This is a genomic window from Boseongicola aestuarii (genome assembly GCF_900184815.1).
In the GTDB taxonomy this organism is placed as follows: Bacteria; Pseudomonadota; Alphaproteobacteria; order Rhodobacterales; family Rhodobacteraceae; genus Boseongicola; species Boseongicola aestuarii.
This window is the reverse complement of record NZ_FXXQ01000003.1, coordinates 228,634-309,790: the sequence shown is the minus strand read 5'-3', so window position 1 is coordinate 309,790 and position 81,157 is coordinate 228,634. Positions and strand designations below refer to the sequence as shown.

Here is an 81,157-nt window from a genome sequence, read left to right as displayed (position 1 = left end):
ATGGTCGCGTCTATCGGGTGAACGTCACATCAGACGGCTTTGAGATGGACGGCCAGACGTTCTCATCTCTCAGTGCGGTCGCCAAACGGATCACAGGGGCCGAGTGGAGCGGCCCCCGCTTCTTTGGTTTGAAGAAGCGCGCCGCATGAAACGCATCCGTTGCGCCATTTACACCCGCAAGAGTTCCGAGGATGGCTTGGAACAGGACTTCAACTCGCTCGATGCGCAGCGTGAGGCTTGTGAAGCTTATGTCGCCAGTCAGCGCCACGAAGGGTGGGAGTTGTTACCCAATCATTACGACGATGGAGGTATATCCGGCGGGCATCTCGAACGCCCTGCCCTGCAACGATTGATGGAAGCCGTGGATGCAAAGCAAGTTGATCAGATCGTTGTCTACAAGATCGACCGGCTGACACGATCCCTGTCTGACTTCGCAAAGCTGGTTGATCGGTTGGATCAGGCAGAGGCCTCCTTTGTCTCGGTCACCCAGTCATTCAACACCGCAACCAGCATGGGGCGCCTGACACTCAATGTATTGCTCTCCTTTGCCCAGTTCGAACGCGAAGTGACGGCAGAGCGCATCCGGGACAAGATCGCGGCCTCTAAACGCAAAGGTCTCTGGATGGGTGGCAATGTGCCTCTTGGGTACGAACCCGATGGCCGCACGTTGAGTATCAACCACGCCGAGGCCGAGACAATCCTTACGCTCTATGGGCTCTATGAAGAGTGGGGCGCAATGCGTCTTGTTCAGGAAGCCGCAGGTCGACTACAGCTTCGGTCAAAGCAGAGGCGTGCGCCAGATGGGGGCCTCCGTGGCGGTAAGATCATGTCGCGGGGCCAGCTGCATCATATCCTGACCAATCCTATCTATGCAGGTCGCATTCGACACAAGGGCCAGGTCTTTGAGGGGCAGCACTCCGCCATCATTGATCCTGAACGATGGGATGCCCTGCAGGACCAACTAAGTGGCAAGGCTGCGAAGCCTCGTCTCTCCAAGCAGCACCGTGATCCCTCACTGCTGGCAGGCAAGATCATTGACGAAGCTGGCGAGCGGCTAACTCCCAGCCATGCGCAAAAGGGCAAGACGCGGTATCGCTACTACATCTCCCAAAAGCTGGTGACCGGCGTGACACAGGCAGACGAGAAGCAACGGACCTGGCGCATCCCGGCGCTTGTTTTGGAGGGTGCTATTGCCAACGCAGTTCAAAAACGGATTGGACAGCTATCCGCGGCGGCCAACATCCAAAAATTCCCGGGGACCGAAACACAAATACCTGATGCGCGAGAAGCCCTCGAAGTCGTGGAGCGAGTTCGGATCGCTCCAGGAAAACTGACGATCAATCTAAATGCCAAACGCGCGCAAAAGCCTGTAGGCGCTGAGCTGGAGTGTGACCCAGATGACCTCACGCTTGAGCTGCCGTTCACTGAACGTCGAAGAGGCGTAGAGATGAAGATCATTGTTGGCGAAGGGCCGGCGAATGTTGATCAGGTGCTCGTCGAGAATGTTGCGCTCGCCAATCAATGGTACCGGCAGTTGAAAGACGGCTTGAGCTACGAGGCTATCGCTTTGGAAGCTGGCACTTCGAAAAGACGAGTTCAGCAACTCGTCGATCTGGCATTCCTGGCACCTGACATTGTTCGTGAAATTGTGAATGGCACGCAGCCTCTGGGACTGACGTCCGACTGGTGCCTGCGCCATGAGCTTCCGGCCGAGTGGAAAGCGCAACGCCAGCGCATCACAACCCTCTGAACACACCGCTTCGCGTATCGCGGAAATCGCCAGTCCAGACACTTGGTGGATTACGCGCCAAATTTGTCCTGAGCCGGAGTCTGGCGCAGCTCACCCACTCCACAACCCACGGAAACTTGGGCACTATCTGACGCAGCGTACTGTATCGGCGGTTTTGTGGAACTGCCTGGCTGTGCACACAGTCCCGAGCGAACCAGTCTGCGGCTAAAATTCCCTGTTAAACAGGGAAAGAACAGGGAAAATTGACGTTTTTGGGCGTAATTGACCTCACTCAGCTCTATTAGCGCATATAAATCAGATGTTTACGCGCGAATTCCCTACTCAAATTAACAGGGAATTAAATTCCGGTATCAGGGAAAGAAATTCCAAAATCAGGGAAAGAAATTACAGCCAACAGGGAAGCCGTGCTGGTTTTGAACTGGCAATTCTTTCATCAACATGAATTTCGCCGGCCCATCAGTTGCAGTTGATCAGCGCGAAAATTGGCATATCGAATTCCCGAAAGTCGGCTTTATCCAAATGCGCTTTCGGGAAGATCACGCCAACAGCTTGTCGTCCGAATGCTGGCCTGATCCTAACAGCTCGACGTTTCTTTTATTTGCAAGTTCAAGAATATTGGTCGTCAGCCGCCAATAGAAGGCCAAGACACAATAGCCGTTTTGGCATATGCCAGTTTTCATCCAACGACAGGACACAATCCGTCGCCATGTCTGGTGAACAAATTCACGGAACATATCCAGAAAAATCTGTGCGAAATAATCAAACCGCTTTGGGAAGCGCGAATTACAGCCGCTCCGGTCTGCCAATCATAACATGGCCCGGCACTGGCACCAGTCAGTACGATGCGCTAATCCGAAGATCCGATTGTTGATTTGAACCTGTCTCGTGCCCTTTCGACGTGTCGAAAGAATGCAGCCTGCGCCCGGTCACGATTCCCGGTTGCGACCGCATCGACCATTTCCCGATGCTCGTGGTTCGATACCGACAATCCACCTGCATTTACCAGACTGCGCGTGCGGCAAAGATGCAGTTTGTTCGCCAGAGTCTTGTAGACTTCGATCAATGTATTGTTGCCCGTTCCTGCCAGAAGGAAGTCGTGGAACTCAAGGTTCTGACGGTAGTACTCGTCGAAATCCCTTTTTTCAGCAGCGGTGTCCATTTGATCCAGGTAGCCGCGCATCGCCGCCAGCATCGCATCGTCCACGCGGTCTGCAAGCAGCCAACCGGCAAGCCCAAACACGCCGGCACGCACATCATAAATTTCCAAAGCTTCCTCGGGCGAAACAGAGCGGACAAATACGCCCCGCTTTGGGATAACCTGAACAAGCCCACGAGACTGCAGGCTGCGGGTAGCTTCACGCAGGGGACCGCGAGAGATGCCGAAACGTTTGGACAACTGAGACTATCTCGACGAAAGTGCAGGCCAGTGGCCGAACACCGCCAAGACAAATGGCCGAGGATGATGTCCTTTCCACCGACGTAACACCATGTCGGCTTTCTATCCACCAGCAGTCGTTGACGCACCTCATGTAACCTGTAGCGTCTGACTACGACGCGGCGAACGTTCGCTTTCCAATTTGATCAGTTCCCGTGCCCAGTGGTGGCTTGTTCCACAGGCCTCAATACCGACCAGACACGGCTCAAGACGTTCAAAGAATGCCAGCAGCTGGGGTCCTAATCGATGGTCAATTCAAGATCTCCATTGGCCGAGGGCCTCAAGACGATGGGCGACCGCAGTCAGTAATCACCAGATAGATCCTCTCGCCAACCGATCCGCACTCCGGGCGGCACAAGGACAGCATCCGCCCAGTATCTCGTAGACGAACTCCGCAGCGGCCAGGGGTTGATCCTCTCCCACTGAGTTGGTCCGCCCCTATAGTTAGGAATCGGAGGATCGAAGATGGGAATCCAACGACACAAGCCGGAAGAGATTGTCACGAAGTTGCGGCAGGTTCGCGGCGGACCGGAAGGAGCTTGACGGATGTGCGCAAAAAAATGTGCCTGAAGCTGTCGTCAACGCCCTATTCTCCGTATGGGACCCAAATGTTTTTGACTTGGCTTGCGTGGCGCAGGAATTCTCTGCCTTCGCTCTGGGCTTCATCGAACCAGTTTCTGGCCTTGCCGCCCGCAACCCAAGTTTGCTTCAGGTTTATGATGGATGCCAGCTCCACGGCCTCAGCGCTGTTTGCGCTGCCAAAATGCCACAGCGCATCAACGCCAGCATGTTCAGAAAGCGTTTTGGTTAGCAAGTCCTGGTCGCCGGTGACGATATTCAGAACACCGCCGGGGAGATCGGATGTTTCCAACACCTGATAAAAGTCGGTCGCGGCCAGAGGGTGATCTTGCGAAGGCAGAGCCACGACCCGATTGCCAAGCGCAATGGCTGGCGCCACTAGCGAGATGAACGACAAGAGCGGGGCTTCATTCGGGCAGGCAATGCCAATCACGCCAATTGGTTCATTCATCGCCAGCGCGACACCCCGAATGGGCACCTGATGCACAGCACCATCAAATTTATCAGCCCATGCACCATAACAGAAGAGCCGGTCGATGCTTGTGTCCACTTCTTTTGTATGGCTATCGCCGGTCATGGATTTTAGCGTCGCAGCAAATTCAGAAGCGCGGGCTGACAGGTTTTCGGCAATGTAATAGAGGATCTGTGCCCGAGCATGTCCGGTCGTGGTTGCCCAGCTTTTTGCATTTGAAGCAGCCTCAACGGCGTTTCTGATATCTTTTCGGTTGCCTTCGCCAACCTGTCCGACAGTCTTACCAGAAGGATCAAGCACGGCACGGTCATAGCCGCCATCGGGGCGCGCCTGTTTGCCGCCGACATAAAGCTTTCTGGTCCGGTCCACGGAGTTTGGCGCAGACACCTTTGTGAAAGCACTAGTCTTTGAGGGCTTTGCCGCAGTAAGAGTCTTCAGAAAGCTCGGTTTCAGGTATTCAAACATCCCTTCGCGGCCGCCCTCGCGGCCATAACCACTTTCGCGATAGCCGCCAAAGCCTGCCGCTGCATCAAATAGGTTGGTTGAATTTATCCAGACAATCCCGGCTTTCACCTGGGGCGCTATATCCAGCGACAAATTGATGTTTTCGGTCCAGACACTGGCGGCCAGCCCATAGCGAGTGTTGTTGGCCAGCTCGACCGCTTCAGCTGGTGTGCGGAACGTCATGGCAACCAGAACTGGGCCAAAGATTTCTTCTTGTGCGACGCGCATTGCTGGTTCAACTGACGAAAGCAATGTGGGCGGATAATAACACCCATCTGTTGGCAATGATGCGGCACATTGATAAATTTCAGCACCTTCTTTGACACCCACATCAACAAGTTCTGCGATTCGTTGCTTTTGAACGGGATCGACGATTGCGCCCATATCGATGGATTTATCCATCGGGTTGCCGACGCGCAGTTTGTCCATCCGCACCTTGATTTTTTGGAGCATCTGCTCAGCAATACTTTCCTGCATCAAAAGCCGCGACCCGGCACAGCAGACCTGACCCTGGTTAAACCAGATCGCATCCACCAGGCCCTCGACAGCGCCGTCGATATCGGCGTCTTCAAATACGATAAAAGGCGATTTGCCCCCAAGTTCGAGAGTCAGCTTCTTGCCTTTCCCGGCTGTTTGCTGGCGTATGATCCGGCCCACGGTGGAGGAGCCAGTGAAGGCTACCTTGTCAATCTTCTTGTGGCCCGCAACCAGTGCGCCGGTATCACCAGCCCCAGTTACGATATTGACCACACCCTTTGGCAGGCCAGCTTGTTGACAAATCTCTGCAAAGCAAAGCGAGGTCAGCGGTGTGTATTCAGCAGGCTTCAGCACGACAGTATTGCCTGCGGCCAGCGCAGGCGCCACTTTCCATGCAAGCATTAGCAGCGGAAAATTCCATGGGATGATCTGTCCCGCAACGCCAGCAGCCTCGTATCCGGGAAATTCAGATTTCAACAGTCGTGCCCAGCCTGCGTGATAGTAGAAATGCCGCGCTACCAGGGGGATGTCGATGTCGCGCGTTTCCCGGATTGATTTCCCGTTGTCGAGCGTTTCCAGAACCGATAACAGCCGACTATTTTTCTGCACAAGCCGCGCCAAGGCGTAAAGATACCGTGATCGTGCCGAACCGCCCATGGCTTCCCAACTAGGCTGGGCAGCATTTGCTGCCTCGACGGCAGCATCGACGTCTTTCTTTGCCCCGGCAGAAACCTGTGCCAACACCTTCGCAGTGGCCGGATTACATGTCTGGAATAGCTTTCTGGGCTCGGTAAACTCGCCATTTATGAAATGACCGAATTTGGCATTACGCCCGGCAATCCACGCAAGTGCCTCAGCGTCACTTTCTGGTGCAAGCCCATAATCCATCGATTTGAATGCTTCCAAGACTGTCATTTGTTTCTCCGGTCACGCAAGCGCATGGCGATTTCCGGACGAGTACGACCCGGTCAGGTGATGTTCGAGCTGCCGTTCGATGTCGCCAAGCAACGACGACGCGCCAAAACGGAACAGATCTGGACACAGCCATGAATTGCCCAGCTCTTCCTTGACGAGCGACAGGTAAGCGACGCTGTCCTTAGCTTTGGAAATCCCGCCTGCGGGTTTGTATCCGATCTTTATTCCGGTCTGGTCGTAGTAATCTCTGATCGCTCGCAACATAACCAGCGTAACGGGAAGCGTGGCGTTCACACTTTCTTTGCCGGTTGATGTCTTAATAAAATCTGCGCCCGCCATCATGCACACCCAAGAAGCGCGCGCGACATTGCTCAGCGTTCCAAGTTCCCCGGTTGCCAAGATCGCTTTGACATGGGCGTCACCGCAAGCTTTACGGAAATCCTGCATTTCCTTGTAAAGCGCGCCCCAGTCGGCGCTCAGCACATGCCTGCGTGAAATTACGATGTCGATCTCCTCTGCCCCTGCAGCGACAGAATCCTCGATCTCCATCACTTTTAGGCGGTGCGGCGTCAGGCCGGCAGGAAATCCGGTCGAAACTGCTGCAACCGGGATGCCAGTATCTTTCAGCGCTAAGACCGCAGTTTCAACCATTTCATGAAAAACGCAGACAGCGCCAGTCTGCAGGTTCAGACTTTTGACGCCGAGGCGATCCACCATATCCGACGAAATCGGCTGGCGGGCTTTGGCGCAGAGCCGGCGCACGCGCGCGGCGGTGTCGTCACCCGACAGGGTAGTCAGATCAATGCAGGAAATTGATTTTAACAGCCATGCGGCCTGATGGGTTTTTTTAACCGTCCTGCGCCCACCATGCGTCACACACCGGCGCTCAACAGCACTTCGGTTCACGCGCAAATTGCGAATAAATTCTATGTCGAGCGGCATACCGTTGTTGCGCGGGGCCAATTCGTTTGGCACTTCGTTAATGTTCGTGATTCCAATACTCATGCCGTTACCGACTGTTTTGCACCAAGCCTGTTGAGGATGGATTCAGCAATAGTTTCTGGGATAAGGCCCATTTCGGCATAAACTTGGGGGCCCGGTCCGGACATGCCGAAGCTGGGCACGCCAAATACGTTTTCTTCAGAGCCAACATAGCGTCCCCATCCCATAGGCAGCGCCGCCTCGATGGCGTATCTTGGCCCAGTTCCCAGAACAGCATCGCGATACGACTGATCCTGCACATCGAATGTTTCCCAGCAGGGCAGTGAAACGATTGCGGCGTTTATATTGCTTTTTTCCAGCAGGGCCGCAGTGCGGATTGCAAGATCAACTTCGGAACCAGTTGCGATCAGTGTCAGATCACGTTTTTCTCTAGCCTCTTGCAAGACATAGCCGCCTCGCCGCGATGGCATATCGGGCCTCTCGACCCGTCGCACAGGCTCTACGGCCTGGCGGGCCACAACCATAGCGCTCGGACCCGAGTGCAACGCGGCATCCAGCCAGCATTCTAACGCCTCAACGCCGTCAGCTGGGCGGTAGACACGCAAATTTGGAATGGCTCGTAGGGATGCGAGTTGTTCGATAGGCTGGTGCGTCGGCCCGTCTTCGCCAACTCCGATTGAATCGTGACTGAACAAGAAAACCACGCGGATATTCATGATCGCGGCCATCCGGATTGACGGGCGGCAATAGTCGCTGAAGGTCAAGTAAGTGCCACCATAGGGAAAAAATCCACCATGGAGCGCTAGCCCGTTCATTGTAGCAGCCATCACATGTTCGCGAATGCCATAGCCTACGTGTCTTCCGGCGTATTCACCTGGCACGACAAGCTGCATATTATCCGGTTTGGTTAGGACACTGCCGGTAAGATCAGCAGAGCCGCCAACTAGCTCGGGCATAGAGTTTTGCAGAACCGCTGTTGCTGCAAGGCTGCCCTTACGTATGGGCGCGGCTGTAGGCGTTGCCACGGCCGATTTGATCGCGGCCTTAACTTCTGCTTCCAGAGTCGGCGGGAACTTACCGGATATGCGTCGTTCAAATTTTTCGCGTGTTGCTGGGCTGATGCCTTTCAACCGATCTTGCCATGCAAGCCGCTCTGTTGCCCCGGCAACACCAGCGGAGCGCCATTTGTTCTTGATGGGTTCCGGAATAACAAACGGCTCATGGGGCCAGTTCAGGTTCTTACGTAGCCCTGCCAGTTCATCGGGACCAAGTGGAGAGCCATGGACGATCGACTTACCCTCCTTGGTCGGTGCGCCGAATCCGATCCGGGTGCGGGCAATGATCACCGTTGGTTGGTCCGATGTCTTTGCCTCGGTCATGGCTTCATTGATGTCATCGTGGTCATGGCCATCCGCATGGAGAACCCGCCAATTCGCCGCTGCAAATCTTGCGGCGTGGTTTTCTGAGGTGGCAACACTGGTTGCGCCGTCAATTGTGGTTCTGTTGTCATCAAATACGAGCGTGAGTTTTGATAGTTTCAAGTGGCCCGCAAGACTGATTGCCTCTTGTCCGACACCTTCCATCAGGCAGCCATCACCACAGAATACCCAGGTGCGATGGTCAACCAGATCATCGCCAAAATCCGCGTTCATCATGCGTTCGCCAAGTGCAAAGCCAACCGAATTCCCTAAACCTTGCCCGAGAGGGCCAGTGGTCGTTTCAATTCCTGGCAAGTAACCCAGTTCTGGATGACCAGCAGTACGTGCGTGAAGCTGACGGAACCTTTGAAGCTCTTTGATTGTTGCGCCTTCGTAACCAAGGAGGTGCAGCAAGGAATATTGCAGCATAGACCCATGACCATTCGACAGGATAAACCGATCACGATCCGGCCATTCAGGGTTCTTTACATCGAATTTCAGATGCTTGGTGAACAGGACGGTCGCGAGGTCAGCCATGCCCAATGGCATGCCAGGATGGCCGGACTTTGCCTTCTCTACGGAATCAGCTGCGAGAAAACGCAAAGCATTCGCCAACTCGCTGGCATCGGTTTGATGTACCTCTTGATGGCGTGTCACTGGTCTTATCCTGTTTGCTAGAGCGGCACCGAAACGGCGATCCTCATCTATAAAAACATTATACTATGTGTGATTTTTTTTGCAATAATAATGTTTTTTTGCAATTATTTGCATTATTAGAAGTATAAGTAGGCGCGTCAGCTCACCCCCACTACGGTACAGCGGTGACTAATATCATGGTCTGCTGGGCGTTTTTTGCTTTAGTCACTGCGTCTGCAAAATCTGGCATCAGGACAGAAAGTTGGTCACAGAAGAGTTTGCTAAGTAGCTTAACATTTATGGGGGAGCGTTAGAAATCGGCCAAGTGATGTCGATTCGCGGCCAGCATGTCGAAGCTAGTCAGCCAAAAGCGCTTCGGCCGTGTCGGTGTCAGTCCCTAACACATTTATGAGCCCGCCCCTTATGGCCGCTTTGATGGCCTGCGCCTTTTCTTCGCCGATGGCGACGCCGAATTTTACGGGAACCGTGGAAAGTTTCTCAAGAGATACCGAAATTGTCCGAGCATCAATGTCAGTCGGAATAACTCTACCGTCTTTGTCAAAAAAACGCGCGCAGATTGTTCCTACCGCCTTGTTTTCTATGACTTCACTCAGCAGTTCCCGCGAAAAGTGCCCGTGGGTAAGGGTCGAGGAATCTTTTGTCATCGCACCAATTCCAATCAGCGCCACACTCATTTTGTCAACTTGCGAAAAGACCTCGGCATAAGCTTGGGTGTTTCGGAACGCCGAAGCGATTTCACCGGATTCAACGACTGCTGGCAGGGGAAGAATCCATGCTTTTCCGCCAATTCGCGACGCCAGCGTCCGGCAAATTTGGCCTGTCTGGCTTGGTTCTTCGGCCATACCAACCCCGCCAATCAAAGTCAGCACGTTCAGCTCCGATGCGCGCAGCCTGCGCATGTTCTCCGCAACGGCAGCCACCGTCAGCCCGTTGGAAACGCCGATAATAGCGCCGGTAGTCAAGTATTCCGACAAGGCCACATTGGACGCCTTGCCAAGCACCCGAAGCGTACTGGCGGGAGTCTTTTGGCTAGCCACAACGATTGCGGATTCCAATTTGAACATTCTCACAAGCTTGCGCTCAAGATCAAAATTGCGAAAGGCTCGCGCCGAAACTCGAATCTCAACAATACCCAGGTCCATGGCCTGTTTCAGATGTCGGCTAACCGTCGCAACTGAAACACCTACTTCCTCGGCGATTTCGCTTTGTGTAAGACCATCTTCATAGCGCATCCGCGCGATATTCAGAATCATTTGCTCGCCGCGATGAGGTCTGGACATGATGGCTTTCGTTGAATCAGAAATACGCTTGCGTAATATTAGTGAAATTTATTACGTTACGCGATGATTTTGATAATTTTTTGCACTAATTATTCAGCTGCTTCAACGCTCGGTACAATGATCGAAACTCAGAAACTCGGGATGCATATGCAAGATGCAATTCCGTGTCGGGCTCGAAGATTTCTTCAACGGGTAGCGGTGCTGAATCCGCGTCAAGCATTTCACCTGTCGCCAGACGCGCAAGATGCGCCGCACCCAAAGCTGGCGCCATTTCGGCGCCAGAATACTTTATCAGGGGAATATTGATTATTGACGCGATCAGTCGAGCGACAAAAGGTGACTTTGCACCACCGCCGACCAAGGCCATGTGTTCAGGCGACGTGTCATCCCCGAACGCCGCCAGCCCGTCCGCCAGCGAAAACGCAAGGCTCTCAACGAAGGCGAGTGTGATGTCAGCCGCGGTACTGGAATGCCCAAGACCGATGATTGCACCGCGGATTTGGCTGTCGTTGTGTGGTGTACGCTCACCAGAAAGATAGGGCAGGGCAAGTAGTCGCCCGGGGCCGTCAAATTTCATTTCAGCGGCGGTGAGCATCTTTCCGATATCGCTCTGATTTGTCCATCGCGACACCGCGTCCAGCACACTTGTCCCATTTAGCAATGCCGCCATATGAAACCATGTGCCAGGCAGCGCATGGCAGAACGTATGAACGGCGTTGTCCGTTTTTGGTTTGTATTCGGGTGTTGCCAGAACCACCTGGGCCGACGTGCCCAAAGATATAAGGCCGGATTGCGAATCTACCGCGTCAACGCCAAGGCAGGCACTGGCTACATCACCGGCGCCTGCAGCAACTATCACATCTTTCGGCAGACCCCAGCGCTTCGTCCAATCGGTCAGAATTATTCCTGTAGATTTGGAGGACTCATAGGCCAAGGGGAGATCTAGACCCTCCGCTCCGCATGCACTGATAGCGGTTCGTGACCAATTTCGTGATTTCTGATCCAGAAGCCATGAGCCGGCAGCATCGGAGACATCAGTTGCCCTCTTTCCGGTCAATTTCAGGCGGACATAATCCTTGGGAAAAAGAAGATATTTGGCTTCACGCATCGTTCGCGGTTCGTGCCGGCACAGCCACAAAAGCTTGGGTCCGGTAAACCCTGGCATTGCTTGGACACCAGCACTTTCGATAAGTTCAGGGTGCGCACGGTTTAAGTCGTCGGCCTCTTGGCGCGCGCGACTGTCATTCCACAGGATCGCAGGGCGGACGGACGCTTCATTTTCATCCAGCAAAACCACGCCATGCATCTGTCCAGAGAGGCCGACACCCTTGACAGCGGCCATCCGGTCGCCCGATTTTGCAGCCAGTTCATCAAGGCTCTCGACGACGCCGTTAATCCACATATTGGGATCTTGTTCGGACCATCCAGGGTTTGGCCGTGAGATTAAAAAGGATCGTTCGGCAGCAGCGATGACTTTCTGATCGCTGTCCACAAGTACGATTTTGACCGCAGACGTTCCAAGATCGATGCCGATGTACATTTTTCCCTCAGACTTCTGGGGCACGTCATTTAACAGCTTGTTGCTCAGGAGTTTGAGCTAGGCCAATTGTTTCAAAACCCCTACCACCATTTCCGGCGTGACAGACATGGGTTCATTGTGAATAATGTCGCCCTTCTTACATGCTCGGGTAGCAACTTTTTCTAGAAATTCCTTCTTTGCGTCCAAAATCCCGATATGGCTGAGCCGGGTGGGTAGACCCAATTTTCCCATGAATTCCTCGTATCTTTGGAACTGCTGATCGCTTGCATTTTGCAGCTTCAACTCCGCCAAGATACCGATCGCAACTTTTTCACCATGAAGACTACTATGAGTTTCATATAACTCGCAAAGGCCATCTTGGATGCCGTGTGCTGCTGCGACTCCGCAAGATTCAAATCCAAGTCCGCTGAGCAATATATTTGCCTCAGTCACGCGCTCAATCGCAATCCCTGGAAGGGATTCTTCGCATTCAGCAATCGCCTGTTCACCAAATTCAAATAAGACCTTCTCGCAAAGGTCCGCAATTTCATATGCAAGTGAGATACCCAGAACACCAAAGGTATTATCGGCTCCAGACGTTCGGCAGGCGTTTGCTTCAATACTGGTTGCTAACCCGTCAGCAATTCCGGCTGCAAGAAAGCGCGCCGGTGCAGCTGCAATAAGGGTGGTGTCTGCGATCACAACATCGGGGTTTCGAGCGAGATGATGGGCCCGATCAAGCGATCCGTCTTCATTATAAATGATTGCTAGCGCACTGCAGGGTGCGTCTGATGCTGCGATTGTTGGAACAACTACGCAAGGAGAGACTAGCTGGTCCGCAACTGCCTTAGCCGCGTCCAATGCCTTCCCGCCACCCAATCCGACGATACAGTCACACCGAAACTCTTTTGCCTGATGTGCAAGATTGCCTATTTCGGCCCAAGTGCAATCGCCATTATGGCTCACAAGAGAAAATTCGCAGTGACCATCAAATGCTGAATAGATTATGGGGCGCAGCATATCTGCAATACCATGATCCAACACGCAAAAAGCCCGGGCCCCAAATTCTTTGCACACACAGCCCAATTGATTTATCGCATCAGGACCTTGAAGGTATTTTCCTGGAAACCTTATGCCGCGCATCCGTTGATGTTGGTCTGCCTGGGCGCTACCAGCAGACATATCCACCATCCACATTGACGATAGAACCTGTCATCAAACTCGCTGCATCACTTGCAAGAAATGCTACGACCGATGCGACTTCATCCGGGTTTCCCATTCTATTCATGGGGGTACCGTCAAGCCAAGCGCCGTACATTTCGGCGTCGTCCTTGACCAGTGAATTCAACTCCGTGTCGATGTATGTCGGCGCGACCGCATTCACCCTAACGCCACGCGGCGCCCATTCAGCAGCTAGCGAACGAGTCAAATGATGCACCGCGGCCTTCGATGCGTTATAATGCGCTTGGCCCTGCGGTTTGTTGACAATGAAGCCAGACATCGAGCCAATATTAACGATGGAACCGCTACCTGCTTTGAGCATCGAATTGCCAAAGGCGCGGCAAAACCAAAACGTGCCGTTGAGGTTCACGTCAAGAACCTTGAGCCAGCGATCATCGGCCATGTCCTCGGCACCAACATTGCTTAGTGCGATGCCAGCACAATTTATCAGAATTTCGATTGGTCCAAATTCTGCAATCGCGTCGTCATGGACTTTTTGAACGGCGTTTGAGTCTGTAATGTCCAGTGCGACACCGCTGGCTGCATGACCTTTGTCGACCATGCTCTGCACGAGAGCATTGATTTGAACTTCATCAAGATCCGACACAATGACGCGCGCGCCAAATTGGCAAAGGGCCTCCACGATTGATGCGCCAATTCCTCCGGCCGCACCAGTCACAAAGGCTGTCTTGCCTGCAAGGCTCAGTTTATCCGAATAGTTCATAGTCCATTTTCACATTTTCCGCGGCAAGGAGAAAAGAAGGAGGCGGAGCGGGAGTAACCCCGCCTCCTGGAAATCAACCTAGAATACAGATTCTGGGTCGTAGTACTCATCAATATTGTCACTGCTGATCACAGCAGGTTCAGTCACATAATGCTTGGGGAAGTCGGCGGGCAGTTCCCCGCGCGAATGCTCCAGACCAAATCTGACCGCCAAACGAGCAAGCACATCCGGGTCATTCAGACCTGTTGCGCCATACTCACCTTCAAGGATCAATTCATAGGCTTCGCGCTGACCGTCAGCTGCCGCGAGCAACAGAATGTCGTCACGACCAGCGGCCTTGGCTGCGATGTGAGCACCCAGCACCATGCTGTCATTCTCACCGTAAACAACGTTGATTTCAGGGTGTGCTGTCAGCAGGTCTTCCATTGCTGTAAGACCGCCTTCCTGCGACCAGCCACCCCAGCCTTGAGCCACAATATTCACAGTCGCGTTGCCGTAGTTTACAAGTTGACCTTCGACCAAACCCCAGATGACACCCATGCGACGATCTTCGCCGCCAGTGTTACCTTTGTTACCTGACAGGATAGCAATGTTCGCTGGTTCACCGCCAAGCTCTTTTGCCAGCCAATGGCCAACAAGCTTGCCGTTGCCAACATTTGGCGAGTTAATCAGTGTGACATAGTTGGCGTCCATGCTCAGGCTGGTGTCCAGCGCGATAACAGAAACACCGGCTGCAACTGCATTGTTTACTGCCGGAACGATGCCCTCAACATCGGTTGCGTTCACAATCAGAACATCAACGCCCTGCGCAACATAGTCTTCGATATCAGAAATCTGCTTCAGCATATCGCGCTGCGAGTCAGATGTGATAACCTCGCAACCCAGTTTGGTTGCCTCGTCGATGACCGCTGCGTCCATCGCAGCAAAGTATGGCGCATTCAGCGTCGGCATGGTTAGCGCGATGGTGCAATCGGCAGCGCTTGCGCTGGTTGCAAAGGCGACGCTGCAGGACAGTACGGCAACCGTTGTATTTAGATATTTCATCTCATTTCCTCTCCAAGATGTGTGACAATTCTTGCCGGTGCGTTTCCAAAAGATGTAGAGCTCTGGAAAAGTCACTTGTCTGAAATCCATCAAACAAGATTGATAAACTCGCCGGCTAATCGTTGTCAGCCTCCCCGTGTTTCGGCTCACCATCTCGAATCAGATGGCCAGTTTAAGTGTCTTTTTAGTACCTTATTTGATCTAAATTTGCAAATAGTTATTATAAATGCAAATATTTGCATAACATAAAGAATGAGGGCCTTAACGCCAAACGGCCGACATTTGCCGGCCGTTCATACCTGATACGTGCTTATTGGGATCTAATTCTTGATCTTAGTTACACTAAAGTGGAGTAGCATGGCCACTGCGATGATAACACCCATCCAGACCTGCTGATGGTAACCCGGTACACCCGCGAGGTTCATCAGATTTGTCATAACGCCCAAAATAAGCGCACCAATCAACGTGTTGATAACGCCGCCACGACCGCCCATCAGACTTGCACCGCCAATCACCACCGCCGCAATTACATTCAATTCAGCACCAACCCCAACTTGGGACGACCCGATCCCGGTTCTGCTTGCCGCGATGATCCCGGCAGTGGCCGCCAGGACGCCAGAAATTACATACACGGACGCGACATAGCGCGGGACGTTGATGCCTGACAGACGAACGGCCTCTTCGTTGGAGCCGATGGCCTTAATGATGCGGCCATATTTAGTGAAATTCAACGTTATGCCCGCTACGATAAAGATGAATGCCATCAACCAGACCGGCATCGGAACATTCAGAAATCGTCCGGACCCAAACTCGGTAATAGCCGCGCCCGCCTTGCCTAGGACAATGGGCTGCCCTTGCGAATAGACCAGTGAAAGGCCGCGCGCCATCGCCATCATCGCGAGGGACATCACGAACGAGGGCAAGGATAGATAGGCAACAAAAAGCCCGGTTATCGCACCGCAGGCGGCGCCCGAGAGCAAAACAAGCGGGATGCCAAACCAAATGCTGATATCAAGCTGTACGATATAGTAACCGCACAAAACGCTTCCAAGCGCCTGGATTGATCCCACCGACAGATCGATACCGCGCGTCAGGATAACGAATAACATGCCAACCGCCATGATGCCGGTCCCGGCGGCCACCTGACGCAACACGTTCAGCATGTTTCGTTCAGTTAGGAATGTGTCGGTCCAGAGGGTCGCGACAACGACAAGGATCAGGAAGATCCCAAAAGTACTATATTTCTCGATAAATTCAGCCTTATCAAAGGGCCGCTTTTCAATCACTTCAGATGTACCGCCTGTCGCTTTGCTAGACATCGTTTGCTCCGTTTTGCTCTGCTACACCCGAGGCCATCGCCAAATGTAGCAGGTTTTCATCTGAAAAGTCCGGCGGCAGCAGCTCGCCCTGTAATGCACCATTGCCCATCACAAGGATCCGGTCGCAGATCCCGAACAATTCTTGATGTTCAGACGAAATAACCAAAACCGCCTTACCGTCGGCCGCCATCTGATTGATCAGCCCGTAAATCTCGGATTTGGCGCCAACATCCACACCCCGTGTTGGTTCATCAAAAATGATCAGCTCGCCACCAGCAAACATCCATTTTGCCAACACGACCTTTTGCTGGTTACCGCCAGAAAGTGTGCTGACCGGATCGCCAATGTGGCCGCATTTGAGAGTCAGTTGGTCTGTTAGCTCCGTAATGTCACGGCTTTCCGTGCTGTGCCTGATAAACCCAAACTTGTTCGTAATTTTACCCATCATCGCCATGGTGGAATTCACTTTGATAGGGAAATCGATGACAACGCCTTCGCCTTTTCGATCCTCGGGCAAAAGGTTGATGCCAGCGCGTACCGCATCATGCGGGGATTTCAGGCGCAATTCTTCACCATTAAGGTATACCTTGCCCGTTTCGATTGGATCAGCGCCAAAAATCATCTTGGCAACTTCTGTCCGTCCGGAACCTACCAGACCACCAAGGCCCACGATCTCACCCGCACGTACCGAAAAGTTCACGCCCAAGACCTTCCTGCCACGTCCAAGGTTTTCAACGCGTAGAACCTCATGGCCGATTTCGGTTTCGGGTTTTTCGGGAAACATCGCGCTCATACGGCGGCCAACCATCATGCTGATAATTTGCGCAACATCTGTATCCTTGGCGTCAATAGTTCCGACAGTCTCCCCATCTTTCAGTACAGTCATGCGGTCGGCAACTTCAAACACCTCATCCAACCGATGCGAAATATAGACGACCCCCACACCCTGGGCACGCAGCTGCAACATAATTTCATGCAGTCGTTCGGCATCTTTCCCTGACAAAACCGCAGTGGGCTCGTCAAAGACAATAATCCTAGCCTTTTTTGAGAGGGCCTTAGCAATTTCGACAATTTGCTGAAGCGCGATGGGCAACTTTCCGACAATTTCACGCGGCCCGATATCGAAACCAAAACGATCCAGAACCTCACCGGCTGCACGATTTAGGTCGCGCCACTTTATAACAGTGGGCAAAGCGCCGAGGTATATATTTTCAGCAACGGACAAATCGGGCGCCAACGCAAGTTCCTGATGGATCATCTGAATACCACTGGCCTTTGCATCGGCAGGCCCGCGATAATTAGCCGTCTTACCGTCGACTATAATGGTTCCTTCGTTGGCACTAATATCCCCGCCAAGCACCTTCATCAGTGTCGATTTTCCGGCACCGTTCTCTCCCAACAATGCGTGGATTTCACCCGGGCGGATGTCAAAATCCACTCCGCGAAGCGCCTTTACGCCACCGTAGGACTTCTTGATCCCACGCAACTGAACCAACGCATCCATCTCGAATCCTCAAATATCCTTCCAAAACTCTATTGATAACTTCAAAACAATCAAGCAAAATATTGCAATAATTATCATAAATGCAATTAATTGCAAATAATTTAGCGTTGTCTGAACCCAAGAGCCGGCAGACAATGCCAACACCGAAGCCCCCAATAGCCATTTGTGCAAGAGTGTCTGACTAGTTCCTGTGGTACTGTCAGACGGATTCGAACCAGTCTCAGTTTACCTCCAAATGTCGGCACTTATGCCGAACAAAGCTGGCGCCACTCGGACAGAGCAGCGGTTCGGTTGAGCTTGAAATTTGATCGAGTGTAGAGATGTCTTTCCTGGTTGAAGTGATTGTGCACTGAAGAATGAACGACAGCGAATTTCTGCAAACACAGCATGCTGCGGAATCGTTGCATGGCGCGTTCTCGTCGTCGAAATGGCAGGTGCGAATTCTCGGCCCGATTGTTCAACCAACGGCCGGTTTCCTGCTTGTCGGCGTTGCCGATATCTTTCATCGCAGCACCATATGAACGCAACTTATCCGTCACAATCACTTGCGGTTGCCCGTATCGCTTCATTGTTTTTCTGAGGAATTTCAATGCTGCTTTGCGATCCCGGCGCCTTGTCACATAGCTTTCCAGCACTTCTCCTTCGTGATCCACGGCCCGCCAAAGGTAATGCGTCTGGCCGTTAATCTTTACAAAGACCTCATCCAAATGCCATTGCCAGTTCGAATAGGCGCGTATCCTGCTTGTCCGCTTTCTGCGGATCTCCGCGGCGAACATCGGGCCAAATCTATTCCACCAATATCGAACCGTTTCGTGGCTGATGTCGATTCCGCGCTCGTGCAGAAGATCTTCTACATTCCGCAGCGACAGGGGAAATCTCACGTAGAGCATAACCGCCAGGCGAATGACTTCGGGACTGCTGTGAAAGTACTTGAATGGGTCGCTTTTTGTCATGAGTGAAGGCTATGGAACCGCCCTGCCCGCCTCAATGCCAATTCTTCTGACAAGACCGAGCAAAGTCAGCGCTGTGGTTGGAACTGATATCGATGCAGCCGATCCCGAACTTCTAAGCATCCGGGCACCGTTCCGTCAGCGCCGACGCGGCGTGGAACTGAAGCTGATCGTCGACAATCTCTCCGCGCGCCGCGACGAGACGCTCATCCGGAACGTCACACTGGCCCACGCCTGGTTTGGAGAACTCCGCACCGGCTCCAGCTACGCAGACATCGCAGCGCGCGCAGGAACCTCAAAGCGCCGCATCATGCAGGTGGTCGACCTGGCCTTCCTGGCCCCTGACCTCACCGCAGAAATCCTCGATGGCGCCCAGCCTGCGTCCCTCACCTCAGACCTTCTGATCAAGCGGGGCGTGCCGTCCGACTGGAACGAGCAGCGGCGGCTCTTCGACTCGCTGCGCTGAACTCCAACCATCCCCAAAATACAAACCTGCTACCGGAACAAAGCGGAACAGAGACAGACCCAACTTCCGGGCTAAAAACCGCGTCCCGGAGACGCCTTAAGCAAAACGTCATCGGCCTAAACGCCCGGAATGTCGGGGCAATTGCCGCAGGCTCTCGAAATGGTCGAAAAGGATGGACTGCCTGGCTGGGGTGGTAGGATTCGAACCTACGATACACAGTACCAAAAACTGCTGCCTTACCACTTGGCTACACCCCAACAGGCTGGCGTTACTTACTCAGAGACCTTGTCCGGTGCAAGACCCGGATATCGAAAAACCTCAAGCAATCAAAAGCAGCGTCAGTTCGACACCTGTTCGCGCAATACGGCCGCCGTAAGTGAGACCAACAGATACACTGCCGACAAGATCAACAAAGTGATCAAGGTGTTCTCGAACACCTTGGGATAGGTCGGCTCGTCCGGCGGGATCGGGGCCACACCAATCGACAGGAAACGCACCTGACGCATCGCCTCGATGCGCGCGGCCTCCATGGATTGTAGGGACTCCTGCATCATCATGGTACGTGTCTCAAGATCGACCTCGGCCATACGCAGTCGCGCTGAAATCGACGCCAGAGACCCTTGGGAACCGACCTGCGTCGTCATCTGCAGACGTAATTCGGAAATCAGGTCCTCAAGACGCCGGATATCCCCCTCGACACCGGCCACACGGGCCGCGTTTGGCTCGGTGTTGTCGAGAAGTTGCTGTAGCTGCAGCCGCTTTTCAGCGACCTGTATCTCGAAATTGCTGATCTGGCCCATCAAAGCAGATGTTTCCGACGCGGGATCCATGACTCCCAATTGCTCTTGCAGGGTCAATACCCGCTCCTGAGCTTCCACCATCTTGGCTTCGGCTGTCTCGAAACTCTCGCTTGAACCTCGCATCTGATCGCGCCGCTTGCGCTCGGTCACGCTGTCGACGCGCGCCTCGGCGTAGCCAATAAGCGCCTCGGAAAAGACCCGGCTCATTTCGGGGCTAAGCGCGGAAACCTCCATCCGCAAGACGCCCTCGGTCGGATCATAGCCGATCGTCACATTGTTTCGGTAATGCGCATAGACGTCCTCGTTCGATGCATCAGCAGGAAGGCGCTGGATCACATCAATGCTCTCGTCACTGAAGTGGCTACGATAATCATGATCTGCATTCAGCTTGGCCAAAGCCTCGCGCGAGGTCAGGAAGTCCTGAACCATGATCGAGTCCTGGCTGGTCGCCATCGAGGTACCGCCCAGAAGTCCCCCCGAACCACCCCCAGCCGATTCGGCTTGCTGCACGATGAATTCGGATTTGGTCGCATAACTCGGGGTTGCAACATAGGCGAAATAAAGCCCCGCCAGAAACGTTGGCAAGAACACGAAAAACGTCAATCGCGTGGCAAGGAAGAGCAAAGCGCGCCGGCGGCGGCGCACAATATCACGCTGAATGCGCTCAAGCTCGTGAGTCTGAAAACCCGCGCTTGGGTCATGCCGGCCCGGAAGGCGGGCATCTTCGTCTACAGTCTGCGGCAGGTTCTTCACAGCCGCGCCCGACTTGGAATGTGGCGCGCTCTCGGGCCTGCTGGTCGGTGCGGACTTTGGACGCGGCGCTTCTCCTTTGGATGCAACCGGGCTTGCGGCGCTTGGAGTTGCCTTCGAATTCGGCCGAGCGGTAACCAATTCCAGCATATTCGCGCGATCAAACGGATCAATGCCGCGGGCGCGCAACAGACGCACCGCGTCAAAATCCGATTTGGGTGACAAACCGTTCTTTTGTGCCAGGCGCCGTGCCATCCGAAGCTGGCGCCCCGTCAGACCTTCGCGACGGATTTCCGCGATATTCTCTTCGCTGGCGACACTCTCGGCAGCCGCTTTGGCCGAGCCGGGAAAGGGCTCGTCGCCGAACCCGTCGTTGCCACTTGCAAAAGGCATGTCATCCGCGTCTTGGCGCGTTGTCGAATTGGCATCCCGGCGGATGCGAAACTTAGGCGCTTTGGGCTTCATAATCATAGAGCTCTCTCGCCTCTTCCAGCGTCTCAAACATGTGAAGCGTCCCATTCCGCAGAACAGCCGCCGACTTGCAGAATTTTTCCAGCGTTTCCGCCTGATGCGACACGATCACGACCGTCGCCGTCTTCAACCGATCGCGCAGGATCATACCGGCCTTACGATTGAATTCGATATCCGTCGTGCCGGGCATGCCTTCGTCGATCAGATAAATGTCGAAATCGAGCGCCAATAGCAGCGCGAAACTGAATCGGCTGCGCATACCAGCACTATAAGTGCCGACGGGCATGTCGAAGTACTCTTCCAGACCGCAAACCCAGCGGCAAAACGCTTCGAGGTAGTCCGGGTCCTTGCCGTAGAGGCGTGCGATGTAACGCGCGTTTTCCTTTGCGGAAAGCCTGCCAACGACACCGCCCATGAAACCAAGCGGGAATGAAATGCGCGACTGGCGGATGATCTCGCCTTCGTCGGGCTTTTCCAACCCGCACATCATGTTGATCAGAGTGGTCTTGCCCGTGCCGTTCGGAGCAAGGATCCCAAGCGATGTTCCAAGTTCCACGCGAAAGTTCGCCCGATCGAGAATGACCTTGCGTCTTTCGCCTGTCCAAAAGGACTTGCTGACGTTCCTGAACTCGATCATCCGAAGATCCGTCCATGCCTCAATTTACCAACAGTTAACTCTGTTGTCCTGTCAGACCTTTCATGGCCCTTGGGCAACATTGTGGCAGAGGTTTCACGCAAAGGGAATCACCCTTTCGCGAATTGGACGATTGCGGAACGTTTGTGGGCGGAATGACGCGATCGCTTCTGTTTTGTCCAATGACGGGAATGACGCGATTTTGGCGCCTGCTACGTCGCGCGGCGCATTGCAAGACTGCTCGAGCCAGGAGTGAAACAGCCCGAGCAGCGATCACATGGCAACGACATTCCAAGCCAGTCCGGCGAAGACCGCGCCAACAAGAGCAATTGCCAGATAGGCAAAGAACACACGTGGCTTGACCAGCGCCCAGACCGCAACCGCTGCCGGGATGCAACTCACACCACCCGCAACCACAAACGACATCGCCGCCCCCTGCGCCATCCCTTGCGCCAACAAGGCGTCAACCAGAGGCACCGCTGCATAGCCGTTCAGGTAGGCAGGCGCGCCAACCAGCGCCCCCATGACGACCGGCCACACGCCCTCGCCTCCAAGGAAGCCCCCGATCCACTCGGATGGCAAATACCGCAGCATCAAGGCTTCAAGCATATAGGCCAAAAGCAGCCATTTCCCGAGGAAAAGCGCGTTTTCCAGAACGGTTTCGCCGAAAATCGAGCGTCGTTCGGGCTCATTCCAAAAACGCCAGTTCACCTGACCGCTGAAGGGCGACGGACCGCAACCGCAACACCCGGTTTGTTTCTTCGGACGAAGCGGGTCGGCGAAAACGGGTGATTTGGCAAACAGGTAGACCGTCACTCCCCCCAGCAGTCCAAGCGACACCGCCGCGACCGTTTTGGCCACCGCAAACGACGTGCCCAGCGTCCCCGCCGTGATGAAGAACATCGCGGGGTCCATCAGAGGGGAGGCCAACCAGAAAGCCATCACAGCCGACAAAGGCGCGCCGACCGCAAGAAGGGCGGCAATGAAGGGAATGACCTCGCAAGAGCAAAACGGCGAAAGGCCGCCAAGCAAAGCCGCCATGACGATCATCCGGCCTTCGCGCCCCTCGAAAGCCTTTGCAAGCAGGGCCTCCGCACCGCTTGCTTTCAAGTAACCAATCGCCAGAACCGCAAAGCCAATAAAGATTCCCGTCTGCCCCATCGCCTCCAGCGCGAACCGGACGGTCTCAATTCCTTGAGCAAAATCAAAAGCCGCGATGACAATCGGCAAGGCCAAAACAAGCAACCAGACGCGGTCGACCTTAAAGCGCGGCGCAACGGGTTGGGTGGTCTCAGCCATGGGACGCCTCGTGTTTGTCGTGTGGTACTGCACTATCAGCGCAACATTCCTTCATCAGAAATGTCGCGATATCTTCAATGCGGGCGTAATCGATGCCAACGCAGATGATCTTTCGTCCCTGCCGCTTCTGATCGACCAATCCCGCGGCGGCGAGAATTTTCATGTGATGCGTCAAAGTAGAGCCAGTCACACCGGACCGCATCCCAAGCTCACCGATCGTCAAACCTTCTGGGCCCGCCCGCACCAACACACGCAAGACATGGAGACGCTGCTCGGAACCCAGCGCCGCGAAGGTCGATGCCGCACGCGTGATTTCGAGTGCGAAGGGGGAATCATGTTTCATATTTCGATACTTCTAGAAATAACGAATTGAAGTCAACCCAAGATGGACCTCACAGTGTCGGGGCGCTAGATCATTCGTCATGAGCGAAACACTGAATGCCCTGAAGCGTGATCTGACAGCCTGCACCATCTGCACCGACAGATTCGCGGCATCCGCTACCGGGCATTCTCCCAGGCCTGTTGTCTGGTTCGAGAAAACCGCACGTGTCCTTATAGCCGGGCAGGCCCCCGGTGCCCGCGTTCACGAGGCCGGGATACCCTTTCATGATCGTTCGGGCGACAGGCTGCGCGACTGGCTCGGTATCGGCAGCGAGACATTTTATGACACGTCTCAGGTCGCGATTGTGCCAATGGCCTTTTGTTTTCCGGGCTACTCCAGGAGTGGGGCCGACTTGCCACCACCTCCGATCTGCGCTCGGACATGGCGTGTTACGATCATGCGGCACTTGCCGGATGTCCGCCTGACCCTGGTCATCGGCGGATACGCTCAAAGGTGGCACCTTGGTAAAGCGCATGCGCCAAACGTCACAACCACCGTTCGGAACTGGCAAAGCGCGACACCCGGTGTCATACCGCTTCCGCATCCAAGCTGGCGAAACACAGGCTGGCTCAAGGCGAACCCCTGGTTTGAAACCGATCTGCTTCCCGTTCTGCGCTCTCGCGTCCAAAAGGCACTACAATGACCGACACCCCCCTCGACACCGCTCATATCGCCATGGACACGCATCCGGATGACGACTCCGTACGACTGCAGTTTTACGAACGCCTTGCAGATAGCGAATTGTTCCTGCTGCTGGAAAAGGAGGCAAAGGGCGATCAAATTGAACCGCGCCTGTTCGACACCGAGGACATGCGCCTTGTGCTGGTCTTTGACCGCGAGCATCGACTGACCGCTTTCGCCGATGGCCCTGCGCCCTATGCAGCACTGTCCGGGCGCAGTCTGGTGGATATGCTGGACGGACAGGACATCGGGCTTGGCGTCAATCTCGGCCCCGCGCCTTCCTCTACCGTCATTCCCCCACAGGCGATTTCATGGCTTCGCCAGACCCTTGAAGGCAGACCCGAGGAGGTTGCCGACACCCCGGAAGTCGTCGGCCCGCCTATCGGCTTGCCCGAAAGGCTCATTACCGGCCTCGACACCAAATTGGCACAGGCGGCAGGTCTGGCTCGATTGGCTTACCTCACGATGGTCACCTACAAAGGCGGACGCCGCAGTCACATGCTTGCCTTCATAAACGCCATTCCCGGAAGCGAGCCTGCACTGGCAAGCGCGACCCGCGAAGCGTTGGTCTTTTCGGGTTTGGATGCCGGCGAGCTTGACGTCGCTTTTTTCAGGGCGAGCGACCCGATGGCTGCGAAGCTTGCCAAAACCGGCCTGAGGTTTGATCTGCCCGACGCCGCAGAGCTCCATACGCCAAGTCCGCCGGGCATGGACCCAGACCGCCCTCCACGATTGAAGTAGGGCCGACTAGTAACCGGCGCTGCGATCAACGGTGTGAAGCATCGGCTTACCTGCCTCAGCGCGACGAAAGTTGTCCGCGACCAGCTTTGCAGCACTTGAAGGGCGCGTGTCAGACGCAATGTGCGGAGTGACGGTGACTGATGGGTGCGCCCAGTAGGGATGATCGGCGGGCAAAGGCTCGACCCGGAAAACATCCAGCGTTGCATGTGCAATATGGCCGCTGTCCAACGCGGCCAGCAGGGCGTCATCGTCAATCAAAGGCCCGCGTCCCGGATTGAGGATACACGCACCCGATGGAAGTTTCGCAAGGCTCTCGGCGTTCAGGATATTGTTCGTCTCGGGTGTCTGGGGCAGCAACAGAACGACGATTTCGCCAGCTTCCAAGGCGCTGTCCAACCCTTCGTCGCCAGCCAGACACTGCACGCCAACGATGTCCTTTTGACGCCGGCTCCACCCGGTCACCTGAAAGTTCAGCGCTTTCAGTGCCTCCGCAACCGCGGCCCCCAAGGCGCCCAAGCCAAGGATCGTGACCGACCTGTCACGCGCAAGCGGTGGAATGTGGATGTCCCAATGCGCGTCCTTTCGCAGAACATCCCGGTCCATCCCGAGGTGATACCGCAGCACATACCCGACGCAGTATTCGATCATGCCCTCGCGCAGGCCATAGTCCACCATGCGCGCCAGCGGCACTTGCAGCGTCTCGTTACCGACGATCTTTTCCACGCCCGCCCAAAGGCTGTGAACACCCTTCAACCGCGTGAAAGGCGAGAAATCCTTCAGCCACCCGGTCGGCGCATAGACGATATAATCGACAAGGGCCGGGTCTGCATCGCGGGTCAGATTGGCTTCCAGCCCGGCAGCAGCAAACTCGTTTTGCAAGTCTTCGGCGAATTCATCCCAGTCATGATTGGTTGCAGCAAAATAGACAGTGATCATCTGCTTCTGGGCCTGTGAATATGCGCAGATTGGACAAGTCCGAACGCGCCCATCAAGACCAGCATCGCCGATCCCCCGAAACTGACCAATGGCAGCGGCACACCAACGACCGGCGCAAGACCCATAACCATCGACATATTGACCGAGAAAAACAGAAACAGGGTTGCGGCCACCCCAAGCGTCAGAAGTGCTCCGAACCGGTCAGCGTTCTGAATGGCCGAGGCAACACAGAACAGGATGATCAATCCGTAAAGGATCAGCAGCGAGAACCCACCGACAAACCCAAACTCTTCCGCCAGTGTCGTGAAGATGAAATCCGTGTGCTTTTCGGGGAGGAAATTCAGTCGCGACTGCGTTCCCTGCATGAAGCCCTTGCCAGTCCATCCCCCTGAGCCAAGAGCAATCTTGGATTGTGTGATGTGATACCCAGCGCCCAGCGGGTCGGTCGACGGATCAAGGAACGTATCGATCCGGCGGAACTGATAGTCCTTCAGGAGTTGCCAGTCCGTCCCACGCGACGAGAAAACCATGGCAACTAACCCAACGCCCGCCGCAACCACCGCGATGAAATACCACCACGACACACCGGCGCAAAACATGACTATGCCGCCTCCCGCGACCAACAGGATGGCTGTTCCAAGATCAGGCTGTTTCAAAACAAGCGCAGTCGGCAGCAGGATCAATCCGACCGGCAAGAGAACCCAGAACGGGCGCGACACTTTCGAAATCGGCAGCCAGTCGTAATAAGCGGAAAGGATCATTACCAAAGAGATCTTCATGACTTCAGACGGTTGAAGCCGCATGAAACCAAGGTCGATCCAGCGCTGCGCGCCCATCCCGACAGTCCCGAAGAACTCCACCAGAATGAGCAAGCCCAGCGCTCCCAGATAGGCCAGACCCGCCATGTTGCGCCAAAACCAGATTGGCACCATGCCGACAGCAAGCATCACCAGGAAGCCCAGCGCAAAACGCTTCATCTGAGGTTCGGCCCAACGATCGAAATCGCCGCCGGCAACCGATGTCAGCATCAGAAACCCGACACAGGCCACAGCGGTGAGCAGAAGAGCAATAGCCCAGTTGGCATAAAGTATCTTGCGCGCGCCTGACGGGATCGTCTGGACCTTGTACTCAAGATAGCTCATGCGCGGCTCGGGGTTTTCGACGGTTCCTGACGCGGCCGTATCGGTAATTCCGACAGCATCGTCTTGATCCGCTCGCGTTGATCGTCAGGATAGGCATCAAGCGGAGGCACACCACCGTAAAGGGCATAAAGCAGGATGTCTCGCGCCGGAGGTGCTGCAGCACTTGACCCGCCTCCGCCGTGTTCCACGATCATCGAAATGGCATATTTCGGTTTGTCGAACGGAGCATAAGCGACGAACAATCCGTGATCGCGCCGCTCCCATGGCAACTGCTCGTTGCTCACGACACCGCGCGCGCGCTCGGCGGCAGTGATATTGCGCACCTGGCTCGTCCCGGTCTTGCCAGCCATTTCCATACCCTCGGTCACGATACGAGACCGCCGAGCGGTTCCCCGGCGCCCGTTCGAGACATTGTACATGGCCTGCTGGACCAATCGAAGGTGAGAAGCGCTGATGTTCAAGGGTGCGGCTTCTTCAATCGGGGACTCGATGCCGTTCACCGACTTGATCAACCGCGGCGAAATTGCTTTCCCGCTTGCGATCCGCGCCGTCATCACGGCCAACTGCAGTGGCGATGTCAGAACGTCTCCTTGACCGATTGCTGTGTTCAGGGTTTCGCCTGGAAACCACTGTTCGCCTCGCGCCTGGGCCTTCCATTTGGTGGATGGCACAATGCCTTCCCGAATGGCCGAGACAGGCAGATCAAAGCGTTCACCCAGACCAAACTCGTGGCAAAGTGTGGCCAGCCGATCAATTCCCGTGCGATTGGCCGCTTCGTAGAAATAGACGTCACAGGACTCGGTGATCGCGGTATTAAGATCGACCCATCCATGTCCGCCACGCTTCCAGCAATGGAAGCGGCGACCGCCAAAATTCATGTGCCCCGGGCACCATACCGTTTCGCCCGGCCCAATCACGTTGTGGCGGAGTGCCGCCAGCCCGGTCATCATCTTGAATGTTGACCCCGGAGGATAGAGTCCCTGCACGGCCTTGTTGAACAGTGGACGATACTTGTTTTCCGTCAGCAGGCGATAATTCGTCGTCGAAATGCCCCGCACAAAAAGGTCCGGATCGAACGACGGGGAAGATGCCATCGCCACCAGATCGCCCGTTTCGATATCCATGACGACCGCACCGGCGCTTTCCTCGGCGAGTCGCGCCTGTGCGAAGTTCTGAAGTCCATGGTCAATTGTAAGCTGTAGGTCCGTGCCCGGAGTATACTCTTCGCGGCCAAGCTCCCGCATGACCCGGCCCGCGGCGTTCACCTCGATACGTTTGGTGCCTGCCTGACCGCGCAACTGCGCTTCCAGTTTCGTCTCGACGCCGATTTTCCCGATCTGGAATTTCGGAATCTGAAGGAGTGGATCGGGGTTTTGAAGCTTGGAAAGATCATAATCACTGACCGGGCCGACATATCCGACGATATGGGCGAAATCCGCGCCAAGCGGGTATTCACGAGACAGCCCGACATCAGGGGTCACGCCCGGCAATGCCGGCGCATTTACCGCGACTTCGGCCACATCTTCCCAAGACAAACGATCCGCCAGTGTCACCGGAACAAACGGACTGCGCCGGTACATCTCGCGTAGTGATTTCTCCAGCTCGTCCTCATCCAGAGGCACAAGTCGGCGCAACTTTGCGATTGTTTCATCCACATCCGGCACGTCTTCTCGCACGATGACGATCCGATAATTCTGGGTGTTTGTCGCGATCGGCACGCCGGTTCGGTCGTAAATGATGCCGCGCGACGGGGGAATGAGCCGCATGTTGATGCGGTTTTCCTCAGCCAGAAGGCGATAGTTCTCGGCCTCTTCGACCTGCATCTGGCGCATTCGCAACCCCAGAACGGTCATGAACCCAAGCTGAAGTCCGGCCAAAACGAGACCGCGGCGGGTCACAAGACCTGCGCTTTCCTCTGTCTCTTTAGATGACTTCTTCATTGCCTGTGCCCCAAACGGTCAACCTCGCCCGGTGCAATCTTTCTAATCCCTACAGCGCGCGCTGCAAGAACGACCACGATCGGGTAAACAAGAAGTGTCGTGATGAGACGTATCAGCGTCAGACCGAGACCGGGTTGATCCACCACAAACACCATAAGAACCATGGCGTTGGCCAGAACCATACTCGTTATCACAACGGACACCGTGAGCCATTCGGTCAAGAACCCGCTGTCGCGCAAAACGACAGACCTGCGCCTGAGCGCTTCCAGTCCGATGACTGTCAACGCAGTCCAAAGGCCCGGTGGCCGCATGAACAGCAAATCTGCCATCAGAAAGACGAACACCACCAAAACGACCGGCAAATAGTTCGGGCGGCGAACAACCCATGCACACGCCATTAGGACGAGCAGGTCAGGCCCGGGAAACTTTCCGGGTCCGGGGTGCAGCGGCAATAGCTTCGCGAAGATGACGAGGGCCGACAGTGCCAGAAAGACGCCACGATAGGTCCAACGCCCGGCATGTGTCGGCTCAGCCATCATTTTGCACCTCATTTGAGGGCAATATCGACACCGATTCCGGTAACAGCGGGCCAATGAGAGCCGCATCGCCAGCGATCGGCTCTGCCGCCTGGCTTCTCAAGACGCGCAGGAATTCCAAGCGTTCGTAATCCGCCGAAAGACGCAAGCGAAGGCGGCCGTCACGCGCCAGAACAATACTTCCGACCAATAGACCAGCAGGGAAGACGCCTCCGTCGCCGGATGAGACGACACGGTCTCCTGGACGCACTTCTTCCGGCTCTTCGATGAAATCCAGCACGGGCAAGGCCGAATTATCCCCCGAAAGCATTGCCTGTTGTCCGGAAGGCTGGATCGTCACGGGCACGCGACTTGCGCTATCGGTCAAAAGCAGAACGCGGCTGGACCGCTGCCCCACTCCTGATATCCGACCCACAAGGCCAAGCCCGTCGGTGACTGCCCAACCGTCCTTGATGCCATCGCGCCCTGCGCCCACGTTCAAGAGCACCGATTGGCGGAACGGTGATCCGCTATCGGCAAGGACCTGCCCCGTCACGACGGTCAATGCGGGATCAAGTCGGACCTTGTTCAGATCAAGTAACTTGGCGTTTTCCTGTTCAAGCTGGAGCGCCGCTTCTTTCCATGCTTTCATCTGCTGCAATTCGCGTCGCAGATCCTGGTTTTGCTGCTGAAGCCGCGCATAAGATTGAATGCCGCCAACCAGTTCGACCGTTTTTGTTACCGGGACGAAAGCCCAGTCCATTTGCGGAACGATTGCATCGACCAAAGCTGCGCGAAAACGTTCGGCGCGTGGGCTGTCGATACGCCAAAGCACAAAGATAGCGAACAGAAGCAGGACGATCCCACCAACGAAAAAGCGTCGGAGGGGGCGTGCAAAATCTTCAGATGAAGCGTTTTGGCGTGCCACGTCGTTTCCTGGTTCGTCCCCCGGGGCGCGAGACTAACACGATCTGTGGAAAACTCGGAACCCCGAGTGTGTTAACTGTCGTAATCAATCACGTGCCGCAGTTGCTTTTCGTATTCAAGCGCCTTGCCCGTGCCCAATGCGACGCAAGTCAGGGCTTCGTCAGCAACGCTGACTGCAAGTCCCGTTTGCTCGCGAAGCGCCAGATCGAGCTCGCCCAAAAGCGCACCACCTCCGGTCAGCATGACACCGCGGTCGACGATATCCGCTGCGAGATCCGGCGGGGTCGCTTCCAGCGCCGTCATCACCGCTTCGCAAATCTGCTGCACGGGTTCGGCAAGGGCCTCAGCCACCTGAGCCTGATTGATCTCGGTTTCTTTCGGGACGCCGTTCAACAGATCGCGCCCGCGGATTTGCATGGATTGTCCGCGACCGTCGTCCGGCATACGCGCTGTTCCGATGGATGTCTTGATGCGTTCCGCAGTCTGCTCACCGATCAGTAGGTTATGCTGACGGCGCAGATAGCTGATGATGGCTTCGTCCATACGGTCGCCACCGACGCGAACTGATCGCGCATAGACAATGTCGCCAAGCGAAAGCACGGCGACCTCGGTTGTGCCGCCGCCGATGTCGACCACCATGTTCCCGGTCGGATCGGTGATCGGCATGCCGGCACCAATCGCCGCAGCAATGGGCTCGGCGATCAGACCCGCGCGCCGCGCGCCGGCAGAAAGGACCGACTGGCGAATCGCGCGTTTCTCGACGGGTGTTGCACCATGCGGAACACAGACAATTACCTTTGGCTTGAAGAATGTCGTGCGTCTGTGAACTTTGCGGATGAAGGCCTTGATCATCGCCTCGGCGACGTCAAAATCTGCAATAACGCCTTCGCGCATTGGCCGGATTGCTTCGATCGAGCCGGGAGTCCGCCCCAGCATCAATTTCGCATCTTCTCCGACGGCCAGAACGCGCTTTTGACCATCTTTTACGTGATAGGCGACCACCGATGGCTCGTTCAGGATAATGCCCCTGCCCTTCACATAGACAAGAGTATTCGCCGTCCCGAGATCGATCGCCATGTCTGTTGAAAACAACCCACCAAAGGCCATGCTCTCTGCCCCAATCCATTCGTTGTTGGTCCACCGCAAACTGCCTGTTGGCGGACTCTCGTGTTATAGGCTCAGCGGGTATGCTCCGAAAGGGATACTTGCCCCGAACAAGCGCGATTCTGCCGCTTTTACCGCCTCTGATTAACTTCAAATCTATATCAAACCCTAAAAACCGGCACTATTGTGACCCAATAGAGAACAATTCGCGACCTGCATTTCTGCGACGCGGCGTTAGCGCGGCTCTGGGCAAGCCCGAAAGGACCGGGCATATATCGTGAATGACACGCTCAGGCGCATATTCGTTTCTGCGGCGTCCAGCTCTTCTTCGCGGGGTCGCTGGGCTTTTTCTGTTTGCACTCCTCTGTATCGCGACGCTGCCAACCGTCGAGCGCTACTTTCTCGATCGCGCGGGACTGCAGGGCGAAGCAACATTGCGTATCGCGGTCGAAGGTCTTGATGCCACGCTTGACCGTTTTGAGCCCCTTCCGAAACTGCTTGCAGAACGCCCAAGCCTGATCAATTTGCTCAACGATCCAACCAATCAGGGCCTCCTGCCCTTTGTTAATGAACAACTGCGCCTGACGGCTTTGAGTCTCGGGGTATCGGATGTTTATCTCATGGACGTCGGAGGCACGACGATTGCGGCAAGTTCCTATCGAAAGGAACGGTCTTTTGTCGGCCGTAACTTCAATTTCCGGCCCTACTTCGTACAGGCCGTGGAAGGAGGTCTCGGGCAGTATTTCGCGATGGGAACGACCAGTGGCGAGCGCGGGTATTTCTTTGCCGCCCCTGTGATCGACAACACACGGATCATTGGCGTGGTAGCGATCAAGTTCGATGTCCGTCCTTTCGAAACAGCCTGGAGCGGTGGAGCAAGCGACATCGTGGTCACTGACCTCAATGACATCGTTTTCATGTCCAATCGTGAGGAATGGCATTTCCGCACCCTGTTCCCGCTTCGTGGTGAAGTCTTCAACCTCATAGCCGAAACCCGCCAGTATCCGCTTGAACGCCTCATCCCGCTAGATGTGAAACGTTCGCGTATCAGTGACTCGTTTGATCGTCTTTCGATCAATGGCGAGGACTTTGTCTTGAGTTCTCAGACCTTGGCCGACGTCGGTTGGCGGGTCTTGCACCTCACACCTGCCGGACACGCACGAACCCAAGCCATCTTCGTCTTATCATTGGCGGCTCTCTTGATGCTGCTCACAGCTCTGAGCGCAACGGTGATCGTTCAACGCCGGAACCGCACGCGGGAGCGGATCGAAGAACAAACCCGCGCGAACGAAATTCTGGAGCAAAGGGTCATGCAGCGAACCGCGGACCTCAATACCGCCAATGCGCAATTGCAACGCGAAGTTACCGAACGTGCGGCGACGGAAAAGCGCCTGCGCACGACGCAAAAGGAACTGATCCAGGCGGGCAAACTTGCCGCGCTCGGCCAGATGTCCGCAGCACTCAGTCACGAGATCAACCAGCCCCTGACGGCCGTGAAGTCCTACGCAGATAATGCCGCGACATTTCTGGACCGAAACCGGGTAAAAGAAGCCCGCGAGAACGTGACCAGAATTTCAAAGATGGCAGACCGGATGGCGGCGCTTTCGGGGCATCTTCGCAATTTTGCCCGCCGCCCGCAGGATACGGTTCGTCCGGTCGATATTCGACTTGTGCTGGACGATGCGATTGAACTGATGGGGACGCGTATCCGCGCAGCGAAGGCCGTCGTCAACTTCGAACCGGCGGCGGAACCGGTATGGGTGAACGGCGGCCGTTTGCGACTTCAGCAAGTGTTCGTCAACCTGCTTTCGAATGCGCTTGATGCAATGGATCTCAGCGATGCGCCACAAATCGATATTCGTTTCGAAGAGGTGTCTGATACGCGTCTGAGGATCATTGTGGCAGACCGCGGCGCGGGTATCTCGGACGACTTGATCAGCCAATTGTTCGATCCGTTCTTTACCACAAAGGAACCGGGGCACGGACTTGGGCTGGGGCTTTCGATCTCATTCAATATCATCGAAGACTTCGGAGGGCGCTTGTCGGCTGCGTCACGCGAAAACGGCGGCGCCGAGTTTATCGTCGAACTTGATCGCGCAACGGCTCAGGTCGACGGGAAAGACCTGGCGGCGGAATGAGCAGTGAACGCATCCTTTTTGTCGACGATGAGGAAGACCTGCGGCGTGCGGCAAGTCAGACGCTCGATCTTGCCGATCTGTCGGTGATACCGTTTTCAGACGCAGAAGCGGCTCTTCCCGAAGTCAGCCGAAATTTCCCCGGCATCCTGATTACAGATATTCGAATGGCTGGCATGGACGGCCTGACCTTGATGCAGCGCGTACTCGAAATCGATCCGGAGTTCCCGGTGATTCTGGTGACAGGTCACGGCGACGTCGACCTGGCCGTGAAATCCATGCGGGACGGGGCTTATGACTTTCTGGAAAAGCCCTACGATCCCGTGCGGCTTGTCGAAACCGCCCGTCGCGCATTGGACAAACGCAGGCTGACCCTTGAAAACCGCGCATTGCGTAGTCGGATTGGTGGCCGTGACGCCATCGAGGCGCGACTGGCAGGACGCGCCGCCGGAATGGTCTCGATCAGGGATCAAATCCGCGCTGTTGCCGATACCAATGCCGATGTTCTGATAATTGGGGCAACAGGAACCGGGAAAGAGGTGGCCGCCCGCGCCCTTCACCGCGCCAGCGCGCGCGCCGACAACCCATTTGTTGCGATCAACTGCGCTGCCTTGCCTGCGGATTTGCTGGAAAGCGAGTTATTCGGGCATGAAGCCGGTGCCTTTCCGGGGGCTGCGCGCGCGCGATACGGAAGGTTTGAACATGCCCGCGGTGGAACCATATTTCTTGATGAGATCGACAGCCTTTCGCAACCGATGCAGGCAAAGCTGCTCCATGCGGTCCAAGACCGCGAGATCACCCGCCTTGGATCAAACGACCCGGTTTCACTCGACGTCCGGTTCATTGCAGCATCCAAACAGGACCTGGAAAAGACCGCAGCGCGCGGCGATTTCAGAAGTGACCTACTTTACCGTTTGAACGTTGTCACGATCCGCATGCCGGACCTCAGCGAGCGACGTGAGGACATTCCCCGCCTGTTTGTGCAACTGGTCGAAGAAGCGTCCGTTCGATACAAGCGCGCCGCTCCTGTTGTCCCGGGGGCCGTCCTCAACGCGCTGGTAGGCCGGGACTGGCCGGGAAACGTACGCGAACTGCGAAATGCCGCCGAGAGGTTCGCCTTGGGACTTGATCTCGATATCGGATCGAACGAGCCGGACGAAACCGCGTCTCTCGCCGCGCAACTGGCCCGGCACGAAAAAAGCCTCATCGCCGCGGCGATCACAAGTCACGGCGGAAGCCTGAAAGCGACCTATGAAGCCTTGGGGCTGTCCCGACGTGCACTTTATGAGAAGATGCAAAAACATGGACTGTCTCGCCATGATTTCATCGACGAGGACGCGGAATGACTGCCGATGGGCAGAACAACGCACATCAAGAAGAGATCTTTCGGCCAATCTCCGCACAAATCGATCGGAACAGTCATCTGTTTGCGCAAACAGGTGCGACGTCCCTCTTGCGCTTGACCTGCTGGTTCACGCACTTAATCGCGCGAGGATGCCTGGTGATCTGGCATCTTAGAGAGACCAGTCGACTGGACCGGTCATCACGGGAGGAAATCTAATGAAAAACGTCGCACTGACGGCAGTTGCCGTCGCACTTACATCCACAGTTGCAGTCGCGGACGGCCACGTCGATAGAACCGGCTGGCCGGAGAGCTTTACTGTCGGCACTGCGTCTCAGGGTGGAACATACTTTGCGTATGGTTCCGGTTGGGCCAACTTGGTTGCAGAAGAACTGGGACTTTCCGGCGGTGGCGAAGTCACTGGCGGTCCGATGCAGAACATGGCGCTGGTCCACACCGGTGACGCGCAGTTCGGCATGACTACAATGGGCCCGGCAGCAGAGTCGCTTGCTGGCACGAACCCGATTGCACCCGGCCTTCAAATGACCGGCGCATGCGCCATGTTCCCGATGTATCAGACACCGTTCTCAGTAACGGCTCTGGCCTCGTCCGGAATCACCTCGATTGCTGATATCCCTGCCGGTGCAAAGATCGGTTTCGGCCCTGCCGGTTCGACATCGGACACGTACTTCCCACGCATGATGGAAACGCTTGGCGTTGACTTCGAGCGTCGCAACGGCGGCTGGACCGACCTGGGCAGCCAGCTTCAGGACGGACTTCTGGACGTGATCGCTTTCGCGGCTGGTGTTCCGGTACCCGCAGTCAGCCAGCTTGAAGTGCAGACCGATGTGAACATCATCGAGTTCACAGAGGCCGAGCAGGCAGCAATTCTTGAAGCCTTCCCAGTAAGCGAATTCAACATCGCCGCCAGCACCTATACGACGCTGGAAGCCGATGCGCGCTCGGTCAGCATGTGGAACTTCGCGATTGCCAACTGTGACCTGCCCGAGAGCTTTGTCGAAACTGTCGTCGATGTGGTCATGTCCGATAACCCGCGGATGGTGAATGTCCACTCAGCCGCGCGCTCGACAGTGCCTGAGAACTATGACAAGAACCGCGTTCTGATGTGGCACCCCGGTGCCGCCAAGTGGTTCAAGGAAAACGCAGGCGCGAACATTCCTGATGACATGATCCACGGAATGTAAGACATAGTTTCGCCGCGCCTTTGGCGCGGCGACCAACCGGGGGCTTTGCCCCCGGACCCCCAGGATATTTCCACCAAAAAGAAGACTGACAGGATCAGGTGTTGCGTTAGAGTGGCACCAAATGGCGAAGCTATGCCGAGAGGGGCATCATGACAGATACATCCGCACACTCCGACGAACCGGTTATTGCCGAAGGCGTTGATGAAGAACCCATTGAGGGCAACCGGCGGCTGTTCGAAGGCTGGCGCTTTACATTCATTGCAGCATTGGCGGCAGCCTATGCGGCGTTCCATATGGCTGCGTTGAACGGATTGTCCATTTCGGAATGGACAGGGGTAAGTATTCCCTTCTTACCGACTTTTCCGCTTGAAACCTGGAATTTCCGCATCGTGCACGTGTCCGGTGCTCTGTTCATGGGGTTCTTGCTGTTTAGCGCGCACTTGAAGTTTGCGGACGAAGAGAGATCAGAGACACCGCTCTGGACTTACGCAGGATATGCATTGCTTGTCCCTGCCCTGATTGCCTGCTTTTCGGCGCTGAATTTCGCGTCGCGCATTTCCGCTGGCGAAATGTGGAATGGTATCGCGCCGGAGTTCCGCACGCCCGAGATCTTCTGGTTCGGCGTTCCACTCTTGATCGCGACATTCGGTGGCATATTGCTCGGGTGGGTCCACAGAACTCCTCGGGGCCGGTATTCCGTGCCTGACCTTGTTCTTGGCGTGTGCGGCATTGCTGTCGCGACCTATCTCATCACCATTTTCGGCACCTTGATGCGGAATTCGACCGGCACGCCCTTCGCTCCGATCGGCATCTCGTTGGCGGCGGTCGCCGGGACCGCGTTGATCATGGAGTTGACCAGACGCGTTGCTGGTCTGGCTTTGGTGATCATTGCTGGCGTCTTTCTGGTTTATGTCTTTGTCGGCCACTTGATGCCGGGCTTTCTGAACTCTCCGCGGATAGACTGGGCCCGCTTCTTCAGCCAGGTTTACACCGATGCCGGAATTCTTGGGCCGACCACGGCAGTTTCTTCGACCTATATCATCCTGTTCATCATCTTTGCCGCCTTCCTTCAGGCATCGAAGGTGGGCGACTATTTCGTAAACTTTGCCTTTGCGGCCGCCGGTCGGTCCCGCGGCGGACCCGCGAAAGTTGCCATTTTTGCGTCTGGCCTGATGGGGATGATAAACGGCACCTCGGCGGGCAACGTCGTCGCAACAGGGTCTCTGACCATCCCGCTGATGAAGAAGGTCGGCTACCATCGCAAGACGGCCGGCGCGGTCGAAGCCGCCGCGTCAACGGGCGGTCAGATCATGCCGCCGATCATGGGCGCGGGAGCCTTCATCATGGCCGAGGTAACCGGAATTCCGTATACCGAGATCGCCGTCGCTGCGATCATTCCGGCAGTACTGTACTTTGTGTCTGTCTACTTCATGGTCGACTTCGAAGCCGCCAAGCTGGGCATGCGAGGCATGCGCGAAGATGAACTGCCGAAGTTCAACAAGATGGTGCGCCAGGTCTATCTGTTCCTGCCGATCATCATCCTGATCTATGCCTTGTTTGCAGGCTACTCCGTCATCCGCGCCGGAACATTGGCGACGGTCGCGGCGGCGGTTGTGTCCTGGCTCACGCCGTTTCGGATGGGGCCAAGGTCCATTCTGAAAGCCTTTGAACTGGCGGGCGTTATGTCGATCCAGATCATCGCGGTATGCGCTTGTGCCGGTATCATCGTCGGCGTGATCAGCCTCACTGGTGTCGGCGCACGGTTCTCCTCGCTGCTGCTTGGAATCGCGGAAAACTCGCAGCTTCTAGCGCTGTTCTTTGCAATGTGCATTTCGATCCTGCTTGGCATGGGCATGCCGACGACCGCAGCCTATGCGGTGGCAGCATCTGTCGTGGCACCGGGACTGGTTCAACTGGGCATTCCGCTTTTGACCGCGCATTTCTTCGTCTTCTACTTTGCGGTTCTTTCGGCAATCACGCCACCGGTAGCGCTGGCCAGTTATGCTGCGGCGGGCATATCCGGCGCCAACCCGATGGAGACCAGTGTGGCCAGCTTCAAGATAGGGATCGCGGCCTTCATCGTTCCGTTCATGTTCTTCTACAACGGCGCGATCCTGATGGATGGCTCATGGGTGGAGATTATCCGCGCGGGCGTCACAGCCGTCTTCGGGGTCTACCTTTTGTCCTCGGGTGTGCAGGGATGGTTCATGGGCAACAGAACGGCGTGGTTCATCCGGGCTGCCCTTATGCTTGCGGCGCTCTGCATGATTGCAGGCGGTTTGATAACCGATCTGGTCGGGATTGGGGTGACCGTTCTGACCTATCTGGTGCAGAAGACGTTCAAGCCCGCTCCGGACGCGCAAATACGAGTCACAGGCGCGGACTGAACCGAGCCAACACCCTAGAAAGCGACGCGCGCCTGCCAATCCTGGGCGAGCGTCGCAACATCTTGCGATTTACTGAGAACGAAAGCCATGGAGGACTCGCAGTCCAGAAATAGGACCGCCTCACCACCTGCTCCGCCCGCGAATACAAGTCCACTTGGACCCGTCTCACCCTGAAACAGCAGGTCTTTCTTGCTGAAATAGCCGTCAAGAAACACAGCAGCCTGATTGCCGAGGTCAGCCAAAAGGCTCTCTGAACCGGATTGCTTCTTAACTTCCTCGCCTTCGATGAGCAGCCATGCCGAGGCCCGTGCATCCAGCGCGATCAGGAAGTCCTCAAGTGCGGCGCCCGGGTTTGTCCGTGTCTCCCCCACGGGCGCAATCTCCCACGCGCGCGTCAAAGGCTCCGTCGGAACGCCAACATCTGAGGGAAACCCGCCGCCAGCTTGACGCTGACTTGCGATTGCCCACTCTCTTCCTTTGGACAGCAGGGCAGTCAATGCATGGCGTACTTCCGCGAGCGCAGTGTCATCGACATCCGCGATCGCCTTGCCAACCAGCCTCGTCGTCGCGTCTTGAGCCGGAACAACAGTCATCAATGCCTGAAACCGCCTGTTCGCAACGGCAATCGAGAAAGAGATTTCGCCAGACGCAAAGCGAATTTCGCGCGGAAGGATTGTCTCGTCGATCTCGGTGACAACGGCCGCCAAAAGACGTTCCGGCTCGCCGCGAATGATCCGGTGTTCACCTGGTGCTTTTGCGCGCTGGCGCAGCTTTGCCAGGGTCGCTTCAAGGCGGGAGAAATCATCCATTCGGTCCCACCTTACCCTTCAGCCATAATCGAGGCTAAAGTCGCACTGCCACGCGCCACGATTTTCGCCATGTCAGCATCTGGCGAGCAAAGGCAGATCAGAGCCTCACTCTTGGCGGGCGATGCGCGAAGATAGACACGCACATCAACCGGGGTCATCGTGATCGCCGTTTGGGCCTTTTCACCACCGATCAGGCTTTGCGCACCTTCTGATATCGCGCCGTCCAGAACCGCCGCAGCCGTTTCGGTCAAAGCGTCCAGCTCCTCTTGCGCATGGCGGGTCGAGGCGCTGACACAAAGGATCATCGACGTGTTCAGATCAGCGAAGGCCGCAAGATCACAGCCTTCCACGTCTGCACGAAATTGATCCAATGCCTTGGTGACGTCCATTATCCGCCCTTCGCCGCGCTAAAGCACCCTGCGCCCATCGCCGACACCTTAATGCGCAGCAAGAGCAGCGGACGCAAGCCCCGCTGGCCTTAAAGAGCCGAAACCGACGCGTCCGACACTAGAGAGGTGGAAGCGGAGCCGGTGCTGAAGTGGGGCGACTTGTGGGGCGGCGCGCAAGAAGCTTCTTTGGCTGAACGCGAGAAGGCATCACATACTTTGCCGGTTCTTCCGGTGCGGTAGGCGCATGTGCAAGTGCGTATTCAGATTTGCGCTCCCCGATCTCCGCCAAAAGCTGGTGCAGAGCATTGGTGAAGTCTTCGGCCCCGCTCGCTGCCCACTTTTCGGCGTCACCTTCAGCCGCAAGGGCGCGGGTCAGCGATATCGGGAACAGCTCGCGAAATTGCCCGACCGTCTCGCGTCCGACGCGTTTGGCGACGCGCATTCGATCACGATCTGACAGAATCTTGTCCATCCGCGTCAAAAGCAAAAAGCTGTTGGCATAAAGCGCGGGCGGAAGCATAGACCACACGGCGGCCTCAGATTGCCGCCACGCCTGCGTTGCGTGGGTGCACCAGATCACCGCATCGGCATATGGGATAACGCGTTCCCATACATCGGCGTCCATATTCGGGTCCGAAATACCGGGCATGTCGATCAAGTCGCAATGATCGAGCAATTCTGCGTCGTGGAAAATGCGGATGAACGCCGTGTCCTCGACCGACACTTCTTCTAGTTTCTCAAGCTCAATTTCGAACTCACGCCCATCGTGGTTCACCCGATAAGGCGCACTATTGCCTTTCGAAATCCAAACTGGCGGAAGTTGGGTTGCGGTGACGTTGACCGGCAAAGCGGCTGTCTTGATCAGCAGGTTAGAAAGCGTCGATTTTCCCGCGCTGAATTCTCCCATCAAACACAGAACAGGCTTGCCGCCTTCAGCTCGCGCAGGCAGGCCCGGCGCTTCGGATTCCTCAACCAGCTCTTCAGGAGCCGCTTCTATGACGGTGAATTCCTCGGCCTCTGATGCGCTTTCGGTCACATCGTCAAAAGACGCGTGCTCATCCTCGTGTTCTTCAAGTGTATCTTCCTGTTCCACCTGCTCCGCTTGTGCGGGCTCAGCGGGACCACGGTAGAGCAGCGAAGGGTCCGCGAAATCCGACGCGAAATCATCCTGCGAACGAGAAATCCGCGAGTCATCAATCGGATCGGTAACGTCAAACGAGGGTCGCGATTCGATGCGCGTCGCGTTGTCCTCTTCAAAGGCGGATTTGCGGCTCGCATCCAGAACACGAAAAACCGAGCTTTCTACGCTGTCATGCTCTGTTGGTTCTTCAGTGCCATCCTGATGTTCGTTCTGGTCTTCCATCGTAACCCCCTCAGGCCGCAATTTCCGTCAACGTGGCCATTGTTTGCTTCAGTTGTGCACGTTTGATCGCTGTGCCTTCAGCATCGAGCAGTGCCGCAGCCCCGCCGGGTGCATTGTCCGCTTCTTCCGACAGGCGCGTGAGCAGCAAGCGTTGCTCGGCCATGAATTCCCTCAGTTCCTGCAATGATGCTTCACGAATGGACTCCGCGTGCGCGCCACTCAGGCTCTCCACAATCGGATCCGTTTCAGACTTGATCATGTCCGCGAATTCAGTCGCGAATGAGCGGAAACCCCTGCGTTTGTGCCACCAGCGCGACCACCACGTTCCCTTGAGATCAAGCGCGATCGTTTGCCCCAACAACACCGGAGACGGCACTGACGGCGGCGTGGGCGCCTCGATCCCGAAGTCCTCTTCGGCGACATCGAACAGTCTGAAATAGACACTGGCATAGGTTTCTGCCGTCTCGATCAGCAGATCTTTCGTGGTCTTCTGCGCTTTGCGCCCAAAGACCTGATAGGCGGTGCGCAGCAATATCCGCAAACCACTTGGATCATATTCCCAAACTTCGCTTTCACCGTTCTCTTCAAGGTGTTTCAGCAAGGAGCCGGTCGCCCGTTCGAGGAAGCTTCGGTGTGAACGCTCAAGCCTTTTCTGAAACTCTTGGATGGTCGTTTCAAATGCAGCGTTCATCGCTGCAATGGAATCTGCCTCGATGCGCTTCAGTTCGCTCTCAAGTTGACCTTTTTCAAGAGGCGGCAAGCCGATATCAGACTCGCGGCGCGAGACCACCTGGTGCGCGGCGTTCAGGCCATTGGCAAGGTTCATTGCGGACTTGGCGATGCGGTCCAGCATATCCTGCCCGGCGCCATCGGAAATCCGTTCGCTTAAAGCTGCATAAATGCTTGGAAGACCTGAAATGTCCCACAACAGTTCTTCGGGTGTAAGGGCATCTGGATCCGTCACACGGCCATCTTCAACTGCCCAGGCCGTCAAAGCCTCAAGCGTTTCGGCATCGATCGCATCGATATTTCCCGTCAGGGCGGCAGTCGCGCAATAGGCGGACGAGAAAATGATCTGCGCATCCTTTGGACCATCATGCTCGGAAAGCGTCTTGCGGATGCTGTTGCGGATTTGAGGGATTTGCGTCAGCGGGTCGCTCAATTCATCGCAACGGTTCACGGCGATAATGACTTCGCGCGACTTCACGTTCGCGATCAGGCGGATAAGCGCCATGTCGACCGAACTAAGCGCCTGATGCGCCGCGAGCACGACGACACAGATACGGCTCTCGCGGATTGCGCGGATCGTGATCTGCTCACGGATCATGAACGTATCGTTCACGCCGGGCGTGTCGCGAATGCAAAGCGGCATCGGCATTTCAGGACGGTGCATGAAGATCTCAGCGGACTTTGTTATATCCGCGAAACGGCCTTGCGCCTGACTTGTCTCGAAGTCGTCCTCGAAATCGTCGCCAAGACAGACGTAACGCTCGATCAGTTCGTTATCGAAATACCCATAGTCGTGCTGCTGGCCCAAAAGGAGTTCGAACTTGTCGCCGAGGCGCTCGCGCGATTTCTCACGCATCTCGATGACCTGCTCACGCACTTTCTCAAGTTCGTCTTCTGCGCCGGCACGGGCAGCGAGCTCACCAATCCGACCGCCGCGATCCAGAAGTCGACTCCATTCCTCCATATCGAAAAAACGGAAGCTCGCGCGGTTCTCGTCCTGGGACACATGCGGGTTGAGATGAAGGGACGTCACTACCGATGTCCACGGGTTCACGTCCGCCGGCAGAAGATCAGGAAAACCAACCATCGCATTTACAAGCGATGTCTTGCCGGCCTTCACCTGTCCGATCATCGTGACGGAAGGTTCGGCATGTTTCAGTTGGTGATGGAGACGGCGGGCCGTGCGGTTCGTGGACTTGTCGCCCATTTTGCCAAGAGCAACCAGCGCCTGTCGCAAATCGCGGGATTTCTGCAAGTAAGGTTCAAGCCCCTCGAACCCACGCCCGAGGAGATGCGCATTGCCTGCAGCTGGGGCGGCACCTTCTTCCATGATCCTCGTGTCAACTTTCATATCTACTACCTAAAGAACACACACACCTGTTTGGCCTTCCGGCCGTGCACAACTTCTGTTCAGGCGCCATCGTTTCGAACTGCGCTAGAATTCCCGGCCAATCTGGCCTTTTTGTGACGGATTTTCGGTCAATGTCGTGTGTTCAACCTTCCTAAGCTGCCAATTTCATTTCCATTTCGCGGCGAAGCTGCAGCAACAGCGTTGCCGCGTCCGCCGCCGACGCATCGCCACTTTCGACCTGCATTAAGACCATAAGGTCAGAGGCTTCCGTAAGATCATCCAGAAAGGCATCGACCACTGCGCAGCCGGAATCGTCGTCGCTGAACAGGTCCACCAGATGCTCGACCGCGTCCACGCATTGAGTGACAATGCCATCGGCCTTGCTCCGGCCCAGTTTCGTCGCGGACTGCAATAGAGCATCACCGCGTCGCCGAAGAAACTGAGCAGAATCTAAGAAAATTGCCTCATTTTCAACGATTTCGCTTTCGAATCCGCGCTCATTTCCACGGTGCGCGGGCTCTACCACCGCTTTTGGCTCAGGCGCTGGCTTCGAAGCCTTGCCTTTGGATTCGGGCGCTTCAGATGCCGGTTTCGTCTTTGAAGGTGACTTGATCTGATACCGCGCAAGGAAAAGATGCGCGCTGTCTACGTCAGCCCGACGACCGCGCTCGGCGTGACGCAGGATTTCCGCGCTCAACGCGCCTCCACCCGACGCATGGTAAATCGCTTCGTCGATCGCACCGTTTGCACCATGTGCCTTAATCGCCTGCAAAGTTGCCACCGCGAACAGCGAATGGAACTCCTCCGAGACGATGGTTTCAAGATCGGCGATTCGCGAGGTCAGCGCACTTTTCGCGGATAACTCATCCGCTTTCGACAACACCAGGAAGGCGTGGTCCTTGAGACTGTCGGGCACGCGCGCCCAGAGCTTTGCTTCGGCTGGCCCAAACGTTTGCGTGCACCAAAGAGCAATATCCGTCCGCCGCACGGCCCAGTCGATTGCAGATTGGAATTCGCTCGAGGAACCGTCAGTGACCACCTCCAGCAAGCTGATCCGCTGCAAGAGCGGAATGGGCATTTCGATGCGCATGAAGGCCGGCGAAACAGCCCGCGCCTTGTCAAAATCCAGTCCCTCGACCACCTGCCGGCTGCCGTTTGCCCCCGTGACCACAATGCGCGCAACGGCGCCGTAGGTCAGTTCTGTGGTCGGAAGCTTACTGTCTTTCGGAAGCAGCCGTTGGCCGATGAACATATTCAGTATTTCGGACTTGCCCGCGCCCGGAAGTCCGAGAACCGAGACGCGCACTGGCGACGACAATCGCTTCAGCAGAAGCGAAGCGTGTTCACGTGCGGCTTTTGGCAAGGCTTCGGCGGCCAGCGCAAACTGAAGCCGCTCGATGACATCTTCGTCGGCTGCCGTATCTTTCATGCGCCACTATCCGAGGCAAGCCAACGACGCCGCAGAAAGATCGGCCCACCTTCACGGGTCGCCTTTTGGCTGGTTTGCGCTTTTGGCGCAGGCTCTTTGCTGTCCCGGTTTGCGGAAACCGGCTCTTCGGAAGGCACCGGCTTCGGCTTGATGGGACGCGTCGTTACCTGCCGGCGCTTGGTCGCGCGGTTCTCAAACTCCGGCGTGAAAATATTGGCGTTCTCTTCTGGTTGCTGCTTGAAGCGCACCTTGATCACAGAAAAGCAAATGTTGTCCTGCTCAGGATCACCCAGCGTTGCCAGCTCATTCATCAAACGATCGGCAATGCGCATCGCGGGCTGGTCGTCACTGTCACGCAGGACGTTTCTGATCTTGCTGTTGGACAGGAACTGCAGGCCGTCACTTGCGACCACCAGAATGTCACCGTTGCGCAGTTGGAAAGGCACCTCGGGGCAATCAATGCGTTCGATGGTTTCGCCGATCAGCACCGAGGTCAAAGCATTGCGATCCGGGTGATTACGGCCAACATCCTCGGACATCATGCCGGATCTCACCATGTAGTCGATATGCGGACCCAGCGAATGATCTTCGTTCAACTGGCGCAATTGGCCACCGCGATAAAGATAGAGTGGGCTGTCGCCGATCGAGATCCAGAACAACTTGTCACGCAGGAACACCGGCGCCACGAGAGTCGCGCCCATTCCGGCAGTGTCGGGATTGTTCGACGTATGGGCGGCCATGCAGGCATTTGCGGAAACCGCCGCGCCCTTCAGGACTTCGCAGACATTCTCGACAAAAGATTTGGTATCGGACGACTGGAATTTCAGTTCGCTGAACATTTCGGTTACGACGATTTTCGACGCAACATCCCCGGCAGCATGTCCGCCCATACCGTCCGACAGGACGGCATAGCCGAACTCCGCGCCGCGCGGGAAGTCCGTCGCAATTGCATCTTCCTGGTAGTCGCGACGACCGCGATTGAGGACGGATGCAACGTCAAACCTTATGTCAGGCGACTTCGTCATTACTCGGCCGCGGTCCCTTCGCCTTCGGAAGACGCCCAGGTGAAGTCCTCACCACAGAGCGCCACAAATTTCAGTGTAGTTTCGCCAATTCGAACCAGATCGCCGTTCGCAAGCTCTTCCGTCGACAAGACCGGCTTGCCGTTCAGGCGCACAAGGTTCGATTTACCGCCGTGCCCGAGGAAAAACCTGCCCTGCTCGTCATCGAAAGCGACGGCTGCGTGGTTGTTGCGAGAAATCGAGGTATCGCCAAAATCAAGGCGGACAGCCTGATCTTCGCCCCGTCCAATCTGACTAACGCCAGAGAACATTGTGAAGCACGATCCTCGCCCTGGGCCATTGATGACAATGATCCACCCCACAGGAAACTCGGACTTGTTCGATTCACCTGCCGTCTTGGCGCTTTCAAATACATCTTCCGGTGCATCTTCCTGCGCCTGAAAACCAAGCAGACGTGTCTTGACCCGACCCACACTTCGCCCGGCGCGACCCGAAACCGCCGCACCGACATTCACATATCCATCCGCTTTGCTGACAGGCTCGACCTCGGCCGCTGCTTCGGAAACGCCTGACATCTCAACGATCTGCCGGCGAACGAATTCGTCATCAGCAGAGTCTTCGTCATCTTCTTCGGCATTTGCGGACGCAACAACTTCAGAAACAACGCTGCTTGCGACAGGACCATCTGAATCCAGATCTTCATCCATATCGAACCCGTCGTCGGCCTCGTCGCTGTCGTCGCCAAAGCCGTCGCTCTTTATCGCGGCGCCCTGTTTCGCAAAGACATCAGGTTCCGGCTCATCAGAAAATGCAGAGCGATCAATGCCTTCGTCGTCATCCGAAGCAAAACGGCTGCCCCAGCCCGACGTCTCATCGTCGTCCTCATCGTCGGTGTCATCGGCGAAAGCAGAACCCGCAAAGGCGGACGGCTCACGGTCAAAATCCGCGTCGTCCGCAAAATCGTCCGCGCTGAGATCGTCGGGCGCATGCGCCATCAGATCGTCGTGCTCTTCATCCGAAACAGTATCCATCGCGTTGCTTTCGAGCATCTCATCTTCGCTCGCGGCAAACAAAGCGGCGTCATCGTCACTTGTGCCCTGATCCCAAGACGCCGGTTCACTTCGTGGGCGACTTACAGGACGGCTGATCGGACGGCTCGATGTGCGGGGCCGAACGACCTTCGCCAGATCATCGCGGTATGGGCTTTGCTCGTCCGGGTCCGCAGTCGGGTCCCGCTCGGCAACATGCTTGAGCACACGATCCGCTTTGGTCGCCTGCGCGGCGGCCTTGAGGTGCGCCATTGCAGACCGCCGGCGGCTACCTTCGCTGTCAACGAACTTCGAGTTCGTCTCGCGAAGCAGCCGGTCTTCGGCGCCGTCGACCTGGCTACCAAGTTGGCTGCGCGCAATCGCCTTGCGACCGAAATCCGCATCGTCAGACCAGCGGCTTGCAGGGAACTCGGTGTGCCTAGCGTCACCCTTATCTTCATGTTCATCGTCCGGCGAAACGTGGCTCACCGAGCTCACGGCACCGCGAATTTCACTCACAAGATGGGTCTTGTCTTCGCCATTGGCATCAAAGCCATCGTCGTCGCCCCAATCGTCGTCGTCATCGTCCCAATCATCCTGGTCGTCCCAGGCCGCAGCGCCCCAACCAGCGCCATCGACTTCTTCAGGCTCTTCTTCGCGCTCGTACGTCGGCTTCGAGCGATCTGCAAACAGCGGATCATCAAAGTCGGACGTCCGTCGGCTGGAATTCACGCGACCGGTATCGTCTGCCAGCGGCTCGCTGCGGCGACGCAATGGCTCAACGTCCATCTCCAGATCAATCTTGCCCACCGCTTCTTCCGGGTCGGGCTTTCTCGACATGATATTCTTGAACAATTTCATGATTCTGCCTCTCTAGAGATAATCCGAAGGACCGTTGCCGCGGAATGTCCCGCGCAGTAATCCGAATGGGAGCAAACGGCTCAGGATCGATCTCTTGCGTTTTCGACCAGCCTCATCGTGATTGCCGCCCATCTGGGACCGGCGCATCGCGTTTTCTGCATTTCGGCTTTGCTCTTCCAGGAACACCTGATCATCAAGCATTGCCAGTTCATCCAGCGTCTTCTTTCGCTGTCGCATCTGTTCCTCAGCCAGCTTCTGCAACCGCTGAGCTTCTTTTTTCTCGGCCTTCGACTTGGCCTCGTGTTCTTTAATGTCTTCTTCAACCGCCCTGTTCGTTTCTTGAACAAGACGCGAGATTGACAGCTCGATCTGGCGATCAAGTTCGGCCTGCTGCAACGCGGCGGACCGGCGACGCTCGGTATCGACAAGTTCCATCCAGTCGCGGGCCGTCTGGATGCGATCCGGTGGGAAAACACTCAGCGCCTTGTCGACCGCATGAAGGAACGCGTCCTCGAACTGCGGGAACTTGCCTGTCACAGGTTTGTAAGGATCAGGCCGGTCACCCGCGATTGCCGAAACGCGCGCCTGCGCATCCGGCGGCGCCATGCCCGTCAGAACATGGTAGAACGTGGCACCCAGCGAATAGAGGTCCGACGAAGCATCTTGTGTCGAACCCGCGATATAAAATTCATGCGGGCTGTAGCCATCCTTGACCACATGCAAAGCTGATAGCGCGCGGCTGGCGCGCGTGGCTTCTTCCTTGGCCGCACCAAAGTCGATCAGAACAGGGTTGCCCTTGCCATCGATCAGAATGTTGTCAGGCGAAATATCGCGGTGAAGAACATCGTTGGTGTGGATATAGTGAACCGCCTCGAGACACTTAAGAAGGATGTCTTTCACGTCCCGAGGGTGTAGTTTCATCCGCGGGTCTTCAATCGTGTCGAGCAGATCACGACCGCGAACGAAATCAAGCGCCATGTAGGCGGTCTGATTGTCCTCGAAAACCTGGTGGATGCCTACGATGTGCGGGTGGTTCAGTTTCGACAAACGGCGTGCTTCGGCACCGAAGTGCTTCACCACCGCGTCGAATTCCGCCTGATGCTGGCGCGAGCGCGCCATGACGCTGCCGTTGTTGCGGCAACACATCGAAGACGGGAAACATTCCTTGATAACAACAATCCGATCCAGACTGTCGCGGGCGAGATAGGTCATGCCGAAACCGCCAGCATTCAGGAACTTTTCAATCCTGAACTGGCCGTGCAGCAACTCCGTGCCGGGCTTTAACGCATCCGCGAAGCTCTCAGAGAGCCCTGGATCGTAATTTTGTTGCCCTGCGTTCATCTCTCACCCAAGTTTTTGTCGCTCTCTTCGTCAGGCGATCTTTCCTGGCGCCAGGGCACTGCCCAATATGCCAAAATATCGCCACCTGATTGCTGCGACCTGATCAGAGCTATCGGCAGATTTGGCCCATAATGTGGCGCGGACGGGTCATTACGTATCCAATCCTGCGGCATTTTTAGAATTGTCGCCGCCTTGGATCCCAGATTTTGCGGTCGAAATGCGCCAAGGCACAAGACAGCGCAAAGTTGCGGTCAAATGCCCGACGACTGTTTCAAGAATTGTTCTGTATTTTTCACTGACTAGCGCAAATCCGCGCACATATTGTTGCGCTAGGCCATATGCATCCGAAAAATATCAACAGCCCGTGCCCATACGCAGCTTGGATCAGAATCAAACGCCAGCAGATGCGGCAACAACTGCCCCGCAAAGTCTTCGGAGGCTTCACGCGGCAGCATGGACGGCAGGTTATCAATCGCCATCACATCCAGCACAGGCACCTCATGCACCCGCAAAACCGGAGCCTCCCATGTCGTCGTCCGATCATACACTTTCACCGGCGAGAAATCACTCGACGGATCACAGGCGATATCCCCGATCATCTGAAGCCGCCGATCAGCTTCAAGCGCATCCCGTGGCACAAAAACCGGCACACCGGGACTCGCCAAAATACAGTTCAGAAAAACATCATGCGCCAAAATCTCGGGAAACGGACCACCGGATGCCGTCTCGGCCATATCCCACGCCGTCACCGGCAAACCCAAACGATCGCAAAGATCGCGCGCGCCGGTGCCAACCCGACCCAAAGCCCCGATCACGATCACGCTCGGTTTTGCACCGCCCAGCGCGTCGCGAACGAAGTCCGTCATCGCATCGGCCGTAGCGAACGTCCGCGCTGGGGGACACGGTTGGCCAGCCTGCGCCGCCGCCCAACCGATCAACGACACCGCCGCCCCCGCGAACCCGGCCCACACGCCAAACGCCGCAACGCGACGCCCATTCGTTTCGGTCAGATACTCCAGATCAAGAAGCGTCCCGGCACCTGCGCGAAACCGCTCCAACAAAACAGCACCGTCGGCCTGCCCCTTGTAGGCATGTCCGAACATGATGTGGCGATGGACCAGAGGGGTTCCGTCATCGGGCAACTCCTTCAACCCACAAATCACCGCGTCTTTCGGGGCATCCACCCAGCCCCCCGCCGTCACGATCTGTGCGCCGGCCTCGCGATACCCGCTCACCCCAATCGACCGCGTCGGGTCGTCCTCGACCGTGACGTCATGACCCGCAGCCATCAACGCCGCAACACCCTCCGGCGTCACACCGACCCGCGCCTCGTTCGCCCGAGGCTCATGGCGCACCCAGAAATGCGTCACGCCATCATCCCCAGATCACGCACTGCCTTCACCGAAGTACGCGCGCTCATCGCCTCGCGAAACGCCTCAAGCTTGGGAAAGCGCGAGACATCAACGCCGTCCGCCTCAAGCCAAGTGCTGATCGTATAAAGCCAGGCATCCGCCAAAGTGACATGGTCTCCAAACAGGAACGGCCCTTCAACAAGGTCCTCGATATAGGCGCAACTCGCCGCCATGGTCTCGGGCACCTTGGCCTTCATATCCGCCCACGACCGCTCATCATCCGCCCAGCGCGATCCCCGCATCTTATGGGCATGGTTCACGTGCATCGTTGACGCCAGATAATACATCACCTCCCGCATCCGCGCCGCATGAAGCGGATCAACCGGCACAAGCCCCGGCACCGCTGTCGCGGCAAGATATTCCAGGATTGCCCCGGTCTCGGTCAAAACACCTCCGGGCGTCACCAAAGCCGGCACGCGCCCCTTCGGGTTCACCGCGTGATAAGCGGGCTTCATCTGGTCGCCCTCTCTGAAGTTAAGGCGAATGCCCTCCCAATGGACATTGCCTTCTTCCAGAACAATGGCCGAGGCCGAGGCAATCGTCCCGGGGGCCCAATACAACTTCAGCATCTGTCATCTCCCTCAGAAATGTGTGCGCGCGTCGATGCGCTCAGGTCGGTCAAGATGCGGGATCGCGTTGAAACCCGCCAGAAATGCAGCCCCATCCCGCACCGTAAGACGGTGAATTGAGGTATTCCAGATCGGCAGCATGACATGGCTCATCCGCACGATATCAAGGTCCAGAATATGCCGCAGCACCATCCCGATTACCCCGCCCGAGGTGACACAGAGCAGTCTGCGCCCTGGAACCGAGGCTTCCTCCAGCAAATCCGCAACTCGTGCTTCGAAGTTCTCGTAGGTCTCCTGCCCTTCGATCTCAGCCTGCTTCCATGCGGCGAAGACCTTGGGCATGTGATCACTGAACGTCTCAGGCGTCGGCATCGGTTCACCCAATACGGTGTGCATCTGATCCGTCAGCCGGAAATAGTCGATCTCGTTCAACCGCGCATCTTCGTCCGCCGTCCAGCCCATCGCGCCGACGGTCTGGCGATGCCGCACAAGCGTGCCGGACAGCACATGATCAAACGCATAGGAATGATCCCGCATCCACTCGCCAAGCCACTCCGACTGGCGCACACCAAGTGCACTCAACCGATCATAGTCGTCTTCCGTCGTCGCCGCAGAATTCGCTTGCCCATGCCGGACCAGAACAATTTCGCCCATGAGAACTCCTTCTCCAAGGGCGATACCGGATCGCGCTCTGCTTGCCAATTAGCACCGACGCAAGTTTCCGATCTGACACCCTCGGCGAGTCAAAGACGCATTTTCACCCGCCCCTGTCGCCTTTGAGACGTTCCATAGCCTGCGTCGGTGGTCTAACCTTTCCACAAAGGGAGCCTAACGCATGAGCGACACGATCAAATTCACCCTCGATGGCCGCGATGTGGAAGCCGCGCGCGGCGAAACCATCTGGGAAGTCGCCAAACGGATCGGCACCCTGATCCCGCATCTGTGCCACAAGGATGCGCCGGGATATCGCTCGGACGGCAACTGCCGCGCCTGCATGGTCGCAATCGACGGCGAACGAACTCTGGCCGCGTCCTGCATCCGCACCCCGACCGAAGGCATGACAGTCTCCAGCCAAGGCGCACGCGAAACTCAGGCCCGCAAGCTCGTCATGGAAATGCTCGTCACGGATCAACCTGAACAAGACGTCGCTCACGATAAATCTAGTCACCTCTGGGACATGGCCGGTGTCCAAGGCATCGAAACTTCGCGGTTCCCTAAACTGGAAGACGGTCGCATTCCACTTCTCGACGACAGCCACGTCGCCATGAGCGTCAATCTCGACGCCTGCATTCAATGCGGCCTCTGCGTGCGCGCCTGCCGCGAGGTGCAAGTCAACGACGTCATCGGCATGGCAGGGCGCGGCCACGACAGCTATCCGGTCTTCGACTTCGACGATCCGATGGGCGACTCGACCTGCGTCGCCTGTGGCGAATGCGTGCAAGCCTGCCCGACCGGCGCCCTCATGCCCGCCACCGTCACATCAGGTGCCGGCACCGGCGACAGCAAAGATTTCGACAGCGAAGTAAATTCTATCTGCCCCTTCTGTGGCGTCGGCTGTCAGGTCTCGCTCAAGGTCAAAGACGGCAACGTGAAATACGTCGAAGGCATCAACGGTCCCGCCAACGAAGGCCGCCTCTGCGTAAAGGGTCGTTTCGGCTTCGACTACATCCACCACCCGCACCGCCTTACAAAACCCCTTGTCCGTCGCGAAGACGCCCCCGCGAAAGGTCTGAACGTCGACCCCGGCAACTGGCAGACCCACTTCCGCGAAGCGACATGGGACGAAGCCCTGGACATCGCCGCAAACGGCCTCAAAGGGCGCGGTCGCGAAGTTGCTGGCTTTGGCTCGGCCAAATGCACCAACGAAGAAGCCTACCTTTTCCAGAAATTCATTCGTCAGGGCTTTGGCCACAACAACGTCGACCACTGCACCCGGCTCTGCCATGCCTCCTCGGTCGCAGCCTTGATGGAAAACGTCGGCTCCGGCGCGGTCACAGCCACCTTCAACGAGATCAAAAACGCCGACGTCGCCATCGTCATCGGCGCGAACCCGATCGAAAACCACCCGGTTGCCGCGACCTTCTTCAAGCAATTCACCAAGCGTGGCGGCAAACTCATCGTCATGGATCCGCGCGGGGTCGGTCTTCGTCGGTTTGCGACCCACATGCTGCAATTCCGCCCCGGAGCGGACGTATCCATGCTGAATGCAATCATGCACACGATCGTGGAAGAAAAACTCTACGACCAGCAATACATCGAAGCCTACACCGAAAACTGGGAAGCCGAAAAAGCCCACCTCAAGGACTTCTCTCCCGAAAAGATGTCCGAGATCTGCGGCATCGATCCTGAAACCCTGCGCACAGTGGCCCGCGAGTTCGCAAACGCAAAGGCTGCGATGATCTTCTGGGGAATGGGCATTAGCCAGCACATCCACGGCACCGACAATTCCCGCTGCCTCATCAGCCTCGCACTCATGACCGGTCAGGTCGGCCGTCCCGGCGCAGGCCTTCACCCTTTGCGTGGGCAAAACAACGTGCAGGGCGCGTCCGACGCGGGGCTTATCCCGATGTTTTTGCCTGATTATCAGTCCGTCACCGACGACGGCGTGCGCTCGGCCTTTGCGGATGTCTGGAACTCGGGCGATTTCTCCAACGAGAAGGGCCTCACCGTCACCGAAATCATGGACGCCGTCCACGACGACCAGATCAAGGCGATGTATATCCTCGGCGAAAACCCGGCCATGTCCGACCCCGACGTCGACCACGCCCGCGACGCACTGGCAAAGCTCGACCACCTCGTCGTGCAAGACATCTTCATCACCGAAACCGCAAACTACGCCGACGTGATCCTGCCCGCCTCTGCCTTTTATGGGAAATCCGGCACCGTCACGAACACCAACCGACAGGTGCAAATGGGCCGACCCGCTGTCGCACCTCCGGGTGAAGCACGCGAAGACTGGGCAATCACCGTCGACCTCGCCAAGCGCTGCGGCCTCAACTGGGACTACGCATCTCCGGCAGATGTATTCGCCGAGATGAAGCTCAACATGAACTCACTGAACAACATCACATGGGACCGGCTCGAAAATGAAAACGCCGTGACCTATCCGTCCCTCAGCCCGACAGACCCCGGCCAGCCCATCGTCTTCGGTGACGGCTTCCCTCGCGCAGAAGGTCGCGCGCGCTTCACGCCTGCTTCCGTCATCGCCCCGGACGAAACACCCGACGCCGAATATCCGATGATCCTGACCACAGGTCGCCAACTCGAACACTGGCACACCGGCTCCATGACCCGTCGCTCCAAAGTGCTCGACGCTGTCGAACCCGAAGCCAACTGCTCGCTTCACCCGTCAACACTGCGCAAGCTGAGCGTAGAACCCGGCGGCCACGTGCGCCTGACCACCCGACGCGGTACGATCACCCTCATGGCCCGCGCTGACCGCGCTGTCGCGCCCGACATGGTGTTCGTCCCCTTCGCCTTCGTCGAAGCCGCCGCCAACATTCTGACGAACTCGGCGATCGACCCTTACGGCAAAATCCCCGAGTTCAAATTCGCGGCCGTCAAAGTGGAAAAAGCAGACGAACAGATCGCCGCTGAATAGCTAAAGCAGCGGTTCCGGGTCGTGCTCGCCCATTGCGCGCTGCCATTGGATCAGATGCTCCGGCACGCCCCCACGAGAAGCCAGAACGTCCCCCATCAACGGCCAGTTCGCCTTCGGTGTTGGAGCCCTGCGTTCTTCCGCTTCAACTCGCGGAAAGACGCCCCAGTCGGATGATGCAGCATCGCTCATAGGTCCAGCATAACCTAGCACTCCGACTTCACCAAATCACAGCAGCCTTAGCCGTCGTACTCCAGCATCGTCACCCAAGTGTCGCCATACCGACGCGCATCGAGCTTGGTGAACCCGTCCGGCGCATCTTGCTCGGACGCTTCCTCCCAAACCACCAGTGTCCTCTCAGCGAGCCAACCGCTCTTGGCCACCACCTCCAAAGCCCGCGCCCCAAGTCCCTTGCCATAAGGCGGGTCCAGAAACACCAGCGTCGCCAAATCCCCGGAATGCGCTCCAAGCCGCTGCGCATCCCGAGCAATAATGCGCACCACATCCGACACCCGCGCCCGCTCGATGTTCTCCGCCAACAACCGCCCAGCGACCCGACCCGAGTCGACAAACACACAAGACTCCGCACCCCGGCTCAACGCCTCAAGACCCAATGCACCCGTCCCTGCAAACAGATCCAACACCCGCGCCCCATCAACCGGATCGCCATAACCACCATTCTGCAAAAGATTGAAAATCGACTCCCGCACGCGGTCGGACGTGGGCCGCAAATGCGCCACCGCATCCCCCTTCCCGACCGAGGCCAATCCAAGCCCGCGCATGCGTCCGCCGATAATCCTCACGACTTTAAAAGCGCCTTCAAATCAGTTTCGGGGTCCGCCAACGCATCAGCCGGCGGGCTCTTTCCCGCCTCGATCAAGCGTCTACCCACCATGTAATCGCGCGGCGCATTCACGGCATCCACGGCCAGCAAATTATCCCCGGCGAAGTACCAGATACTCTGCCCGCCCCCGACCTGCCGCGTCACAACGCGATCATACCCGGTGCTTAAACCCGCAATCTGCAACTTCAGATCATACTGATCCGACCAGAACCACGGCATCGGAACATAAGGCGCCTCGGCCCCCAGAATATTCGCCGCCACGATCTCGGCCTGATCAATCGCGTTCTGCACAGATTCTAGCCGCAGCCGTCCGTTCTCGTAAGGAATGTTTGCACAATCCCCCGCCGCCCAAATCCCGGGCTCTGAGGTCTGCCCAAACGCATCCACCGCAATCCCGTTGTTACACGCTATACCCGCTGTCTCGGCGAGCCGCGTGTCGGGGCGAATGCCAATGCCCAAAATCACGAAATCGACGTGCAGCATCGTGCCATCCGTCAAGAGCGCGCCCGTCACATGCCCGCCCTCGCCCACAAGCTTTTCCAGGCCGACACCTTCACGAATATCCACCCCGTGCGAGACATGCTCGGCCCGGATCACATCCGCCGTCTCGGCCGAAGCGACTCGCCCCAGAATACGAGGCGACATTTCGATCAGCGTCACATGCACTCCCAGCTTCGTGGCTACCGCCGCCGCTTCAAGTCCGATATATCCGCCACCGACGACCAAAGCCCGCGCGCCGTGCTGGAACCGAGGCTCCATCCGGTCCACATCCGCCAGACCCCGAACCGTGAATACCCCTTCCAGATCGCCTCCAATAGCTGCCGGCAGATGGTTTGGAACAGATCCCGTTGTCAGAACAAGTTGATCATACTCGATCCATTCACCGCCCAAGTCGACCGTCTTGCGATCCGTGTCGATTTCAGTGACAGGGCAGCCCAGACGCAGATCAATATTGTTGTCTGAATACCAAGCCTCGGGCCGCAAATAGAGCCGCTCCTCGGCCATATCCCCCAGCAAATATGCCTTCGACAATGGCGGGCGCTGGTAAGGTGGCACGCTCTCGCCGCAGATCAACGTGATCGGCATTTCCGCCCCAAGGCTGCGCAACTTCGCAACCAACGACGCGCCTGCCTGCCCGCCACCAACAACCACAATTCCACTCATTTGCTTTGCCCTCTGGTCAAATCCCGCCAAGACGTTAAGTCCCCCTTTAACCTTACTAACCACCCGGAGCACTCCCGCAATGCCTATCACCATCGGCGACCGTATTCAGCCTTCAACTGTTCTTCACATGGGCGACAACGGCCCCGAAGAAATCGACATCGCCAAACATATCGCTGGCAAGCGCGTCGTGATCTTCGGCCTGCCCGGTGCCTATACCTCGACCTGCACCATGGCGCATTTGCCCAGCTTCATCCGCACACATGATGCGTTCTTGGAGAAGGGCATCGACGAGATCATCTGCGTCGCGGTCAATGATGTGCAGGTCATGGACCACTGGGGCAACTCCACGGGCGCGAAAGCCGCCGGCATCACGATGCTCGCTGACTGGTCCAGCGCGTTCGGCCAGTCGATCGGCCTGACATTCGACGCACCTCCCGTGGGCTTTATCCAGCGCATCGCGCGATGTGCGATGATCGTCAACGACGGCGTGGTCGAAGTCCTTCAGATCGAAGAAGGCCGCGGCATCTGCGAAATGACCGCAGGCGAAACGCTTCTGGAAATGGTCTGAGGCTTATTCGCTGACGTTCAGAACGGTGCGTGTCGGGAACGGAATTTCGATCCCGCCCGCATCGAACGCCTCTTTAACCTGCCGCTTCATATCCGCCTGATATTTGAAGTATTCAGGCGCCGCCACCCAGACGCGCACCAGAAAATCGACCGAAAAATCGCCGAGGTTGTTCACCTGAATGAACGGCTCGGGATCGTCCAAGGACCTTGGATCGTTCAGGATCGTGTCGCGAATGATCCGTTCGGCCTCGGCCAAATTCGCACCGTAAGCCACACCAAAAACCCACTCGGCGCGGCGCTTGTCATAGACCGAATAATTCGTGATCGTATTCGACCAGACCGAGGTATTCGGCATGATGATCTGCACGTTATCCAGCGTCGCAAGCTCGGTGTTGAAGATCGAAATGTCCTTCACCGTGCCCATCACGCCGTTCACTTCGACGAAATCGCCCACTTTGATGGGTCGGAAAATCACCAGCATCACGCCTGACGCCACACCACTGAGGACCCCCTGCAAAGCCAAACCAATGGCCAAACCGGCGGCACCTAGAAGCGCAACCAATGACGCGGTCTGGAAGCCGAAGTTCTGCAATACGAAGATGATTGTCAGCGCCAGAATGCCATAGCGCACCACATTGGCCAGGAAACTGCCCATCGTCTTGTCGAAGTGGCGTGACCGTTCTGCCAGCCGGATAATCCGACGCCGGAAGAAACCCGCCAGAAAGAAACCGACAATCAGAATGATGCTGGCAAGCATCACCTGGCCCGCAACATCGACCAGGAATTGAACCGTGAAAACATCTCCGACGGTTGTGCCTTCGACAATTTCATAGCCCAGAAGCTGATCGAGATATTCCATTACTTTGCCTTATCCATCTTTTGCGCCAATTCAGCGTCCAGCGCGCTCAAACCATCCACATCATGCGTCGTCAAGGTCACCTCGACCCTGTTATAGACGTTGGACCACTCCGGGTGATGGTTCATCTTCTCAGCGATAATCGCCATCCGGGTCATCCATCCAAAGGCATCCACGAAATTCGCGAATTTGAACGTCTTGGTGATTGCGTCACGATTGCCATCTATGACCCAGCCGTTCCCGGTAAGCCCGGCCAAGACCGTCTCCCGCTTGGCTCCTGTCAATTTCTCGCTCATGTCGGCTCCTTCGTGATCTTCTTGAATGGTCCGTAGGTTGTCAAAATCTCGATATCATCCGAAACGGCCCGTTTTTCCGCATCCAGAAAGTCGGACACCGCATTGGAAAACCCGTCATCCGCCATCCAGTGCAACGAATGACACTCCACCGGTAAGTACCCCCGCGCCAGCTTGTGCTCACCCTGCGCTCCGGCTTCCACCGCCCGCAAACCGTGCTTTATTGCGTAATCAATCGCCTGATAATAACACAGTTCGAAATGCAGACAGGGATAGTGTTCGATCGCACCCCAATAACGCCCGAACAAGACATCCCGTCCGACGAAATTCAAAGCACCCGCCACCGGCCTCCCGTCTTCAAGCGCCAGAACCAGAAGCATGTCGTTCCGCAACCGGTCTTGCGCGATGTCGAAAAACGACCGCGTCAGATAAGGCGTGCCCCATTTGCGCGAACCAGTGTCCTGATAGAACTCCCAAAATGCGTCCCAGTGTTCGGGCCGCAAATCATCGCCCGAATACTGAACGATCTCGCCGCCAAAGCCCTGCGCCGTGCGTCGCTCCTTGCGCACTGTCTTGCGCTTGCGCGATGACAAGGCCGCGAGAAAATCATCAAACGACCCGTAATCGTCATTCATCCAATGATATTGCTGCGTTACGCGGTGCAAAAGCCCCATCTCGGCCCCACGCATCGCCTCATCCAGTGTGCAAAACGTGGCATGCGCCGAACTCAACCGGTTCTGCATCCCGACATGCAGCAGCCCCTGCACCAAAGCCTGAAACCCGCGGTCTTCTTCGCCCGATCTTGTCAGAAACCGACGCCCCGTGGCTGGCGTAAACGGCACCGCGATCTGCAACTTCGGATAATACCGTCCCCCGGCACGCTCCCAGGCATGTGCCCAGTTGTGATCGAAGATGTATTCGCCCTGACTGTGGCCCTTTGCGTACATCGGCGCGACCGCGATCACTTCGCTGCCCGCCCGCGCCACCAGATGATGCGGCTGCCAGCCAGTGCCCGCTCCGACAGATCGACTGTCCTCCAACGCTTTCAGGAAACGATAGGTGGTAAAGGGATCAACCGCCCGCTCGCCATCGGCCGCCTCGGGGCAAGCACAAGCATCCCACTCGTCGGAGGCGATCTCGGCAAGACTGCCAAGCACTGATATTTCGATGTCAGGCGCGCTCATTGGTCTCTTCTCGGGGCATCACTCAAACGTGGTCCGTACTGCGCGATGTTCAACCCGCAAGCGCGGGCAGATAGCCCTCAAAAGTAATATTTTCTGCAACTTTGCGCGCTTGTGTCTCTTCCTGCCGAGACCGTACCGTCCAACACAAGACACGCGCACCCTGCGCTTTCAGTTCCATCACGCGCAGGCGGTCGAGATCATTGCGATCATGACTGATGAAACTTGCGCCCACGCGATCATAGGCATCAATGTCCCGCAATCCGTCCAATACTTCACGCGAAATGCCCTCTGGCTCTGGCTCAAAGCCTTCGGTGGTGATCCCCCGTGCTGTGCGCGGCAACAACGCCTGCATGGCCGCAACGCTATGCGGATTGAATGACATCACGGCGCAATCACCACGATAATCCTGCAAGTCGCGTGCGACCGCCCGCTCCAGGGGTCCGACACCGTCACCAAACGCTCCGTCCTGATCCTTGATTTCAACCAGCAACGGCACTTGCCCGGCAACAAGGTCCAGAACGTCTCGGAACATTGGAATCGTGTCGTCAGTCCCATTCAACCTGATCGTGCCCAGTTCTCGCGACGTGCGCTCTCGAACAAACCCGACCTCGCTGGTCAATCGATCCAATGTGTCATCATGAAATGACATCGCCTGCGCATCGGCCGAGAGCTGTACATCCAGCTCGATGCCATATCCTGCATCAATCGCCGCCCGGAACGAGGCCATCGCGTTTTCGATTCGCCCTTTGGCGGCATCGTGCAAACCACGATGCGCCAGAGGTGTATTGATCAAAGACTGAGGAAGCGCGATCTTCATGAGATCTCGAATATTCCCTCGATTTCAACGGCAACGTTGAAAGGAAGCGCACCCGCGCTGACAGCCGAACGCGCATGGCGCCCTTTGTCTCCCAAGAGCGCAACAAACAAATCCGAAGCGCCATTGATGACCTTGGGCTGATCGACAAAATCCGGTGTGGAGTTCACGAACCCGGTCAGCTTCACCACCCGCTTCAACCGCGAAATATCGCCGCCACAGGCTTTCTTCGCCTGCGCCAAAAGCGCCAGAGCGCAGACCTCGGCCGCCTTTGCCCCCTCTTCCGTCGTCAGATCGGCACCGACTTTGCCCTTGATCATCCCGTCCGCATTCACCGCGACCTGGCCCGACACATACACGGTGTTCCCGACGACCACGAAAGGCACGTAATTGGCGGCAGGGGCAGGCGCATCAGGAAGAGAAAGCCCCATCTCTTCAAGACGTTGTTCGAAATCGCTGCTCATAGGAAATATCCTTGTTTCTGATTGCGAACGGTGGGTTTTCGGCACGATCGCATATGACTTGCACTTATCAGCATGATTTCGCTCAGACGCGGTGCCGTGGCAACACTTAACGCAAAATTGCGTGATATTACGCTTCACCTCCCTGTTCATTAACGCATTATCACATATGTATCCGCAACACTTATGCTGCCGAACGAAATTATAGATTAGGTCTTATTTTGCTGCCTTCCCGTGCTTTTGCCAAACGCACTTTGCTGATTGGCCTCGGACTTTCCGTCCTGTCCGCCTGCTCCATTCCGGAACCGGGCACAGATGTGCACGACCCTTATGAAAGCGTAAATCGCGCCACACATCGCGTGAACCTCGAGCTGGACCGCTCGGCCCTGCGTCCCGCAAGCCAGGTCTACGGAACGCTCGTTCCCGGTCCGGTCCGTCGTTCGGTTGACAATGCAGCCGAAAATCTTGGCATGCCAAGCGCGGTCATCAACAAGGTGCTTCAAGGCGACATCGGGGACGCCATCCACAACACGGCACGCTTTGCTGTGAACACAACACTAGGTTTGCTGGGCCTCTTCGATCCCGCGACCGAAATGGGCCTTGAGTCACGCGATACGGGGTTTGCCGACACCCTGGCCAACTGGGGCGCAAGCGAAGGGGCCTATGTCGTTCTGCCGCTTCTCGGCCCCTCGACCGAGCGCGACGCCGCAGGGCGTTTCGTTGACATCCTGACCGACCCGATCGGCAGCGTTCTAGGGCCGAAACTTGGCGACAAGGCAGAAGACAACAGGCTAGGTTTTATGGCCGGAACCATAATCAACAACCGCTACGACCTCACGGAAACCATCGACGGCATTCTTTACGATAGCGCGGACAGCTACGCGCAGACGCGTCTCTTCTATCTGGATTCCCGCCGCTTCGCCCTTGGGGAAACATCGGATGATGCAGCGATCGATCTGTACGATGACCTCTACGAAGGATTGTTTGATGAATAAGCTCACACGCCGCACCACGCTGGCAGGCATGATCTCGGCCATCGCGCTGGCCGCAAGCCCGGCCTTTACACTCAACACGGCACAAGCGCGCGGGTTGATTGACGAAGTGGTCGCCAAGATCAACTCCGTCATCAATTCGGGCAAGTCGGAAGCGGCGATGTATCGCGATTTCGAGGCGCTCTTCAACCGCTACGCGGACGTGCCGACGATCTCGCGTTCTGCGCTCGGCCCGCCTGCACGCAGCGCCAGTAGCCAGCAACTCAGCCAATTCTCTGATGCATTCGCGGGGTATCTTGCGCGAAAGTACGGCAAGCAGTTCCGCGACTTTATTGGCGGCGAAATCACCGTCGAAGATGCGCGTCAGGTCAAGAGCTTTCAGGAAGTTCAGGCCGTCGCAAAGCTTCGCGGTCAATCACCCTTCGCTGTGACCTTCATGGTTTCTGACAGGTCCGGGTCGAACCTCTTTTTTGATCTGCTGATCGAAGGCATCAGCCTTTTGAAATCAGAACGCGCGGAAATCGGTGCGATGCTCGATAAAAACGGCGGAAATATCGACGCGCTGATCCGCGACCTCAAAAGCGCAGGCTAGAGCGCACCGCCTGACATGCGCGCAACGGTCATATGGCGTTTGCGCCCATATCCCGGACACCGCTCAACCGTAAAACCGGCATCCGACAACGCACGCCGGACCGCGCCCGCGGCAGAATAGGTGGCGGCGGTGCCTCCCGCCAAGGTGTGCCGCGCAACCTCCGACAACAGGGTGGGCTCCCATAGTTCAGGGTTTCGCGCGGGCGCAAATCCGTCAAGGTACCAGGCGTCCGCGGACCCCGCCCATGCCGCAACCTCGCGACGCGCGTCTCCGACGATGATTTCCAACTCAACACCGTGCTCTTCGAACGCAAAGCCTCCAGCGCGGCGCATATCCAGCAATGGTCCGGCCAACATTGCAACGTCCGGAAAAACCGACAAGGCCCGTGCCATATCTTCAGCCTCCATCGGGAAAAGCTCAAACGACGTAAAACGCAACGTCCCCGCTACATCCGCTTCTTTCCAGGCAGCCCAGGTCGCCAGAAAATTCAGTCCCGTTCCAAAGCCAAGTTCGGCAACCTGAAACCCGTCCCGAAAACGATCTGGCAGGCCGTTGCCCGCAAGAAATACATGGCCCGTTTCCGCCAAACCGTCCTCAAGCGAGAAATACGGGTCATCAAAACGCGATGCTATGGGCACACTTCCGCGCCATGTGATGTCCGGATGCTGGTCCACTGCCGTTTTTCGCCCTAAGTCCCCTGCACTACCGACAAACACTGGCAATAGGAGCCAACATTGGCAACGGTCGATCTTACGGTGCGCGGCGCGGGAATTTTCGGCCTTGCGACTGCATGGATGGCTCTGCAGCGCGGCGCCACGGTCCGCCTGATCGACCCCAACGGTGTGGCTTCGGGCGCATCGGGTGGCATCGTCGGCGCGCTTCAGCCCCATACACCGGATGTCTGGAACGAAAAGAAGCAGTTTCAGTTTGACGCGCTGACCATGGCGCCTGCCTTCTGGCAGCAGGTCGAAGCCACTTCAGGACGAACGTCAGGCTTCGCAAGGGCAGGCCGCCTCCAACCTCTCGCAGGAGAACGCGAGATCGTCATGGCGCGCGCCCGCGCGAAAGGTGCGGCAGAGTTCTGGGGGGCGCAGGCAAGCTGGAATGTCGTCGAATCCCAAGACGCAGGCAACTGGCGCGCGCCCTCTGAAACGGGCCTTTATATACACGACACATTGTCGGCTATTCTCCACCCAAGACGCGCCTGCGAAAGCCTTGCCGCGGCCATAAGGGTCAAAGGCGGCGAAATCGTTGCCGAAGCACCAGACGAAGGCCTCGTTCTCTGGGCCACCGGATGGCGCGGCCTCGAAGACCTGTCTGAAGCCTTGGCGGCACCAATCGGAAACGGCGTCAAAGGCCAGGCTGCACTGCTCCAGCATGACGCATCAGGATGCCCCCAGATATTCGCAAACGGGCTCCATATCATCCCCCATACGGACGGAACTGTTGCGATTGGCTCAACCTCGGAACGCGAATTCACCGAACCTCACACGACCGATCATCTTCTCGATGACATTATCCTGCGTGCCAAAGACCTGATGCCCGTTTTGCGCGATGCCCCCGTCATTTCACGCTGGGCCGGCGTGCGCCCTCGCGCGAAAAGTCGCGCTCCCCTGCTCGGAGCATGGCCTGGCCGCAGGCAACACTTCGTCGCAAACGGTGGCTTCAAGATAGGTTTTGGCGTGGCACCGATGATCGCGCAAACCATGTGCGATCTGATGCTGGACGGCAAAGACAGCATCCCCGATGGCTTCAGACTGACCACCTGACCCAATTCACCCTTTCAAAAATACCAAAAGACCAACATCCACGACAGGACTGCACCCCGGATCACGCCTGCGCCAAGCCTTACTGCGCTTCTGCCGTCATCGAAATGCGCCGCCGGGGGCCTTCAACCCAATACCGGTCTCCCGCGCGACAAAGCCACGCAACGTCTCCCAGGACCAAAGGCGCGGTCGCGCGAAAGGAAAACGAATTCAGCGTCCCCCGATGCGCTTTAGCGAACATCGCCAACATCGTTGCCAGCAACCGCCCATGGACCACACAGCCTGCATATCCCGCGTCTGTCGCATACTGAGCGTCGTAATGAATACGATGGGCGTTGAAAGTGAGCGCGGAAAAGCGAAACAGGAACGGCGCGTCCAGCCTAAGCGGACGGCGCTCATCCGCTTCTCCGGTTTCGATTGGTCCCTCCGCCGGCGCACTGGATTCCCCTCGATAAACGATGTCCTGATCTTCGCTCAGCAGCAGCGCGCCCCGCTGGAAAACCTCATGCCGCATGGTTACGAAATCAAGCTGACCACTCCGCCCCGACTTGCGCGTCACTCCGATGGCGCGCGAGACCTTCTTCGCCACGACGCCGGCGCGAAACGGCGCGTGCCACTTTACGCGTCCCCCTGCCCACATGCGCAACGGCAAACGTGAGAGCGGCGCACCCATCCCTTGCGCCACATGCCCGTCGGTGCCCAAGAGCTCCCCCGGAACGGGTTGCCAGAAATAGGCCCAATGCGCAAAAGGCGGCAAGACCGCGCCCACATCGACCGATCCTGCTTCGCCCAACATGGCCAGCCAGGCCTCGGCGCGGGCAGGGTCAATCCGGTCGGGTATCGTTACGGCGTCATCAGCATTCATGACCGCGATCATAAATCCGCCTCAGTGCCGCGACAAGCGTCTCAAGCCCCGCGCGCGATCTCTGACTTCAGTGCAGCCATCAGGTCCGCCACCTGAGTGTCCACGCGCTCGGAAATCAAACGGCCGTTCTCATCGAAAGCGTCGCGGGAGGCCGCCAAAAGAACTTCCATCGGCAGCAACCGCGTCCGAAATGGTGTCATGGCAAGCCGCAGGGCATAATTCGCCCGCGCGCCACCGGCGCGACCCGAAGCCGCCGACATCAAGGCGACAGGCTTTCCGGCCCATGGCCCGCCCTTGGTTCGGCTGACCCAATCCAGCGCGTTCTTGAGACTTCCCGAGAAGGACTGATTGTATTCCGGCGTCGAGATGACGACGGCCTCAGCCGCTGCAATCTGATCCGCTAAAAGCTGAACGGACGCCGGAATCCCCGAGGCCTGCTCGGCGTCGCCGTCATAAAGCGGCAAACGAATGTCCGCTTCGACGAAGTCGCCCCCGAAATGACGCCCCGCCTCGCGAATGAGCTTCCTGTTGGTCGCTTCCGCCCGAAGTGACCCTGAAATTCCTAGCAGCACTGAATGACCTCACTGTGTTCTTCTCTTGACCGCACCTAACCCTCAAACGACCAATCGCAAGGATTCGCCCGCATTTTCCCAACATCTTGTGGATAACTGCCGATATACACACCTTAGCTTGCGTGCGACATTGACTCCCAACGCCCCAGATCGGACACTTCGTGACTGGAATCACCTGAAACTGAAGGTCAGACTACGTGCGTTTCTCCCGACTGCGCCTCAACGGCTTCAAAAGCTTCGTCGACCCGACCGATCTCGTCATTGCGGACGGGCTGACAGGTGTTGTGGGTCCAAACGGATGCGGCAAGTCCAACCTGCTTGAAGCGTTGCGCTGGGTTATGGGCGAAAACCGCCCCTCCGCCATGCGGGGCGGCGGCATGGAAGACGTGATTTTCGCCGGGGCCTCGACCCGACCAGCCCGTAACTTTGCCGAGGTCGCACTGACCCTCGACAACTCGGACCGTCTCGCGCCAGCCGGGTTCAACGACAGTGATGGCCTTGATATTATCCGGCGCATCACCCGCGACGCCGGATCGGCCTTCAAGGTGAACACCAAGGACGTGCGCGCCCGCGACGTCCAGATGTTGTTCGCAGATGCCTCCACCGGCGCGCATTCGCCCGCCCTCGTGCGGCAGGGACAGATCTCCGAACTCATCAACGCCAAACCCAAGGCGCGCCGTCGCATCCTCGAAGAAGCCGCAGGCATTTCGGGCCTTTACCAACGTCGCCACGAAGCCGAACTGAAGCTCAAAGGTGCTGAAACCAATCTCACCCGCGTAGACGACGTGATTGAGCAACTCGCCAACCAGCTTGCCTCCCTCGCGCGTCAGGCCCGCCAGGCCAAGCGATACCGCGAAATTGGTAGCGAGCTGCGCCACGCCGAAGGTCTGCTTCTCTACCTCAAATGGCGCGAAGCGGAAGACACTCGCATCGCCGCCGACGCCAATCTTGCCGAACGCACCCGCGCCACAGCCGAGGCCGAACGCCTCGCACGCGCCGCAACCGGCGACCGCGCCAAAGCCGAAGCAGCCCTCCCGCCCCTGCGCGAAGAAGAGGCCATCGCGGCAGCCCTGCTTCAGCGCGTGCAGGTGCAGATCGCCCAACTGGCCGAAGACGAAGACCGCGCCAACCGCGCCATCGAGACCCTTCAGGCGCGTATCGCGCAACTCACCGCCGACGCAGAACGCGAAACGGCGCTGAACTCCGATGCAGGCGAAACACTCGCGCGCCTTGTCGCCGAGACTGCCGAACTTGATGCCGCAAGCGAAGGATTCGAAGCCGCCGTCGAGACCGCCTCAGCAGAAGCCCACCAAGCCGCCAGCGTTCTGCAAGATCGCGAGAATGACCTCTCGACACTGACTGAAGACGTGGCCCGCCTTGCCGCTCGACATCAGTCCGCCCAGCGTCTGCGCGACGACGCCCAAACGACCCTGACCCGCAGCGAGGCCGCCGAGGAAAAAGCCCGCGAGGAAGCCAAATCCTTTGAACAGGATCTCGCCAAGGCCACCGCCGCCTTCGCAACTGCCGAAACCGCCCTGAAAACCGCCAGCGAGCTGGCCACTACCGCCGAGGCCGCGCTTGTCACCGTCGATGATGCCCGCGAAGCATCCCAGTCGCGCGAAGCCGACGCCCGCGCAGAACGCGCCTCCGCCGAAGGCGAAGCCAAGGCCCTTCAAGCCGAAGTCACAGCGCTCGCCAATCTTGTTAACCGCGATACCGCCGAGGGCGGGCAGGTCATGGACCTTCTCTCGGTTAAATCCGGCTACGAGAAAGCCCTTGGCGCGGCCCTCGCCGACGATCTGCGCGCCCCTGCCATCGAAGACGACGACCCCTCCGGCTGGGCCTCGCTTCCGGGCTACGCCAAACCGCAATCCCTGCCCGCAGGCGTCGCAGCGCTCACGAATTACGTCACCGTCCCGCAGGTCCTCGCGCGCCGCCTCTCGCAGGTCGGCCTCATCGACCGCAACGACGGCCCGCGCATGCAAGCCGATCTGCTGCCCGGCCAGCGCCTCGTCTCCATTGAAGGCGATCTCTGGCGCTGGGACGGCTTCCGCGCTGGCTCGGGCGACGCCCCCTCCGCCGCTGCCCTGCGTCTCGAACAATTGAACCGCCTCGAAGAGTTGAAACAGGGACTTGAGGCCGCAACCGCCCGCGCCGACGGAGCCACCCGCGCGCACGATCACCTGAAAGCCGAGCTTGAAGCCCTCGCTGGACAGCTTGCCGACGCCCGCAACGCCCGCCGCGCCGCAGACCATGCGCTGGCCGAAGCCAACCGCGCCCTGTCACGCGCCGAAGCCGACCGCAACATCGCCGCCGGCAAACGCGACGCCGCCGATCTGGCAACAGCGCGTCACGGCGACGAAGCCACAGCCGCACGCCAGCGCCTGCAGGAAGCCGAACGCGGCCTTGAAGGTCTCGACGACCTCGACGCCCTGCGCGCCACATCCGAGGACCTAAAGGTCACCGTCGAGGCCGCGCGGATGACCATGATGGCCAAGCGATCCGCCCATGACGAATTGAAGCGCGACGGCGAAGCCCGCAAAAACCGCCTCGCCGCTATCGCCCGCGAGCGTGAAACCTGGCAAAAGCGCCTCGAAAGCGCCGAAACCCGCATCGCCGAACTCGCCAGCCGACGCGAAGCCACCGAGGCCGAGCTTGCCGAAGCCCAAGGCACGCCCGGTCGCATCGCCGCCGACCGTGACCGCCTTGCCGACACGCTCGCTACCGCCGAAACCCGCCGGCGCGACGCCGCCGACGCGCTTGCCCTCGCCGAAACCGCCGAGCGCGACGCCAAGGACACCGAACGCGAAGCCGAACGCACCGCCTCCGCCGCCCGCGAAGCCCGCGCCGCGGCAGAGGCCCGCGCAGACGCTGCCCGCGAAAGCGTGGCTCACGCCGCCGGGCGGATCGAAGAAGAACAGGAAACCACGCCCGAAAAGCTCCTCGAAACCTTGGACGCCGACCCTGAAAAACTCCCCTCTGCCGAGAAAATCGAAGCCGACGTCCTGCGCCTGCGCCGCAACCGCGACGCCCTTGGCGCTGTCAACCTGCGCGCCGAAGAAGACGCTCGCGAAGTCGAGGAAGAACATACCAACCTTGTTGCAGAGAAAACCGATCTAGAGGCCGCCATCCGCGCCCTCAGAAACGGCATCGCCAGCCTCAACAAAGAAGGTCGCGAGCGTCTTTTGACTGCATTCGAACAGGTCAACTCCAACTTCTCGATGCTATTCAAGCACCTATTCGGCGGCGGCGAAGCCAAGCTGGTTCTTGTCGAATCCGACGACCCCCTCGATGCCGGTCTCGAAATCATGTGTCAGCCGCCCGGAAAGAAGCTCTCAACGCTTTCCTTGCTCTCAGGCGGCGAACAGACACTCACCGCGCTCGCGCTGATCTTCGCGGTGTTCCTCGCGAACCCGGCCCCGATCTGCGTGTTGGATGAGGTCGACGCCCCGCTCGATGACGCTAACGTCACGCGCTTTTGTGACCTCCTCGACGAAATGTGCCGCCGAACCGACACGCGCTTCCTGATAATTACCCACCACGCGGTGACCATGGCCCGCATGGATCGCCTTTTCGGCGTCACCATGGCCGAACAAGGCGTCAGCCAACTTGTGTCCGTTGACCTCAAAAAAGCCGAGTCCATGGTGGCCTGAAGCCCCGCAGAAAGGTTCGCCGCATGGCAAAAATCCTTGTCATGACCGACCTTCACATCACCGAAGCCGGTACATCGATCATCGGCCTCGACCCTGCCCTGCGCCTGTCAGAAACGCTCGCCCATGCCGTCAAGCACCACAGCGACGCAAGCCGCCTGATCCTCACCGGAGACCTCACACACCACGGCACACCGCCCGAATACGACCGCCTGAAAGACACGCTTCAGGACCTTCCCTGGCCGGTCAGCCTCCTCATCGGCAACCACGACAACCGCGCCGCCTTCCGCCAAGCCTTCCCCAACGTACCAACCGACGCAGACGGCTTCATCCAAACCACGATCGACCTGCCCGACACCCGGCTCATTCTGCTCGATACCGTTGATGAAACCCCGGACGTACCACATGCCGGTATCCTGTGCCCCGACCGACTGGCATGGCTGCAAACCGCCCTCGCCGAAAGCCCCAATCCCTGCCTCATCTTCATGCACCATCACGCTTTTGATACCGGCTTTGCCGGCATGGACCGGATCAACCTCGCCAACGCCAACGAAGTCCGCACGCTTTTGTAAGCCCACGATACACGCCATGTTTTCGCAGGTCACGTCCACCGCACCATCCACGCCACGATCGACGGCCTCTCCATGACCATCTTCAAAAGCCCCTGCCACCAGCAGCCCATGATCCTCGGTGACGAGACCTCGACATCGTCCATAGACGAACCCGCCGGTTACGGAATTCTTCTGACCGACGGACCCAATGTCGTTGTCCATTTCGAAGATGTCGGCCTGCCCGAAAACTCTGTGCTGACCTATTAGCGCATCGGCTCAGGTACGCCCGTGCGTGACCAGATACTCGCGCCTCAGCGTATAAAGCCCGGTCGAAATGATCACCGCCGCTCCGATAATCGTCCACATATCGGGCAATTGCCCAAATACCATGAACCCGTAAAAGGTGCCCCATACCATCATGCTGTAATGGATCGGCGCGACGACAACGGCCATGGCAACTTCCAGCGCCTTGATCACACAAACCTCCGCCACCCCGGCCAGCAGCGCGATTCCCAAAAGGATTAACAACTGTTCACGGTCAGGCGTGATCCAGACCCACGGCAATGGCAGCGTCAACAAAGCACTTCCGACAATCGCCGTGTAAACCACCGTTGTCGCCGTCTTGTCCGTATCCGCCAAAGCGCGCGAGATGATCTGCCGGAACGCAAAGAAAACAGCCGCAACCAGCACGAAAAACGCCGCCGGATGTATCACGCCCATTCCGGGTCGAATGACAATCAGCGTCCCCAAGAACCCAAGGAAAACCGCAATCCAACGCCGCCAGCCAACAGGCTCGCGCAAGATCAGCGCCCCGAGAATCGTTACGATAAACGGTGCCACAAACGTCACGGCAACCGCATCGGCCAAAGGCACAAAAGTAACGCCGACAATGAACAAAGTGGCAGACCCAACAGCCATGGCTCCCCGCAAGATCTGCAACCGGGGATGCGACGTCCGCAGGATCGACCGCCCATGATATGCAATCAGAAAGATCGCTCCCGCCAACAGCCCCAACTGCCGGGTCCATGTGATCTGGATCGGATGCAGCCCCTCGGTCAGCAGTTTCGCACCCGTGTCAACCGCGGCAAACAGGAACATCCCCAACAGCATCAACGCCGCGCCCTTTCCACTCTCCGAGCGGCGGGTCGGCGCGCCGTCAGGCGGCTCGAGCGGGGTGGCCGAGGTAACGATGTCGGGTGCTCCTTTGAACGTCCCGCCCATCAAGCACGGCAAACCAGCACGAAGCAAGCAGGTCAGGCGTACTCTTCAAAGACCGCATCCCAGCCCGTAAGATCGGGCACATGAAGATCACCCGCGACAATCCTGACCAGCTGATCCTTGCCTATGTGCCATGGATCATGTCCATCCTGCTCAGTGTTTTCATCCTGATCTTCGTCGGAATTGGCCTTTCAATGATCTTCGATGGCGAAATCATCGGCCTCCTCTTCGCGGTCCTCGGGGGCGGCATCGGCGGCCTTTGCTTCGTGGCCTTCGTCCGCCGCGTTCAGGTCATCTTCGACAGACCGCGCCAAACTTTCACCCTGCGCCGCAGAACTGTCTTTGGTTTCATGGAAAATACCCGCCCCTTGCAGGACGTCGAACACGCCATCATCGAACACACCACGAACTCCGACGGAAAAAGGCTCGACCGCCCCATGGTTGTCCTGCACCGGGGCGCGGGCGACTTGCGCGTGCCGCTGGTCACTGCCTATTCCAACATGTCCCACACCGCCGATATCGTCGAAACGATCAACCGCTGGCTAAGTGATGCCAAGCTTGACTCCGACGCCCGCGCGCCGTAATCCACCGGCAACCTCCGGGAGCGACACTTCTCCCGGTCCCTGTTCACAGGGATCGCCCCCCATCAGCGCGTTGCGCCCATGGGGGCGTTTGGCGTTTAGGCGATTGGTGCATATGTGCCGGTCATGGATCAACAGGCTAAGAGGCCGTGCGTATGTTTGAAAATCTCTCAGATCGCCTCTCCGGCGTCTTTGATCGTCTGACAAAACAAGGTGCGCTGTCCGAGGACGACGTGAAAACCGCCCTGCGCGAAGTGCGCGTCGCCCTACTGGAAGCCGACGTGTCGCTGCCCGTCGCGCGTGACTTCGTCAAAGCGGTTCAAGAAAAAGCCACCGGCCAATCCGTCACCAAATCCGTCACGCCCGGCCAGCAGGTCGTCAAGATCGTCCACGACGAACTTGTCCACGTCCTGAAAGGCGACGCAGACCCCGGCGCGCTGAAAATCGATAACCCGCCCGCGCCGATCCTCATGGTGGGTTTGCAAGGCTCAGGTAAGACGACCACCACCGCCAAACTCGCCAAACGCCTGAAAGACCGCGAGGGCAAGCGCGTACTCATGGCTTCGCTCGACACCAACCGTCCCGCCGCGATGGAACAACTCGCGATCCTCGGCAAGCAAATCGGCGTCGACACCCTTCCAATCGTCAAAGGCGAAGACCCCGTCGCCATCGCCCGCCGCGCCAAAACCCAGGCATCGCTTGGCGGCTATGACGTTTACATGCTCGATACCGCCGGTCGCCTCCACATCGACGAAGAACTGATCGCCCAGGCAGCCGCCGTCCGAGACGTCGCCCAACCGCGCGAAACACTTCTTGTCGTCGATGGCCTCACCGGTCAGGACGCGGTCAACGTCGCAACCGAATTCGACGACAAAATCGGCGTCACGGGCGTGGTCCTCACCCGCATGGATGGCGACGGCCGCGGCGGCGCCGCCCTTTCGATGCGCGCCATCACCGGCAAACCCATCCGCTTCGTCGGCCTCGGCGAAAAGATGGACGCCATCGAGACCTTCGAGCCCGACCGTATCGCTGGTCGCATCCTCGGCATGGGCGACATCGTGGCCCTCGTCGAAAAAGCACAGGAAACCATCGAGGCCGAACAGGCCGAGCGCATGATGAAGCGCTTCCAGAAGGGTCAGTTCAACATGAACGACCTTCGCGGCCAACTTGAGCAGATGCTCAAGATGGGCGGCATGGAAGGCATAATGGGCATGATGCCCGGCATGGGCAAAATGAAGAACCAGATGGCCGAAGCTGGCATGGACGACAAAGTCCTCAGGCACCAGATCGCCCTCATCCAGTCCATGACCAAGAAAGAACGCGCCAACCCCGCCCTCCTTCAAGCCAGCCGCAAAAAACGCATCGCCGCTGGCGCCGGGATGCAGGTTTCGGACCTCAACAAGCTTCTGAAAATGCACCGCCAGATGGCGGACATGATGAAGAAGATGGGGAAAATGGGGAAAAAAGGCATGATGCGCCAGATGGGCAGCTTGCTTGGCGGAAAAGGCGGAATGCCCCCCGGCGGTATGCCAAGCCAAGCCGAAATTGACGCAGCACAGGCTCAAATGAGCAAAATGGGCGGCGGCTTCCCCGGCATGGGCGGCGGCGCTGCTCTGCCCCCCGGTCTCTCGGGCTTTGGCAAAAAGAAATAAGCCCGATGACCGTCGCCTTCCATATCCCCGAGATCGAAACCGATCGCTTGCGCCTGAGGCTCCCCAAAGCCTCGGACATCGATGCGCATATCGCGTTTCGCGCCTCGGAGCGCAGCGTCGGCGTTGGTGGCCCCTATGACGAATATTCCAGCTTCCATCACCTCGAAGGCATTATCGGCCAGTGGCAACTGCGCGGCTATGGCCGTTGGATGGTCGCCGACAAGGCAACCGATGAACCCTATGGCGTGGTCGGCATCTATCACCCGCTCGACTGGCCCGAAGCTGAAATTGGCTGGTCGCTCTATGAGAACGGCGAAGGCAAGGGCATCGCGCTTGAGGCCGCCACTGCGACCCGCGACTATGCCTATGACACCCTCGGCTGGACCCGCATTGTCAGCCTGATCATGCCCGATAATATTCGCTCCATTCGCCTCGCCGAACGCATGGACTGCCGAAAGACCGAAACGTTCACCCATCCCGAATTTGGTGAACTCGACATTTGGCTCCACGCCCGACCGGTGGCCGCATGACATTCGTTGCCCCCTTCTCAGGAACACGCCCATGACCGACGCCGTATCCCGCGCCGCCGAGCTTCTCTCGGATCACCGCGACAGCATCGACCGCCTTGATGCCATCCTCGTCTATACGCTGGCCGAGCGGTTCAAGCAGACCCAGGCTGTCGGCAAACTGAAAGCAGAATATGACCTCCCGCCCAGTGATCCTGCGCGCGAGGCCAAGCAGATCGAACGCCTCGAATGGCTCTCGAGAGAAGCGGATTTGGACCCCGAATTCGCCAAAAAACTCCTGGCTTTCATCATCCAGGAAGTTATCCAACATCACAGACAACACCAGAAATAACTTATAAGGATCAAGATCATGGCTATGAAAATTCGCCTCTCTCGCGGTGGCTCCAAAAAGCGCCCCCACTACGCAATCGTTGCAGCCGACAGCCGTATGGCACGCGATGGCCGCTTCATCGAAAAGCTCGGCACCTATAACCCGCTTCTCGCAAAAGACAGCGAAGACCGCGTGAAAATGAACATGGAACGCATCCAGTACTGGCTCGACCAGGGTGCACAGCCGACTGATCGTATCGCACGCATGCTTGAAGCTGCCGGCGTCCGTGAAAAGACCGAGCGTAACAACCCCAACAAAGCTGTCCCTGGCAAGAAAGCCGCTGAGCGCGCAGAAGAAAAAGCCGCGAAAGCTGCCGCTCCTGCCGAAGACGCAGCCCCAGCAGCAGAAGCAGCAGAAGAGGCTGCGGAGTAATCCGCAGCCTCTGGCGGCTTGGATCATGACTGATCGGGTTTGCGTCGGCGCCATTGCCGGCTCATTTGGTGTGAAGGGCGAGGTGCGGCTGAAAAGCTTTTGCGCCGAGCCCGACGCCATCGCGACCTATGGGCCGCTTACGTCCGAGGACGGAGCGACCTCGTGGGATGTGCGCATCACGCGATCCGTCAAGAACGGCTTTGCCGCACGCCTTAGCGGTGTCAGCACCAAAGACGCCGCCGACGGTCTTCGCGGTGCGCGACTTTATGCGCCTCGTGACAAGCTGCCCGAGCTTGTCGATGACGAATACTACTACACCGACCTGATCGGTCTCACGGTACTCGATACTGGCGGCACCGAGCTTGGCCGCGTGAAAGCCGTGCTGAACCACGGCGCTGGCGATCTGCTCGAAATCTCGGGCAAAAGCCTGAAACAACCTGTGCTTCTGCCGTTTACCCAAGCCGCCGTACCCACCGTCGACATCGCCGCGGGTCGTATCATCGCCGACCCGCCAGACGGCCTGTTCGAATGAGCGACAAACCGTCGAAATCCCACGGCCGCCTCGCCATCAGCGCGACGGCAAAACCGCGCGACCTGATGACCGATCGCCCCGACCTCGCAGGCGCATGGACCGCGAAAATCATCACGCTCTTCCCCGAAGCCTTCCCCGGCGTTCTCGGCGCCTCGCTCACCGGCAAAGCTCTGCAAGAAGGCAAATGGAAGCTCGATGCGATTGATCTCAGGCTCTTTGGTGAAGGCAAGCACCGAAATGTCGATGACACACCGGCAGGCGGCGGCGCCGGCATGGTCCTTCGCCCCGACATCATGGGCCGCGCCATCCGCTTCGCCCAGAAAGACGCGCCTGATGACCGCGCGCGCTGGCCCCTTGTCTACCTCTCCCCACGCGGCAATCCCTTCACGCAGCATACGGCCGAACGCTTTGCCGCCGCCGAAGGCATCACCATGATCTGCGGCCGCTTCGAAGGCCTCGACCAGCGCGTTATCGACCACTACGACATCGAAGAAGTCTCGCTCGGTGATTTCGTCATGACCGGAGGTGAAATTGCCGCCCAGGCCATGATTGACGCCACCATCCGCCTGCGCCCCGGCATCCTCGGAAACGCCGCGTCAACAGAGGAAGAAAGCTTCTCCGAAGGCCTCCTTGAACACCCCCAATATACCCGCCCCGCCACCTGGGAAGGCCGCGATATCCCCGAGGTCCTCACTTCCGGCGACCATGGCAAAGTCGCGAAGTGGCGCAAAGAACAGGCTGAAGAAATCACCAAAGCCCGCCGACCCGACCTCTGGCGCGCTTATACTCAAGACAAGGCCAAACACTGATCTTCATTATTGGCCTGAAAATATCCTGGGGGAGGTGGTGAAACCACCGGGGGCAACGCCCCCGATTTCCTCGATTACCCCTTGATTGAAACGCCCGCCCCCCTTATAGCACCCCAGTTCACGGACGGAATCGTCCGGGACGGATAAGCAAAGATGACCTGAACCCTTCGGCGGGTGCCACGCGCAGCCCGACAGACCCCGAAGCTCTGAGGCGCCAAACCACCTTTCGGGAAAAACCCGAAGCAACATGAAGGAGCGTTTCAGATGGACCTGATCGCACAATTGGAAGCCGAGCAAGTCGCAGCCCTTGCCGCTGATCTTCCGGATTTCAAAGCGGGTGACACCATCCGCGTTGGCTACAAAGTGACAGAAGGCACGCGCAGCCGTGTCCAGAACTACGAAGGCGTCTGCATCAGCCGCAAGAATGGCTCGGGCATCGCAGGTTCGTTCACTGTCCGCAAAATTTCGTTTGGCGAAGGCGTAGAGCGTGTGTTCCCGCTGCACTCGACAAACATCGACAGCATCACCGTTGTGCGCCGTGGCCGCGTCCGCCGCGCCAAGCTGTACTACCTGCGCGCGCGTCGCGGCAAATCGGCCCGTATCGCCGAAGATTCCAACTACAAACCACAACCAAACGCATAAGGGAGCGAAGTCATGAAAAAAGATATTCACCCCGACTACCATGTCATCGACGTCAAAATGACGAACGGCGATATCGTAAAGATGCGCTCGACATGGGGCTCCGAAGGCGACCAGTTGTCGCTTGATATCGACCCAACCGTGCACCCGGCATGGAACGGCGGCTCCTCCCGTCTGATGGATACCGGTGGTCGCGTATCAAAGTTCAAGAAGAAATACGAAGGCCTCGGCTTCTAAGCCAGATGCCTTTCACATCGATAAAAGCCGCTCCAACCGGGGCGGCTTTTTTCTTATCCTGCATATGAAAAGACCATCAGCCGCAAGAACGGACCAATCGACCTACCGCGACTTCAGGAACGCGACAAGAATATCCAAAGCCGCCTGCAAGTCATTACGGTCGACCATCTCGGTCACGGTATGAATATACCGCGTGCCGACCACGATGCCGAACACCCGCGCGCCCGCCGCCGCCTGCTGAGCCGCCGCGCCATCCTGACCGCCAGACCGCAACATCGTGCGCTGAAAGGGTATCTTTTTCTTCTCGGCCAGAGCCGCCACTTCTGCCACCAAAGCCTTGTCGGCAATGAACGACCCATCGCGGATGTGAAGACCGAAGCCCTTGCCCTGCACCGTCGTGCGGTCCTGCTCGGGGACACCCGGCGTATCGCAGGCCAGTGTCGTATCGATCCCGATCCCAATGTCCGGCTTCACGGAATAAGACGCCGTGCGTGCCCCGCGCAAACCGACCTCCTCTTGAGTGGTGAACACCACATGGATCTCTGATTTCGTCTTGGCTTTCCCAAGCCCACGCGCCGCTTCGATCCCCAACCAGCAGGCCACCCGGTTGTCCAAAGCCTTGGACACAAGCTTTTCGCCCATCTCCAGAAATGGTTCATCCATGACGACCATGTCGCCAACCTTCACCTTGTCGGCAGCCGCCTCACCCAACCCGGTATCGACATAAAACTCATGCGGCTCGGGGATACGTTTGCGGTCCTCAGCCGAGGCAATATGCACAGGCCGACCCGCGGGGTTCATCACTGCCTTCAGCTCGCCCTCATCGGTGCACACCCGCACCCGACGCGAAAACAGATTGCGAGGATCAAATCCACCCACTGGTTGCAGATACAAAAATCCCTTCTCCGAAATATGGCTCACCAAAAAGCCGATCTCGTCCATATGGCACAGAAGCATGATCCGCTCGGGGTCTTTCCCCTTGCCCTTGCGCACACAATGCAACGAGCCCATCGGATCGACTCGAACCTCGTCAAACAGCCCTTCCACTTCGCCGAGGATCAGGTCGCGCACGCCTTCCTCATTGCCGGGCACGCCCGGAGTCTCACAAAGCGCCTTCAACAGCTCAATATTCATTACGCTCACCTTTCAATCTGAGTTAAATCAATAATGAGGCCCAAGAGCGGGGGTTCAAGACGGAAACCACTCAATTTGCTCATCGATCACGATAACTCTAAGATCAGCGCATCCACCGGGAGGATTAAGAGTATGCGACACCTGTTTTTCGCCGCCGCCATCTCACTGGCATCAACCGTATCTGTTTCAGCTGGCGACGCCGCCCTGATCATAGGGATTGAGGACTACGACGCGTTGAACGATCTACGGCGCGGAGACGAGATCACCGAGCAAGCGGGAACGCTTCAACGCCAAGGTTTCGACGTCATCAGTGAAAGCGCCCCAGAAGACGACGACCTGTTCGACGCACTCTCCGCCTTCGAAGATGCCGCCTCAGATGCCGACCGCCTGCTTGTGGCGCTTGCAGGGCGCTTTGTTCACACTGAGAACGAAACCTACTTCCTTCCCGCTGATGCCCGACCCGGAGCACTCTCGGATGTCGCGCGCACGGCCCTGCCTCTCAGTCAGATCTTGTCGATCCTGTCGCAAACACCGGGGCGTGCAATCCTCGTAATCTCAAGCGACGATCTGACCGGCGATTTCGGCCCGCTTCTTCAAATCGGCGTCGGGGACCTCGACCTCCCACAAGGCACAACACTTGTGACCGGCCAACCCCGCTCCGTGGCGCAAGCCATTCAGCGTCTCGCCCGTCCAGGCGAGAATATCGCGAACCTGAGCAACAGCCGAAGCGTCCAGCTTGGCGGGTTCTTCATGGATGGATTGTCCTTCATCGACGAAGAAACCGTTGCAATCGCACCTGCGCCATCCGCGCCCGCGCCCGCAACGACGGACCGCCGCGCAGATATCCTTGCATGGCGCCAAGCCGATGCCGCCGACACGATCGAGGCCTATCAGGGCTACATCGACTCCTTCCCCGACGGCCAGTTCACCGCCATGGCCACTAGCCGCATCGAAGCGATGACAGACACGCCCGAGGCCCGCGCCGAACGGGCCGAAGAAGCTCTCGGACTCGACCGCGACCAACGCCGCGAAATCCAGCGCGATCTGACGTTGCTTGACTTCAACACTCGCGGCATCGACGGCATTTTCGGGCGCGGCACCCGTGCCGCCATCACCGCTTGGCAAAGAACCAACAATATCTCCGAAACAGGTTATCTCGACCGTGACCAGATCACCCGCCTCGACGCCCAGGCCGAACGCCGCGCCGCCGAACTGGAAGCTGAAGCCGAGCGCCGCCGCGAAGAGCGCCTCGCCGAAGACCTCGCGTTCTGGGAAGAAACTGGCGCGCAGGATGACGAAGTGGGTCTGCGGGCCTATCTGAACCGGTTCCCGGACGGTGAATTCGCCGAAGTTGCACAAGCTCGGCTGGATGCGATCGAACGCAGCAAACGCGCCGAAACCGATGCCCGCGACAGACAGCTATGGGACGAAGCGCGCATCGACGATACAGCGCAGTCTTATGGCGATTATCTGATCCTTGCTCCGAACGGTGCATTCCGCGAGGAAGCCGAAAACCGTATCGCGGAACTGACGCGCCAGTCGCAACAAACCGACCGTCAGCGCCAAGCCATCCAGGAAGAGAACGCGCTGAACCTCACGCCAAATACGCGTCGTGCGATCGAAAGCCGCCTGGAACGTCTTGGACTGAAGCCGGGTCGTGTCGATGGTGTGTTCGACGACGACACCCGCCGCGCGATCCGTCGCTATCAGGCCGCCCGAGACCTCGAACAAACCGGCTATCTGAGTGAGGCATTCGTCGTGCGTATTCTTGCAGACTCGGTTCGGTCAATCTTCCGGTAAAGCGAACAGGGTCGGCGTTTGAACGTCGGCCCTACTTCTTTGACTTACCCATCTTCAAAAGCTGCGCCTGCATCTCGGCCAATTGCGCGCGGATTGCATCAAGTTCGGCTTCAGGCTCCTCATCGGTGTCAGCAGCCTCGCTCTCGCTGTCCTGCGACGCCCATGTTCCGCCGCCGAATCCACCGGTCATCGCCTTCACAAAGGCCTCCTGCTGCGCCTTCATCGCTTCAAAGCCCGGCATCCCGGTCATTGGCGTCGAAATCTGCTCTATGACCTTGCTCTGCCCCTCACGGAGCATATCGAAGCTCATGGCCAGAAACTGCGGCACGACCGAATTCGCCTGCGATGTATAGGACCGCACCAGGTCGGTGAGCACATCAAGCGGCAGGACATTCTCGCCGCGGCTCTCATGTTCGGCGATAATCTGCAAAAGATACTGCCGCGTCAGATCATCCCCGGATTTCAGGTCGACAATCTGCACCTCACGGCCCTCACGAATAAAGCCCGCGATGTCCTCAAGCGTCACATAGTCCGAGGTTTCGGTGTTATAGAGACGTCGGCTTGCATAGCGCTTGATCAAAAGCGGTGTTCCGGACATGTCGTCCTCCTTATAGGCTCGCTGCAGTGCAGCCTACGCCCAAGTGCGCCAAATGCAAAGGAAATGCGCGAAACCTTCGCAGTTGCCGCATTGTTAGGTTCAAAACGAAAGAAGCCCGACCAAAAGGCCGGGCTCCCTGAAATGGTTGTAATCGGCCTAGTGAAGCTTTGCAGCAACCGTGCTGATGGCTTCGTCGACCAAGGCATCGGCGCGATCCGCTTTCATGTCCCGCGCGATAACTTCGGACGCCGTTCCAATCGCGATACGGACAGCCTCGTCGCGAACCTGGCGCACAGCCGAAGTTTCGGCGGATGCAATCTGATCTTCCGCAGCCCTGAGACGCCGCTCGATGGATTTCTCCAGATCAAGCTTGGCCTGTTCAGCCGCTTCCGACGCACTTTCCTTGGCAGCCGCAACGATGCGGTCCGCCTGCTCCTGCACGTCGCGTTGCTTGCGCTCAAAACTGGCCAGCAGGGTCTGAGCTTCCTCGCGAAGCGCACGCGCCTCGTCGATCTCGCCCTGAATACCCTCAGCGCGCTTGTCCAGCATACCCATCAGCATGCCCGGCACTTTGAAATAGAGCAAAACGCCAATGAACAAGACAAACGAGATCAGGACGATGAAGTCCGTGTTCGCCAGGCTGAAGAACGGCCCCTTTGCCGCAAATGCCGGAGTAGCGGCAACCATTGCGATCAGTGTGATGATCCGTTTCATGGTTTACCCCTTCACCCGCGCATCGACAGCCGCGGCAATCGCCGCCTTGTCCACGTCGACGCCCATCGCGGCCACAACGGCCTCGGCAGCGTCTTTTGCAACTTCACGCACCGCCGCCGTCGCGCCGTCACGGATTTCCGCGATCTTGACTTCGCTTTCAGCCGTCCGTGCCGCGATCTCAGCGTCAGCCTTTCTGATGGCTGCGTCGATTTCGGCCTGCACTTCGGCCTTGGTCTCAGCCCCGATACGACCGGCTTCCGCCCGTGCATCAGCAAGCGCCTTGTCGTAAGCCGCTTCCGCTTCTGCCGCCTTTTGCTTCAGCTCTTCCGCAGCCG

The 81,157-nt window shown here is 57.6% G+C and carries 76 protein-coding genes and 1 tRNA gene (1 of these 77 cut by a window edge); 27 read left to right on the top strand and 50 right to left on the bottom strand.

The window, feature by feature from the left end; translation table 11 throughout:
- Together BOA8489_RS07245 and BOA8489_RS07240 are read left to right on the top strand one after the other, a co-directional pair.
- The coding region (locus tag BOA8489_RS07245) for a DUF2924 domain-containing protein (RefSeq protein ID WP_141138252.1) at window positions 1–149 on the top strand (149 nt) is incomplete at its 5' end.
- Entirely contained in the window at window positions 146–1,750 is a 1,605-nt protein-coding gene (locus tag BOA8489_RS07240; protein WP_093973331.1) for a recombinase family protein, read from the top strand. The genes BOA8489_RS07245 and BOA8489_RS07240, both read left to right, overlap by 4 nt.
- A gap of 847 nt (window positions 1,751–2,597) precedes the next feature.
- Here the strand turns inward: BOA8489_RS07240 and BOA8489_RS07230 are convergent.
- From BOA8489_RS07230 to BOA8489_RS07175, 12 genes are all read right to left on the bottom strand, one after another.
- Entirely contained in the window at window positions 2,598–3,146 is a 549-nt protein-coding gene (locus BOA8489_RS07230) for an FCD domain-containing protein (protein ID WP_093973361.1), read from the bottom strand.
- A 625-nt stretch (window positions 3,147–3,771) separates the two neighbouring features.
- Window positions 3,772–6,132 carry an aldehyde dehydrogenase family protein gene (locus BOA8489_RS07225; protein ID WP_093973329.1) on the bottom strand — a complete coding sequence of 787 codons (2,361 nt, stop codon included), beginning with the start codon at window positions 6,130–6,132 and terminating at the stop codon, window positions 3,772–3,774.
- Window positions 6,133–6,144: 12 nt separating this feature from the next.
- Window positions 6,145–7,137, bottom strand: coding sequence for a deoxyribose-phosphate aldolase (gene deoC / locus BOA8489_RS07220; RefSeq protein WP_093973328.1), 993 nt, complete (start codon window positions 7,135–7,137; stop codon window positions 6,145–6,147).
- Entirely contained in the window at window positions 7,134–9,149 is a 2,016-nt protein-coding gene (gene tkt, locus BOA8489_RS07215; RefSeq protein WP_176440225.1) for a transketolase, read from the bottom strand. Before tkt ends, deoC begins: the two co-directional genes overlap by 4 nt.
- A gap of 335 nt (window positions 9,150–9,484) precedes the next feature.
- A complete protein-coding gene (locus BOA8489_RS07210) occupies window positions 9,485–10,429 on the bottom strand; it encodes a sugar-binding transcriptional regulator (RefSeq protein ID WP_093973327.1) in 945 nt (314 codons plus the stop codon).
- Between the two features lie 85 nt (window positions 10,430–10,514).
- Complete coding sequence (xylB, locus tag BOA8489_RS07205) at window positions 10,515–11,969, bottom strand: xylulokinase (RefSeq protein ID WP_093973326.1); 1,455 nt, start codon at window positions 11,967–11,969, stop codon at window positions 10,515–10,517.
- Between the two features lie 57 nt (window positions 11,970–12,026).
- Window positions 12,027–13,130 (bottom strand): glycerol dehydrogenase, encoded by a 1,104-nt coding sequence (locus BOA8489_RS07200; RefSeq protein ID WP_245813706.1) that lies wholly within the window; start codon window positions 13,128–13,130, stop codon window positions 12,027–12,029.
- On the bottom strand, window positions 13,117–13,893 hold the full coding sequence (locus BOA8489_RS07195) for an SDR family NAD(P)-dependent oxidoreductase (protein WP_093973324.1): 777 nt from the start codon (window positions 13,891–13,893) through the stop codon (window positions 13,117–13,119). The genes BOA8489_RS07200 and BOA8489_RS07195 overlap by 14 nt, the downstream gene beginning before the upstream one ends.
- 78 nt (window positions 13,894–13,971) lie before the next feature.
- Window positions 13,972–15,090, bottom strand: coding sequence for a substrate-binding domain-containing protein (locus BOA8489_RS07190; protein WP_245813705.1), 1,119 nt, complete (start codon window positions 15,088–15,090; stop codon window positions 13,972–13,974).
- 167 nt (window positions 15,091–15,257) lie between these two features.
- Window positions 15,258–16,256, bottom strand: a complete 999-nt coding sequence (locus BOA8489_RS07185) for an ABC transporter permease (protein ID WP_093973322.1) — start codon at window positions 16,254–16,256, stop codon at window positions 15,258–15,260.
- Window positions 16,249–17,760, bottom strand: coding sequence for a sugar ABC transporter ATP-binding protein (locus BOA8489_RS07180; protein WP_093973321.1), 1,512 nt, complete (start codon window positions 17,758–17,760; stop codon window positions 16,249–16,251). The genes BOA8489_RS07185 and BOA8489_RS07180 overlap by 8 nt, the downstream gene beginning before the upstream one ends.
- Window positions 17,761–18,005: 245 nt before the next feature.
- Window positions 18,006–18,713, bottom strand: a complete 708-nt coding sequence (locus BOA8489_RS07175; RefSeq protein WP_093973320.1) for an IS6 family transposase — start codon at window positions 18,711–18,713, stop codon at window positions 18,006–18,008.
- Between BOA8489_RS07175 and BOA8489_RS07170 the strand changes: the two genes are divergently transcribed.
- Window positions 18,712–19,176, top strand: coding sequence for a hypothetical protein (locus BOA8489_RS07170; RefSeq protein ID WP_093973319.1), 465 nt, complete (start codon window positions 18,712–18,714; stop codon window positions 19,174–19,176). The genes BOA8489_RS07175 and BOA8489_RS07170 overlap by 2 nt on opposite strands.
- A 182-nt stretch (window positions 19,177–19,358) precedes the next feature.
- Here BOA8489_RS07170 and BOA8489_RS07165 read toward each other — a convergent pair.
- The 5 genes from BOA8489_RS07165 to BOA8489_RS07145 form a co-directional block, all read right to left on the bottom strand.
- A tRNA-Gln gene (locus tag BOA8489_RS07165) sits at window positions 19,359–19,433 on the bottom strand.
- An 81-nt stretch (window positions 19,434–19,514) separates the two neighbouring features.
- Complete coding sequence (locus BOA8489_RS07160; protein ID WP_093973318.1) at window positions 19,515–21,197, bottom strand: KpsE/RkpR family capsule polysaccharide export protein; 1,683 nt, start codon at window positions 21,195–21,197, stop codon at window positions 19,515–19,517.
- Complete coding sequence (locus BOA8489_RS07155; RefSeq protein WP_093973317.1) at window positions 21,172–21,834, bottom strand: ABC transporter ATP-binding protein; 663 nt, start codon at window positions 21,832–21,834, stop codon at window positions 21,172–21,174. Before BOA8489_RS07155 ends, BOA8489_RS07160 begins: the two co-directional genes overlap by 26 nt.
- A gap of 270 nt (window positions 21,835–22,104) precedes the next feature.
- Window positions 22,105–23,130, bottom strand: a complete 1,026-nt coding sequence (locus tag BOA8489_RS07150; RefSeq protein ID WP_093973316.1) for a permease — start codon at window positions 23,128–23,130, stop codon at window positions 22,105–22,107.
- Window positions 23,123–23,473 carry an ArsR/SmtB family transcription factor gene (locus tag BOA8489_RS07145; RefSeq protein WP_093973315.1) on the bottom strand — a complete coding sequence of 117 codons (351 nt, stop codon included), beginning with the start codon at window positions 23,471–23,473 and terminating at the stop codon, window positions 23,123–23,125. The genes BOA8489_RS07150 and BOA8489_RS07145 overlap by 8 nt, the downstream gene beginning before the upstream one ends.
- Window positions 23,474–23,552: 79 nt before the next feature.
- On the opposite strand from BOA8489_RS07145, the gene BOA8489_RS07140 reads away from it, so the two are divergent.
- Together BOA8489_RS07140 and BOA8489_RS07135 are read left to right on the top strand one after the other, a co-directional pair.
- A complete protein-coding gene (locus tag BOA8489_RS07140) occupies window positions 23,553–24,155 on the top strand; it encodes a uracil-DNA glycosylase family protein (protein ID WP_093973314.1) in 603 nt (200 codons plus the stop codon).
- A complete protein-coding gene (locus BOA8489_RS07135; RefSeq protein WP_093973313.1) occupies window positions 24,152–24,934 on the top strand; it encodes an SseB family protein in 783 nt (260 codons plus the stop codon). The genes BOA8489_RS07140 and BOA8489_RS07135 overlap by 4 nt, the downstream gene beginning before the upstream one ends.
- Window positions 24,935–24,940: 6 nt before the next feature.
- On the opposite strand, the gene BOA8489_RS07130 is transcribed toward BOA8489_RS07135, so the two are convergent.
- The 6 genes from BOA8489_RS07130 to BOA8489_RS07105 form a co-directional block, all read right to left on the bottom strand.
- The gene (locus tag BOA8489_RS07130) at window positions 24,941–25,870 is read right to left on the bottom strand and encodes a 2-hydroxyacid dehydrogenase (RefSeq protein ID WP_093973312.1); all 930 of its coding nucleotides are present in this window, start codon (window positions 25,868–25,870) and stop codon (window positions 24,941–24,943) included.
- Window positions 25,867–27,012 carry a rod shape-determining protein RodA gene (gene rodA, locus BOA8489_RS07125; RefSeq protein WP_093973311.1) on the bottom strand — a complete coding sequence of 382 codons (1,146 nt, stop codon included), beginning with the start codon at window positions 27,010–27,012 and terminating at the stop codon, window positions 25,867–25,869. Before rodA ends, BOA8489_RS07130 begins: the two co-directional genes overlap by 4 nt.
- Entirely contained in the window at window positions 27,009–28,952 is a 1,944-nt protein-coding gene (mrdA, locus tag BOA8489_RS07120; protein WP_093973310.1) for a penicillin-binding protein 2, read from the bottom strand. Before mrdA ends, rodA begins: the two co-directional genes overlap by 4 nt.
- Entirely contained in the window at window positions 28,949–29,491 is a 543-nt protein-coding gene (locus tag BOA8489_RS07115) for a rod shape-determining protein MreD (protein ID WP_245813704.1), read from the bottom strand. Before BOA8489_RS07115 ends, mrdA begins: the two co-directional genes overlap by 4 nt.
- Window positions 29,481–30,395, bottom strand: coding sequence for a rod shape-determining protein MreC (gene mreC / locus BOA8489_RS07110; protein ID WP_093973308.1), 915 nt, complete (start codon window positions 30,393–30,395; stop codon window positions 29,481–29,483). The genes BOA8489_RS07115 and mreC overlap by 11 nt, the downstream gene beginning before the upstream one ends.
- Window positions 30,396–30,466: 71 nt before the next feature.
- Complete coding sequence (locus BOA8489_RS07105; protein WP_093973307.1) at window positions 30,467–31,501, bottom strand: rod shape-determining protein; 1,035 nt, start codon at window positions 31,499–31,501, stop codon at window positions 30,467–30,469.
- Window positions 31,502–31,779: 278 nt separating this feature from the next.
- Here BOA8489_RS07105 and BOA8489_RS07100 point away from each other — a divergent pair, with 278 nt between their 5' ends.
- The 4 genes from BOA8489_RS07100 (at window position 31,780) to BOA8489_RS07080 (ending at window position 38,567) form a co-directional block, all read left to right on the top strand.
- A complete protein-coding gene (locus BOA8489_RS07100; RefSeq protein ID WP_093973306.1) occupies window positions 31,780–33,636 on the top strand; it encodes a sensor histidine kinase in 1,857 nt (618 codons plus the stop codon).
- A complete protein-coding gene (locus BOA8489_RS07095; protein WP_093973305.1) occupies window positions 33,633–34,979 on the top strand; it encodes a sigma-54-dependent transcriptional regulator in 1,347 nt (448 codons plus the stop codon). Before BOA8489_RS07100 ends, BOA8489_RS07095 begins: the two co-directional genes overlap by 4 nt.
- 214 nt (window positions 34,980–35,193) lie before the next feature.
- Window positions 35,194–36,180 (top strand): TAXI family TRAP transporter solute-binding subunit, encoded by a 987-nt coding sequence (locus BOA8489_RS07085; protein ID WP_093973303.1) that lies wholly within the window; start codon window positions 35,194–35,196, stop codon window positions 36,178–36,180.
- Window positions 36,181–36,329: 149 nt separating this feature from the next.
- Window positions 36,330–38,567, top strand: coding sequence for a TRAP transporter permease (locus BOA8489_RS07080; RefSeq protein WP_093973302.1), 2,238 nt, complete (start codon window positions 36,330–36,332; stop codon window positions 38,565–38,567).
- Window positions 38,568–38,581: 14 nt separating this feature from the next.
- Here the strand turns inward: BOA8489_RS07080 and BOA8489_RS07075 are convergent, their stop codons facing one another.
- From BOA8489_RS07075 to BOA8489_RS07025, 11 genes are all read right to left on the bottom strand, one after another.
- Window positions 38,582–39,376 carry a hypothetical protein gene (locus BOA8489_RS07075; protein WP_093973301.1) on the bottom strand — a complete coding sequence of 265 codons (795 nt, stop codon included), beginning with the start codon at window positions 39,374–39,376 and terminating at the stop codon, window positions 38,582–38,584.
- 11 nt (window positions 39,377–39,387) lie between these two features.
- The gene (locus BOA8489_RS07070; RefSeq protein WP_093973300.1) at window positions 39,388–39,765 is read right to left on the bottom strand and encodes a hypothetical protein; all 378 of its coding nucleotides are present in this window, start codon (window positions 39,763–39,765) and stop codon (window positions 39,388–39,390) included.
- 118 nt (window positions 39,766–39,883) lie between these two features.
- Window positions 39,884–41,128, bottom strand: coding sequence for a dynamin family protein (locus tag BOA8489_RS20720; protein WP_245813703.1), 1,245 nt, complete (start codon window positions 41,126–41,128; stop codon window positions 39,884–39,886).
- Between the two features lie 10 nt (window positions 41,129–41,138).
- Window positions 41,139–43,208: a dynamin family protein gene (locus tag BOA8489_RS07060; protein WP_093973299.1), complete on the bottom strand. Its 2,070-nt coding sequence runs from the start codon at window positions 43,206–43,208 to the stop codon at window positions 41,139–41,141.
- Between the two features lie 151 nt (window positions 43,209–43,359).
- Entirely contained in the window at window positions 43,360–44,637 is a 1,278-nt protein-coding gene (locus BOA8489_RS07055) for a hypothetical protein (protein ID WP_093973298.1), read from the bottom strand.
- Window positions 44,634–45,662, bottom strand: a complete 1,029-nt coding sequence (locus tag BOA8489_RS07050; protein ID WP_093973297.1) for a PP2C family protein-serine/threonine phosphatase — start codon at window positions 45,660–45,662, stop codon at window positions 44,634–44,636. Before BOA8489_RS07050 ends, BOA8489_RS07055 begins: the two co-directional genes overlap by 4 nt.
- The gene (locus BOA8489_RS07045; RefSeq protein ID WP_093973296.1) at window positions 45,662–47,548 is read right to left on the bottom strand and encodes an FHA domain-containing protein; all 1,887 of its coding nucleotides are present in this window, start codon (window positions 47,546–47,548) and stop codon (window positions 45,662–45,664) included. Before BOA8489_RS07045 ends, BOA8489_RS07050 begins: the two co-directional genes overlap by 1 nt.
- Window positions 47,549–47,560: 12 nt before the next feature.
- Window positions 47,561–48,889 carry a serine/threonine protein kinase gene (locus BOA8489_RS07040; protein WP_093973295.1) on the bottom strand — a complete coding sequence of 443 codons (1,329 nt, stop codon included), beginning with the start codon at window positions 48,887–48,889 and terminating at the stop codon, window positions 47,561–47,563.
- A gap of 329 nt (window positions 48,890–49,218) precedes the next feature.
- Window positions 49,219–50,259 (bottom strand): saccharopine dehydrogenase, encoded by a 1,041-nt coding sequence (locus tag BOA8489_RS07035; RefSeq protein ID WP_093973294.1) that lies wholly within the window; start codon window positions 50,257–50,259, stop codon window positions 49,219–49,221.
- Entirely contained in the window at window positions 50,256–50,867 is a 612-nt protein-coding gene (locus BOA8489_RS07030) for a glutathione S-transferase family protein (RefSeq protein WP_093973358.1), read from the bottom strand. Before BOA8489_RS07030 ends, BOA8489_RS07035 begins: the two co-directional genes overlap by 4 nt.
- Before the next feature lie 15 nt (window positions 50,868–50,882).
- Window positions 50,883–51,524 (bottom strand): histidine phosphatase family protein, encoded by a 642-nt coding sequence (locus tag BOA8489_RS07025; RefSeq protein ID WP_093973293.1) that lies wholly within the window; start codon window positions 51,522–51,524, stop codon window positions 50,883–50,885.
- Between the two features lie 181 nt (window positions 51,525–51,705).
- Between BOA8489_RS07025 and fdhF the strand changes: the two genes are divergently transcribed.
- A complete protein-coding gene (fdhF, locus tag BOA8489_RS07020) occupies window positions 51,706–54,471 on the top strand; it encodes a formate dehydrogenase subunit alpha (RefSeq protein ID WP_093973292.1) in 2,766 nt (921 codons plus the stop codon).
- Here fdhF and BOA8489_RS07015 read toward each other — a convergent pair whose 3' ends face one another.
- From BOA8489_RS07015 to BOA8489_RS07005, 3 genes are read right to left on the bottom strand one after another with little or no spacing between them, the layout of a single operon-like run.
- The gene (locus tag BOA8489_RS07015; RefSeq protein ID WP_093973291.1) at window positions 54,472–54,660 is read right to left on the bottom strand and encodes a hypothetical protein; all 189 of its coding nucleotides are present in this window, start codon (window positions 54,658–54,660) and stop codon (window positions 54,472–54,474) included.
- 47 nt (window positions 54,661–54,707) lie between these two features.
- Window positions 54,708–55,271 (bottom strand): 16S rRNA (guanine(966)-N(2))-methyltransferase RsmD, encoded by a 564-nt coding sequence (rsmD, locus tag BOA8489_RS07010; protein WP_093973290.1) that lies wholly within the window; start codon window positions 55,269–55,271, stop codon window positions 54,708–54,710.
- Window positions 55,268–56,476 carry an NAD(P)/FAD-dependent oxidoreductase gene (locus BOA8489_RS07005; protein ID WP_093973289.1) on the bottom strand — a complete coding sequence of 403 codons (1,209 nt, stop codon included), beginning with the start codon at window positions 56,474–56,476 and terminating at the stop codon, window positions 55,268–55,270. Before BOA8489_RS07005 ends, rsmD begins: the two co-directional genes overlap by 4 nt.
- A 79-nt stretch (window positions 56,477–56,555) precedes the next feature.
- Here BOA8489_RS07005 and BOA8489_RS07000 point away from each other — a divergent pair, with 79 nt between their 5' ends.
- On the top strand, window positions 56,556–57,044 hold the full coding sequence (locus tag BOA8489_RS07000) for a peroxiredoxin (RefSeq protein WP_093973288.1): 489 nt from the start codon (window positions 56,556–56,558) through the stop codon (window positions 57,042–57,044).
- 3 nt (window positions 57,045–57,047) lie between these two features.
- Here the strand turns inward: BOA8489_RS07000 and BOA8489_RS06995 are convergent, their stop codons facing one another.
- The 5 genes from BOA8489_RS06995 to BOA8489_RS06975 are packed head-to-tail and all read right to left on the bottom strand — an operon-like array spanning window position 57,048 to window position 60,654.
- On the bottom strand, window positions 57,048–57,902 hold the full coding sequence (locus BOA8489_RS06995; RefSeq protein ID WP_093973287.1) for a mechanosensitive ion channel family protein: 855 nt from the start codon (window positions 57,900–57,902) through the stop codon (window positions 57,048–57,050).
- On the bottom strand, window positions 57,902–58,195 hold the full coding sequence (locus BOA8489_RS06990) for a 4a-hydroxytetrahydrobiopterin dehydratase (RefSeq protein ID WP_093973286.1): 294 nt from the start codon (window positions 58,193–58,195) through the stop codon (window positions 57,902–57,904). Before BOA8489_RS06990 ends, BOA8489_RS06995 begins: the two co-directional genes overlap by 1 nt.
- A complete protein-coding gene (locus tag BOA8489_RS06985) occupies window positions 58,192–59,376 on the bottom strand; it encodes a GNAT family N-acetyltransferase (RefSeq protein WP_093973285.1) in 1,185 nt (394 codons plus the stop codon). The genes BOA8489_RS06990 and BOA8489_RS06985 overlap by 4 nt, the downstream gene beginning before the upstream one ends.
- Window positions 59,377–59,425: 49 nt before the next feature.
- Complete coding sequence (locus BOA8489_RS06980; RefSeq protein ID WP_093973284.1) at window positions 59,426–60,193, bottom strand: glycerophosphodiester phosphodiesterase family protein; 768 nt, start codon at window positions 60,191–60,193, stop codon at window positions 59,426–59,428.
- The gene (locus tag BOA8489_RS06975) at window positions 60,190–60,654 is read right to left on the bottom strand and encodes a RidA family protein (protein ID WP_093973283.1); all 465 of its coding nucleotides are present in this window, start codon (window positions 60,652–60,654) and stop codon (window positions 60,190–60,192) included. The genes BOA8489_RS06980 and BOA8489_RS06975 overlap by 4 nt, the downstream gene beginning before the upstream one ends.
- Window positions 60,655–60,872: 218 nt before the next feature.
- On the opposite strand from BOA8489_RS06975, the gene BOA8489_RS06970 reads away from it, so the two are divergent.
- Window positions 60,873–61,646, top strand: coding sequence for an MlaA family lipoprotein (locus tag BOA8489_RS06970; RefSeq protein ID WP_245813701.1), 774 nt, complete (start codon window positions 60,873–60,875; stop codon window positions 61,644–61,646).
- Window positions 61,639–62,235, top strand: a complete 597-nt coding sequence (locus tag BOA8489_RS06965) for an MlaC/ttg2D family ABC transporter substrate-binding protein (protein WP_093973281.1) — start codon at window positions 61,639–61,641, stop codon at window positions 62,233–62,235. The genes BOA8489_RS06970 and BOA8489_RS06965 overlap by 8 nt, the downstream gene beginning before the upstream one ends.
- Here BOA8489_RS06965 and mnmC2 read toward each other — a convergent pair.
- Entirely contained in the window at window positions 62,232–62,909 is a 678-nt protein-coding gene (mnmC2, locus tag BOA8489_RS06960; RefSeq protein WP_093973280.1) for a tRNA (5-methylaminomethyl-2-thiouridine)(34)-methyltransferase MnmC2, read from the bottom strand. The two genes, BOA8489_RS06965 and mnmC2, sit on opposite strands and share 4 nt — an antisense overlap.
- Before the next feature lie 60 nt (window positions 62,910–62,969).
- Here mnmC2 and BOA8489_RS06955 point away from each other — a divergent pair, with 60 nt between their 5' ends.
- A complete protein-coding gene (locus BOA8489_RS06955) occupies window positions 62,970–64,004 on the top strand; it encodes an NAD(P)/FAD-dependent oxidoreductase (RefSeq protein WP_093973279.1) in 1,035 nt (344 codons plus the stop codon).
- A gap of 79 nt (window positions 64,005–64,083) precedes the next feature.
- Here BOA8489_RS06955 and BOA8489_RS06950 read toward each other — a convergent pair whose 3' ends face one another.
- Window positions 64,084–64,878: an HTD2 family dehydratase gene (locus BOA8489_RS06950; RefSeq protein ID WP_245813699.1), complete on the bottom strand. Its 795-nt coding sequence runs from the start codon at window positions 64,876–64,878 to the stop codon at window positions 64,084–64,086.
- Between the two features lie 29 nt (window positions 64,879–64,907).
- Window positions 64,908–65,438 carry an NADPH-dependent FMN reductase gene (locus tag BOA8489_RS06945; protein ID WP_093973278.1) on the bottom strand — a complete coding sequence of 177 codons (531 nt, stop codon included), beginning with the start codon at window positions 65,436–65,438 and terminating at the stop codon, window positions 64,908–64,910.
- A gap of 197 nt (window positions 65,439–65,635) precedes the next feature.
- Between BOA8489_RS06945 and smc the strand changes: the two genes are divergently transcribed.
- The 3 genes from smc (at window position 65,636) to BOA8489_RS20385 (ending at window position 69,906) form a co-directional block, all read left to right on the top strand.
- On the top strand, window positions 65,636–69,091 hold the full coding sequence (gene smc / locus BOA8489_RS06940) for a chromosome segregation protein SMC (protein ID WP_093973277.1): 3,456 nt from the start codon (window positions 65,636–65,638) through the stop codon (window positions 69,089–69,091).
- A gap of 23 nt (window positions 69,092–69,114) precedes the next feature.
- Complete coding sequence (locus tag BOA8489_RS06935; protein ID WP_093973276.1) at window positions 69,115–69,660, top strand: metallophosphoesterase; 546 nt, start codon at window positions 69,115–69,117, stop codon at window positions 69,658–69,660.
- 72 nt (window positions 69,661–69,732) lie between these two features.
- On the top strand, window positions 69,733–69,906 hold the full coding sequence (locus BOA8489_RS20385; RefSeq protein ID WP_176440224.1) for a hypothetical protein: 174 nt from the start codon (window positions 69,733–69,735) through the stop codon (window positions 69,904–69,906).
- 9 nt (window positions 69,907–69,915) lie between these two features.
- Here BOA8489_RS20385 and BOA8489_RS06930 read toward each other — a convergent pair whose 3' ends face one another.
- Entirely contained in the window at window positions 69,916–70,860 is a 945-nt protein-coding gene (locus BOA8489_RS06930; RefSeq protein ID WP_245813697.1) for a DMT family transporter, read from the bottom strand.
- Between the two features lie 80 nt (window positions 70,861–70,940).
- Here BOA8489_RS06930 and BOA8489_RS06925 point away from each other — a divergent pair, with 80 nt between their 5' ends.
- The 9 genes from BOA8489_RS06925 (at window position 70,941) to rpmE (ending at window position 76,576) form a co-directional block, all read left to right on the top strand.
- On the top strand, window positions 70,941–71,441 hold the full coding sequence (locus tag BOA8489_RS06925; RefSeq protein ID WP_093973275.1) for a hypothetical protein: 501 nt from the start codon (window positions 70,941–70,943) through the stop codon (window positions 71,439–71,441).
- Between the two features lie 152 nt (window positions 71,442–71,593).
- Entirely contained in the window at window positions 71,594–73,090 is a 1,497-nt protein-coding gene (ffh, locus tag BOA8489_RS06920) for a signal recognition particle protein (protein WP_093973274.1), read from the top strand.
- A 5-nt stretch (window positions 73,091–73,095) separates the two neighbouring features.
- On the top strand, window positions 73,096–73,620 hold the full coding sequence (locus BOA8489_RS06915; RefSeq protein ID WP_093973273.1) for a GNAT family N-acetyltransferase: 525 nt from the start codon (window positions 73,096–73,098) through the stop codon (window positions 73,618–73,620).
- 31 nt (window positions 73,621–73,651) lie between these two features.
- The gene (locus BOA8489_RS06910) at window positions 73,652–73,948 is read left to right on the top strand and encodes a chorismate mutase (protein ID WP_093973272.1); all 297 of its coding nucleotides are present in this window, start codon (window positions 73,652–73,654) and stop codon (window positions 73,946–73,948) included.
- A gap of 18 nt (window positions 73,949–73,966) precedes the next feature.
- Window positions 73,967–74,359: a 30S ribosomal protein S16 gene (rpsP, locus tag BOA8489_RS06905; RefSeq protein WP_093973271.1), complete on the top strand. Its 393-nt coding sequence runs from the start codon at window positions 73,967–73,969 to the stop codon at window positions 74,357–74,359.
- A gap of 25 nt (window positions 74,360–74,384) precedes the next feature.
- A complete protein-coding gene (gene rimM, locus BOA8489_RS06900) occupies window positions 74,385–74,891 on the top strand; it encodes a ribosome maturation factor RimM (protein ID WP_093973270.1) in 507 nt (168 codons plus the stop codon).
- A complete protein-coding gene (trmD, locus tag BOA8489_RS06895; RefSeq protein ID WP_093973269.1) occupies window positions 74,888–75,700 on the top strand; it encodes a tRNA (guanosine(37)-N1)-methyltransferase TrmD in 813 nt (270 codons plus the stop codon). The genes rimM and trmD overlap by 4 nt, the downstream gene beginning before the upstream one ends.
- Window positions 75,701–75,964: 264 nt before the next feature.
- Window positions 75,965–76,342, top strand: a complete 378-nt coding sequence (rplS, locus tag BOA8489_RS06890; RefSeq protein ID WP_093973268.1) for a 50S ribosomal protein L19 — start codon at window positions 75,965–75,967, stop codon at window positions 76,340–76,342.
- A 12-nt stretch (window positions 76,343–76,354) separates the two neighbouring features.
- A complete protein-coding gene (gene rpmE, locus BOA8489_RS06885) occupies window positions 76,355–76,576 on the top strand; it encodes a 50S ribosomal protein L31 (protein WP_093973267.1) in 222 nt (73 codons plus the stop codon).
- Between the two features lie 102 nt (window positions 76,577–76,678).
- On the opposite strand, the gene BOA8489_RS06880 is transcribed toward rpmE, so the two are convergent.
- On the bottom strand, window positions 76,679–77,710 hold the full coding sequence (locus BOA8489_RS06880; RefSeq protein ID WP_093973266.1) for a M42 family metallopeptidase: 1,032 nt from the start codon (window positions 77,708–77,710) through the stop codon (window positions 76,679–76,681).
- 132 nt (window positions 77,711–77,842) lie between these two features.
- Between BOA8489_RS06880 and BOA8489_RS06875 the strand changes: the two genes are divergently transcribed.
- Window positions 77,843–79,510: a peptidoglycan-binding domain-containing protein gene (locus BOA8489_RS06875; protein ID WP_176440223.1), complete on the top strand. Its 1,668-nt coding sequence runs from the start codon at window positions 77,843–77,845 to the stop codon at window positions 79,508–79,510.
- A gap of 31 nt (window positions 79,511–79,541) precedes the next feature.
- Here BOA8489_RS06875 and phaR read toward each other — a convergent pair whose 3' ends face one another.
- The 3 genes from phaR to BOA8489_RS06860 form a co-directional block, all read right to left on the bottom strand.
- On the bottom strand, window positions 79,542–80,108 hold the full coding sequence (gene phaR, locus BOA8489_RS06870) for a polyhydroxyalkanoate synthesis repressor PhaR (RefSeq protein ID WP_093973264.1): 567 nt from the start codon (window positions 80,106–80,108) through the stop codon (window positions 79,542–79,544).
- 156 nt (window positions 80,109–80,264) lie between these two features.
- Window positions 80,265–80,822 (bottom strand): F0F1 ATP synthase subunit B, encoded by a 558-nt coding sequence (locus BOA8489_RS06865; RefSeq protein ID WP_093973263.1) that lies wholly within the window; start codon window positions 80,820–80,822, stop codon window positions 80,265–80,267.
- Between the two features lie 3 nt (window positions 80,823–80,825).
- On the bottom strand, window positions 80,826–81,157 hold the 3' portion of the coding sequence (locus BOA8489_RS06860) for a F0F1 ATP synthase subunit B' (protein ID WP_093973262.1). Its footprint extends 193 nt past the window's final position; the window shows 332 of its 525 coding nt (coding positions 194–525); the start codon falls outside the window, past its right edge; it ends in the stop codon at window positions 80,826–80,828.

Excerpts from the sequence above, each read along its gene's own strand:
- BOA8489_RS06975 (WP_093973283.1), bottom strand. The coding sequence starts at position 60,654 with ATGAGCAGCGATTTCGAACAACGTCTTGAAGAGATGGGGCTTTCTCTT.
- rimM (WP_093973270.1), top strand. The coding sequence starts at position 74,385 with ATGACTGATCGGGTTTGCGTCGGCGCCATTGCCGGCTCATTTGGTGTG.
- rodA (WP_093973311.1), bottom strand. The coding sequence starts at position 27,012 with ATGAGCTATCTTGAGTACAAGGTCCAGACGATCCCGTCAGGCGCGCGC.
- BOA8489_RS07060 (WP_093973299.1), bottom strand. The coding sequence starts at position 43,208 with ATGAAAGTTGACACGAGGATCATGGAAGAAGGTGCCGCCCCAGCTGCA.
- BOA8489_RS06865 (WP_093973263.1), bottom strand. The coding sequence starts at position 80,822 with ATGAAACGGATCATCACACTGATCGCAATGGTTGCCGCTACTCCGGCA.
- BOA8489_RS06930 (WP_245813697.1), bottom strand. The coding sequence starts at position 70,860 with ATGGGCGGGACGTTCAAAGGAGCACCCGACATCGTTACCTCGGCCACC.
- BOA8489_RS07085 (WP_093973303.1), top strand. The coding sequence starts at position 35,194 with ATGAAAAACGTCGCACTGACGGCAGTTGCCGTCGCACTTACATCCACA.
- BOA8489_RS07130 (WP_093973312.1), bottom strand. The coding sequence starts at position 25,870 with ATGATCACTGTCTATTTTGCTGCAACCAATCATGACTGGGATGAATTC.
- BOA8489_RS06875 (WP_176440223.1), top strand. The coding sequence starts at position 77,843 with ATGCGACACCTGTTTTTCGCCGCCGCCATCTCACTGGCATCAACCGTA.
- BOA8489_RS07080 (WP_093973302.1), top strand. The coding sequence starts at position 36,330 with ATGACAGATACATCCGCACACTCCGACGAACCGGTTATTGCCGAAGGC.
- BOA8489_RS07210 (WP_093973327.1), bottom strand. The coding sequence starts at position 10,429 with ATGTCCAGACCTCATCGCGGCGAGCAAATGATTCTGAATATCGCGCGG.
- BOA8489_RS07225 (WP_093973329.1), bottom strand. The coding sequence starts at position 6,132 with ATGACAGTCTTGGAAGCATTCAAATCGATGGATTATGGGCTTGCACCA.
- BOA8489_RS07150 (WP_093973316.1), bottom strand. The coding sequence starts at position 23,130 with ATGGCTGAGACCACCCAACCCGTTGCGCCGCGCTTTAAGGTCGACCGC.
- BOA8489_RS06995 (WP_093973287.1), bottom strand. The coding sequence starts at position 57,902 with ATGGAATATCTCGATCAGCTTCTGGGCTATGAAATTGTCGAAGGCACA.
- BOA8489_RS07095 (WP_093973305.1), top strand. The coding sequence starts at position 33,633 with ATGAGCAGTGAACGCATCCTTTTTGTCGACGATGAGGAAGACCTGCGG.
- BOA8489_RS06965 (WP_093973281.1), top strand. The coding sequence starts at position 61,639 with ATGAATAAGCTCACACGCCGCACCACGCTGGCAGGCATGATCTCGGCC.
- xylB (WP_093973326.1), bottom strand. The coding sequence starts at position 11,969 with ATGTACATCGGCATCGATCTTGGAACGTCTGCGGTCAAAATCGTACTT.
- BOA8489_RS07145 (WP_093973315.1), bottom strand. The coding sequence starts at position 23,473 with ATGAAACATGATTCCCCCTTCGCACTCGAAATCACGCGTGCGGCATCG.
- BOA8489_RS07180 (WP_093973321.1), bottom strand. The coding sequence starts at position 17,760 with ATGGATGCGTTGGTTCAGTTGCGTGGGATCAAGAAGTCCTACGGTGGC.
- BOA8489_RS07185 (WP_093973322.1), bottom strand. The coding sequence starts at position 16,256 with ATGTCTAGCAAAGCGACAGGCGGTACATCTGAAGTGATTGAAAAGCGG.
- BOA8489_RS07045 (WP_093973296.1), bottom strand. The coding sequence starts at position 47,548 with ATGAAATTGTTCAAGAATATCATGTCGAGAAAGCCCGACCCGGAAGAA.
- rpsP (WP_093973271.1), top strand. The coding sequence starts at position 73,967 with ATGGCTATGAAAATTCGCCTCTCTCGCGGTGGCTCCAAAAAGCGCCCC.
- BOA8489_RS07000 (WP_093973288.1), top strand. The coding sequence starts at position 56,556 with ATGCCTATCACCATCGGCGACCGTATTCAGCCTTCAACTGTTCTTCAC.
- deoC (WP_093973328.1), bottom strand. The coding sequence starts at position 7,137 with ATGAGTATTGGAATCACGAACATTAACGAAGTGCCAAACGAATTGGCC.
- BOA8489_RS06935 (WP_093973276.1), top strand. The coding sequence starts at position 69,115 with ATGGCAAAAATCCTTGTCATGACCGACCTTCACATCACCGAAGCCGGT.
- BOA8489_RS07075 (WP_093973301.1), bottom strand. The coding sequence starts at position 39,376 with ATGGATGATTTCTCCCGCCTTGAAGCGACCCTGGCAAAGCTGCGCCAG.
- BOA8489_RS20385 (WP_176440224.1), top strand. The coding sequence starts at position 69,733 with ATGACCATCTTCAAAAGCCCCTGCCACCAGCAGCCCATGATCCTCGGT.
- rpmE (WP_093973267.1), top strand. The coding sequence starts at position 76,355 with ATGAAAAAAGATATTCACCCCGACTACCATGTCATCGACGTCAAAATG.
- BOA8489_RS07040 (WP_093973295.1), bottom strand. The coding sequence starts at position 48,889 with ATGAACGCAGGGCAACAAAATTACGATCCAGGGCTCTCTGAGAGCTTC.
- BOA8489_RS06910 (WP_093973272.1), top strand. The coding sequence starts at position 73,652 with ATGACCGACGCCGTATCCCGCGCCGCCGAGCTTCTCTCGGATCACCGC.
- BOA8489_RS07195 (WP_093973324.1), bottom strand. The coding sequence starts at position 13,893 with ATGAACTATTCGGATAAACTGAGCCTTGCAGGCAAGACAGCCTTTGTG.
- BOA8489_RS07100 (WP_093973306.1), top strand. The coding sequence starts at position 31,780 with ATGACACGCTCAGGCGCATATTCGTTTCTGCGGCGTCCAGCTCTTCTT.
- mrdA (WP_093973310.1), bottom strand. The coding sequence starts at position 28,952 with ATGAAGAAGTCATCTAAAGAGACAGAGGAAAGCGCAGGTCTTGTGACC.
- fdhF (WP_093973292.1), top strand. The coding sequence starts at position 51,706 with ATGAGCGACACGATCAAATTCACCCTCGATGGCCGCGATGTGGAAGCC.
- phaR (WP_093973264.1), bottom strand. The coding sequence starts at position 80,108 with ATGTCCGGAACACCGCTTTTGATCAAGCGCTATGCAAGCCGACGTCTC.
- BOA8489_RS06950 (WP_245813699.1), bottom strand. The coding sequence starts at position 64,878 with ATGATCGCGGTCATGAATGCTGATGACGCCGTAACGATACCCGACCGG.
- BOA8489_RS06990 (WP_093973286.1), bottom strand. The coding sequence starts at position 58,195 with ATGAGCGAGAAATTGACAGGAGCCAAGCGGGAGACGGTCTTGGCCGGG.
- BOA8489_RS06915 (WP_093973273.1), top strand. The coding sequence starts at position 73,096 with ATGACCGTCGCCTTCCATATCCCCGAGATCGAAACCGATCGCTTGCGC.
- BOA8489_RS07070 (WP_093973300.1), bottom strand. The coding sequence starts at position 39,765 with ATGGACGTCACCAAGGCATTGGATCAATTTCGTGCAGACGTGGAAGGC.
- BOA8489_RS07115 (WP_245813704.1), bottom strand. The coding sequence starts at position 29,491 with ATGATGGCTGAGCCGACACATGCCGGGCGTTGGACCTATCGTGGCGTC.
- BOA8489_RS07155 (WP_093973317.1), bottom strand. The coding sequence starts at position 21,834 with ATGATCGAGTTCAGGAACGTCAGCAAGTCCTTTTGGACAGGCGAAAGA.
- BOA8489_RS07050 (WP_093973297.1), bottom strand. The coding sequence starts at position 45,662 with ATGACGAAGTCGCCTGACATAAGGTTTGACGTTGCATCCGTCCTCAAT.
- ffh (WP_093973274.1), top strand. The coding sequence starts at position 71,594 with ATGTTTGAAAATCTCTCAGATCGCCTCTCCGGCGTCTTTGATCGTCTG.
- BOA8489_RS07005 (WP_093973289.1), bottom strand. The coding sequence starts at position 56,476 with ATGAGTGGAATTGTGGTTGTTGGTGGCGGGCAGGCAGGCGCGTCGTTG.
- BOA8489_RS07015 (WP_093973291.1), bottom strand. The coding sequence starts at position 54,660 with ATGAGCGATGCTGCATCATCCGACTGGGGCGTCTTTCCGCGAGTTGAA.
- trmD (WP_093973269.1), top strand. The coding sequence starts at position 74,888 with ATGAGCGACAAACCGTCGAAATCCCACGGCCGCCTCGCCATCAGCGCG.
- rplS (WP_093973268.1), top strand. The coding sequence starts at position 75,965 with ATGGACCTGATCGCACAATTGGAAGCCGAGCAAGTCGCAGCCCTTGCC.
- BOA8489_RS07025 (WP_093973293.1), bottom strand. The coding sequence starts at position 51,524 with ATGGGCGAAATTGTTCTGGTCCGGCATGGGCAAGCGAATTCTGCGGCG.
- BOA8489_RS06880 (WP_093973266.1), bottom strand. The coding sequence starts at position 77,710 with ATGAATATTGAGCTGTTGAAGGCGCTTTGTGAGACTCCGGGCGTGCCC.
- BOA8489_RS07200 (WP_245813706.1), bottom strand. The coding sequence starts at position 13,130 with ATGTCTGCTGGTAGCGCCCAGGCAGACCAACATCAACGGATGCGCGGC.
- BOA8489_RS06985 (WP_093973285.1), bottom strand. The coding sequence starts at position 59,376 with ATGAGCGCGCCTGACATCGAAATATCAGTGCTTGGCAGTCTTGCCGAG.
- BOA8489_RS07190 (WP_245813705.1), bottom strand. The coding sequence starts at position 15,090 with ATGGTGAGCCGAAACACGGGGAGGCTGACAACGATTAGCCGGCGAGTT.
- BOA8489_RS06925 (WP_093973275.1), top strand. The coding sequence starts at position 70,941 with ATGAAGATCACCCGCGACAATCCTGACCAGCTGATCCTTGCCTATGTG.
- BOA8489_RS07055 (WP_093973298.1), bottom strand. The coding sequence starts at position 44,637 with ATGAAAGATACGGCAGCCGACGAAGATGTCATCGAGCGGCTTCAGTTT.
- BOA8489_RS06980 (WP_093973284.1), bottom strand. The coding sequence starts at position 60,193 with ATGAAGATCGCGCTTCCTCAGTCTTTGATCAATACACCTCTGGCGCAT.
- BOA8489_RS07160 (WP_093973318.1), bottom strand. The coding sequence starts at position 21,197 with ATGATTATGAAGCCCAAAGCGCCTAAGTTTCGCATCCGCCGGGATGCC.
- BOA8489_RS07170 (WP_093973319.1), top strand. The coding sequence starts at position 18,712 with ATGAGTGAAGGCTATGGAACCGCCCTGCCCGCCTCAATGCCAATTCTT.
- BOA8489_RS20720 (WP_245813703.1), bottom strand. The coding sequence starts at position 41,128 with ATGGAAGACCAGAACGAACATCAGGATGGCACTGAAGAACCAACAGAG.
- BOA8489_RS07175 (WP_093973320.1), bottom strand. The coding sequence starts at position 18,713 with ATGACAAAAAGCGACCCATTCAAGTACTTTCACAGCAGTCCCGAAGTC.
- BOA8489_RS07240 (WP_093973331.1), top strand. The coding sequence starts at position 146 with ATGAAACGCATCCGTTGCGCCATTTACACCCGCAAGAGTTCCGAGGAT.
- BOA8489_RS07105 (WP_093973307.1), bottom strand. The coding sequence starts at position 31,501 with ATGGCCTTTGGTGGGTTGTTTTCAACAGACATGGCGATCGATCTCGGG.
- BOA8489_RS07135 (WP_093973313.1), top strand. The coding sequence starts at position 24,152 with ATGACCGACACCCCCCTCGACACCGCTCATATCGCCATGGACACGCAT.
- BOA8489_RS07140 (WP_093973314.1), top strand. The coding sequence starts at position 23,553 with ATGAGCGAAACACTGAATGCCCTGAAGCGTGATCTGACAGCCTGCACC.